The organism is Thiothrix sp. (assembly GCF_028714775.1).
Classification (GTDB): Bacteria; Pseudomonadota; Gammaproteobacteria; order Thiotrichales; family Thiotrichaceae; genus Thiothrix.
On sequence record NZ_JAQTLS010000007.1, the window covers coordinates 1 to 115,343 of the forward strand.

The following is a 115,343-nucleotide window of genomic DNA, read 5'->3' on the forward strand; positions in this document are numbered from 1 at the left end:
GCAAAAGTGGTCGGTTATCCACCACTGGAAGCCTGCTTTGCAGACCTTTTTACTCATGTTCGGCGAAGAGCGCGTCCCGCTCTCCGCCCTATGAAAATTTGTTACACAGTTTATTTGACAGACTCCCACCCTTACGGTGCATATAACCGTTGCGGTGCAGGATCAGTTTTGCCTCATCAACGTAGGCTTTTCTCACGCCTTCCCCGTGCTGTTCCTTCATCGCATCGTAGAACTTTCCGGTGGGGACTGGCGTCCCATAATTCTGCATCAGCAACACCAATACCTGTTTGTGCCCCTCTTTTAATTTAAAGCCATCCTCATCAGTGATCACATTAACATCAACCAATTTATCTAGGGTTGATAGCATCACTTTTTTGAAATCACCCATTTCAGTTGGCTTATGTTGGCCTGCTGGTGAGCCACCATCTGACCCAAAATCCCCGCTGGACAAAGCTGGACAAATTTGTCCAAGGTTTTGTCCAGCATCATCTGGATTTTGACCCGCGTTTGACCCACGTTTAACCCCCGGTTTCCCGGCGATTTTCCCGATTTTGCGCAAGGTGCGGACAAGAAATTTCAGCTTTGCCATTTTTCCGGGTGCTGCTGGCTGTGGTTGGTTTTGGCTTGCAGCGTGGGTTGCTAAGGTGATGACGATCAATAATTCAAACGCAACTGCCAGTATTGTCCCGAAAACTAATGAGATGGACTTCGGGTCACTGGTGACTTCTGCGCTTGCACCGAAGAAACCCAACAGCCCAGCGATCATGTCGTTGACCGGGAGCGTGGGTTTTACGTCTTTTAGCTGTTCACGGGCGGTTTGGAGTGCCTTGGACTGTTTGTCCAAGTTTTTGGACTGGACAGACAAACCGGAAACCAGTTTGTCCAAGTTTGTCTGGGTTTGGACAAGCTCCTCACAGCCATTATCTGGCACTTTGGTGTACCCGTTGGACGCCTTGCAGCCTTGGGTAGCCACCCAAACGGTGGATGGTGCGGTATTTTTTCCGTTTAAATAGATGCGTTTCCCGGATGCCGTGAGGGCTGTCCGGTTTTGGATAGCCCTGATCTTGGCACGTAACTGTTCCTGCAAGGCAAGGTTCTCGGCATCTGGGGCATTGCTTTGCACCCGTGCATCAGCGGCCTTGGTGCTGGCTTGGATTTGTTGTTGGGCGAGCTGGCTGTCCAAGGTGTTGTTGGCGTTTTGTTGGGCGAACAGGGAGCCAAGGCCAATGGTCGCGGCGATGCTCAGCACCCGCAAGGTTGTGACCCCGGTACGTTTCCCCCAACTCTGGGCATAGCCTGCCGTCCTTGGGACGATCACCTTTGCCAAGTCCGCACAAAAGAACAGGGCTGGCAGCACAGCGGCGGAAATGGCGTCTGTGCCCGCACCCAACAAGTACCAGAACAGCATGTTCATGATGGTGGACATCTGCCAGACCTGCACATGCGCAAAGAATATCCCTGCGTGGGCGGCATCCTTGTTGCTGCGGTAGTTCAGCCCTGCGGCGGCAACAGAAAGTGCGGTCAACAGCGCCACCACCAGCAACACCTGTGCTGGCGTGATGGCGGAGAGGAGGTTGTTGGTGTCAATGGCGTTCATGGCAGTGTCCCAATAGTCCCAGTGGTTTTGTTTTGCTCAGGTTGGCGGGGTAGGGCGCTTAGCCGCCCTGCCCTTTTAAACGTCCGGTTTTTGTGCGTTATTGTTGGTATCGGCATGAATGCCGATGGCTGCATCCTGTGCCGTCTCGTGGGCATCAAGGTAAGCCTTGGGCAAAGTGGCGACATCACCTTGCAAGCCCGCATAACCTTCTGCCAATAGCCGCAAGGCAACATCCCAGCCCCCGGCAAAAACCATCAGGCGTTCATCACGGCTGATGCGCCCTGCCCGCTTACCCTTATTGCCACCATTGGTGGGCAGGAATGCCAGTTCTTGGCCTTGCAGGTGCTGTTCCAGTGCTTGGCGGCTGGCTTCAAACATCGGGTGGCTGCGGTCTGGGGCTTGGATGCCATACACCCTGACCCGTACCTTGCGGCCTTTGTGCAGGAGGGTCAGCGTATCCGCTGCTTCCACCGAGGCAAGGCGGCAAGCCACCCTGCCCGCCTGCCCCAAGGTTGCCAGCAACACATAGGCCAGCAATGCCCCCGCCACCATCAGGCTGATGGCGTACTGCCCGTGCGGGTGTAACACCACCACCAGCAGCACCAACAGGAATGCGGTCAGCAGGTAGGCTTGCAGTGATGGGTTAATGTGGGTGTGCATGGTGTTGGCTCCCTTTCATTGGTCGTCGCCCTCTTCTGTTGTGCCTGCCGTTGAGGTGAGAGTCCCTTCACCATCGCTAAACCCACCCTTGAATGGGGTTTCATCCACATAGGCGTCTGTCACCTGATCCCACCAATCATCCCGGTCGGTGGTTTGGTTTGTCTGTGCCAGAGTCATGCATTGCCCTCCCCCGTCCCCCGGTATTCCCGGTTGTACTCAATGAAGGAAGATGTGACAAAACGGAAACCAACCATCCGCTCCCCATGCGTGCGCTTATGGGCAACTTGGCGGCGGGCTTCTGTTGCAGCATCCAGCCAATAATGGCTATGGCTGATCAGGCGGATACGCAACTCACGCGCTTCTGCGTCAGTGGTCAGGCCATCCTGCTCCAAAGATTGACGCCATGCCTGCCGTAACCCACGGGCGGCAGCAAGGTGTTGGCGGTGGATTTCTGCCAACGGTGCTTTGTGGTGGTTTACTTGGCTCATTCCCCAACCCCCTCGCCAATGGCGGTGCTGATTTCATCCAGCTTTGCCACCACCGCCATCGGGTGGTTCAATGCTGCGCAGTAACCTTCACGTTCTGGGTCGGTGTCACGTTCCCAGTGTGCTTCCCAGCCATCCTCACCCGCATCAAAGGTGTTGAACTGCCAACCATCGCCAATGGGTTGGTAAAAGTTGGCTGTTTCAAAGTCTGGCAGCTCATGTACCTCGTCTTCCCGGTATCCCTCGAATGCAGATTCTGCATACCGTGGCAGCAACTTGGTGCTACAGGTAAAACAGCCTGCCTGCCCCCACTGCCAAGCCATGCATTGGCTACCGCAGCAGTTCCCTTGGTGGGGCTGTTGGGTGAGGTGGCAGAGCTTTTGCCCTGCTTCCGCTTCGGTGAGTGTGGTGATCCTGATCATGACACTCTCCTGTTATTGGTGTTTTTGGAAATATGCCCGTGCCTCCGAGCTTTCCCACTCGCTGGGGAGTGGCTTACGGCTCCAGCCGCGCAGTTCTTCGTTGCCATCGCTGTACAGTGCATACAGGTCAACCTTCACACCTGCGGGTGCTGCGTCAGCTTCTGCTGTCCACTCGACCCCCGCTTGGGCAGCAGTGCCGGATGGTTTTTTGACTTCGACCCCATCCTTGCGGATGGAGAATCCTGTTATGGTGGGTGTCCCTGCCATGTCTGCTGCTCCTACTCAAAAGTGTGTTGTTGTGAGTAGTATGGGAACGACTTAACCAAAAGTAAATACTAAAAGGGAACAACTGGTAAAGTTATTTGATCCGGTCACCATCGGTCAGCGCCTGCGGGAAGCCTATGGATATTTTGCAGGGTATGGGCGAGGGTGCTATTCTTGTATGACGAACTACTTTTATGGGTATGACAGCATGAGTGGATTAAGGATCAATGCCCGGCTTGATGACGAAAGCACCGGGGACTTGCAGTTCCTGCGGAAAATCTTAGGTGATAAGTCAATCACTGAGGTGCTGAAATATTCATTGCAACAGGTCGCACAAGATTTTCGGGACAAAGCTAGAGCCAAACGCCAGAAACAACTCTGGATGGAGAGTGGGCTGATCGGCTGTATTCAGGATGCACCTGAAAATTTGTCAGTCAATTACAAAAAATATGTGGCTGGGTATCTGGATGGGAAATATCCCCAACATGTCAGCGAAAAATAGCATTATTGCCGATAGCGGTTTCTGGATTGCACTGTTTCACCAGAAAGACCAGTACCATCTTGACGCGGTGGCTGCGTTGGAGAAGTTTGCCGACCGTCTGCTGGTTGTCACTTGGCCTGTCATTGTGGAGACCAGCCATTTGCTTTTGCAACGTGCGGGTTTTCAACAACAACTGACATTCTTACAAACGATTCAACGGGGTGGAGCTGATATTTTTTCCTTGGACGATACATCGCACCTACCAAGAATGAGTACATTGATGCAGAGGTATCGTGACCTCCCGATGGACTTAACAGATGCTTCATTGGTTATTTTGGCAGAGGAGCTGGGGCACGGGCGCATCCTCTCCACCGACCAGCGGGATTTCAACTGTTACCGATGGAAGAACCACGAGCCATTTGAGAACTTACTTTTCTAAAAATGGGCGGATATGGAGAAGAGGAGATTAATATGTCACGTATCTTCTTCGACATCATCCTTTCTCCTTCCCAAGCTCAGCGAAGGCATTAGCGACAGTATGGATAACGTCTTTTAATTGCCCAGAACATCTGTAGCTTTCTAGCAAGTGACATTCCTCGCTAGATAGTTCTTCCAGTGATTTGCGTTGACCTGAAATTAGCCATGTAGGATCAACACCAAACAATTCTATTAACTTGAACATAAATTCCGCATCAGGAGTTCGCTTCCCCGCCTCATAATAGGATACGGTTTTGGGCGTTACTCCCAATTGTTCTGCGAACTCAGCTTGGGATAGTTTCCCCTCCCGCACCTCCCGCAAGCGCTGACCGATGGCGACCGGATCAAATAACTTTACCATTTGTTCCCTTTTAGTATTTACTTTTGGTTAAGTCGTTCCCATACTACTCACAACAACACACTTTTGAGTAGGAGAACCAACCACTATGGATACAGATACCCCCCGCCCAGCCTTGCGCACCCCAGAGGCGGTGCTCACTGATTTCCACTGGCGAGGCATCACCGTTACAGGCTGGTGTCGCGCAAACGGTTTTAGCCGCCATGTCGTCAACTCAGTGCTGCATCGGTACACCCCCGGCCTCCGTGGGGAGGCTCATAGGGCGGCTGTCGCGCTCGGCATCAAAGCCGCACCAGAACAAGCAGTGGCGGGCGGAACCAATGAATAATGCTACCACAAACGCGCTAAATCACCTGCCATTTTCAGCGTTAGCACGGGCAGTTGGCATTTCCGAGGCAGAACTGTTATCGGTACTGATGCGCTGTTTCCATTTCCTGCCATCCCGTTTCCGGCTGATGTTGGCAGGGGGCAAGCCATAAACAGCCATTATCTGGCACAACACCTGAGCTGACAGGGCATCCCACTAACTGACTGACTTTTCCAAGAACAAAGGCTGAAAAACAGCCTGACGGGCAAGTTTTGCCTGCGAGAAATGAAAACGGACAAACAACGGACATAACAACAGGCACAAGAACATGAAAACAACAGGGGACAGGATCGCGGACACACTGGCAGCAGCAACATTGGCGGTGTGCCTTTCGGCAATCGCCTGCGGTGCTGGTAGGGCGGAAGCCGCAGAAGCTAACACCGGCACGGTGAACTTGGCGGCAACGCTCAAGGATGCACCGGCTTTCCAGAAGGTCAGTTGGGCAGTGGTGAGGGACAGGGACACGGTGAAGACCAGCCATTCCCATAGCCTGAGCCTTGATTTGATGCCGGGAAATTACGAAGCACGGCTGGAATGCAACGGTAACAACCGCAGCCGCAGCTTTACCGTCAGCGTAGGCAGCAGCAACAGCTTTGTGCTGGCCTGCGATTAGCTAGGGGAATGGACATGGGAACGAAACTGGAACTGATTTTTACCTCCCTACTGCTGTTGGCAGGGGCTACCCAAGCAGGGGAGCAAGAACCACTGGCAACAGAAAGTACCCCGTGGGGTGCTTATGTGGAAACCGATAGCGGCAATGACGCCAACCCTTACCAACAAGCGGCGCTGGCGTGTGGGGATCAAGAACCCGTAGCACTGCAAGCCTGCATTACCCGTTACCTTGAAGGAGAGTAACCATGAATACCGCTGCAAACACTAAAACAAACGCACCAACTAATCCCCAACCGCGTGCCGCCACGGGTACAGGTGCTGCTGGGGCAAAACTGAAAACGTTCGGGACATTCGCCGCTGGTGGCTTGGCAAGTGCAGTCATCACCACGGCACTCCTGCACGGTTGGGGAGTATTGGGCAGCAATGGCCTGAACCCGTTTGGGGATGGCGGCAAGTCCGGTTACAAAGATACCGATGCCAAAACAGGCATTGCCCGCAAAGCGGGGCTTACTGTCAGGCCAGCACCTGCCATTGGGCAAGGGCAAGGCATGGATGGGCTGGCGTCAGCCCCCGTGGTGATGCTGGCAAGGATGCCCACCCCACCCGTGGCACAAGCAAGCACGGTTGGGGCGAATGTTGGCTTTGTGCCAGCCGTGCGCCAAACAGGGCAAACCACCCGGCAAATGCTTGCCAGCGGTGCGGCACTCCCACAAGCCCCTGCGGTTGCCACTGTTGCCACCACTAGACCAGCGGCACGCACGGACAGCAAACCCGTAGCGGCAAGTGCTGCCAGTGTTGCGGGCGGCGATACTGCTGCACATGGTGGCACGGCGGCAGGCGGCAACTGGGTCGCAGCACTGATGCCGGGTGATGCCAAGGCCGCACCTTCCCCCTATTACTACGCATACACCGCCCAAAAAGGCGGCAAGCCCCACGGGGTAACGCAACAGAAAACAACCTTGCCTGCGGCAAGCGGCAATAACTGGGTGGCATCACTGATGGGCAACCAACCCGTCAAACGGACAGCCGGACGGGCTTCCCCCTACCAGACGACCAGCACCGCACTCGGTTCCGCTGCTGGTGTGGGTGGCGACCGCCTGACAGGTGGTGGGGCGGATGCCGTGTGGGCGAAAGGGGATATTGAGGTCGGGGCAAAGAAAGACCCGCATAAAAGCAGGATCAGTGTCTGTACTGAGGAGCGGGGAATGGTTTCCGGTTGCGTTGTTGGTGAGGAGTTTTAACCGATGAAAAGCACGATAAACCAAACGGCAGTCAACCGGACGGTGTACTGGGTGGCTAAAGCCTTTGCAGTCATGATGTTGGCGGCTTACCTTGCGGCCTTGGGCATGGCGTTACATGCCTATGGGGCAGGTGATAAAAATGGGGCGCTGCTGTGGGCAGTGCTCATGCTGTTGCCCTTGGCGCTGTTGTGGCTGGCATCCGTGCTTGCCGCACCCTTCATCCGTGATATGGATCGGGGTATGGATGCCGCCAAAACCGCACCAACGGTGGGGGGCTGACCATGCAAAATGCGCTTTCTGGACTTTTCACCCCGTTCTTGGGCTTGGTGCGCCTCACTAACTTGCTGTTGGCCTTGGGGGTGGCAGGCATTGCCGCCAATACGCTGATGGGTGACAGGACGCTGCATTTCCGTGCCACCTTGAGCCATAACGACACATTCTACGGTTGGGCATTGGCATGGTTGGCAGTGTCGCTGTTGGTACAGGCGCTGGGCTGGTGCTGCACCAGCCGGCAAGGCAAACGGGGCTAGCGGCATGTGGCGCTTATTGACCATTGCGGTGTCGGGGTCGTTGCTGGCGGTGCAAAACGCCAGCCCGGATTTTGCCGCTGTGCTGGCACGGCATGTCCAGAACACCCAGACCGCCTTCGCACAGGATGATGCGCAGTACTTTTCCGACAAGGCTGATGTTGCGGCGGCTGTTACTACGGCTTTTGTGCTGTCCGCCGCTGATGCGGTGTCGTTTGCGGACTTTGCCCAAGAACTTGGGGACATCCGGGCTGACCAAGAAGCGGATGCCAGCACGGCAAGCCCGCAGGCAGCGCCCAAAATCACCCCGGTGATGATCCGTGACAACCTGCAAGGCAAGGGGCGGATCATTGCGGCGGCGGAATCGGCAGGGCGGCAAACCAATTTGCCACCCAGTTACATGGCAGCAATGGCGGTGATTGAGTCCAGCATCAACCCATCAGCACGCCGCTGCCAACGCAATGGGTGCGACGGGGCGGTGGGGCTGTACCAGTTTGTGGGTGATACCGGGCGCAGGTATGGCTTAGTGACGGGCGGCGCAGACCACCGTACCAATGCTGCCGCCTCCATCCGTGCTGCTGCCCTATTGGCACGCGACAACCGCGCCGCGCTAGTGCGGGCAGGCATCCCGATCACGGGTGCAAACCTTTACATGGCGCACCAGCAAGGCAGTGATGGTGCTATTGCCACGTACCGCCTTGCGCACGGCATGGGGCTACGGGCTGGACGGGGATTGATGCACAACATTGGCAACAACTTGCCGGGCAACATCCGCAGGCAATACTTCAATGGCCTGCCCAACGGCAAGCACAAGTTTTGGGTGCTGAAACCGGGTGTCAGTGCAACACAGGCCGCCACGGCGTTTTACCGCCATTGGGATGCCAACTATGCCCGCTTTGAGGCGGCAGTGAACCGGACGTTTGCCGGGCAATTACGCGAGGTGTGGGCATGAGCACCAACCAACAACAGATAACCGGAGGCCAACCATCATGAACATGGTTGCTGTTTTTGACGAAATCATCCGCCGCAAGCCCGCCGCATCTGAGTGGCTGGCATGGGCTTGCCTGATGCGCCAAACCTTATGCTTTGGCAAGGCAGAGGATGACCTTGCCGACTCACGCTTGGAAAAGCTGGCTGGCTTACGCCGTGACCATGCCCGTGCAGCCGTGCGCAAGGTCGTTGGCATGGGGCTGTTCGAGAATGCCGGGCAAGGCAAATACGGCACGGTATACCGTATCCCTGAACGCTTTTTGGATGGCAGCAGCTATATCGGTTTCAATGCCAACATGGGGGCAAGTGAAACCGATGCTTACGCTGAAATCACCGTAGACAAAACAGACGAAGCTGGAACAGTTGCACCAGAATACGGGGAGGCTTACCAGCACTTGCTGGAAACTAACCGGATGTTGGTTGAAGCTAACCAAGTTTTGGTAAACACCAACCAAAGCTTGGTGGAAACCAACCGTATCTTGGTCAATGCCTTACCAACCCTTGGTGGGCAACTTACCAAAACTGGGTCAAATGCTTACCAAGAGTTGGTAACAGACAGTAATAAACCTAAACATAACAAAACCACTACAACCCTACCCCCTGACAGTTGGGGAGAAGCCGAAGACGCGCAGGAGCGTTGGCCTGAACACTGGGGGCAGGCAGGGCAAGGGCTTGATGGTTTTCAGGCTTGGGGGGAATACGCAGCAATGGCAGCACCGCAACCGGCAGAGGGACAGCCAATACCTGCAAGCCAAACCAAAACCAGCGGGATCACCGCCGAGGCCCTGCAATACCCCGCAGGCTTGTCAGCGGCAGAACGGGCAAAAGCACCGGGAAAACTGGACGGGCTGCACCCCCAGATTGCGCAGGAGGTGCTGGACGCGCTGGCATGGAAGATGGCGGACGGAAGCGTAAAAACCCCTATAGGCTTGTTGGTGTACATGGCAAACAAGGCACGTGAGGGCACATTTGACCGCACCCCTGCACTGGAATGGCGCAAGGGGCAGCAGATGGCACAAGCCAAGCAGGAGGGCATTACGCTGGTAGAATTGAACAACTTGGCAATTGATATTAAGGAAACCCAACGGCTACACAGGGAAAGTGGGCATGAGGTATTTTTTAAGCAGGCTGAGACGATGAAAGCCACGTATTTCCAGAAGCTAGAAGTGTACAAGGTAGCACAAGCCACACTAGCGACGGCACATGGGCAAGCCCCATGACAGCTCACTTTGCCCTATTTCCCCTATGAGCACCCGCTATCGGTGGTTGCTTGTGCCCGAAATACATCAGGCCAGCAACCACCGGAATTTCAGGAAAACAATTAAGCGCAGCGCCGTTTTGCATGACAGTTTCTTACTCAACAGTGCCGTTGATACCCATTTACAAACCAAAGGTTTTGCCTTAAGGTATCCGCCTATCCTATTGATAGGGCTAATATCTTAAGGGGCACAATATGACAATTAACCCACCCTCCCGCGACCGCGTGGCAGAAGCTTTGGCACTGTTGCAGGACGCCCACCAACGCCTGCTGGACAGCAGTACTTATGGGGCTGACGTGCTGGTTTACCGTGCCATCCTGTGTTTGTCTGGGGCACTCGAACCCCTGCCCGCCTCACCAGCGTCCCACGTAAAGACACCCAGTGTCCCTGCCTTGGCCTGAAATGGAGGTACAAATGGAAAGTAAAGAACTGGCGCTGATGGCGGCGGAAATCGCCGCCCTGTTGCGTAAATATGTCCCCGGCGGGGAAACGGTAGCCTTACGTTCAGAAACCACCAATATGAGAAGCAAAACTTGTGCTCAGGTGTTTGCCTTTAGCCCAAAACAAGGTGGGGTTTTCTCCGTCAATGCTGAACTTCGACATCCCCCTCCGGGGCAAGGGAACTTGGACGCGAAGTGTATTCCCTAAAATAACCAGAGATGTCTGATTGGGTGCTTTTGCCCATTTGTCTCGCCAGTTATGGCAAGCGTCCCTGCGGTCTAGTCCCCATGCGGTGACGGTGCAGCGAAAACCGTCAACAACAGTTCCGCATCGTCGATCAGCCGGTAAACCGGGCGTTTGCCTGCCAACTGCTCACTTTCTGACAGGATAATGGGTACACCTTCGCCACGCTTGTCCATGATGAAATTGCGTTGCGAGCCAATGGCATCCACATTCATCGGGCATTTCGCCAGCAATGAACACAGCAGTTCATTCCGCGCTGATTGCCGTTCGGGCAGGCTGTCCACCGTCATGGTGTTGGGGATTGCTCCCGGCGAAAACAGTTCCAGACGGTCAGCGAACAGGTGTAGGCGGATTTTTGAGCCGTAGATGGAGTAATCCCGGTGTGCTACCGCATTCACCACGGCTTCAAAGACGGCGCTGAGGGAGAATTGTGGGGTTTCAATGCGGTTGGGGTTTTTCACCGCATACACCCGCATATTGCGCTCGACGAATTTGCAGGCATCGCGGATTTGTTCATCCAGCGGGCCGTGAATGTCCTTGGCATCCAGTTGGTAGGCGGCATTGCGTTCCGTGCCACGGTATACCACGGCTTGGATGTAGGCGTTGCTAATGAAGTCTGCCGGACGTTCCGTCGCCATCAGCACACCGCTGACCGTGGGATACCAGTTGCCGTCTTCGTCGCAGGTGATGAGCTTTAGCTTGGAGAGGAATTCACGGTCATCTTTGGGTGATAGCGGTGAGCGGAACCGCCGCCACAACGGTGCTTTCAGGTCATCCAGTGCAGCTTGCGGGACTGCCTGTTCATCGTAACGGATAATCCTTGCCTGACTGCGCTGTTGGAACAGTCGGGCAAGGGCATCCGGGGTCATTTGCCGTTTGGAACTGCCGATACGGTAGAGGTAGCCGCCGGGGCTTTGGTGCACAAACAGGCTGCGGGGGATGTCAATCCGCACTATCGCGGTTTCATCGCCATCCGGGGTTTGGGCGGGGAGTTTGCGTATCCGGCAAAGTAATGGTGGGGTAATCTGGTCATTGGCAATGTCCCGCAACCATGTTTCCACAGTGTCCACTTTGTCTAGTGGGATGCCAGTAACAGCCTTGGATTTGTCATCCACCCCCAGCACGATGACGCCCGTATTGCTGTTTGCCATCGCCGCCATTTCGTCCGCCATGCCATTGCGGTGGGGTGCGCTGACCTGTCCGCCTTTGAATTCAACCCGCTTCAATTCAAGCACGGAATCTTCGCCAAGGGCGATTTGCTTGAGCAGGTTGTTGGTTGAATCCGGCATGGTTGCATCCTTCAGGCTGGCTGGAACGTAAGGTACGAGGATAGCATACCCTTGTTTTCCCCGCCGCCCCAGCCAAACCACAAAGCCACGCTTTAACTGGGCGTGGGGGTACTGTCCAAATTGGCGGCCTTTTTCATCGCCATCACCGCTGTTTCCATCGCCTGCCGTACCGGGTCGCTGTCCAAACGGGCATACACTTGGGTACTTTGCGGGCTTTGGTGGTTCAGGGTTTTGCCGATGATGACAAGGCTTGCTCCCGTGCGGGCTTGCCAACTGCCGAGGCTGCGGCGTAGGTCGTGCATCCGCAAGTCTTCCAAGCCAACGGTTTTGCGCACTGTGTCCCAACTGCTTTTGGGTTCAACCAGATGCCCGGTTTTATTCAGGCTGGAGGGGAAAACCCAATCACTGGTGGTTGAGGATCGCCGTCCTTTCAGTACCGTTATTGCGGCATCTATGAGTGGGACTACCTGTGATGTGCCATTCTTGGTCATCGGGATACGCCATTCACTACGGTCAAAGTGGATGTCATCCCAACGCATGGATAGCACATTATTTTTACGTGCGCCCGTGTATAGGCATATCAGGAAAAAGTCCCGCGTAGCGGGTTCGGCTAACCCATCAAGCGCATCAAAGAATTTCTGCATTTCATCTGGTTGAAGGAACCTCTCCCGTGATGTCACCCGGAATTTTTTTACACCGACGCAAGGGTTAATACCTTCAAAAAAATCCCACTCTATGGCTTTATTGAAAAGAACCCTTAATACCGCCAATGCATGGTTAGCCGCATAAACACCCCGTTCTTTACCTGTTTTGGCGTGCCAAGTCAGGATGTCATTGCGGCGAATCTCGGAAAGCTGCCGACGCTTCCAGTGGGACAGGTGATATTGGAAGCGCTTTTCATCATCTGTCCAAGTGCGTTTGTGGACTTTGGCGTGGCGTTCAAGGTAAATGTCGAATAACTCACCCAATGTCAGCTCTGCCCTTTCTTCCTGCCGTATGGAAGTGGGGCTTAGCCCTTGGGCTACTTGCATGTTCACGCCCACCGCAAGTTCGCGGGCTTGTTGAACCGTGATTGTCCCAAATGCATCCAACCTCACCCGTTCAGGACGGCCGCGTATCCTCCGGTAGATATAAAAAACTTTCTTTCCGGTTGGGTACACGGTCAGGCATAACCCATTCATTTGGGTGTCATGGTAAGTTACCCGTTTACCATCGGTTGGGATTGGCAGTGCGGAGATGACCCGCTGCCCGAACAAGAGTCGCCGTTCTTCAGTCATATGAATTCCTTTTGGTGCTACGCTGGTGCTACGCGGAAACGTTATTTAACGGTATTCAATGACAACAAAAGGTACGGAAAGTTAACGAATGATACCTCACCAATTCCATGATTCTTAAGGGAAAAAACAAAATCTCAAGGAAAATCATAGCGATGGCAAAAAAATCACCTTAAATCTCATAATCCTTTGGTTCACAGTTCGAGTCTGTGTGGGCCCACCATTTATATCCAGAAAAAATAACGAGTTATCGAAATATCCATAACTCGTTTATTCCCCCTCATTCATCCCGTGCTACCCCTGTGCTACCGAAGAAGAAGTTTTCAACCCTCCGTATGTTGCAGGGACTGTAAGCCAGCCTGCCGATAAATACACCTATTAAACCCCGCCCCCTTCTGTGCTAGCCTTAACGTAAGTAACCAAGCGTTTCGAGCGCACTGGGACAGCATACAAGCAATGAGGGAGATGAACCGTGAATACCGTAAAAGCTTTGTTTTTGGTGGGGATCAGTACTGCGGTCTTGGCAGTTGCCGCCCAAGCCCACGCCGCCAGTTTTGATTGCCAGAAAGCCGTAACGCCGGTTGAACATGCCATTTGCGACAATCCCGAGCTTTCCGGTTTGGATGATGAAATGGCTGAAAACTACCAGCTGGCACTACGAAAAGGTAATGCCAGCACGGTCAAAGCTGGACAACGGGCATGGCTGAAAGAACGCAACGCCTGCGGGGATGACCGTTCTGGCATGGACGAGTGTATCAAAGACCAATACGGCTACCGTCTCAATGATTTGGGGCGGATGGTTTACCTGCCTCAAAAACTCAAAGCCTGCTCAAATTTGATGATTGAGGACAAAACGACCCGTCTGGGTGTTGCCCCCAGCGAAGCCGGTGGCGAGGTCGTTGTCAGCATGAGCCATCATCTCGGCTTTTATGTACAGTCGGTGGCTGGCTTGCCTGCCGATGAAGACGCAAACCAATACATGTATGACACCGACGATTTTGCCAAGGGCGATACCGTAACCGTGTGTCTGGTCAGGATACCTAAACACTGCCCGCCGGGTGATGACCGTGGTAAGGAGTACACCATCACCAACGGCAAAAACCGCAAGTCTTTCGCCGCAACACCAGATTGGCATTCCTGCGGCGGCGCGTAGCGGAACTCACCTTCCCGGAGGTACAAGCCATGATGAACAAACCCCTTATTTTCTTGCTGGCCTGCCTTGCAGGTACAGCTAATGCGGCTGGGCACAGCACGTATTGCAACCAGCGTTTCGGTTTCTGTGCTGACTACCCTGACACCCTGACGATGGCTCCACAGGAAGAGTCGGGGGAAGGCGGGCATGGGCGGAATTTTTCCGACAGCAACGGTTTTACGATGGTCTTGTACGGCTATAACAACGTGGATGAAAGTACGCTGGCAAGCACCAAAAAGGGCGATGAAGAACTCTTCGATACCATCACTTACCGCAAACAAGGCAGCAACTGGTATGCCCTGTCGGGCTATCAGGGCGACAATATCCTGTATGTGAAAAGCTGGGTTGGTATTGGGGCGATCAACCGCCTGTCATTGGACTACCCTACCCGCCTGAAAACCACTTACGACGGGGATGTGAACTACATCGTGCGGCATTTCAAGCCGGGGGATTTAGCGGAAATGCATTGATGCCCATTTTGTCTGCCCCCTCCAAAACAACCGGAACATTGATGACGCCAACATTAGCTTATTTTTAAGCAATGCTCGAAAAATAAGCTACACTGAAATTGCCCAGTTAGCCGATGCGTGCTGATGTTTGGGGCGAGGGATCGCATACTATTTCAACGTGGCAGCTCAACATGAAAAGATTATTGTTTTTAACCCTTCTTTTACCCGTCCTCTCCTTGGCGGATACACCACCTGCACCTCTGTTACCGCAACCAACCGATGCCTATGAACAAAATAATCTGGGCTGGATGTATGCACGCGGTCAGGGTGTTGAAAAAAACTTGTCGGAAGCGTTGCGCTTGTTCCAAGAATCCGCAGACCAAGGGAACCCCTATGGGCAAATGAACCTTGGCCTCATGTATGAAAATGGGACGGGCGTGAAGCAAGATAAGGCTGAGGCGATTAAGTGGTATCGCAAAGCCGCTGAGCAAGGAAACGAGCCAGCTATCATTGCACTTCAGCGGCTTTCTGCCACCTGATAGGGTACAGGGTAATGGGTGTAATGGTATTTGCAGCAACCGAGCCGTTTTCCGCGTGTGGCATGAAGTTAACCCCGATTGTTGATCGTGATCGTGGAACCCTGAAGCATTCCCACGGCGATACTACCGTTATCAGCTTTGATGTCGCCCTGCACTTGCACGGCAGTTGGCGGCTGTTCCGGCTTCGACGATGAACCTGCCGGGGCGTTTGGCTGTTTGGCCTTAATACCATCCAGCAACGGCGCGTAATCCTGCGCCCGCAGTTCAGCCAATGGCGTGGTCAGCCTGCCCGCCGCGAAGTTCATCAACTTGCTGGCATTCTGGCTGATGTCACGGATGACATTAGCCCTTTCATACTCATCGACATACAAAGCGGGATCACGGCCTTCCAACAACTTCCTGATCTTGGCGTGCTCGGCAACCCAGTAATCCACCACGCCAATCCGGTAAGCCATGTCCTGCAAATCACAGTCATCGGCGATGATGGGGTGGGTACGTTGCTGGAAATCGCCTTTCTGCCATGTGCGCAGCAACTCATACATGCACCACGGTGACTGGAAATACGGCTTGCTGAAAACGGTAATGACGTGTTCGCCACCCGTGAGTTTGTCCATGAACTGCTGGATCGGCTCACCGTGTTTGATTTCATTGTTGTCACGCAACAGGCGGATATTCCGGGATGGGCAGTGCTTTTCGAGTTCGGCAACAATGCCCGTCCCGTGCTCGATGCTCCATGAATAGGACACAAATACAGTTGTTTCGCTCATGTCAGAGTTTCATCGTCCAGAGGTTTCAGAGATCAGAGTAATGGGGACAACACAACAACGAAATCCCACGAAGTCGTCACGGAAGTCTTGCCCGCTGGGGCCGCGCACAGAAGAGCGGACGTACCCCTGATCGTTGTCGAACGCCCCGCCGCGCAACACGCAAACGGCCCGTTCGCCGTTTGCAAAAGAGCGTTTCTGCCACGCTTCCGTGCCAATGGCAGGGTACGGATATTCGCCGTATTCACTGCGCATCCACTCCCAGACATTGCCAGCCAAGTCTTCACAACCAGACGGGCTGACACCTTGCGGGTAGATGCCCGGTGTTGTCACTTGCCCGATAGCCATGTTGTAGTTGAGGTGTTCATCGCTGATCCCATTGCCCCACGGGTAAGGCCGTTGCGGTTCGGGGTTGTTTTCCAGACCACCGCGTGTTGCCTTTTCCCATTCAGCCTCATCCGGCAAGGTGATGCAAAAATCCCACCCTAACAGGTTTTTGTCATGCCGGTGTTGGGTCAACCATTGGCAAAACTGCATGGCCTCCTGTTGGGAGACATAAACAACAGGCGAATTGGCAGCTCCACGCAAAGCGTTTTCATTACCCAACTTGAATCCTGCCGCTTGCGTTTCAGGTGCGTCAACAAACTGCCGGAACTGCGCCACCGTGACCGGGTATTTCCCCATCCGGTAGCTGTAGCTTACGTTGTATTCACCAGCCGGGGTCTCTGGTCGCCACTCCCCACCTTCTTTATCGTATTGGCCTTTCCCCATCCAGAATTTACCTGCGGGAATTGGCACAAATTCCATGCCTTCAACCGTCATGATTTCAGTGCGTGGGTCGCCGATGAGGGCGAGATAGCGACCGATAGCGGCGCGTTCCACGGCTTTCAATAGCGGGGAAGGCAAAACTTCCGGCAAGGCATGACGGATACGCTGGAAAATGCGTTCCTGCCGCTTGCTCAGGTCGGTATGACGCACATTTTCCGCCATGATTTCCGCCGCCAGCCGCAATCCCCATCCCGATTGTTGCGGTGTATCGTCGTTATCGGCGGGATGCAGGCTATCCAGCAGGCTCCACACCTGCCCCGGCTCTTTTTGCGCCTTGATGCCACCCGCCAGCACCACTACCTCACGCCAACGGTCGGGGTCGGTTTTGCCCAAATGGGCGGCGACTTCGTGCCATTCCTCATAGTCATCATGGTGTTCAAATAGGGCAGGTTCCTCACGCCGCAGATAGGCTGCCGCCAGATATTCCTGAAAACTGCGGTGCGGAAAAGTGTAAACCGCATCCATTTCATTCGCGCCGCCACGCTGGTAGAGGATGCCTACCCGGTCACGCAGGTATTCGCACAGGCGTAACGGTTTGAGGTCAGTCTTACCTTCACGCAATAACTCTGTGACCAATTGCCCGGCGGCAATGTCGGCGGTTTCCTGTGCGCTGGCCTGATCCTGTTGGGCATGGGCAGCAAATGCCAGCCGTTCCAGCACCAGACGGATGCTGTCCTGCCCGGTTTGCAGGTATTCCGCCAGACTGTGCTGTTCACAGGCGATGGCTTTCCCGACATCATCCGCTTTGAAGCGGGCTTTTTCCCATTCATCGACCAACAGCTCCAGCAAACGCTCGTACAAGTCGGCACGGCGCTCTGGCAATTCGTGGCGGTTGGCATGGAGGTAGGCAATCAGGCTCAGTAGCAAAGGCCGCGCCGCCAGCTTTTTCAGGGAGGGGCGGGCCAATACTGCCGCTTGCAGCTTGCCCGCCCGCTGTTCCGCCACCTCACCCTGATAATCACGTGAACTGCCGTACCAGCGTTGGATAAAACGGATCATCTGCCCGTCAGTAAAGGCCGCCAGATGGGTTTCAGCGAACCGCGCCAGCTTCCATTCCGGCTTGTCATAGGCATAAGGGCGGCATGTCACCAAAAAGCGGGCGGAGGCAAAGGTTTTGACGAAGGCATCCAGACAGGCAATCAGGCGTTTGCGGCGTTCCCCGGCTTGCGGCACTTCGTCCAGCCCGTCAAACATGACCAGTGCTTCGCCTGTACGCAAGCGGGCATCCAGTACCGGGCGGTAGGCTTCCAAACAGTTGTCCTGCAAATATTGGTGCAGAAAATCCAACACACAACGGGCGTTGGCGTCGGCATCACTGGCGGGGAAATGGCGGGAGGCGGAAAAGTCCCGCAGGATCAGGCGCACCGGGATCAGGGCAGGATGTTCCCAGCGCTGGCGGAGTTCCTGCTTTTCTGGTTCATCCTTGCCCTCCACCTTGATTTCCTGCGTTTGCGGGTTGCCGTTTTCATCCGGCAATGGCGCAGTCAGGGTTATCAGGTTGGCACGTCCATCCTTCAGGTTTTCACCCGCCAGACACAAGGCAAGGTAGCTGACGAAGGCGCTTTTGCCACTGCCGGGGTCGCCAGTCAGTACCAGACGTTGCTCACGGTTCAACACTTCCAGTGCCGATAATGGCTTTTGCTGGCGTTCATCCGGCAGCCTGTCATGCTGGCCTTCCACCGTGGTAGTCAGCAACGCTGTATAGACCGAATCCAGCCCAACGGTTGGTGTTTTCTCATCCTGCTTGCGCACCAACCGTAGCCATTCCAGCCGCATGCAATCCTGCATCACGAAGCGCAGGTAATGCTGCTCGTGCTGGCGGATTTCATCTTCGCTGGTGACATGCCCCGTCTGGTTGATAATCTGGATGACGCTGTTGTAGGCAAGCCCGACCGCTGCCGAACCTTTGTCTGCGTGTGGCATACTACCCTCAGCCGTTGGACGTATTGGTGAGCGTGACAACCGCTGCCGCGACACGGCCTTGCACGGCGGTTTGCTGCTCGAATGCCGGATGCTTGAAAATATCAATCAGGTTAGACATGGGCATTTATCCTGTAGGGGTAATGCCGACATTATAGGCATAATTACCCAGACCGTGTTTGTGCCAATCGTCGGCAAAAGTTTATAAGCGCCGTGTATCGGGTAATGATAGCGTCATGAAACACGTATTCATTGCACTGTTGTGCCTTTTAGCTATCTGGAAAGGTTTTTTCAGCGGACACGGTAAGGTGACGCTGGAGCCGGGTGTTACCGTAACCGAAGCGCCTTATCAACACACATTGGATTCCCCACTGGAATTCCAACACGGTATTCATCATATCACTGCGCTAGCCGAATTCCGGCTGCACGCCAAAGTGCTGTCGCGTGAGGATTACAGCATGGATGAGGGAGCCGAACTGGTTCCAGTAGATTTGGCCTTGGGCTGGCAAAACATGTCGGATGAGCGTGTCCTTCAGGATATTGAAATCAGCCAAAGCGGGCGTTTTTACTGGTGGCGCACGCAAACCCTCCCCATCCCCCGCCACGAAATTGAAACCGAAAGCGCCAATATGCACCTGATCCCGGCAGATGAATCCGTGGAAAAAGCCATCAAGCGCGTCAAACAGGGAGCCATCATTGCGATAGAGGGCTATCTGGTGAATGCCGACCGGCCTGATGGCGGGCGTTGGGAAAGTTCACTGTCGCGTGAGGATAGTGGTCGTGGGGCTTGTGAACTGGTGTGGGTGAAGTCGTTTCAAGTCGTCAAAGGATCGTAGCCCGTTATTTTACATGAACCTAAAGTGCGTGATGTACGTCTTACCTTGAAAATGACGCACTGCAACAAAAATATCATATCAATGGTAAACTTCCTGTTGTAAAGTCATGACAAAGACGATGTTGCTTGGCTTTCTGTCAAAAATTCTCCGATGGACAGCCAAATAGCTCTATTTTTATTCAAGAGTACCTTTAGGTTATGAAAAACTATCTTGTGATGGGTGAAAAATGGGTTCGTGCCATTGTGTTCGCCGACGAACAGGGCGCAGACCGTTACGTCGAGAAAAACTGCGCAAACATTGAGTACAAACGCTATTCCGAAGCGGAATTCAACGAAGCGTATGCCCAAACTGAGCAACGTGTGATGGAATATGGCATTAACGATTACTGGGCCAAAGCCTTGATCATTATCTGCCGTGATGCGCAGGGGAATCGCTTATCGGATTGCTGAGGCTGCCGCTCAGATACACGGTTTCCCCTAAATAATGGACTAATCGTTTTGAACAATCAGAAACGAGAAAGCCCGCATTGCTGCGGGCTTTTCGTATGTCCTGTGATTTCACAGAACTGTAATTTGGTGCCGGGAAGAGGACTCGAACCTCCACGGGGTTGCCCCCACTAATACCTGAAACTAGCGCGTCTACCAATTCCGCCATCTCGGCAATTCACATCAGCATTGCTGCGTGAGAGGCGAAATATATAGACCTTGGCGCATCTTGTCAAACAGGAAAATGCGTTTTTGTTGCACTTTTTTGGTATGCTAGCACCCAATGAAAGCAAACACCGAATTTAGAAGGAACGCGAGTTGAAGTTTAAAGACCCCCATCACCAGCGCGAAGCTGAGAAGTATGAGAACCCCATCCCCAGCCGCGAAGTGATCCTGCAAGTACTGGGTGAAAATGGGCAACCGCTGGATTTCACCTCCCTCGCCGACGCCCTGCACCTCCACGAAGAAATAGACCTCGACGCACTCAAAAAACGCCTACGGGCCATGGAACGCGACGGGCAACTGTTGTTCAACCGCCGCCGCCAATACGTCCCGATTGCCCGCACTGACCTGATCGCTGGGCGCGTGATTGGTCATGCGGATGGCTTCGGCTTCCTCAAACCGGATGATGGCAGCCCGGACTTATTCCTGCACGCCAAACAGATGCGTACCCTCATGCACGGCGACCGTGCTTTGGTCAGCGTGCGCGGCTTAGACCCCAAAGGGCGGCGCGAAGGCGCATTGGTGGAAGTGTTGGAACGCGGCACAACCCAAGTGGTCGGGCGCTATTTCATGGAAGGCGGGATCGGTTTCGTCACTCCCGACAATTCTCGTATCAGCCAAGACATCCTGATCCCACCGGATGCCACCAATGGCGCAACCCACGGACAAATCGTGGTCGCCCAAATTGTTGAGCAGCCTTCCAAACGCGCCCAATCCACCGGCAAAATCATTGAAGTGCTGGGCGACCATATGGCTCCCGGCATGGAAATCAATGTTGCGATCCGCAGCCATGACCTGCCGTTTGAATGGCCTGAAGACGTGATTGAGGCCGCCGACCACTTCACTTTTGAAGTACCGGAAGCCGATAAGGAAGGCCGCATCGACCTGCGCAATGTCGCGCTCATGACCATCGACGGCGAAGACGCGAAAGACTTCGACGACGCCGTATACTGCGAACGCGAAGGCAAAAACTGGCGCTTGCTGGTAGCGATTGCCGACGTATCGCATTACGTGCGCCCCGGCTCGGCGATTGACAAGGAAGCTGTACAGCGCGGCACATCGGTCTATTTCCCCGGCAAAGTCATCCCGATGTTGCCGGAAATCCTCTCCAATGGCCTGTGCTCCATCAACCCGCACGTTGACCGTCTGTGCATGGTTTGCAGCATCCTCATCAACCCCAAGGGCAAGGTGCTGGAATACGAATTCATGGAAGGCATCATGCATTCCGCCGCTCGCCTGACCTACACCAAAGTCGCGAAAATGGTAGTGGATCGTGACATGGAAGCCCGCCGCGAATACCCCCGCGAACTGATGGAACATCTGGACGACCTGTACGAGTTGTACCATGTGCTGGCAGACGCACGCGACAAGCGCGGCGCTATCGACTTTGAAACGGCGGAAACCCGCATCATTTTCGACGCCGAACGCAAGATCGAAGCGATTGTCCCCACCGAACGCAATGATGCGCACAAACTGATCGAAGAGTGCATGATTCTGGCGAACGTCTGCGCGGCACGCTTCCTGTTTGAGAACAAGATTCCAGCCCTGCACCGCACCCACAATGGGCCGAAGGTTGAAAAGCTGGAAGAATTGCGCCAATTCCTCGCAGGCTTGGGGCTTTCCCTTGGCGGCGGTGATGAACCAGACCCGGCAGACTATGCGGAACTGATGGATCGCCTGCATGACCGCCCTGACCAGCACATGATCCAAACCGTGCTGCTGCGTTCCATGTCACAAGCAGTATATAGCCCGGAAGCGACTGGGCATTTCGGCTTGGCGCACCCGTATTACGCGCATTTCACCTCGCCGATCCGCCGTTACCCGGATTTGCTGGTACACCGCGCCATCCGCCACATTGTGCAAGGTGGAACAGCGGCTGACTTTACCTACAGCTTCAACGACATGCAGGCATTGGGGACACATTGTTCCATGACCGAACGCCGTGCCGACGATGCCACCCGTGATGTGACCGCATGGCTGAAGTGCGAATACATGCAAGAACACGTTGGGGAAAATTTCAGTGGCATTATTTCTGGCGTGACAGGCTTTGGGTTGTTCGTGGAATTGAGCGAAATTTACGTGGAAGGCTTGATCCACGTCACTGCCCTGACCGGGGACTACTACCACTTCGACCCGATGCGCCACCAGTTGAGCGGGGAAAATTCCGGGCGCAAATACCGCTTGGGCGACACCATCAATGTCACTGTCGCACGGGTTGACTTGGACGAGCGCAAGATCGACTTCGTACTGGCAAAAGACGAAGCCGATGATGAAGAATCCTCTCCTAAAGGCAGCAAGAAAAAACCTGCCAAGAAACCAGCCAAAAAGAAAGCGAAGTAACCATGTCAAAGTCCATCATTTGCGGCATCCATGCTGTTGAAAGCGCCCTGCGCAATGACGCGGAAAACCTTGGGCAAATCTGGCTAGACAAGCGTATCCGTAACGACCGTCTGAAAAAGCTGGAAAAAATGGCGGAAGAAAGCGGTTTACGCTTACTGGCGGCGGATTCCGATAAGCTCGACAAAATGGCAGGCAATAACCGCCACCAAGGGGTTATCGCGGAATATTACAAGCTCAAGGTGTGGACTGAAAACGACCTCTACGACATGTTGGACGGCTTGGAAGCCCCGCCCTTCCTGCTGGTGTTGGATGGTGTAACCGACCCGCACAACCTCGGCGCGTGTTTACGCACGGCGGAAGGTGCGGGTGTCCATGCCGTGATTGCGCCCAAGGATAATGCTGCCAGCATTACCCCAACGGTGCGCAAAGTAGCATCAGGCGCGGCAGAGATAGTGCCTTTCATACCTGTCACCAACCTTGCCCGCACCTTGGAAACGCTCAAAACACGCGGTATTTGGCTGACTGGCACAAGCGACAAAGCCAAGCAAACGCTGTACCAAGCAGATTTGAAAGGGCCGATGGCTTTGGTGATGGGCGCGGAAGGGGCAGGCATTCGCCGCCTCACCGAAGAGGCTTGCGACTACCTGATTTCCATCCCGATGGCGGGGCAAGTATCAAGCCTGAACGTCTCTGTGGCGACAGGCGTGTGTTTGTTTGAGGCGGTACGGCAACGCAAATAAGCGCCCTTATCGCGGTGCGGGTACGCTGCCATCCGGCTGGTGGTAGTAGTCGTATTTCGAGAGCATGTCATTGGTAAAACGCCATGCTTCGTTATACGACAAGCCACTGTTATCAGGAATGATGACTTTCACGTACAAATCCGTACCGTATTGCGCCTTCAAACCCGCCAATTCGCTTTCGAGCACATCACGCCCTACGCTGCGCTGACCAGCTTCGCCCGGTTTGCGGATGCCGTAACCCCCTTTTTGGTAAACGACTTCCACCACCTGTTTGCCCTTGCTGGAGCGGGCAGGTTTCAGCAGTTTCTGATATTTCTTATCCAACTCGGCGTAACTGCCATTCATGCTGAGCAATTTCTTTTCGCTTTCATCCACTTTGGTGTAAAGGCCAGAAATTTCGGCGTTTTTGCTGCTTAATTCGGTTTGCAAAGCATTCAAAGATTGTTCGCGCAAGCTCAATGAATCCGCCTGTTCACGCGCCAAGGCTTGCAAACGGGTCAACTCGGTTTCCTTATCGGTATTGAGGCTGCGGGCTTGTTCGGTTTCTGCGCGACTGCTCAATAACTCCATTTCCAGTGCGGTACTGCGCTGCTGCAAGTAGTCCAGTTGCTCTTCCAGTGTGGCATTTTCCTTGAGCTGGAATTCTGCCACCTGTGCGGCTTTCTGCGCATCTTGGGCTGACTTTTGCGCTTCCACCTGTGCGGCTTCTTTTGCCTTGACACTGTGTTTCAGGTCATCCAACAGGTTGCGGTTATTCAGCGCCATCATCACGATGACCAGCAAGAATATCTTCAGGATCACCATCATCACGTTACTGAAAGAAGACCAGAAGCCTTCTTCCATCTCTTCTTGCGCCCCCGTCAGGGAGGGAAAACCGCTACTCATGTTTATTTACCTTTGACATCCAAGCGGAAACCTTCACGTACTGACTCGCGGATAATGCGGATATTGTCGCCACTTTGCGCAACCACTGCCTGTAAATCATCCACCGCCAATTGCAGGCGTTCGCCAGCTTGCAGGAAACGGTCTTGCACGAGGGTGATGCTTTCTGCGGCTTTGCGCAGATCGGCTGCCAATACTGCGACATCGTGCAAGATATTATTTTCAGCGTGTTTGAAGCGCGGCAAGATGTACAGCGAGGTAACATCCTCAATATTCGCCAGCAATTGGGTGCGGGCGTCTTGCAAGCGCAAATAGAAGTAGGCAAAAAACACGTAGCAGACAATCGCTGTTACCGTGGTGCTGAGGGAGTTGGACATGCCGCCGATAATGTCCCACATGCTTTTCATGTTATCCGGCGAATTCATCAAGCCTGCCGCGCCCATCAAAGCCACTGCCAGCGACACCACCGTACCCAACACACCCGCCAAAATCAGGATGCTGTTAACAAAGCGTACCAAGGTAAACTGCGCCATTTGGTTAGCAACCAAGGTCGCCGCCAACGCCCCTTGGTTGACGGGTGCTTGCTGACGGACAATGGTTTGCACCGCAAGGTAACGGTTCACCACCAAGGCGGAATCTGACAGGTTGTAGGCCGGGTTTGCCGCATTTTCCTCAACCCGCTTGACGAACTGGTACAAAACATCCTGTTCGTAGCTGTAGTTCAGGAACATGAAAATCATGCGCACCAAACCAAACAGGAAAATCAACAGGATTATGCCATTCAGCACCAACCCCAGTTGCCCCGCCTGCGTGGAAGCAAAGAACGCCGTGACCTGTTCTTTATTGAACAATACAAATGCGCCCAGCAAAAACAGCAGGATCACCATCTGCAACAGGGTCAGGTAGTAGCGGGTCTTAGTCGGTTTCAACATCAGTTTCAAAATCCTTGGTATAAGGCGGACGTGGTATAACTTCGACTGGCACTGGTTCGGAAATGTTCCGCCCCGATGATACCCCTAACTCAGCAAGCCGCCGCACACCCGGTAACACACTGCGCTCCAGTGAACCGAGTGCTTTGTTGTAGGTATCCACACTGCTGCCGAGATTTCGTCCCATACGTTCCATGTGGTCAAGAAAAACCGCCAAGCGTTTGTGCAGCTCCTCGCCTAATTCACGTACTTTTCCGGCATTTTCTGCCAGTACGGTCTGCTTCCAGCCAAAGGCAACGGAACGCAACAAAGCCACCAGCGTAGTCGGGGAAGCCAATACTACCCGGTCATTCAGGGCATCATGCAACAAGGTTTTATCCTGTTCCAGTGCTGCCCCTAAAAATTGTTCGCCGGGAATGAACAACACCACAAAATCAGGCGAATGTTCAAATTGTTCCCAATAACGTTTGCCCGCCAAAGTACGCACATGCTCACGCACATGCCGCGCGTGGCGTTGCAAATGGTGCTTGCGGCTTGCTTCGCTATCGGCATTCACGGCATCAAGGTAAGCATCCATTGGGGCTTTCGCATCAACGATCATTTCGCGTTTGTCCGGCATACGGATCACCATATCCGGGCGGATCGTGCGGTCAGTGTTGCTGCGTTGCGCCTGCTCCACAAAATCACAATGTTCCACCATCCCGGACAATTCTGCAATGCGCCGCAAGCTAAGTTCACCCCATTGCCCGCGTATGCCGGGGACACGCAAGGCCGTAGCCAAACGTCCGGTTTCGTCGCGCAATGCCGACTGGTCGTGCATCATACCGCGAATCTGTTCACTGAGTGTGCCGAAAGTAGCCTGCCGTTCCTTTTCAATCTGACGGATTTGCGCCTCGGTTTTTGTCAGCGCTTCACGGATGGGTTCAACCAAATGCTGGATGGAATGCTGGCGTTGCTCAAGGTCAGCGCGGGATTCCACATGGAAACGCCCCATGGTTTCCTGCGCCAATTGCAGGAACTGGGTATTATTGTCCCGCAAGGCACGCTGCGATAGCGAAGCAAAGGTATTGTGCAAGCGGTCTTGCGCATCATCCAGCATCCGCAAGCGTTCTTCGTTGATTTGCTCTTCGGTCTGCAACTGCAATTGCAAGCGCTCCAGTTCGCGGCGAGCCTGACGCAAGGACGGACTGTAGATCAGATGGGCAGCCAGCAAGCCAAACGCAAACATCACCACGGCGGTGATGAACACGATATGCTGGTCGATAAATGCGCCCAATGGGAAAGGGGGATTGTTAACGCTCACGCTCCGGTAAAGCAATGTTCAATTCCAATACGTCGTAATCTGCGCCTTTTTCAAACTGCACATTGACCTGTTCATCCGTAATCGCCACGTATTTACGGATGACTTCCATGATGTCACGGCGTAATTGGGGCAAGTATTCCGGGCCATTACGGTCGAGGCGTTCATGCGCAATGACAATCTGCAAGCGTTCCTTCGCAACCTTGGCGCTATTGGGCTTGCTCTGCTTAAAGTAATCAAACCATCCCATAGCCATCACCCGAACAACCGTTTGAGGAAACCCTTTTTCTCCACTTCAAGGAAGCGATGAGGCACTGTTTCGCCCAAGAAACGGCGCACGAAATCGTCATACGCTTGCCCAGCATCACTGGTTTTATCCAAAATCACGGGCGTACCACTATTGGATGCCTGCAACACACTTTGCGATTCAGGGACAACACCAATCAGCGGAACGGCGAGGATTTCCAGAATATCTTCCATCCCCAGCATTTCACCGGAAGCCACCCGCGTTGGGGAATAGCGGGTAATCAGCAGGTGTTCGCGCACATTACCGCCCTGCTCGGCCTTTTGGGTCTTGCTTTGCAACAACCCCAAAATACGGTCAGAGTCACGTACCGAAGACACTTCCGGGTTAGTTACCACCACCGCATCGTCAGCAAAATACATTGCCATGTGCGCACCGCGCTCAATACCCGCTGGAGAATCGCACACGATAAAATCGAAACCATCATCGCGCAAACCATCCATGACACGACCGACACCTTCTTGCGTCAATGCGTCTTTATCACGGGTTTGGGATGCTGGTAAAACATGCAGGTTTTCGGTGTGCTTATCGCGGATCAACGCTTGTTTTAGGGAAGCTTCGCCATTGATGACATTTACGAAATCATAGACAACGCGCCGCTCACACCCCATGATCAGGTCAAGGTTACGCAAACCTACGTCAAAGTCGATCACTGCGGTTTTGTAGCCACGCATGGCAAGCCCCGTAGCAAATGCCGCACTGGTTGTCGTTTTGCCGACACCACCTTTGCCCGAAGTTACTACAACTATCCTGCTCAAAAGACGCTCCTTTTATATTATTCAGACTGGAGGGCTAATCCTGCCGTAGACCCATCCAGAATATTAGCAGACACCACCGTTTTTTAGCAAAAAATAGACACGGAATTCAGAACATCGGTGCAATTCTCAGCTTTTCCCCTTCCAACCAGACCATCGCAGGCTGTCCCTTTAGGTCAGTCTCGATTTCATCCAGTAAACGGTAGTTACCGGCAATCGCTACCAGCTCGGCTTCCAATTTCTGGCAAAATATCCGCGCACTGGTATCACCATGGATACCTGCCAATACCCGCCCCCGTAGCGAGCCATAAACATGCACCGAACCGCCCGCGAGAATTTCTGAACCCGCGCTGGTGTGCTGTAACACCACAATATCGCCATCCGGGAAATAGACTTGCTGGCCTGAACGCACCGGGCGCTCAATCACTTCGATGCTTTTACCTGCTGTGACAGGTTCTTGTACCGCAGGACGCCCAGTACGCGGGATTGCGCTCTGGCGGACAGGGCGTAGCATTGCCCACCCCGCCAGCACTGCCTGTTCCTGACAGGCATCGGGAATATTACGGATACCAACAGGTATAAACCCTAAGTCCACAATGGCTTCACGTAACGCTTGAAAATCCAGCCGCTGACAGGCATCGCCCAAGGAACTGCAATCCACCACCAAGGGACTGTTAACGAATAACTGGGGCACACTGTCCCGTTTCTGTTGTAAGCCCTGCCTGACTTTCGCCACATCCGGGGAAGCCAGTTGCAAGACACTCACCAAAGTCATCTCACCCTTGATTTCGACTACATCTGCGGACATTACGTCTACTCCTGTCAATCATGAACCCATCATCCTTCGATAACAAATCTGACGAATGGTACTGTATGTGACTATAAATTAGGCAAATCAATTTTATCTTTAGGCCATGTTAATTTATAATCAAGGCTACAGCGAACAAAAAAAATTCACTTTGCAAATTTTGTGTTGGGGCTTAACACTATGTATAGGGGCGTATGTTTGTCACTTAAATTCAGTGGCGTGGTAGTTGTCACCATGCTTTCCACCCTTCCGCTTAGTAGTCACGCCGATACCGCGAGCCTTCCTACGCCTGTCATCGCCAGCTATTCCGCGTCCGGCTCAGCACAAGAGCCATCATCTTCCCAGTTCTCCATTGCCAGCGCTTTGTTGGGGCATCCCGCCAATAATGACGACATAAAACGCGGCCTAGAACAGATGGAACAGTCAGCGGGACAAGGTTACGCGCCTGCACTGTTTGAGCTTGCCAATTTCTACGAAAATGGTGTGCATGTAAAGCAGGATGTCAGCAAAGCGGCTAATCTTTATGAACAAGCGGCAGTTCAAGGTTATGTTGACGCCCAATACAACCTCGCCCTGCTGCAACTTAAGCCACCCAAAGACATTACCAAAGCCCGTTACTGGTTCGAAAAAGCCGCCCAACAAAAAGATACCGAAGCCCAATACAACCTTGCCCTGCTGTTTGACACCCCGGAAAACGGGATCGCTGACCCGCTAGAAGCCACCCATTGGTTTACCCAAGCTGCCCAAAATGGGCACAAAGACGCCCAATTTGATCTGGGCGTGCGTTACCTGAAAGGCACAGCATTGCCCGTCAATCTCTCCCAAGCCGCGTACTGGTTCAGCCGTGCTGCTGAACAAAATGACCCTGCCGCCGCCTTTAATCTGGCACTGCTGTACGAAGACGGGCAAGGGATCGCCAAAAGCCTAGATAAAGCCATCTACTGGTATCGCAAGGCCGCGCAACTCGGCGAAGCGGGCGCACAATACAACCTTGGCATCAAATACCTGATGGGCGAAGGCGTGCAGCAAGACCACACCAAAGCCATTGAGTGGATACGCAAAGCAGCAGACGGCGGCAACCCGGCAGCGCAGTACACCGTGGGTTATATGTACGATCAGGGCATGGATTTCCCCAAAGACGACGAAATGGCTTTGTATTGGTATCGCCAGTCGGCGGAACAGAATTACCCCGATGCCCAATTCGCACTGGCACTGATGTTTTCCAAGGGGCAAGGCGTTGCCGCTGACAATGAGGAGGCCATCAAATGGTTCCGCAAAGCCGCTGACACTAATCACGCCGGGGCAGAATTTAACCTTGGCACGTACATGGCGCACGGCATCGGCACGGCAAAAGACCTGCCAACTGCCGCTTACTGGCTCTCGCTGGCGGCTAACCAAGGCTATGAACACGCTGCCGCCAACCGCGATTATGTCTTGCAACTGCTGACCCCAGAAGAGCACGACGAACTCACCCACCGTTTGGAAACCGCCGCCAAAACCGTACAGCATCAGGACAAGCAAGCCTCCATCCAGTAGAATGCAGGGCTTTAAGAAAATAAGCCCGCATCCATGTCTGCATTGCTCAAGCCCCAATATCCTGCCGCTCCCAATGGCATTATCCGCTGGGGACAACTGTACGGTTGTTCCCATGAATGGCTGATCGCCCAGTCCGCCCAAGGCTTTGACGGCTTGTTGCTGCTGGCAGTGCCGGATGTACATACTGCTTACCAGATGGAATCGGCGTTGCAATTTTTCGCACCGGAAATTCCGCGCCACATTTTCCCGGATTGGGAAACCCTGCCCTACGACGTATTTTCACCGCATGAAGACATCATTTCCGAACGCCTGAAAACGCTGGCGACGCTGCAAAACCTGAAGCGCGGCATCTTGATTGTGCCCGCCACCACGCTGTTACACCGCCTTGCACCGACCAGTTACGTGCACGGACATACCTTCGTGGTACGCAAAGGTTCGCCGCTCGACATCGACAAATTACGCAAACAACTGGAAGAAGCAGGCTACCGCAACGTCAGCCAAGTGATGGCACACGGCGAATACGCCACCCGTGGTTCGCTAGTGGACTTGTTCCCGATGGGCAGCACTACGCCCTACCGGATTGACCTGTTTGACGACGAAATTGATTCAATCCGCACCTTTTCGCCAGAAACGCAGCGCACCGATGCCGTGGTGGACAGTATCGAACTGCTGCCAGCGCGGGAATTTCCGCTGGATGAGTCAGGAATTCGCACTTTCCGCCAAAACTATCGGGCGCAAGTTGAAGGCGATTTGACCCGCAGCCGCATTTACGAAGGGGTGAGTCAGGGCAAGCCGCCAGCGGGGATTGAGTATTACTTGCCGCTGTTCTTTGAGCATACTGCGACGCTGTTTGATTACTTGCCGAAGAAAACACTACTGGTACTCGCTGAGGGTGTGGATGCGGCGGTTAAGCAGTTTTGGGAGACGGTGGAGTATCGGTATGAGCAGCGGCGGCATGATATTGAACGTCCATTGCTTGCGCCGGAGAAATTGTTTCTGACAGCGGCGATGCTGCAAAGCTGGGTGGGGGATTATCCAAGGGTTGAGGTTCAAAGATTTAAAGAAACCCCTCCCGGCCTCCCCTTATCAGGGGAGGAGAAAGAAGCTCCTCTCTCCAGTCCCTCCCCTGATAAGGGGAGGTTAGGAGGGGTTTCTTCAATCAACTACCCCATCGCCGCCCTCCCCTCGCTGCTCATCCACGCCCGCCAAGAGCAGCCGCTGTTCCTGCTGTTCAACTTCCTCAAAGACCTGAAAGGGCGCGTACTATTCACCGCCGAATCTGCCGGGCGGCGCGAAGCCTTCCTCACCCTGCTGAAAGACAACGGTATCGCGGTCAAAACGCTGGAAACCTGGCAGGATTTCCTCAACAGCAAAGCCGAAATGGCGGTTACAGTCGCGCCGCTGGAAAACGGTTTCTGGCTACCCGATGCGAAGATTGCGGTCATTCCCGAAAACCTGCTGCACGGGGTGCAAATCCAGCAGCAACGCCGTCGCCGCAAAGCTACCCGTGATGCCGATGCCATTATCCGCAACCTCACCGACCTCAACGAAGGCGCACCCGTGGTACACGAGGAACACGGGGTCGGGCGGTATCTGGGGCTGGAAACGGTCACGGCGGGCGGGGTGACGGCGGAATATTTGCTGATCGAATACGCCAACCACGACAAGCTGTACGTCCCCGTTGCCGCGCTACATCTGGTCAGCCGTTACACCGGGGCAGACCCGGAACACGCGCCCTTGCACCGCCTCGGCAATGAGCAGTGGGACAAGGCGCGGCAAAAAGCGGCGGAAAAAGCCCGCGATGTGGCGGCGGAATTGCTCGACATCCACGCCCGCCGTGCCGCGCAACAGGGGCATAGCTTCCCGTTTGACGACAACGATTACCGCCTGTTTGCGGGCGCGTTCCCGTTTGAGGAAACGCCGGATCAGGCACTGGCGATTGAAAACGTGATCAAGGACATGCGTTCCGCGCAGCCGATGGATCGGGTGGTGTGCGGCGACGTGGGTTTCGGCAAGACCGAAGTGGCAATGCGGGCGGCGTTCGTGGCGGCAAATGCGGGCAAGCAGGTGGCGATGATTGCGCCGACCACCTTGCTGGCTCAGCAGCATTTGAACAATTTCCGTGACCGTTTTGCCGACTGGCCGTTCAATATCGAATCGCTGTCACGCTTCAAGACTGGCAAAGAAACCAGCAAGGCATTGGAGGCACTCGCCTCCGGCAAGATCGACATCGTGATCGGTACGCACAAGCTGTTGCAGGACGATGTGCATTTCAAGCAACTGGGGCTGGTGATTATCGACGAGGAACACCGTTTCGGGGTGCGCGACAAAGAGCAGATGAAAAAGCTGCGTGCCAATGTCGATATGTTGACCATGACCGCCACGCCGATTCCGCGCACGCTGAATATGTCGCTGTCGGGCTTGCGTGATTTGTCGATCATTGCCACCCCGCCGACGCAACGCCACGCGATCAAAACTTTTGTGTGCGAGTGGAACAAGACCATCATTCAGGAAGCATGTGCGCGGGAATTGTCACGCGGCGGGCAAGTGTATGTGCTGCACAATGAGGTCAAAACCATCGACAAGGTGGAGCAGGAACTCAGCGCGATGTTGCCCGGTGTGACGGTGCGCCATGCCCACGGGCAGATGCGGGCGAATGAGCTGGAAAACATCATGAGCGATTTTTACCACCAGCGTTTCCAGATTCTGATTGCGACCACCATCATTGAAAGCGGCATCGACGTGCCGACCGCCAACACGATCCTGATCAACCGTGCCGACAAGCTGGGGCTGGCGCAATTGCACCAGTTGCGCGGGCGGGTCGGGCGTTCGCACCACCGCGCTTATGCCTATCTGATTGCGCCGCCGAAATCCGCGCTCACGCCGGATGCGGTCAAGCGGCTGGAAGCAATTGAATCGCTGGAAGAACTGGGGGTCGGTTTCACGCTGGCGACGCACGATCTGGAGATTCGCGGCGCAGGCGAATTGCTCGGCGAAGGGCAAAGCGGGCAGATTCAGGAAATCGGTTTCAACCTCTACAACGACCTGCTGGAACGCGCGGTGAAGGCGTTGAAATCGGGCAAAGTGCCGGAATTGAGCGCCACCAGCCGCCGTACCACGGTGGAATTGGGTGCGCCTGCGCTGATCCCGGACGATTATTTGCCGGATGTCCATGCGCGGCTGATCCTCTACAAACGCATTGCCAGCGCGGAATCGCAGGCGGCACTGGACGAATTGCGGGTGGAAATGATCGACCGCTTCGGGCTGCTGCCAGAGCCGACCAAAACGCTGTTCAGCGTCACGCGGGTCAAGCTGCTGGCGCAAGAACTGGGCATCCGCAAGCTGGATATGCACGTCAAGGGTGGGCGGATTATCTTTGACGACAAACCGAATATTGACCCGATGAAGGTGATTACCCTGATCCAGAAACGCCCGTGGGTGTTTAAGCTGGATGGGCAGGATAAGTTAAGGTTTGAAATCGAACTCCCGACCGTGGAGGAGCGGGAGGAGTGGGTGGTTAAGTTGATGGGGGAGATTGGAGCGTGAATTACTTCAGCCGGAACGTATTTATCACCAACGATAAACATACTCTCCATTATTGGTTATGAGATCAAGTTGTTCTTGAAATTGGGATTTCCACTTACTAGTTCTTTCATCATAGTAACCTACTTTTTCACGGTCACGCATCCACTCATGATCAGGCATATATGTATGGCAATCAGGGCATAAAAGTGAAAGATTTTCCACATGATGTGTTCCCAAATCACATCGGGGAATAATATGATGAATATGAGATTGGGACAGTGTTAGCTGTTTCCCACAACGTTGACAAAGGCTCTGCTCGCGCTCATGGACAATTCTTCGCCTAATCTTCCAGTCTGGGGGATCAAGCTCTGGGTATTCTTGATCTAACTCTGATAGGTAATCGTATTGATGCCAGAATTTCTTATCGCTAAGCCAACAAATACTTATATCTTTGTTTTTACGCAAGAAAGCGAATTTATATTGATTTAAAGCATGAAAGTGATAGAGTTTGTTAGTATCAATTGATGGATTATCCATTATGTAATCGTGAAGAATACGAGACAGTGTTTGCTCTTCAGGAAGGAAAGGTATGTACGGGTAAGTTTCAGCAAGCTCACGAAGTTCCATATTTCTCCATGCCGAACCAGCAGCCATCGTTGCCTCACGCTGTGCATATTGAGAACGAATAAGTGTTCTTGTCGCTTGATCATGCCTTTCTAATTCTTCTTGCAATTCAGTATAGTGAACCTGAATTTGCTTCAGCTTATTTGTGCTAAAAGAGAGTTCATCCGTGACCTTTTCAAGTTTTTTATTAGCCTGCTCACGGTCGTTACGCAGAGACAAGATATATATGACTGCGGCAATTATTACAAGAAATAAAGGGGCAACAATATCCTTCACTTGTTTAACCCATCATTTCTTGTCCATAGCGGAGCATGACAGATCAACTTTCATTCCGCAATGCTCGCACATTTTCCAACGACAATCCTGTTTTTTGTGCAATCGTTTCATCATCCAGCACATCCAACAAATTGCGGGCAATTTCCACTGTCTTTTTTTGCTCGCCTTCATCCCGCGCTGTATCCGTCACATTCTTCAAATCACGATAATATTTCAAGCTATCTTCGTAGGCTTGACGCTCGGCAGGATTAAAGCAGGCAATTTGCGCCGCCTCAAATAACTTGAGGAATATTGCTTCATGCAAAACAGGCGGGATTTCCTGCATTTCGTGCAAGTGCCTGAATATATACAGCCATTTGTCTTGAGTCGTATGCAGTTCATCCAGCGACTTATTAAAATGGGGAAGTGTCAGGTAAATAAATGTCAGCTTGTCGTAAAACACATGCCCATTCTGGTTCTTAAGCTGGATGGTGTGAATCACTTCCTTATCATGGGTTTCCCGATCTTCCTCAAACACAAAATCAAGGATACCAATGGTATAAACCGCCGCCAGCTTATAATCCCAATCACCGCGCTGTGCCTGCTCCTGAATCGGAAACGTGGCGTAATACAGGCTGCGATCCTTGAAAAAATTCTGCTTGGCTTTCTGCAACTCGACAATGAAACGTTCACCCGTCGGGCTGATGCAATTCAGGTCAAAAATAGCTTTGCGGTCAAGCGCGGTGTAGCCCTGATGTTCATTGCGGGTGTACTGCAAGTCCTGAATCCGGTGTTTTTCTGGCAGCAGCGTATTCAGGAAGCTGATCAGCAATTCCTTGTGCGGTTCTTCCCCAAACAACTTCTTGAAACCGAAGTCAGTGAAGGGGTTGATGTACTTGTCCTGCATAGTGCCGACCTACCGAAGTGATGACTGTAGGACTGTGATTTTAGCACAAACCCAACTGACAGCGATGCGACAAGTTGCAGGGCATGAGCACCATACATCCAGCCACAGGCCGCGTAAATCCTTTAGCTTTTGCAATTCGTACAAAGCCCCTTATACTAACTGTCAACACAGTTTTCGGGACGACGACACCATGCAAACCTTGGAGCAACAAATCGCCCAACAGACTCGCAGCTTGCCTGAAAGTGCCCAGCGCGAAGTATTGCACTACATCGAATTCATTCGCAGCCGCTACCCTGTCAAACCAGCCACCAAAACTGCTGGTAAACGCAAAACCAGTTGGAGCGATACGCCACTCTACGGCTTATGGCAAGACCGCGCAGAAATGGCAGACCCAGCCGCTTACGTCCGCCACCTGCGGAGATCACGCTTTTGATTTTGGTTGATACCGATGTACTGATTTGGGTAACACGCAAAAACCCGCAAGCGAGTACGTTTCTGGACAGCTTCGATGATCTCGCCATTTCTGACGTGACCTACATGGAACTGATTCAGGGTGCAAAAAACAAGCGTGAAGCCCAAGCCATCGACAAAACACTCAAAAACATGGCGGTATCACGCTTGCCAATCAATGACAGCATTTCAGAACGCGCCGTAGCATTGGTTCGCCGCTATTTCCATAGCCATTCCATGCAACTTGCTGACGCACTGATTGCAGCAACCGCGTTGGAATACGGGCTGGCGTTGGCGACGGGAAATGCCAAACACTTTGAAGTTGTTGATGGCTTACAACTACACAAATACACCCCACAGCCCACCGCGACGTAGTATGTCCACCTCAGCAGAGAATTCCAGCAGTTCCAAAAAGTACGTATTGACTGACCCAAAATACCAACTCAAAACATTCGTGGAGGTATGGCGTAATGAGCAGAAGCGATTAGCCTGCAAATTATGCCGCAGCCGCTGATATTTGCCTGTTTTGACAAGCACTTGAATGATGCTGCCAAAGCACTGGGGATGACAGTGCTGGCAGCAACTAACCCAACGTAGGGATAAGCGAAAGCAAATTACTGCCAGCCCTACTTCCGCATCTTGGCAAGCGCTGCTGCCAGTGCATCCCCCATCGCCGAATTGGTCGCCAGTGCCGGGTCTTTAGCAGGCTTTTTAGGGGCTTGCGGCTTGTGGGTTTGCGGTGCATCTTGCCTGCGGTCGCGCTGTTGGCGTGAGCGTTCCTGTGGGGTGGCTTGCGGTTTACGCACGTCGCTATTGGCAGCGGCTGCGGCGACGGGTTCGAGTTTCATGGTCAGGGAAATGCGCTTGCGTTGCACGTCGACTTCTTCCACGCGCACTTTGACCACATCGCCAGTACGCACAACTTCACGTGGGTCTTTGATGAATTTGTTGGTGAGCTGGGAAATGTGCACGAGGCCATCCTGATGCACGCCGATGTCGACGAATGCGCCAAAATTCGCCACGTTGGTGACAACACCTTCGAGGATCATGCCGGGTTGCAGGTCGGCGAGGGCATTCACGCCATCGCGGAAGGTAGCGGTGACGAATTCAGGGCGCGGGTCACGACCGGGTTTTTCGAGTTCCGCCAAAATGTCGCGGATGGTGGGCAAACCGAATTGCTCGGTGACGTAATCCGACGGTTTGAGCTGGCTGACGAATTCGCTGTTACCAACCAACTCGGCTAGCGGATGGCGGTTGACAGCAGCAATCTGCTCGACCAGCGTGTAGGCTTCCGGGTGGACAGCAGAGGCATCCAGCGGGTGTTCACCATCACGGATGCGCAAGAAGCCCGCAGCTTGTTCAAAGGTTTTTGCCCCCAAGCGCGATACTTTCTTCAACTGGTTGCGGTTGCGGAACGCGCCATTGTCATTGCGGAACGCCACGATATTCTCGGCAATGCCTTGGTTGAGGCCGGAAACCCGCGCCAACAGCGCCGCAGACGCCATATTCACATCCACACCGACCGCGTTTACGCAGTCTTCGACCACCGTGCCCAAACTGCGTGCCAGTTCTGGCTGGTTTACGTCGTGTTGGTATTGGCCTACGCCGATGGATTTCGGGTCGATTTTCACCAGTTCAGCGAGCGGGTCTTGCAAGCGGCGGGCAATGGATACTGCACCACGGATCGACACGTCCAGCAGCGGGAATTCTTTCGCCGCCAGTTCCGATGCGGAATACACCGAAGCGCCCGCTTCCGACACCATGACTTTGGAGAGTTTCAGTTCTGGGTGGCGCTTGATCAAATCAGCCGCCAACTGGTCGGTTTCGCGGGAAGCCGTGCCATTACCAATGCTGACCAAATCAACATTGTATTTGCCGCACAATTCGGCAAGCACCGCGATGGATTGATCCCACTGCTTTTTCGGCACGTGCGGGTAAATGGTGGCGAAATCCAGCAGCTTGCCGGTCGCATCCACCACTGCCACTTTCACCCCAGTACGCAAGCCGGGGTCAAGCCCCATCGTGGCACGCGCCCCCGCTGGAGCCGCCAGCAACAAATCTTTGAGGTTGGTGGCAAACACACGGATGGCTTCGGCTTCAGCCTGTTCGCGCAAACGCAGGTTCAGGTCGGTGCTTAGACGGCTGTGCAATTTCACTTTCCATGTCCAACGCACTGTGTCGAGCAACCAACGGTCTGCCGCCCTGCCCTGATCACGGATATTGAAAGCGCGGGCAATCTGGTCTTCACACGGATGGCTCAAACCTTCGGCAACCGGCACATCCAGCTTAAGGTCAAGGATGCCTTCATTGCGCCCCCGGAACAGCGCCAAAGCGCGATGGGAAGGGATTTTGTGCAAGGCTTCGCCATACGCAAAGTAATCGGCAAATTTCTGCCCTTCCTGTTCCTTGCCCTCAATCACGCTGGCTTCAAAACTACCCTGCTCCCACAAGTATTCGCGCAAGTTGCCACTCAGTTCAGCATTTTCAGCAAAGGTTTCCATCAGGATTTGACGTGCACCATCCAGCACCGCTTTGGTGTCGGCGAATTCCATCTCAGGGTTGAGGTACTTTACCGCTTCGGTTTCCGGGTCAAGCTGCGGGTTTTCCAGCAAAGCATCTGCCAACGGCTGGATACCGGCCTCCCGCGCAATCATCGCCTTGGTACGGCGCTTAGGCTTGTACGGCAGGTAAATGTCTTCGAGTTCGGTACGGGTTTGCGCTTGCAATACCTGCGCCTCCAGTTCCGGCGACAACTTGCCCTGTTCGCGGATGGAATGCAGCACGGTTTCACGGCGCTTTTCCAACTCACGCAGGCTACCTAAGCGGGTTTCGAGGTAACGCAGTTGCGTGTCATCCAAACCGCCAGTCTTTTCTTTGCGGTAGCGGGCAATAAACGGAACAGTAGAACCTTCATCCAGCAACTCGACAGCGGCGGTCACTTGTTTCTCGTTGACTGCCAATTCGGTGGCGATGCGGGCAAGGATAGTTTGCATACAAAACTCATAGTCGTGATCAATCGTGCGCATGATAAGCAAAAGCGGCTGACTCCGAAACCGTTATGGCATAAATGGAGCCAATAAATAGGCATCATCGGTTAACCGGGTAAAAAATTAACCTCTTACCAACTGCCTTAATGCGCGATAAGGTAACAACCGAAGCCAACGTAAACCCCATTCATGGCTTCGTCATTTATCATAATTTTTTTTAATCTAACATAAGGAAAGTGTCATGCTGAATAAATTCAAAATGCTGTTCATCGGCTGTTTGCTCATTGGTGGCGGTTTGTCTGCCCAAGCAGTTTCCGCTAATGGTGGTGGTTGCAATACAGGTTGCGCCCATCCGGTGGTCTCTGTCCGCCCGGTAATTCACCCACCTGTGGTACACCACTTCGTGCGCCCCGCGCCGCGTCCGGTTGTGCATCACCACGTTGTGATCCACCGCCCGGTTGTGCATCACCCACACCGTCCAGTTGTGCGTCACCTGCCAGCCCCGCGTCCAGCTTGTAACCGTGGTTGCCACTAAGCACTAAAAAACGAAAGCCTCCGGTTCGCTTAGGCCGATACCAGAGGCTTCGTCAGATTGAACACAGTTAGAAACAGCAAAGCGTCAGGCCGCTCTGCTGGTAATCATTGTCAGACGGTTACGTGCATACATATAGTACATCAACGGGATCAGTACCAGTGTCAGCACTGTGGAAACCAATATCCCAAAAATCAGCGACACTGCCAACCCACCAAAGATCGGGTCATCAATGATGAAGAATGCCCCCACCATTGCAGCCAACGCGGTCAGTGCAATCGGCTTGGCACGCACGGCACTGGAATTGATCACCGCATCTTTCAGCGCCATACCACCGCGAACCTGCTCATTGATGAAATCTACCAGCAGGATCGAGTTACGCACAATAATCCCCGCCAAGGCAATCATGCCAATCATGGAAGTCGCGGTAAATTGCGCCCCCAGCAAGGCATGACCCGGCATAACGCCGATGATGGTCAGCGGAATTGGCGACATTATCACCAGCGGAACCATATACGACCTGAATTGTGCCACGATCAGCAGGAAAATGAGGATCATCCCTACCCCGTAGGCAATGCCCATGTCGCGGAAGGTTTCGTAGGTCACTTGCCATTCTCCGTCCCACTTCATGCCGTACAAATACGGGTCATCCGGCTGCGCGACGAAATATTGTTTGATTTCGTTGCCATACACCGACAAATCCTTGATGCTGGAAAAGATGTTGAACATGCCGTACAAAGGGCTATCCGTGCTTCCTGCCATATCGCCCGTGACGTACACCACTGGCAGCAAATCCTTATGGTAGATGGAATGCTCGCGGGTGGTTTCCTGCACGCTGACCAATTCCGACATGGGGACAAGTTCGCCCGACTGGCTGCGCACCCGCAAGGCTAATACCGAATCCATTTTATCCTTGAGCGCGACCGGGAATTCCACACGGATTGGCACAGCGTATTTGATGCCTTTGCCATGCAAGAACACCACATCTTCACCATGCAAGGCCGTATTCACCGCTGAAGCAATGGTATCCTGCGACACACCCAGCACGGCGGCCTTACTACGGTCAACTTGCACCACGAGCCGTTTCTGCGGCGCTTCCACGCTGTCATCAATATCCACGATGTCAGGGGTTTTCTCAAATTCACCCCGGATTTGCTTGGCAACTTTGATCTGTCCCGGATAATCCAGCCCGTACACTTCCGCCACAATCGGCGACATCACAGGCGGCCCCGGCGGAACTTCAACCACTTTCACATTGGCATTGTATTTCTTGGCAATTTCCTGCAAAGGCGGACGCACTGCCAAGGAAATTTCATGGCTCTGGCGGGTACGCCCGTGCGCATCCGTCAGGTTGACCTGAATATCACCAACGTTGGAACCTTCGCGCAAATAATACTGGCGCACCAGCCCGTTGAAGTTGATTGGCGCGGCTGTCCCAGCGTAAATCTGGTAGTCAGTGACTTCATCCACCTTACCCAAATAATCTGCCATCTCATTGAGCACGCGGGAGGTTTGTTCCAGCGATGTCCCTTCCGGCATATCCAGCACCACTTGGAACTCGGACTTATTATCAAATGGCAGCATTTTCAGTACCACCAACTTGAACACCGCCAAAGACGCAGACAGGAAAATCAGCAAGGTGATGACGGCGAACAGCTTGTTACGGCGCTTACCACCTTCTTTGTCATCCAGAAACGGCAACATGATGCGGCTAAAGAAACCGTGCAGTTTGCTGTTGTCATCGTGGTGATGGTCGAAATCCACATTACCCAGCATTTTGGCAGTCATCCACGGCGTCACCACGTAAGCCACCGCCAGCGAAATCAGCATCCCCATACTGGCATTGATCGGGATCGGCGACATATACGGCCCCATCAGCCCCGAAACAAACGCCATCGGCAACAATGCGGCGATAACGGTGAAGGTCGCCAAAATGGTCGGGCCACCCACCTCATCCACCGCAACGGGGATCACCTCCAGCAGTTTCTTGCCACCTTTTTGCATGTGCCGGTGAATATTTTCCACCACCACAATCGCATCATCGACCAGAATCCCGATGGAGAAAATCAGCGCAAACAACGACACCCGGTTAAGGGTAAAACCATACGCCCATGAAGCAAACAGCGTCACCGCCAGCGTAATCACCACCGCTGCACCGACGATCAGTGCTTCCCGCCAGCCCAGTGCCAGCCAGATCAGGAGCGCCACCGCAATGGTTTCAATGATCAGTTTATGGATCAGCTTTTCGGACTTGGCCTGCGCGGTTTCGCCGTAATTGCGGGTCACGGTGACATTCACGCCTTCCGGCACGAAGGTTCCGCGCAATTTCTCGAAACGCTCAATCACATTATTGGCAATATCGACCGCATTCGTACCCGGCTGTTTGGCAACCGCAATCGTCACCGCCGGGGTATGGATGCCCGTTTGCAAACCTTTGTGTACCGCCGCCGCGCCTGTGCCGAAGCTGACATAAGCTTCCGGCGAATCGGAAGTGCGTTTCACCTCCGCCACATCGCTGAGGAACACCGGCTTGCCGTCGAATACACCCACCATCAGGTTGCCCACTTCGTCAGCATCCATCAGGAACGTTCCGGCCTGTACTTGGATTTCCTCATTATTATTAACGAGGGAAACCGCGTCACGCGCCGAATTGCTGGCTTGCAACGCCATGCGCAGGTCAGCAATGGAAATGCCGTGTCCGGCGAGCTTTTGCGCATCCAGCAGCACATGCACGACCTGTTGCGGCCCACCGATGGTGTAAATATCCCGCGAACCGGGCACACGCTTGAGTTCGGATTCAATCGCGTGCGCCACTTGGTTCAATTCGTAAGCACCGCGTTTGTCGTCTTCCGTCCACAAGGTCAGCGCCACAATCGGCACATCGTCGATACCTTTGGGCTTAATCAGCGGCGTACCGACACCGAGATTCTGCGGCAACCAGTCCTGATTCGAGGCGACCTTGTTGTACAGGCGTACCAGCGCGGCAGTACGGTCTTCCCCAACCTTGTACTGCACCGTCAGCACTGCCATCCCCGGCATCGCGGTGGAATAGATGTGTTCCAGCCCTTCGATTTCCGACAACACCTGTTCGGCGGGGGTACTGACGAGGCTTTCCACCTGTTCCGCACTCGCACCGGGGAACGGCACGAATACGTTGGCAAAAGTCACATTGATCTGCGGGTCTTCTTCACGCGGCGTCACCATTACCGCGAACATGCCCAGCAGCAAACCCACCATCGCCAGCAACGGGGTAATTTCGGTAGTGAGGAATTTCTTTGCAATCGCGCCGGAAATGCCCAGCTTGGATTCACTCATGCTTCACCTCGGGCGCTTGCTGTTTCAGCGAAATCGCCGCCTGCACCGGGTCAAGCGCAATGGTTTCACCCGCATCCAGCCCTGCCAGCACACTGATATTATTATCGTCCAGCTTTTTGCCCAAACGGATTTGGCGTAACGCAGGCTTGCCATCCTTGTTGATGACATACACGCCGATGACTTCGCTACGCACCACCACGGCACTTTCCGGCACGCTGACTGCATTCTGCGCCCCCATCACGAACGCCACTTTGACGAACATGCCGGGGAACAGGTCTTGCGTGCCTTCCGCCAACTCAATACGCACCTTGAATGCATTCGTTTTCGGATCGGCATAGGGGAAAAACGTCAGTGACTTGACCGGCAACGACTTGTTGGAACCGTCTTGGAACACGAAGGCTTTCTTTTCCTTACGCACTTGAGCAATCAGGCGTTGCGGCACTTCCACCACCACCCGCATCTGGTCGAGCGAAATGCCGGTCATGATCGGCGTGCCGGGGTTAACCGCTTCCCCCAATTCCACATGGCGCTTGGTGACAATTCCGCTGAAAGGGGCAACCAAGCTAGTGTAACCGAGTTGTTCACCCGCCTGTGTGACTTGAGCCTTGGCGGCTGCGAGGCGTGCCTCGGCAGCTTTCAACCCCGCATTGGCGGCATCGTAATCTGCCTTAGGGATCAAGCGTTTGGCGTAAATATCGCTAATGCGCTTGAAGTCCGCTTGGGCTTCCGCATAACGTGCTTGCGCTTCATCTGATGCCGCTTGTGCTTGTTGCACCCCGGCTTGCTGGTTCTTGGATTTGATCCGGGCAATTTCCTTGCCCTGTTCCACGTAGTCATCGACATCGTAGGACAGTTTTTCAATGACCCCACTGGTCTGGGCGGAAAGGGTACTTTGGTTGACCGCTTCCACATGACCATCCAGATAATGCAGCTCCGGCGCACCCACCGCGCTAGCCTGCACGGTCTGTAAACCGGGCTTGGTTTCCCCAGCCGCTGGTTGCGTCTGCTCCGCATCCTGACAGGCAGCTAGCAACGACAATCCGACGACCAGTACCCATTGTTGTAATACTTTCATGGCATACTTACCTAAAACAAAGTGAGAAGTTGGCGCATTCTAATATGAGAAAATTAGAAAACTCTAATATACCCAATAAAGATAGCAAAACAAGGTGACGACCCGATGAAAAAAGCAACTTATATGCCAATCCTGTTGGTTGGCGCATTATCCTTAATCAATTTTGCCCACGCCGAGATGTATAAATGGACGGATAAAAGCGGCGAAACCCATTACACCGAAACCCCTCCTCCAGCCGACGCCAAGGGCAAAGACATTGAAGCCGACATAAAGCTTTCCACAGGCACACCCAGCAGCGCAGGTTCGACTGCAAAAACCGAAGAAAAAGAATCAGATAAGAAAGCCGAGCCAGCCGAACCCAGCGAAGCAGCCAAGAAAAGTGAAGAAGAACACCGCCAATTCTGCACCCACCAACAAGATGCCCTGAAGCTTCTGAGCGAAAACTCATTGGTCAACTGGAAGGATGAAAAAGGCACTCACGTCCTTACAGCAGCGGAAAAAGCCATCAAAACTCAAGAAATCAACAAGAATCTCGCAACCCTGTGCACCCCAGAAATGTTCAGTTCCCAGAATGCGACTACCCAGCCCCCAGCGGATGCGAAAACCACCACCGACAGCAAAGATCAGGCAGCAGACAAAACCGCAACAGACAACGCGGCTAAAACAACAGAAACCAGTGGGCAAGCACATTAAAGACGCCCCAGACACGCAAAAGCCCTTGCAGATTGCGGCCTACAAGGGCTTTTGGAACGGATTGAAACACCGTGAAACATCGAATTGGTCGGGACGATAGGATTTGAACCTACGACCCCCACACCCCCAGTGTGGTGCGCTACCAGGCTGCGCTACGCCCCGACCGAAGGGGGAGGAGATTACCGTAACTGGACGTTAAACTCAAGCCAAAATCAGTGTTTCAGGATGAACAGGATACGTTCAAGTTCCACCACCATCGGCGCAACATCGTGGCCGTTAACCACAATCGGCTCCAATGGTAACTCTGCTACGGGTGGTAGGTGTGCGTCATCCATCAGCTTTTGCCGCGCACCACTGATCGTATAGCCATTTTCATACAATAATCCACGAATCTGGCGGATCAGCAACACATCTTCGCGCTGGTAATAGCGCCGATTACCGCGCCGTTTCATGGGTTTCAGGGAAGGAAATTCCTGTTCCCAATAGCGCAGTACATGGGTTTTCACCCCGCACAAGTCGCTCACTTCACCGATGGTAAAGTAGCGCTTGCCCGGAATGGGCGGCAGTTGGCTGTTAGGCGTTACCGCTTCCTGCATATTCCTCTACCCGTTGTTTGAGCTTCTGCCCCGGACGGAAAGTCACCACGCGCCGCGCCGTGACCGGAATTTCTTCCCCTGTTTTTGGGTTACGCCCCGGACGTTGGGTCTTATCCCGCAACATGAAATTGCCAAAACCCGACAACTTCACATTTTTGCCTGTTTCCAGCGCGTCACGTACTTCCTCAAAAAACATTTCAACCAAATCTTTGGCTTCACGTTTGTTCAGACCCAACTCTTCAAATAAATACTCGACCATATCCGCTTTGGTCAATGTTATTGACATCTGCACATTCTCCCTGTTTTAACGTAAGACCGCCCCGACTTCATCCCGAAGTGAAGCGACGACAGCATCCACCATCCGGTTAATTTCCGCATCTTCGAGAGTGCGTGAAAAATCCTGAAAAATCAAGCTCAAGGCAACACTCTTTTGACCTTCCGGTATACCTTTACCCGCATACACATCGAATAAATAATAGGACAGCAATTGTGGTTCAGCCGCTTTTTTCACAGCATTTTCTAAAGCGACCGCCAACACATCCTTGTCGACCAGCAATGCCAAATCGCGGCGGATTACCGGAAACTTAGAAACCGCCTGATATTTCGGCAATGCACGTTGCATTAACAAACCCATATCCAATTCAAACAGGTATACGGGCTGCTCAATCCCCAATTTTTCTTCAATTCTGGGGTGCAACATCCCCATCCAACCGACCACGGCCCCCATTGTCATAATCTCGGCGGACTGACCGGGGTGCAAAGCCGCATGAGCCACGGGTGCGAAATAGAATTGCGTGCCCGTTACCCGCTCCAAGAGCGCTTCCACATCCCCTTTCAGGTCGTAGAAATCAACCGGGCGGTTCACCTGCCCCCACTGTTCAGGGTAAAGGTTGCCGGTAATAGCACCAGAAAGCATTGTCCGCTGTTGCGGCTTACCCGCCTCATCCTGATAGAACGCAGGCCCAATCTCGAACAAGCGCACACGCCCCTGCTGACGGTTTAGATTATAGGACACGGAACGCAGCAAGCCCGACCAAAGTGTGCTGCGCATCACCCCCAAATCCGCCGAAATCGGGTTTGCCAAAGCAATCGCATTGACCGCCGGGGCAAGGGTTTCTTCCATCTTGGGGTCAACGAAACTGAACGTAACCGCTTCCTGATAACCCCGCGCGACCAACAGGTTACGCAGGCTATCACGCCCTACCGCTGTTTCACTGGGCTGGGTAATGCACGGCGCACGCGGGCGCAGTTCCGCAGGAATCTCGTCATAGCCACGTACCCGCGCCAGTTCTTCGATCAAATCTTCTTCAATACCAAGGTCGAAACGTGCCAGCGGCGCTTGTACCTGCCAGCCTACCTCGCCCTTGCTGAATTCGCAGTGCAAACGGGACAGCACACCTTCGACTGTTGCATCATCCATCGTCACACCCAACACACGGCGAATGCGCTCTGGACGCAGCAAAATAGTCTTGCGTTGTAATACGCTGCTATCCGCGCAAGTATCCACCAACGTACCCACTTCACCTCCGCAAATGTCCACGATCAATTGGGTAGCACGTTCCATCGCCTGTACCGGCATATCCGGGTCTACCCCACGCTCAAAACGGGCGGAAGAGTCCGTTTGCAAGCCATAGCTACGCGCCTTGCCCATGATTTTTGCCGGGCGGAAATGCGCACTTTCGAGGAACAGGTTGCGGGTAGTATCGGTGACGGACGTTGGTTCGCCACCCATGATGCCAGCCATTGCCACTGGCACGCTTGCATCAGCAATCACCAAGGTATCGCCACGCAAAGTAGCCGTTTGCCCGTCAAGCATTTTCAGGGTTTCACCGTCACACGCATAACGTACCACGATGCTGCCTTGCAACTTGTCGAGGTCGAAAGCGTGCATCGGCTGACCGAGTTCCAGCAATACGTAGTTAGTCACGTCCACCAACGCGGAAATGCTGCGGATACCAGCGCGGCGCAGTTTTTCCTGCATCCATACCGGGGTTGCCGCTTGCGGGTTGACGTTGCGGATGATGCGGCCCGCATAGCGCGGGCAAGCATCAGACGCTTGGATGTCCACCGGGAAAGTGTCGTTGTGCTGTACGCTCGTAGGCACGATGGCGGGCGGGGTCAACGGCACATCCATCAACAGGGACGTTTCACGCGCCACCCCGATCATGCTCATGCAGTCGCCACGGTTGGCAGTAATCGCCAGTTCGATGACTTCATCATCCAGCTTCAGGTATTCACGGATGTCCATGCCCACAGGCGCATCGCTAGGCAGTTCCAGCAAGCCATCAGACTTGTCGGACATGCCCAATTCGGTCGAGGAACACAACATGCCGAAGGATTCCACCCCACGCAGTTTGCCCTTCTTGATTTTTAAATCTTTGCCATCAGGCAGTGGCAACACCGCACCGACCAGCGCCAACGGCACTTTCAGCCCAGCCCGCACATTGCTTGCGCCGCAAACGATTTGCAGGATTTCGCCCTGCCCATTATCAACTTTGCACACGCTCAGCTTATCGGCGTCGGGGTGTTTTTCACGTTCCAACACATGCCCGATTACAATGCCGGTGAAAGCAGTTGCCACGGATTCGCGGGCTTCCACTTCGCAGCCGGACATGGTGAGCTTGTCGGCAATTGCATCCAGCGCCAGCGGGGTATTAATCCACTCACGCAGCCATTTTTCACTGACTTTCATAAGGTTACTCCGCTTAGCTGAACTGCTTTAAGACACGCACGTCATTATCAAACATCACGCGCAAGTCATTGATCTGGTAGCGCAACATCGCCAAACGCTCGACCCCGAAACCAAACGCGAAGCCGGTGTATTTTTCGCTGTCGATGCCAACGTTTTTCAGCACATTCGGATGCACCATGCCGCAGCCCATAACTTCCAACCAGCCAGTACCTTTGCACACGCGGCAACCATCACCACCGCAATGCACGCAACGGATGTCGGTTTCCGCTGACGGTTCCGTAAACGGGAAGAAAGTGGCGCGGAAACGGGTCGGCAGTTCATCCACCTCAAAGAAGGCTTTAAAGAAGGCTTCGAGGATGCCTTTCAGGTCAGCGAAGGTCACATCTTCGTCCACCATCAACCCTTCCACTTGGTGGAACATGGGGCTGTGGGTCATGTCGGAATCGCAACGGTACACCCGACCCGGCGCAATAATACGCAGCGGTGGCGGATTGTGTTCCATGTGGCGAATCTGTACGGATGAGGTATGCGTGCGCAACAGCAAACCACTATCCATGTAAAACGTGTCGTGCATGGCACGCGCCGGATGGGATTCCGGGATATTTAACGCCGTAAAGTTATGGAAATCGTCCTCAATCTCCGGGCCTTCTGCCATGCTGAAACCCAGTTGCGCGAAGATTTCGCCAATGCGTTGGATAGTCAAGGTGACAGGATGCAGGCTCCCCGTATCCATGCGCCGTCCGGGCAGGGTTACATCGACCTTTTCGGCTTGCAGACGGGCATTCAATGCTTCAACTTGCAGGCTTTGCTTGCGGTCATCCAGCGCCAAGGTCAGGGCTTGCTTGGCATTGTTGATTTCCGCCCCGGCAGCTTTACGCTCTTCGTGCGGCAGCTTGCCCAACGCTTTGAGTTGCTCGGTCAGCAGGCCACTTTTGCCCAGATAATGCACACGCACTTGATCCAGCGCGGTGAGGCTGACGGCTTGCGAAATCTGCTCGTGGGCGTGGCCCATCAGTTCCAGCAAACTTTGCACGGCGATTTCCTTTTGAATGGGGTTATGAATAAAAAGCAAAAGGCGGGGAGAGGTAAACCTTCCCCGCCTTGCTTACCCAGTTACGGGTAGTTTTCAGCGCACGTTGATGCGGCTTAAGCAGCCAGGGCAGTTTTAGCCTTTTCTGCAACCGCACCAAATGCCGCGATGTCATGCACAGCCAGATCAGCCAATACTTTGCGGTCAAGCGCAATACCAGCTTTTTTCAGGCCATTCATCATGCGGCTGTAGGACAGACCGAACATACGCGCACCAGCGTTAATACGCACGATCCACAAAGCGCGGAACTGGCGTTTTTTCTGGCGGCGGTCACGGAATGCATACTGACCTGCCTTAATGACAGATTGATGTGCAACCCGATAGACCCGGCTCCGGGCACCGTAGTGACCTTTTGCCAGTTTCAGGACTTTTTTGTGACGGGCGCGTGCCGTTACACCACGTTTAACTCTTGCCATGTTTTAGTCCTCCAGTTATGCGTAAGGCAGCAGTTTTTGAATGCTGGCGTGATCCGCAGCAACAACATAGTTGTCGCCTGAGCGCAGATGACGTTTACGCTTAGTGGACTTCTTGGTCAGAATATGACGCAGGTGCGACTGTTTGCGCTTAAAAAGGCCGCTTCCGGTCTTTTTAAAGCGTTTAGCCGCTGCACGATTAGTCTTCATCTTAGGCATCTTGGTCTCCTTTTCGTAAGGTAGAATAAAACATCCTGCAAGAGTGCCTTGCCTTAACAGGATGGTGTTTAGAAGTGGTTGCCCACCCCTATTTTTTCTTCGGCCCCATCATCATGACCATTTGACGGCCTTCCAGACGTGGGAACTGTTCAACAACAGCTTCTTCTGCCAAATCTTTTTCGACACGCTTGAGGACATCCATCCCCAGTTCCTTGTGCGCCATTTCACGGCCTTTAAAGCGCAACGTGACTTTAACCTTGTCGCCATCTTCCAGAAAATCGCGTAGCTTACGTAGCTTAATCTGGTAATCACCCTCATCCGTCGCCGGACGCATCTTGATTTCCTTGACCTGAACCTGTTTTTGGTTCTTACGGGCCAAAGCAGCTTTTTTGCTTTCGTCAAAGCGGAATTTGCCATAATCCATGATGCGGCAAACAGGCGGCTTCGCAGTTGGTACGATTTCCACCAAATCCAATTCGGCGTCGTAAGCCATTTCGAGGGCTTCACGCAGGGATACAACACCCCGGTTCTCCCCTTCCATATCAATCAGACGAATTTTCGGGACGTTAATATCATCGTTGATACGGTGTTCTTTTTCGAGAGCGATAGGTCTATTCCTCCAGAAGCGATAAGCCGCGAGCCGCAATTTCACCGCTGAGACGTTGCTGGACTTCCGCCAGTGGGAATGTCCCTAAGTCTTTACCGGAGCGCGTGCGCACGGACACAGATTGCGTTTCCACTTCGCGGTCGCCTACCACCAATAGGTAAGGGACACGCTGCATAGTGTGTTCGCGGATTTTAAAGCCAATTTTTTCATTTCTCAAGTCCGCTACAGCACGGATACCTGATTGAAGCAACTGCTGGGTGGCAGTTTGCACGAAATCAGCCTGCTTGTCAGTGATATTCATCACCACGGCTTGAGTTGGTGCTAGCCACAACGGGAATTTGCCTTCGTAATGTTCAATCAGGATGCCGGTAAAGCGCTCCAATGAACCAAACAAAGCACGGTGCAACATGACCGGACGCTTACGGGTATTGTCTTCCGACACGTAAGTGAGGTCGAAACGTTCTGGCAGGCTCATGTCAACCTGCAAAGTGCCGCACTGCCAATCACGCCCGATGGCATCGCGCAACACGAATTCCAGTTTCGGGCCGTAAAACGCGCCCTCCCCCGGAAACAGCGTATACGGTAGCGCCATGCTATCCAAGGCATCGCCCAGCGCATGTTCGAGCACATCCCAACTTTCGTCGGAGCCGATACGGTTTTCAGGGCGTGTCGATAATTTGATGTGGATGTTATCGAAGCCAAACTCTTTATAAATATCGAGTACCAAGGCCGTAACGTCCTTGCACTCTTGCGCCATCTGCTCTTCAGTACAGAAGATATGCGCATCGTCCTGCGTGAAATGGCGTACCCGCATCAAGCCGTGCAACGCACCGGATGGTTCGTAGCGGTGTACCTTGCCAAACTCTGCCATGCGCAACGGTAAATCACGGTAGCTTTTCAAGCCCTGTGAAAACATCAACATGCCGCCGGGGCAGTTCATCGGTTTCAAGGCAAACACACGTTCATCTTCAGTCGTTGTGGTGAACATGTTTTCGCGGTAGTTGAACCAGTGACCGGATGTTTCCCACAAGCTGCGATCCATCACGTCGGGCGTGTTGACTTCAACATACCCAGCACGTTGTTGGCGCTGACGCATGTAGCCAATCAGCTCTTGGAAGACTGTCCAACCTTTGGGATGCCAAAAGACTGAGCCAGGTGCTTGTTCTTCAAAATGGAACAGATCAAGCTGACGACCGAGTTTGCGGTGGTCGCGCTTTTCAGCCTCTTCCAACAAAGTCAGGTAGGCTTGCAGGTCTTTCTTATTCGCCCAAGCCGTGCCGTAAATGCGTTGCAGCATTTCGTTTTTGGCATTGCCACGCCAATAAGCACCCGCCACTTTCATCACTTTGACGGATGGAATCTTGCCAGTGCTTGGTACGTGTGGGCCACGGCACAAGTCGATGAAATCGCCTTGGCGGTAGAGGGACAGCGTTTGGTCGGCAGGAATACTTTCAATGATTTCAGCCTTGTACTTCTCACCCATCGCAAAGAAGAAGCTGATGGCCTCATCGCGGGACAGCGTGCTGCGCTCGACCGGGATGTCCTGCTTGATCAAATCTTGCATCCGCACATCAATCGCCTGCAAATCTTCAGGCGTGAATGGGCGCGGGGAAGCAAAATCGTAGTAGAAACCGTTTTCGACCGTAGGGCCGATGGTGACTTGCACATCCGGGAACAACTGTTTCACGGCTTGTGCCAGCAAATGCGCGGAAGAATGGCGAATAATATCCAGCCCTTCGGCATCTTTGGCGGTGATAATGCTTAAATCTGCGTCTTGTGCGATGACGTAACTGGCATCGACCAAGTTACCATCAACTTTGCCTGCGAGCGTAGCTTTGGCTAAGCCTGCGCCAATGTCGGCAGCAACAGCAAGAACAGATAAGGGGGCTTCGTAAGCACGCTGGCTTCCGTCGGGGAGTGTAATGACTGGCATCTTATGCTCCAGTGGTGGCCTATACGAGGGGTCACATGGTTATATATTAAACTAAAATGGTAGGCGTAATTGGACTCGAACCAACGACCCCCACCATGTCAAGGTGGTGCTCTAACCAACTGAGCTATACGCCTGTCGTTGAAGGAGGCAGATTATAGCGGGATTGTGGCGGATGGCAAGCGTTTTGCGTCGGCTTGCGTGATAATTTTCAATACTGGCATTTTACCGAAATTCATCTATCATTCAGTTACATCGTTATATGAGATACAAACATTAACGAATTCTGAATTATTTGTTGGACTGTAAACCCCAGTTTACACTTTTGTTGGTAGGCTCAAGCCGCTTCACATAAATCTGCCTATTGGCCTTCACGGGATGCTGGTTACACAGTAGGGCGGTAGCGTGCCTGAAGCGCGGCATGGCATTACGCCTAACACATCAACAAGCTTACGCAGATACATCACAATGCTAGCACTTTCCCTTCTATTAGCGTTTATCAGCACCTTATTTGGCATATACCTGATGCGCCCACTGGCTGTGCGCTGGGGGTTGGTAGATGTGCCTGACCACCGCAAGCACCACCAAGGCGATGTGCCATTGATTGGGGGAGTTGCTATGTTCGGCGGGGTCGCTCTGGCAAGTTTACTGCTGGTAACGCCTTCAGATTCCCACTGGTTGTGGTTGTTATCTGCTTTGGTGATTGTTGTGCTGGGGGTTTTGGATGATGCCAAGGGGTTGAGTGCGCATCTGCGCTTGGTAGCACAGGCATTGATGACGCTCATCCTCGCGATTGGTAGTGACCTGTTTTTGGAGAACTTCGGCAATCTGCTCAGTTTTGGGGCAATCCATTTGGGTGGTTTAGGCTACGTTGTGACTATGCTGGCAGTTATCGGGGCTATCAATGCTTTTAACATGATGGATGGCATTGACGGGTTGGCAGGTAGCATGGCGTTGGTTTCATTCAGCAACTTAGCGGTGTTGTTTGCCATGAGTGGTGACAACTATGGCTTACAGGTGGCATTGATCTTCTTGGGGGTATTGCTGCCCTACTTGGCAAATAACCTGTTACTGCCACCCTTTAAGCATAAGATTTTCATGGGGGATGCTGGCTCTATGTTAATTGGCTTGAGTGTTGTGTGGCTGCTGATCCATGGGACACAAAACGCAATGCCCAGCTTCCGTCCGGTTACTGCTCTGTGGTTGGTTGCTGTCCCATTGATGGATATGGCAGCGATCATGCTTAGGCGCATCCGTAAAGGACAGTCACCCTTTATGGCTGACCGGGATCATTTGCACCATATTTTTATGCGTGCTGGCTTCTCGCCTCGTCAAGCCTTGTTTGTCATTACCCTAACCACAGTTCTATTGGCTGGCTGCGGGATTGCAGGGGAATGGCTGCAAATACCGGATGTTATCATGTTTACTGTATTTCTGCTGCTGTTTAGCATATACACCTATGCATTACAACACAGTTGGAAGCTCCTGAAATCAATCCATTCATTAGAAAGCTTATAGGACTTACGCATTGACGAATGATGTAAAATCATAGCAAGCATCTTGAATCCAGCCCGATGCGGCCATAATGATAGGACTTACGCATTGACGGTGGCCTGAAACTGTGGATTGAGATATTCCTTCCCGACCATGAAGCCCTTGACGAATGAAGCTACCACATCCTTGTATAGCTCGCGCTGCCACTGATAGGCATTGCTGATGATGTTGCCAAACCGCATCTGTTGCAGGTGGATATAGCTGCACAACGCGGCAAAGAGGTGGTTGAGTATGGGCACTTTGCCCCGCACTTGGAATTTCTCAATGTTGCAGACCTGTTTTAGGACTTACGCATTGACAGCCGCTGCAATTTTGTGAAAGAAGAAGTTTTAACCACTATCTGGCGAGATGATCAGAAGACCCAGCCGACCACCGACAGCCCGTTGTACCTTGCCAATATATATGGGGTTTCTGATGAGCGGACCTAAATCCACTACATGCACGCGCCTGTCTGAAGTGATGGGTGTATCCCATGACAGCGTGAACCGCTTTCTGCTGCGTGAAGCCTACGAACCCAAAGACCTGTTTGCTGAAGCACGCAAGTTGTTGAATTTGATGGGCGGAACACTGAATGTGGATGACAGTACACTGGACAAGCCCTACAGCAAACACATGGATTTGGTTACGCACTTCTGGTCAGGCAAACATCACCGGGTGGCTAAGGGACTGAACTTGGTCACGCTGTACTACACTGACCCGTAAGGCCGTAGCCTGCCTGTCAATTACAGGGTGTACGACAAGGCAGAAGGCAAAACCAAAAACACTTACTTTCTGGAGATGCTGGTGTAATAGTCAAGTAAATTAGGACGATGCTTTAAGCCTGTTTCAAAAAACGTTGTTCATATTGGTTAGGAGCCATTGCGCCATTACGTGGTGTTCCTGCCCAATGCTGATGCCTATGCTGCCTTCCAACAAACTGATTTCCAGAAGCTGCATGACCAGCACTGGCAGATTGAACAATATCACCGCATGATCAAACAGGTCTGCAACATTGAGAAATTCCAAGTGCGGGGCAAAGTGCCCATACTCAACCACCTCTTTGCCGCGTTGTGCTGCTATATCCACCTGCAACAGATGCGGTTTGGCGACATCAAGCAATGCCTATCAGTGGCAGCGCGAGCTATACAAGGATGTGGTAGCTTCATTCGTCAAGGGCTTCATGGTCGGGAAGGAATATCTCAACCCACCATTTCAGGCCACCGTCAATGCGTAAGTCCTAAATGATAAGAATAACCAGCCGTCCGCCCACCGCCCGTTGCAACTTACCCATATACATGAGATTTCTGATGAATGAGCTGAAATCTGCGACTGATTTTTAATTCCAATGCACACTGATCAACTAACCAGAAGTATCTACGCAACCGATGCGAGTATGTATCAAATACTCCCATTGGGGATTGTTACCCCGCACACGCGTGCTGAGGTACTACAGGTCATACGGGAGACGGCGTCAAAGAATCAGGTCATCTTGGCACGAGGGGCAGGTACCAGCCTGACCGGGCAGTCGGTCAACGAAGCGGTGGTGCTGGATTTTTCCAAGCACTTCAATCAAGTCCTCGAACTCAACGAGGCCGCAGCTTGGGTGCGGGTTGAACCCGGCATTGTTTGTGCCGAATTGAACGCGTATTTGAAACCCCATGGCCTGTGCTTCGCCCCCGATCCAGCCACCGAGAATCGTGCAACCATCGGCGGCATGATCGCCAGCAACTCGGCGGGTATGCGTTCTGCAGTATACGGCATGACCATCGATCATGTCTTAGCGCTTGAGCTGGTTCTCGCCGATGGCGAAGTCATCACTTTCGAATCATTGGATGCGCCCGATTTTGCCGCAAAGTCCGCACAAAGCACGCGTGAAGGCGTCATCCATCGTGGTGTACGAGAACTGATTGAAAAACACCGTGAAGAAATACGTCAGCGTTATCCGAAAGTGATCCGCCGTTCTAGCGGTTATGCACTGGACGCATTGATTGATGGCAACAATTGGAACTTGGCAAAACTTATTTGTGGCAGTGAAGGCACCCTCGGCGTTATCTTGGAAGCCAAGCTCAAGCTGACGCCCTTACCCGAGCACAGTGCATTGTGCCTAGCGCATTTCACAACACTTGATGCCAGTCTACGAGCTGCTGTGCCCATCGTTCAAGCCGGGGCAAGCGCAGCTGAATTGATCGATGGCATCATCATCAAGCAGGCTCGGGTTCATCCATTGACGCGGGATATTTGCAAGCAAATTGAAGGTGACCCTGCGTCGATCCTTATTATTGAGCTACAAGGTAATGATGCCGCAGAAGTGCAACAACAAGCCGAACGCATGGCCCAAGCTCTCGCCAGACTGGCCTACGCGGTTCCCGTAATAAATGCTCCCAGCCAGATTCATGAGGTCTGGCAGATGAGATCCAGCGCACTCGGCTTGATGACCACCCTGCACGGATCCAAAAAGCCAACCCCTTATATCGAAGATGCCGCTGTACCCCCCGGAGCCTTGGCAGACTACGTCGCAGAAGTACTGGCTATTTGCAAGAAACACGATCAACCGGTTTCACTCTTTGGTCATGCCAGCGTTGGGCTGGTACATATACGCCCATTGCACGATCTGCACGTGAAGTCGGATATCGCGCAGATGAAACAGATTCAGACCGAAGTATTTCCACTCGTGAAAAAGTACGGTGGCTCATGGAGTGGTGAACACGGTGATGGCATCGTGCGCGGAGCCTATAACCGCGAATTCTTTGGCGAAGCACTCTACCAAGCATTCGGTCAAATTAAGGCTCTGTTCGATCCTGATGGGCGCATGAACCCCGGCAAAATCATTGCACCGCCGCCCATGGATAGCCACTTACGTTTTGGCGCGGGCTACCAGCCACTGTCAGTGAAAACACGCTTTCATTATCGGGATCATGGCAATATACTCGCCGCCGTTGAACAATGCAGCGGCGTGGGTGCCTGCAGGAAAACCCTTTCTGGGGTCATGTGCCCAAGCTACATGGCAACACGCGACGAACTGCACAGCACACGCGGTCGCGCTAACGCCTTGCGCCTCACCATGACTGGTCAATTGGGTTCTCAAGGTTTAGCCAGCCCAGAACTTGCAGCGGTCATGAAACTCTGCCTAGCCTGCACTGGCTGCAAGGGCGAGTGTCCCAATGGCGTGGATATGGCGCGTCTCAAGGCCGAAGTACTACAAGCGCAACAAGAAAAAAATGGCATAAACCTGCGAACTCGCCTGTTTGCCAACTTGCCAACGATGGGACGCTTTGCAGCTGGCTCACAAGCAAAATTCATCAACCCGCTACTGAATAACCGATTCACACGTTTAATCCTTGAGTATCTGATCGGTATCCATCCGCAGCACCAGTTACCCACTTTCGCCAAGCAGCGGTTGAGCCAGTGGTTTGCCACCAGAGACAAGCCCACAACGGCTATTCGCAAAGTGGTGCTATTCAATGACACCTACACCGAGTATTTTCTTCCCGAAGTGGGGCGTGCTGCTATCGAGTGTCTGGAGGCGGGTGGCTACCAAGTGATATTGGCAACACTAGGTGACAGCCAGCGCACGGCTATCTCGCTAGGATTGCTCGACAAGGCAAAGCAAAAGGGGTTACTGCTTTTCAAAGAACTCGCCACACTGCTGGATACCGATACTCCCATTCTGGTTTGTGAACCCAGTTGTGCCTCTGCCCTGATACACGACCTACCTGATTTGCTTGACGATGAAGCACTTGCCGCGATGATATCAATGCGAGTGACCATGATTGATACCTTCATTGAGCAGGAGTTGGCTGCGGACAGTATCGAATTTAATTGGAAAAAAATAGGAGCTAACGAAGACCAAAGGCACTTTCTCATCCACAGTCATTGCCACCAGAAAACGCTAGACGGAGGCCGCTGGACGCACAAGCTGTTGCAGCGAATTCCTAGTGCTGTGGTGATCGACACCAATGCTGGCTGCTGCGGTATGGCCGGGTCTTTCGGTTACGAAAAGGAACATACCCACCTTTCACTAAGTATCGCAAAACAGCGGCTATTACCCGCAATCAAGAAAGCACCGCCGGAGGCTATTGTTGTCAGCAACGGTTTCTCTTGCCGCCACCAAATTAACAACCTCAGCCACCGGGTATCTAGGCACGTCATTGAGGTTTTACGTGCATTCATCCTCTAAGAAAAAAGGAAACTGATATGAGCATTCTCGACACGGGCGTAAGAAACGTCCGCAATGTACTGCGATATACCGTAGGCGAAGGGGCTCTATCGGAGCTTCCCAAGTTGTTGGCAGCACGCAGATCAGAAGGTACATATTCTATTGTCTTTTTCATTGACGCGTTCTTCAAAAGCCAGCCGGACATCATCGCGAGATTGGGTATCACGTCGGACGATAAAACTGTCTTTGTCGCGACAGAAGAGGAGCCGAGTACCGATGCCATAGATCAGATTACGATCCAACTACGCGACATTGGGTTTGCACAACCCTGCGCGATCGTCGGCATGGGTGGGGGGATCACCATGGATGTGGCAAAAGCCGTGTCCAATCTCCTGACTAACGGTGGCAAAGCGGAAGACTATCAAGGGTGGGATCTAATCAAGACACCCGGTATCTATAAAGTGGCTATCCCTACCCTATCTGGTACGGGTGCGGAAGCAACCCGGACTTGCGTTATGACCAACAAGCGAACCAGCCTGAAGTTGGGTATGAACAGTGACTTTACCGTTTATGACCAAATCGTCATGGATCCGATGCTGACCGCTACCGTCCCACGAAGCCAGTATTTCTACACTGGCATGGACGCCTACATTCACTGTGTTGAAGCACTGGCAGGTAACTACCGAAACGCCATTGGCGATGCTTACTCGCGCGAAACCATCAATCTTTGCCGTCAAGTCTTCTTGGAAGGCGACATGATGAGTCCGCTAAATCGGGAACGTCTCATGGTTGCCTCGTATTTGGGCGGATGTGCCATTGCCACAAGCTATGTTGGCTTGGTTCACCCATTCTCTGCGGGCTTGAGCGTAGTACTTGGCTTGCACCACTGTGTGGCGAATTGCATCGTTATGCGTGCCATGCAACCGTATTATCCAAAGGAATTCGATGAATTCTGGAAGATGGTTGAGAAGCAGGAAGTGGATATTCCTGAAGGAATCGCACGTAATTTAAGTGACTATCAATATGAACAGCTCTATGCATCGACTATAATACATCAAAAACCGTTAACCAATGCGCTTGGTGAAGAATATCGTAACACCTTAACCAAAGAGAAAGTGACCAAAATATTTAAACAGATGTAACTGATCTACCCTACGAATAGTGGACAGTACTAAAAGCGAGTATTCTCCCCCTACGAGAGATACTTAAATGACCACGAAACCACCCGGCAAGAAAGCCACGTACACCCGGCATAGCACCGAGTACAAACAGGAAGCCCTGAAACTGGCAACCCAACTTGGGATAGCCAAAGCCGCCAACCAATTGGGTTTACACGAATCGCAACTGTACAACTGGCGTAAAGACAGTGAACACGCCCACAGCGTCAGCAAACGTGAATCCAGCTTGGCAGCCGAGAACGTCCGCCTGAAACGCCAACTCGCCCAGCAGGCGGAGGAGTTGTCGATCCTAAAAAATGCGGCGACGTACTTCGCTCAACAGCTCAAGCGAGGTACGAATACATGAAAAAACATCGGGTTGACTATTCCATTGACGAGATCTGTGCGTGTTTTGGTGTATCCCGTAGTGGTTATTATGCATGGCTGCACCGTAAACCCAGCCAACGGCATCAAAACCGCCAGCACCTGGACAATCGGGTTCGGTTACATTCTGCCAACGGCTACCGGAGTCCGGTAAACTTCGAGGCAGATTTCAAACAAAGCCTCGCTTTTTAGACTATCCATTTTTGATGGGGTAGATCAGATTCTGGGTGGGTGGCGTGAATTGCTGATATGAAAACCGAAAACTCATTTGCGATGGGCATGTATATGAAAAAAATTTTCTCGAAACTATTTAACTATCTCTTCACGGAGATAGCCCCATACCTTATTATAATCAGGCATCCTTTACATCTTTTTCTTTTGAAGTTAAATTCAAAAAACGTTGGAAAGAACTTTAACTTTCACTACGGCGTCTTGTTTCTTGGCACAAAACAAACCACATTTGGTGATAATATTGATATTGGCAGACACTCATTCTTGAGCATGGGAGGAACCCAAAGCTCTATAGGCAATAATGTCATGTTTGGGGCGGGAGTAAGTCTCATCACGATCATGCACCAATACACTGATTTGACAATCCCGATGAAATACCAGCCATCTATCTATTCCCCAATAATTATCGAAGATGATGTCTGGTTAGGCGATGGGGTAAAAGTTATTTCTGGGAGCAAACCAATTATTATTCGAAAAGGCATAATTATTGGTGCCGGTTCGGTAGTGACAAATAACCTCGACACGGAGTATGGCATATATGCCGGTAGTCCTGCGCGATTCATAAAGATGCGCTTGTAATCGCCCATTATAATTAAGTGCGCAATTCTCTGCATCCAAGCCAAGGCGCAAACTGTTCAATCCAACTTTTAGCATATCCCATGCTTTTACTCTCATCTTTCCATGAATTGGAAATGACACCTTTGAGATAATCGCTCGAACTAATGAAGCTCTCTGAAACCCGGCGCTTGATGGTTTTCCAAATAAATTCAATGGGGTTCAGGTCGGGTGAGTAAGCAGGAAGGAAGACAAGTTCCACATTGGCGCGATCCGCACCTCCTTTGTGTTTCAAGGCAACATGGCTGGAAAAGTTATCCATTAGCACGATGGTCGCCTTGTAGGAGGCATTGGCTTCACCCACTTGCGCCAAGAAAGCGGCAATGGAGACTTGTGTGGAATCGGGCAAAAAGCTTTGGACACTTTCACCTTGGATGGCGTAGAAACCGATGCTGTTGGCTTTGCGCCGGGTTGTGTCTTTGGTGATGTCCAAATGGTTGCCAAAGTGCCAAAAGCGCACCGTATTGGCGGTGGTTTGTGGGCTGGCCTCATCCAAAAAACCGATGGCGATGTCCTGTTTGGAGAAACCCTTCGCCTCCAGCTTCTGGTGGGCTACGTCCAGCGAGGCTTGCAACAAGGCTTCAGCATCAGCAGGGCGTCGGTAGTCATGCGGGTAAGGTTTTGACAGGTGCATCTTGAACTTGCCCTTCAGAATGCGGCTAATTTGCCAACGGGACAAGTCAACATCCCATAATTTCACTATCAAATCATGGATTTCGCGGGTCAGCCACCTGTCCTTTGCCAACAGGATGAGTTTCAGCTCCCCCAACTCCTCCGCTGTCAATTTGGATGGATGCCCAGTTGGACGGTCTGAGTAGTGAAGTGTGTGGATTAAGCCATCACGGCCTTGTTCATTCCACTGTCTGATCCACACGTAAGCCGTGGGGATAGCAATACGAAAAATTTGGCACGCTTTATCCAAATCATACCCCACCAAGTTGACGGAGTTCAGGAAGGCCAACCGATATTTCACCATGCTGTCCTCTTCTTTATCCAAACAAACCGGAAGAAGATGCACGTTGTTGATAAGCGAGCTACTGCACTTTTTCATGGATGAACCTCAGCACAAAGCCCCTTCCCCTTGAGAATAGTTCCTTACTTAACTATAGTGATAATTGTGAGAGTACCAGATGACCGAATACCACAAATATGTCTTCGATAGCAGCAATCGACGTTTCGTTGGTAAATTCGAGGAGATGTATCAACAGGAAAAAATTGTCAACTTTGACAGTTGGCATCAAGATGATTCTAGGCAATTGAATCGAAAAATTGCACTTGAAATTTTAAGTGGTTATAATTTCGGAAAGATAATTGATATTGGTACTGGCAAGGGTACTCTTACCCATCAATTAAAAAAATTTAACAATCATGTTCTTGGTCTTGATATCTCGCCTACCGCCATCGAAGTGGCTCGCGCACGCTTTCCTGATATTGAATTCGATGTCGCTGATGTCAATGATCTGCCTTGGTTAACGCTTTACTTGGATAACAAATATGGTGGCAACGCGCAGGCTAGGGGGGCAGATCTGGTTTTCACAGCCGAATGCTTATCCTACATAGAGCATTGGAAGGAGTTGATTTGTGAGCTGGCGAATCGTACGCGCTATCTTATGATCAATCTTTTTATTCCCCCAAACCCGATCGGATTTGTAAAAAGCATAGAAGAACTGGAAGCAGAGGTCAGCCTTCATTTCGAAATATTGGAGCTGGTTGTTATCAAGAGATCACGTTTTGTGGTTCTGTTTGCACAGAGTCGATAATTTAATAAGAGATTGAGTCATGCCCGGATACGAAGTCATTGGAAATGAAGAGTTGGCCGAAGTACAGGATGTCTTTAGTCATGGTGGAATTCTGTTCCGTCACGGCTTCGATGGATTACGCAACAACTGCTACAAGGTTAAAGAGTTTGAGCAGATCTTTGCACAATTCATGGGTGTTAATCACGCCCTAGCTGTCAGCTCAGGAACGGCAGCTCTTCGTGTGGCACTGGCTGCATTGGGCATTGGCCTAGGTGACGAAGTCATTACGCAAAGCTTTACATTTGTCGCCACGGTTGAAGCAATTATTGAAGCACGCGCAGTACCAGTATGCGCCGATATCGATACAACATTGAATATGGATCCGGCTGACCTTGAGCGTCGGATCACCCCACGCACAAAGGCAGTTATCGTAGTGCATATGTTGGGCATCCCGGCAAGACTTCCGGAGATAACTGAAATCTGCCGACGTCACAACTTACTGCTAATCGAAGATACCGCTTGGGGGTGTGGGGGGACTTTGCAAAATAAACCCTTGGGAAGTTGGGGAGATATCGGTACCTTCAGTTTTGATTTTGCGAAGACCATGACCACGGGAGAAGGTGGCATGCTCGTTTTTCGGGATGAGGTCGTCTATCAGCGTGCGGCTGCTTGGCATGATCATGGCCATGAAAACAACCCTGCTGTGCCGAGGTGGGAAGATACTCGTGCGTCCAGTGGCTTCAACTACCGCATGATGGAATTACAAGGCGCTATAGGCTTAGCGCAGCTCAAAAAACTACCGGCTGTCATTGCTTCCCAGCGCGAAAACAAGGCCGCACTTTGGCAAGCAATCGCTGATTTGCAAGGCATCGAAGCACGTGAGATGCCAGAGGGGTCTCTCGAAACCGCCGATGCCTTGGTTTTCCTAGTGCGAGATAGTACAACTGCACGTCGATGTCGGGATGAACTACTCAAGGTAGGCTTAGCCACAAAAATTCTCCCCGAAGCGTATAGCTGGCACTTTGCCGGCACGTGGAATCATATGCCTGAGCTGGTTAATGCCCATGGCGGCGATCTGGCAACGGCATTTTCAACATCTCATGAAATTCTTTCGCGAGCTGTTTCGTTACCGGTTGGGGTGAAATTAGCAGAAAACGCTCCAGAAAAAGCTCGAACCGCCTTGAACAAGGTACTCGCGGGCTGAAAAACATGAAGCAAAACCCGACAAAACAGCCAAAAGTTTCGGTCATTGTAGCAGTCTACAATCAAGAGCGATTCATTGGTCGCTGCCTACGTTCTCTGCTACACCAGACAATCCCACATACTGATTATGAGGTTATTGTAGTTGACGATGGCAGCACTGACCGGACAGCCTATGCTTTAAGTCTTTTTACAGATCGATTTGATGCGCCAATCAAAATCATAACAAACGAAAGCAACAAGGGCTTACCTGCATCGCTCAATCGAGGTATTCAGGCAGCGCAAGCTAAGTATGTCGTACGAGTCGATTCTGATGATTTTGTAAATGCGAATTTTATAAACTTTCTGCAGTTTTTTCTCAAGACCAATCAATATGTGGATGCGATTGCATGTGATTATTATTTAGTCGACGATGCCGAAAATATTCTGGAGCGAGCTAACTGCATAGAAAAACCTATTGCCTGTGGAATCATGTTTCGGAAAGAGCAGCTTTTTGAAGTGGGTCTATATGATGAAGCATTTCGCTGCCACGAAGAGCGCGAACTACGTATCCGTTTTGAGAAAAAATATCAAATTCATCGCCTTGAACTGCCTCTGTACCGCTACCGCCGCCATAATAACAATATCACCAACAACACAGCCCAGATGAATCAGCATTTAGAAAAGCTGGTTCGTAAACACATGATTGAAAGTAAGTAAACTTAAGGGAATGACCATGACTATTTCGATCCAGCTAGGCGCACGTGAAATTAGCCCCCGCAGCACCCCATATGTAATTGCTGAAATTGGTGTCAATCACGAGGGATCAATGGATCAAGCGAAACACCTAATAGAACTTGCGAAGGAGGGAGGTGCAGATGCGGCCAAATTCCAAAGTTACAAAGCGGGGACCCTGGCATCCAAGCACTCCCCTTCATACTGGGATACTAGTAAAGAGGCAACCCGAAGTCAGTATGAGTTATTCAAGAAGTACGACGTCTTTGACCCTGACGAATACATCAAACTGGCCGAACATTGCCAGCAAGTCGGTATCGATTTCCTATCTACACCATTTGACGATACGGCCATCGATTTTTTAGACCCGCTTATGCCATTTTTCAAAATCGCCTCAGCCGATTTGACCAATACCCCATTTCTGCGCAAGGTAGCAAAAAAAGGCAAGCCAATACTGCTATCCACAGGCGCATCTACGCTAGGTGAAATCGATATTGCAGTAGCAACATTAACTGAAGCAGGCTGTAACGATTTGGCATTGCTGCATTGCATCCTGAACTACCCCACTGATAACGCTAATGCCCATTTAGGGATGATAAAAGGGTTGGCAAGAGCTTACCCAAACCACATCATCGGTTATTCTGATCATACCTTGCCTGACGAGGCGATGACCCCCTTAATCACAGCACACCTACTGGGTGCGGTAATTCTGGAAAAGCACTTCACCCACGACAAGAAATTGCCAGGCAACGATCATTACCACGCAATGGATATGTCGGATCTCGCACGATTTGTTCAAATGTCGAAACGGGTTCATGAATTACTGGGCGATGACGATCATAAGAAGCCAATTGTGACTGAAGCCATTTCCAGAAAAAATGCCCGTCGCAGTATCGTCATCGTCAAAGATATTCCTGCCGGATATGCGCTCACGGAAAACGATATTACCTATAAGCGGCCGGGTAGTGGCGTTAGCCCCCTTTACTGGGACGAGGTGATAGGTCGGGAAACCACCGAAGCTTTGGAGGCTGATCATGTACTGCAGTGGCACAATCTTGCAAGTCAGCCCCTATGATGCGAGTCATTGCGCTGGTGCAAGCTCGTATGGGTTCAACCCGATTTCCGGGCAAGATGCTCGCGAATTTGGGGGGGCATCCCATTCTAGAGTGGGTACTACGTAGAACAAATCAAGCCTGCTTAATTGATCAAGTCGTCTTGGCTACAACCGATCTCAACCATGATGATCCATTGGTTGTATTAGCCCATAAACTTGGATTTGAAATTTTCCGGGGAAGCGAGTCTGATGTTCTTGATCGATTCGCAACGGCGGCGTCTATGTACAAGGCTGATGCAGTAGTACGAATCTGTGCAGATAATCCGTTTATCGATGCAGATGAAATTGATCGGCTCGTAAGCCATTTCAAAAATAATCCTTGTGACTATGCTTGTAATCATCAGGATCGCCTTGGAAGTCGCTATGCGGATGGTTTTGGCGCAGAAATCTTTTCAAATTCACTATTGCAGCAGATTGCACAAGTTGCCGTTGAGCTTAAGCATCGAGAACACGCAACGCTTTATCTTTGGGATCACGCAAGTGAATTCTGCATTACTGCCATCCCCTCCCCTCCAGAGCTGGCATATCCTGAACTTCGCTTTGACATTGATCTTACTCAAGATCTAAGCAATCTCGAAGAGTTGGTAAGGCTTGGAGTGCACATAGACTCAACGGCATTCGAAATTGTCCCGTTAGCTCTGAACCGTAGTCATGCCACGCTAGTCACCACTGATGTCACGTACGCCCCTCCTAATAAAGGTGACACCTATTTCCTTGGATCTTGGTGTTTTTCGTCTCGAAAAGATGAGCGATCGGCAAAAGCTGCCGGACGAATTATTCCTTATCACTGGGATGATCGCGAAAAGTTAAAAAGTGATTTCGAGCTGCTTCAAGGAGTTAACGATGAACTCCTCAAGGAGTTGATTATGGTTCTTAATCAACTCCATCTCATAAATCAAGACGAAAGATTTTGGCGTCTCCTATTAGGTTATTGGCTAAATATTTACACAACCGTAGTATTCGATCGTTGGGCATCGCTTAAGCAAGCAATAAAACAAAGAAAAAAATGGAAAACAGATGTTTTTCTTGTTGAAGAAAATAAGCTCGCCACTAACGATACTGAGGAATTTATTAAAAAAGCAACTGAGTCATCAAGTTGGAATCACTCATTGTTTTCCTTGATACTTAGGTATATGCCAGAGATACGAATAGATCAAATAGAAGCAAACGCAAATGAGGCTGCAATCGCAGTTAACAATCCCAAGAAATATGCAACCAAACAGTTGCTAAAGAAAATCGTTAGAAATGGAGGTGGTAGAACAAAGCTTAGAGACCGATTTTTTCTTATAACCACATATCTTCCAATCAAATCGATGATCAGTTTGGAGTTAGCACTGAGTCAATTTCCCCTCCCAAACTTTCAATTTGAAGACAAGATTGAGTCAGAATTTGATGCAAAGATACGCCAATGGTCGCTTCCACCCGGTGCGGCTAAAGATGAGTTTAATCATATTGTTCGCGCGTTATTGCCCAAATTCATTCCAAAGATATTCATTGAGGGATTCCATGATTTAATGATGGTTGCGAATAAACTTCCATGGGCAGAATCACCCAAAGTTATATTTACTAGCAACCGCCACTTCACTGATGACGTATTTAAAGCATGGTCAGCGATAAAAATATCTCGCGGCGCACGTATGTTGATTGGGGAACATGGTGGGCTCGGGGTTGGATTATTCAATGGTGCGCATGCGTATGAGGTATCAGTTGCAGATACATATCTGAGTGCAGGATGGTCTAACACTCGAAATGAAAAAATTCTACCTATTGGAAACCTTAGGATGGCTGGACGTACCATAAGGCCAAAACCAACAGGCAAAGCATTAATGGTTTGCGTAAATATGCCACGTTTTGCATTTGATATTCGCTCAATGACCCTATCAAGCCAGATACTTGATTATTTTGAAGATCAATATGTTTTTATTGAATCATTACCGGCTAATTTACGAGATCAAATTTTGATTCGCCTATACCCATCTGACTACGGATGGGAACAAAAAGAAAGATGGTTAGATCGGCATCCAGAGATAACTTTCGAAGAGAGTAAATTGCCGTTACTTAGAATCGAAGCAGAGTCCAGATTATTCATCGCGACTTATGCCGCAACAACATATATTGATACTCTAGCTGTGAACTTTCCTACAGTAATATTCTGGAATCCTAAACTTTGGGAAATTAAGAATGAAGCACAGCCTATATTTGTCTTGCTGAAAGAGGCTGGCATATTTCATGAGACACCACAAAGTGCAGCTAACCATATTTCAAGGATTTGGAACAACATACCGGAATGGTGGGAAAGTGATGTTGTACAAAATGCCCGTCGATCGTTCTGTAATGAATATTCATCTATGCCTATCGATTTGATTGGTACTGTTAAGAAGGTACTGCTCGATGAGGCAGCTCGATCTGCCATCGGCGAATCACGGTAGGGCAACTTGTCTGTCCGCGCCCGCTTCGGCTTCAGCCTCTTTGCCAATCTATTCAAGGCTGTCATCACTTTCGGCACTGGTATGTTGGTCGCCCGCAGCCTAGGACCGGAGCAATATGGCAAGATGATGTTTTTACTCGGCACTTTCACGGCAGTGCGTCAGTTATTCGATGTGGGTAGTTCAACAGCGTTCTTCACGTTTCTATCGCAACGCCAGCGCAGTCGCCGCTTTGTGGGCTGGTATTTCTCTTGGCTCGGGTTGCAGTTTTTGCTAACACTAACTGCGGTCAGTCTGTTGTTTCCCGCTTCTTGGATTCAACTGATCTGGAAAGGCGAGCAACGTAACTTAGTGATTCTCGCATTCTTTGCCGCCTATATGCAGTCGGTGCTGTGGTCGGTCATACTACAAATGGGGGAATCGCAGCGACTAACAGGCTGGACTCAGGGGGTCGCGGTTACTGTTGCTCTGATGCATTTCCTGCTGATAGCTATTGCTTGGTGGGGTGGTTGGCTGGTCATCTGTACCGTTTTTGGGCTGATGATCATCGAATGGAGCATCGCAGTAGCTGTGATCGTGAAACAGTTGCACTTTCCGGTAATGCCAGAAGAACCCGACACACCCAAATCGGTTTTTACGGAGTTCTGGCGTTACTGCCAGCCCTTGGTTCTTTACTCTTGGCTAGGTTTTGCATATGAATTTGCCGATCGCTGGCTCTTGCAAACCTACGCCGGCAGTGAACAACAAGCTTATTATTCGGTGGCCTATCAGTTCGGTGCCATTGGCGCGATTGCCACCTCCTCGATTCTCAACATTTTCTGGAAAGAAATTGCCGAAGCACACCACCAAAACAACCATGAACGTGTCACCATGCTCTATCTACGGGTGTCACGAGGCTTGTTTTTCGTCGCAGCAGTCGGTGCGGGCTTTCTTGCGCCATGGGTCGAGGATATCATGCGCATCATTCTCGGAGCGACCTACGTAGACGGTGCAAGCACGTTGATGATCATGTTTTTCTATCCCCTGCACCAGTCGATGGGACAGATTGGCGGAACCATGGCTTATGCCACCGGAGCTGTGGCTACTTATGTCAAAATTACCATGATGGTTATGGTATTGAGTACAGTGTTGACGTATTTCGTTTTGGCTGATGCCGCCGCCTCCTTGCCCGGCTTGGGACTAGGCTCTCTGGGACTTGCCAGTAAGATGGTGGTGATGCAAGCTTTCTCGGTGAATGCACTAGCTTTTTACCTGTCCCGTAGCTTGGATATAAAGTTCGATTGGCTGTTTCAACCCGTAGCGACGTTGGCGTGCGTGGCAGCCGGGCTACTTGCTTACACCGTTTCGCAAATCTTGATTGATGTCAGTAGCCAGATTTGGCTTGCCCTGATGGTAGCAGGATTACTCTACGCTATATTGATGCTAGTCTTGATTGGGTTATCTCCCAGTCTAGTCGGCTTGCATCGAGCCGATTTGGCTGCTGTTATTGCCATGGGTCTTCGATTTGTGCATAAATGATTAAACTCACATGTATTTCAGCGTCTTCATCCCCAACAGTAGTAAAAGTAAAGAATGCAGTACTGCTTTACCACGTTTTCCAGTGTTGTATCAATAGTCAAAGAACGCGAGGTAACACGGCAGCTTTTTTGTGAGATGCCGCGATGCGCTGCGTAGCCAACAAGCATAATAGTAATCAGAAATATCATTCAAATTTAACTCTGAAGTATGGAAATATAAATGAGTAAATCACGCATCTGGGCTGTTGTTGCTGCCCGATCTGGATCCAAAGGTTTCCCAGGAAAAAATATCCGTTTATTGGCAGGCAAGCCTCTTATTGCACATGCGATAAATTTTTCCAATGAATCTGGTATTTTTGAAAAGGTATTACTTTCAACCGACTCTGAAGAATATGCAGATATTGGGAAAAGGTATGGTGCTTGGATTCCGTTTCTACGTGGAGCCAATGCTGCACAAGATAGCAGCATGGAAGAACATATCCTAGAAGATATTGATATGAAGCTTAGACTTAATAACACTACCCCACCTGATATAATTGTTTGGTTAAGACCTACCTTCCCCTTCCGATCAATCGAGGACTTGAAATTGGGCTTGTCTAAATTGGAAGACTCTATTGACTCTGTTCGTCTTGTTACCGAAGGTGAGCCGCGTCTTTATGAAATTCGAAACGATTACCTTGTTCCACGATTTGACGATCGTGGATGCTCAATGATCCGCCGTCAAGAGTTTCCAGCAACATACAAAGTATTTCATACCGACATATTCTGGTATCGCAATGTTGCAAAAGGTAAAAAGTTTCTTGGTGACAGAGTGCGTGCAGTGCCAATCCATAAGATTTGTGCTATGGACGTTGATGGCATCGAGGATTTCCAAATGATCGAGGCGTTAATGGCTTCAAACTATCCACTAATTCGCAAATATTCGCACTAAATTTCGCCATCCTAACTTGTAAAAACATACAATTAACGTTCTGATTGTTAAACACACAATACTTACAACTATTTTAATCTCCTTCATATGACATGGTCTTTAAATATGCAGACACTTGATTTATATAATCAAATTTCATCTTCGCTTCCCAGCATTTTAAATACTCGAAATCGTTTTCGAATGAAGGAGGATAATAGCTATGTCAGCGAAGGTGATCTATTGATACAGTCTATTGTTGAATCATGGGTCAAAAAAAAATTCCCAAATCATCTATTAATTTCTGAAGAGATGGAACCTTTTGACGATGTTTGGGATTCTTTGGGCAGCTATGTGGTACTTGATCCTATTGATGGTACGGAAAACTTTGTTTCTGGACTCAAAGAGTGGGGTGTTGGTTTATCAATTTATACAAATGGTAGGCACGAAGAATCATGTATTTTTTTACCAGAATTAGATGAATATCAAACAACAGGCATGCCCATAAAACGGTATCGATCGAGAATCGTGGGGCTGTCGTCATCGTTAACTGCAGAAGATGTTGCCAATCTGAAATGGCAGCAAGGCGTTGAGTTCAGAATTATCGGTTGCGCCATGTACAACCTACTGATGGCAGCACGGGGGGCGTTTAAACTTTTTGAGAACATTAAAGGTGTGAACTGTTGGGACATTCTTCCTGGGCTCAATCTTGCAAAAGAGGCAGGTTGTCGAACATGGGTCGATAACGAACCCTACTGCGGGCAGATACTTTTCCCAACGAAGAAGTATCGCGTTCGCATTGAGCAAGGGAGTTTTGAAAATGAAGATTCATGATATGTTGCGAGCGGCTACGCAAGGCAAGGAAGCCGCCGATATCGTGATTATCGGCAAAGGAGCGAGTCTCGATGCAGTCCGCACCAACGCGCTCCGTGACAAGATCATCATCAACGTCAACGATTCAGAGTCGATTGTCCAAGGGGACATCGGTGTCTTTCACCACGGCTGGGTATTGGATCGTTTTGACCATATCCCGCCCAGTTGTCGCTTGTATGTTACCGATCGTACTTTATCAGGTAGAGTTGAGGTTTTTCCAGCACGGTACGCCCGTTATGATGAGGAAAGTGAACTTTTCATTGAACGCTTCTTCGATGAAGAAACACTCTGGTTGGAGCACACCGCAATAATCAGTTGCCTACGTGTGGCTAACGAAACAGCTAAGGCACTCGATTCAAGAAAACGGGTTTTTTTGCTCGGTTTCGATTTCTCACTGGAAAATGGTTTTTCAACACGCATCGAAAATGGCTTACATGGTATGGACGATGCGCATGTGGATCATTTAGTCCGCTTGCAAGAATCCTACCTTGAAAAACTCCTGAATGAACGCGTGCGACTGAACATCGATATTGTTCACATCGGCACACGGCCTTATTCTCTGTTCACAGTGGAGGCATTCAACGCGTTACTTGAGACAGCACCCGCTAAAGTAAATTCTCTGGTCGTGGTATCACCACCTGCAAAAAAGGAACAGGACGTCCTAGTGGTGGCGGAAATCACGACGAACCACTTTGGAGACAGGGAAAGGCTTAAAGCAATGATCCGACTGACGAAAGAGGCTGGTGCAGACTACATTAAGCTCCAGAAGCGCAATGTAGAAAGTTTTTACAAAGCGGAGACGCTGTCAAAACCTTTTAAAAGTCCCTTCGGCACTACTTTCCGTGAATATCGGCACGGTCTTGAACTGACGAAGGAAGACTTCGAATGGGTAGACTCATTTTGCAAGAAAATTGGGATCGGTTGGTTCGCATCTATTCTTGACGAACCGTCATTTGAGTTTATAAAGCAGTTCAACCCTGCTTTGATCAAGCTCCCATCTACAATTTCAGAAAAGAAGATGTACTCGCAAAAGGTTGGCGCAGAATGGACTAATGGCTTGGTTATTTCTACGGGAATGACTGGACTTGAATATGAAGACTTCATTGCAGACTCCTTCAAGAAAGCAAAGGAAATTTATTTACTTCAATGCACCTCAGCTTATCCCACACCGGAAAACGATGTAGGAATTGGTGTTGTCCGTCATTACCGTGATTTGTCAGCCAAGGATTCGCGGATCATTCCAGGCTTTTCAAGTCACGACATTGGATCTCTGTGTTCGCAGATGGCTGTCGCTGCTGGTGCAAAGATGATCGAAAAGCATGTAAAGCTGGGAGGTGTGCAGTGGGCTCATTTTGACGAAGTTGCACTGGATTTGTCTATGAATCAGTTTGCAACATTTGTGGCCGATGTGCGGCGTGCGCAGCGAATTGTGGGTTCGGAGATAAAGAAGATTTTTGATTCTGAGCATCATAAGTATTAACTTACCTCTAGCAGCCATCTCCAAAATTGAGAAAGCGGATAATTGATAATCTAAGTGTTAATCTTTAACTCGACGGTGAAATCCGTGATTTTATGGGTGCTTTAAACAATAACAGCATGAATAACCTTCTTATCTGGGACGCAGAAAGCACGCCCCCTGTCGATGACTGCACAACATTCCTTTGGCGTGGCTTTTCGACGAACGCATCGAGCAATGTCATATCGATTCCTCAGTTGATTGAGAACAACGATGATGCGCTCAGATCGCGTTATCTTGCTTGGGTCTATGAACTCGGAGAATTACGACTGCATGGCGATTGCCTAGTCGATCATTTGCAATTGCGTCCAAGCCTCAGCTATTGGTGGATGACGTTGCTGGTAGAGAAATGCAACTTCAGCAAATCGCCGCAGATCGACGACGCAATTCGTTTGCTGGCATTTACCGATTGGACTACCGGACGTTCGCTTGAGCGTATCACGCTGGTCAGTGCCAATCAGCCCTTAGCAGAGTGCCTGCGCGGGTGGTGCGAGAAAAGGGGGGTGACCTTTGAATGGCAGTGCTTGCCCAAGCCATCGGTGACGATGTCCTGTATCCGCCGAGCTTACACCACCTTGCCTGCTGTCATGCAGGCATGGGCTTGGTTGCTTAAATATCTGCTTGATCGATGGTCATTGCGTGGTGTGGGTTTAAATGAGTGGCGACTATCATCGGGGCGAGTCACTTTTTTCAGTTACTCTGACAATTGTGTTCCTGAAGCCGTTCAAGAGGGGTACTATGCGAATCGTTATTGGACTCACTTGCCTGATGTACTTAAACGCGAATCGTGCCAAACCAATTGGTTACATCTTTATGTGAAAGACGGGCTTCTACCAACTGCAAGAGATGCCGCGACTGCACTGCGTGCTTTCAACAAGACAGCGCAGGGGCAGCAATGCCACGTGACTTTAGATACATTTATTAGCTGGTCTGTCATTATTAAGGCACTGAAAGACTGGTTTAGGTTAATTAAGCTAGGTGCTAGTTTGAGTGTTGAGCTTAATCAATCACATGGAGATTCTCTCAATCTTTGGCCACTTTTTCGAGAAGAGTGGCATACATCTATCTCCGGCATGAATGCCATAAGCAACCTGCTATTCTTTTGCCTGTTTGAGTCGGCTCTGAAAAATCTACCTAAGCAATCTCAAGGTGTATTCTTACAAGAAAACCAAGGATGGGAGTTTGGTCTCGTATATGCTTGGAAAACCTCTGGACATGGTCAATTGATAGGAATGCCCCATACTACTGTTCGATATTGGGATTTACGGTATTTCTTTGATAAAAGGACTTACTCATGCGGAGGAAAAAATACTCTACCCCTGCCAGATATTATAGCCTGTAACGGTCCCGTAACAAAAAAAAGTTACTTGCACGGCGGCTATCCGGTCAAAAACTTGGTTGATGTTGAAGCACTTCGCTATCTTCACTTGGGAGAATCTGAATTGAAAAGTAGTTCAGTGCCGATCAAGATAAATGAACCGCCGCGCCTGTTGGTATTAGGTGACTACCTGCCAAATAACACCTCTTTACAGATGAAGCTGTTAGAGCAAGCTGTACCTTTAATAACACGACAGTTGGAAATTGTAGTCAAGCCACATCCGAATTGTCCAATTGAACCGACCAACTACCCTAGTCTTACTATACAGGTTACAATGGAGCCAGTTTCAAAATTGTTAAAAAATTGTGACGTTGCTTACACAAGTTCAGCTACTACATCGGCGGTTGACGCATTCTGTGCAGGTGTGCCAACTATTTCCGTATTGGATCCAAATACGCTCAATCTCAGTCCACTCCGAGGATGTTCTGGTGCTTTATTCGCAAGCACTCCTAAAGAATTGGCAACGGCTTTGAATGCGGCTACGGCTACGGCGAGCAGCATTCGGCAAAGTGAAAATAAACCTGCGTATTTCACGATCAACGCTAAGTTACCAAATTGGCGGAAATTGTTACTGAAATCATGAATTCAATTACTAATCTGATCCGCGAAGTGGTTAGCCGCGCCCGACAAGCTACCCAATCTCTGTATTTTGGTTTTTTTCAGGGACATACGTATCTGACACCCAACGAACTGCATCAGCTCAGTCAGCTTGTTGGCATTACGGACGATACAGTCGTTGCTGATTTTGAACGACAATTTGCACAATTAATCGGCACAGGTGAAGCTATCGCTTACGCCGCTGCCCGCATGGGCTTCTACGAAATCATGCGTTTGCAAGGGATCACAAAAGAGGACGAAGTTATTCTCCTAGGGGCAACTTGTGCCGTGATGGTCAATGCCGTAATGCGTACAGGGGCAACGCCAATCTATGCAGATATTGATCCGGATACATTCGGTTCCTCAAGTCAAGCTATAGCTGCTTGCATTACGCCAAGAACCCGAATAATTGTTGCGCAGCATTCTTTTGGTATCCCTTGTGACATTGAACCGATTGTTAGTCTGGCAAAAGAAAAAGAAATTTTCTTGATTGAAGATTGCGCATTAACGCTGGGTTCAAAAGCTAACGGTATCGCAGTTGGAAACTTCGGGGATGCGGCATTGTTCTCAACCGATCACAGCAAGCCGTTAAGTACCTTGACTGGTGGTTTAATATACACAAAAAATACCGAGTTGGCAAATCGGCTGCGCTCAGCACAAGTCAACTGCCCACATCTTTCTATTAAACGTCAAAATAAATTATGGCAGCGTTTATTACTCGAAGCGCGTTATTGTGTACCTGCACGCCTTGGTCGCCTAGGCTTGATTGATCTTTTTTTCTCAATCACTAAAAAGATAACTCACGCTGAGGGGGATTTTCTTGCCGATGATTTTGGTACTACAATTCAATCGACTTACCCTTACCCAGCTAAGCTTCCAGCTTTTTTGGCGGCAATCGGTCTCATTGAAGTAAAGCGCTGGACAAAAACATCATTGGAGCGAGCAAACACCCTCAAACGGCTTATTGAAATAATAAATCAAAGTTCATCTAGATGTTATTTGCCAGCGGCGTACAAGAATAAAAAACTGGAAATTATACCATTACGTTTCGCTTGGTCAGAACCCAAAGGTGCCGAAATTCGTCTAAGAATAAAAAGTTTTATTCATGTGTCTTGGACTTTGTTTATGACACCCATCATCGCAACAAAATCGCCACTTCAAAATCTTGGCTATGAAAAAGGAAGCTGTCCAATTTCCGAAAGTATTGGACCAAGAATGGTCAATATTCCTTGTATTTTTAATACGAGAGACTCTGACATACTTATCTCGAAATTAATACTATCAATTATCTAAATTATTATGAAATTATCTTCTTTTAGCGGCACTCGCATATTGCTAACTGGTCATACCGGTTTTAAGGGGGCGTGGTTGACCCTATGGTTGACCCAGCTTGGTGCACAAGTTCACGGGGTTTCTCTTGGTGTACCATCAGAACCCTCACATTTTGCAGCGGCGAATCTGGCATCCCGGATAAAAGATCATCGTTTGGATATATGCAATGGTACGGCATTAAAAGTGCTGGTCGAGGAAATAAAACCGGACTTTGTTTTCCATTTGGCAGCACAGGCATTGGTGCGACGTTCATACACTGATCCCGTAGATACGTGGCAGACAAATGCACTGGGGACGATCAATGTGCTAGAGGCTTTACGAACTCTCAAGCAACCATGTATTGCAGTGTTAATCACCAGCGACAAGTGTTATGACAATGTGGAGTGGGTATGGGGCTACCGCGAAACCGATGCCTTGGGCGGACCAGATCCCTATAGTGCATCAAAAGGAGCCGCAGAGTTGGCGATTCGCTCGTATGTGAGATCGTTCTTCCCATCTGATGGCGCGGTGCGGATTGGAGTTGGTCGTGCCGGTAATGTGATTGGCGGTGGCGACTGGGCAGAGGATCGTATTGTGCCGGACTGTATGCGGGCTTGGTCGCAGAGAGAGACTGTCCCTTTGCGTAATCCGCTGGCTACCCGCCCATGGCAGCACGTTCTGGAACCGTTGAGCGGCTATTTGACCTTGGCGATGGCGTTGAAAACTAGTACCAATTTACATGGCGAACCTTTCAACTTCGGTCCGGCGGCGCAACAGAATCATTCCGTTGGCGAGCTGGTGTCAGCCATGACCGAACATTGGGATCGGGTGCGTTGGGAGGATGTCTCCGCTCAATATGGAGGACCTTATGAGTCCGGCCTTTTGAAGCTCAACTGCGATAAGGCTCTACACCACCTCGGTTGGCGAGCCATTTGGGATTTCAAGGCAACCGTGCGCGAAACAGCGCTTTGGTATCGTCAGTATTACGAACAACCTAGAAAATCCATCACTGATTTTTCACTTGCACAAATCGCGGCCTATGTCCAAGCAGCAAAAACGCGGGGGGTTACATGGGCACAGTAAGTGTGGCTCAAATCAAAGTGACGCCATTAAAGCGCATTTCGCTCGCCGGAGGGGATGTATTACACGGGATGAAACGCGACGAACCTGGCTTTGTTGATTTTGGTGAAGCCTATTTCTCCATGATCGAAGTGGATGCCATCAAAGCATGGAAGAGGCATTTGCGGATGACGCTCAACTTTGTCGTTCCTATTGGAATGGTAAGGTTTGTTTTCATGGACGATCAGGGTGGGCTGCGCGAAGAAGTGACAGGAATGGATCGGTATGTTCGACTGACAGTGCCGCCAGGTATCTGGTTTGGTTTTAAGGGCTTGACTGCGCCCTACAGTATGTTGATGAATATTGCGGATATTCCCCACGATCCGGTCGAGATTGAGCGTAAAAGTCTGGACGAAATCCACTTCAATTGGGAGCACATGAAATGAAAGTTGTTTTGTTGGCAGGGGGCTTTGGCACGCGGCTCTCTGAATACACCGAGACCATCCCCAAACCCATGGTCACAGTGGGCGGACGCCCGATTCTGTGGCACATCATGCGGATCTACGCCCATTTTGGTCATAAGAATTTTTATCTGGCTCTAGGCTACAAGGCCGAGTTGATCAAGGAGTATTTCCTCCATTACCATTCGCTCAACGCCGACTTTACGGTGGATCTGGCCACTGGTGCTGTTTCACCTCAACAAACCGATGGTGCAGATTGGCGGGTAACACTGGTGCATACTGGTTTGGAATCGATGACGGGCGGACGAGTTAAGCGTCTGCAATCCTTCATCGGTAATGAACCTTTCATGCTCACCTATGGCGATGGTCTTGCCGATATAGATCTGGATGCATTGCTCGCATTTCACCATAGTCACGGAAAGATGGTGACGGTAACCGCCGTCCGCCCGAGTGCTCGATTTGGCGAGTTGATGATTGAATCTGATCAAGTGAGAAGCTTTCGGGAAAAGCCACAGATGGGTCAAGGCTGGATCAACGGTGGCTATTTCGTCATCCAGCCCAAATTCTTCGATCTGATTGCCGGAGATAGCACTATTTTGGAACGTGAACCGCTGGAGCAGGTGGCACGAATGGGTGAGTTGATGGCATATCGCCATAAGGGTTTCTGGCAGTGCATGGATACCAAGCGGGATCGCGATTCACTGGAAGAACTCTGGCAAAGCGGGGAAGCAGCGTGGAAAGTATGAACCCCGAAAAAATGATTCGCTTATCCAAATCATGTATTGGCGAAGCCGAGAAGCGTGCTGTAATGGGGGTGCTGGATCGAGAATATCTGGGAATGGGTGTCGAGGTTAAGCAGTTTGAGGAGGATCTGACTACATTTTTTGGGCGTCCGGCCGTGTGCGTTGTAAATGGGACAGCCGCGTTGCATCTGGCACTGTATGCCTGCGGAATCGGGCAAGGGGATGAGGTATTGGTTCAATCCCTAACTTATGTCGCCAGTTTTCAGGCGATATCGGCGACCGGAGCAACCCCTGTTGCCTGCGATATTGATCCATCGACTCTTACACTTGACTGGCGCGATGCTGAAAAGCGCCTGACGTCTAGGACAAAAGCTGTAATGCCCGTGCATTACAGCGGTGGTGTAGGGGCATTGGACGAAATTTATGCCTTTGCTCGCCAACATGGATTGCGCGTCATCGAAGACGCCGCACACGCTTTTGGAACTACCTATCAAGGTAAGCGTGTCGGCGGATTTGGTGATGTTGCCTGTTTCAGCTTCGATGGCATCAAGAACATCACCAGTGGCGAAGGTGGCTGTATTGTCACCGATGACCCTGACGTGCTACGGCGAGTTCAAGATGCACGCTTACTCGGTGTCGAAAAAGACACAGAAAAACGCTACGCAGACCAGCGGAGTTGGGAATTTGATGTGACTGCGCAAGGTTGGCGTTACCACATGAGTAACATAATGGCAGCGATTGGAATTGAACAATTGAAGCACTTTACCGAACTGGCAGCCAAGAGGAAACAACTGGCATGGCGTTACGATAATTTATTAAGCAGCAATCCCAAATTGAAATTACTGCAAAATGATTATCAGCAGGTCGTGCCACATATCTATGTGACTCAAATTCAGGGGGCTAATGACCGTGAATCCATTCGGACTCAACTAGCATCAAAGGGGATCCATACAGGTATTCACTATCAGCCCAACCATGTTCTGAATATGTATCGTCATGCGGCGCATAATACGTCGTTGATTCAAACGGAAATGGTGTTCCCACATCTACTGTCCTTGCCGCTGCATCCCGATCTAACTGACCAAATGGTGGAGTTTATATGCACAGAATTAAAGGCTTTGCTTCGTGATTAAATCAAACTCATCAGATAGCGGGGAAATCTCTCAGCCACTGATCAGCGTTATCATGAATTGCTATAACAGTGAGAAATATCTCCAGGAAGCGATTGATAGCGTATTGGCTCAAACTTACCAGAATTTGGAGATAATTTTTTGGGATAACCAATCATCCGATAAAAGTCAAGAAATAGTGAAGTCAATCAAAGATGATAGAATTAAATACTTTCTTTCTCAGAGTCATACAACTTTGGGAGAGGCAAGGAATTTGGCCATGGAAAAAGCTAATGGCGAATACATCTCATTCCTAGACTGTGACGACGTTATCGCAAGCAGAAAAATCGAATTACAGGTCATAGAATTCCAGAAAGATAAAAGCCTGGGTTTGGTTTATTGCAATGGTGCCAGAATCGATCATAATGGATGCGTCAAAACTTCTTTTTATAAAAAAAGAAAACCAAGTGGAAACATATTCAGAAAAACCTTAAGCTCTTATGATTTATATATACCAGCAGTAATGTTTAGAAAAGATTGCATTATTAAAAAAGGCATAAAGTTTAATGAGCGTTTTCGATTTATCGAGGAGTACGATTTCTTTTTAAGAATTCTAAAAAGCTTTACAGCAAAATATATAGATAGAAAATTAGCCTTCTGGCGAGTGCATGATAAAAGCAACACATGGAAACATTACAATGAATTCATTAATGAAAGAAATATTTTTCTGCAAATTTTTTTTTCGAGCGATGAAAAAATTAAATTTCAAAAAGAAATTAATTCAATTAAAGATTTAAATACATTTCAATATTCCCTGGTTTCTTGGAAAGAAGGAGACAATCTAACATCTAGAAATGCAATAAAAAAAATCAAGACTCGAAAATTGAAGTATTTTATAACTTATTTGGCAATGTTTTTTGATTTCAAAGTACTATATCCGCTTTTATGCCGAATAAAGTACATAAAATAAATGAAGCAAATGAAAAAGACAATATTACTAGGAAATAACATTTTCCCCTTTACTCTGCTATTCAGTATTCCTTTGATGAATGCTATTTCAAATAGATTGCACATCATAGTAAATTTCTTGATTATTGTTTTGTTTTTTTCACTAATCCTAATATTTAACAAAAGATATGCCTCGAATTCAAATAAGGCAAATGCATGGGTTTTAGTCATACCTATATTGACCTCATTACTAATGTCTTTATACTATAAATCTTTAATGTATGGCAACGTTGATTACTCACATGCAATAGCATTTGCATTCGGCTACCTGCTATTTCTCTTTTCTTATTTGTTGATAACAAACTATGAGTCATTTTTAATAAACTATTTTCCGAGCTTTATTAACTATATAATCTGGATTTCTTTTTTATCAATATCTTGGGGTCATGTTGTTTTATATACAGACATTCCAGATAATTGGCAGTTAATATATAGAAATGAACTTGGGCATGACTACTCAAACAGACCATCTGGGCTCTTCGGTCAACCAAGCATTAATATTGCGATCTTGTTATATTGTTACGCACTTAGGCTTTATTTGATAGACATAAATAAAATAAGATCAAATATACGTAGCAGCTTGCTTTATTTATCATTGATTGTTTTATCTGTTTACTTTCAGAAAACGGGTACCGGTTATCTCGGCCTGATTTTATTTCCTTTGCTTCTAGTGGCGGGAAATATAATCATTGCGACAATGGCATCCATTGTTTTTTTTATAGCACTTTATATTTTTTATTCGACTTATTCTGATTTATTTGGTACATTCAGCAACAAGTTGAGTTATGAGTATTTTGCATCATCATTTGACTACTTCTTTCATTCAATTCTCGGAACATATATTGATAATTTGACATTTTTCGACTTCATTTTCGGAATTGATGACCAAAGAAACATTGAAATCGATTTTGGACTCATTTACATTCTTGGTCACTTTGGGATTTTTTTTCTGATACTGCTTTTACTAATGATATCCTACATTAATAAAACAGCAGCAAACAAATATGTAACATTCTCTTTCTTCTTGCTTTTAATATTATCTATGCACTATCCAACAATAATCTATCCCACATCCACCATTATCTTTCTAATGCTGATGGTTTACATTAAACGATTGAAGGTATGAAGCATGAATTTATTTGTTATCGGAGCTAGGTCATTTCCTGGAGTGCAGGGTGGAATTGAAAAACATTGTGAGGAGGTTTATCCATTACTCGCCAACAATATAAATATTACCGTTTTGACAAGTAGACAACCAAAGTATAAAAAATGGAACAACATCAGATTCATTAAAATGCCCGCACTTAAAGGCATTAAATTTGAAAAAATAACCTATGCTATTTCCTCCTTAATTTATATATTTTTTTCGAGACCTGATGCAGTGCATATTCAAGGACTAAATTCAGCATTGATTATTCCACTAATAAGAATTTCTTCCATAAAAGTTATTTATACGCAGCACTCCATGGATTACCTTTATCCGAAATGGGGGCGAATAGCCAAAGCAGTTTTGCTCCTATCTGAATATTGTGGTTCAAAAGCCAATTTAATAACGGTTGTCTCACCATTGATTCAGAAAAGAATATTGATTAAATATAACAAAAATTCAATTATTTCATACAATGGCGTGAGCATGGCAGGCAATAAACGCGCTATAGCGAAAGAAAATCTATTTGATCATTTTCTCAAAAAGAAATTCTTACTCTTTGTTGGCAGGATAACTCCTGAAAAAGACCTATTAACACTAATAGATGCCTTCAAACATGTCAGTGCTATTGATGAGGATTTGCATCTAGTAATTGTTGGCAATATTAATGATGATAATGGGCCATATATTGAATTAATAAAAGTCTCCATCAAGAATTTACATGGAAAGGTTATCTTAAGTGGCGAAATTGACAATAGCTATTTACCTATCATTTACAGCAGCTCTAGACTTTTTATACTTCCGTCAAAATTTGAGGCTTTCGGCGTTGTTGTTCTCGAGGCAATTTATAATCAATGTCAAGTTTTGTTGAGCGATATCGATGCTTTACGGCAGTTTGATTTCTTACCCGATAAATGTTTCTTCAAGACGGGGACGGTTGACGATCTGGCTGAAAAAATTCTAAATTTAGTTAATCAGCCTTTATCAAGCGATAAATTGATTAATTTTAAACAAATTATAGAGAGTCGATATTCATGGAGTCAAACGGCATCTATCTATGATGGGATATATAAGGGTGATCTACCTGTCAAGCCCCGATAGATCGCATACTTTCTTTTTAAACAAATCTGGTTTTTTTCCATGCCATTCCCCCCTATGTCAGGGTAGATGGCAAGGCACACCATGCGGCTGGCACGGTCGATGGCGACATACAAATACTGGTGTTCCTTTTCGTCGGGCATCTTTGGCAGGTATTTGATGCGGTGTTTTTCAAGGTAGTTGTCGCAAAAATCATGCTGCGTCCCTCAAGTTTTTCCGGTCTGGTTTGTCGGGGTTGAGGGTGACGGCCCCCTATGTCAGGCTAGTTGTCGCCTTTTTTGATTTTGACAATTGGGGACGGAATGGACAAAAACATGCCGCGTTATGCTGCTGAACGCAAAGCCACTGTGCTGAACAAGCTATTGCCCCCGCACAACCGCCCAATACCAGAAATTGCCCAAGCCGAAGGCATCAGCGAAGCCACGTTGTACAATTGGCTGAAACAAGCCAGAGAGGAAGGACACGCCGTGCCGGGAAGTGGAAAAGCCAGCCCTGAAAGCTGGAGTGGTGAAGCCAAGTTTGCCGTCGTGCTGGAAACCGCCGGAATGAACGCCAGTGAAGTGGGCGAATATTGCCGCAGCAAGGGTTTATACCCTGAACAGGTAGCCCGCTGGAAACAAGCCTGTATTGCTGGTGCGGGTACTGGCGAGCAGACTGGAAGTGACTCCCTGAAGCACGCCCGCAAGCAAATCCGCCAACTGGAGAAAGACCTGCGGCGCAAGGAAAAAGCCTTGGCAGAAAGTGCTGCCTTGTTGATATTGCAAAAAAAGTTCAATGCGCTGTGGGAGGACGCGGAATGATGACCACACCCCAACAGCGCGAAACCGTGGTCAATCTGGTGGATGAGGCCGTAGCTACTGGAGCAAGGCGCAGCCCCGCCTGCCAAGTGGTTGGGATCAATGTGCGCACCCTGCAACGTTGGCGTCCCCAAGGTGAAAATCAGGTGCGGGTTGACCAACGCCCACTTGCCAAACGTCCTGCCCCTCCCAACAAACTCAGTGAAACAGAACGTCAGGAACTGCTGGAGGTCTGCAACCAACCCGAATATGCTAGCCTGCCACCATCCCAAATCGTGCCGAAACTGGCGGATGAAGGCCGCTATATTGCCAGCGAATCCACCTTCTACCGCACCTTGAAAGCCCACAGCCAACTGCACCACCGGGGTCATGCCAAAGCCCCGCAAGCCAAGCGTCAACCCGTCACCCACACCGCCACCGCCCCGAACCAAGTCTGGACATGGGATGTGACGTGGTTACCCAGCACCATCACCAGGCGTTTCTTTTACCTGTATCTGGTCGAAGACCTCTACAGCCGTTATGGCATCGTCTGGGAAGTCCACGAGCGCGAATCTGGCGAACTCGCCGCCGAACTGCTGGAACTGGCGAACTCGCCGCCGAACTGCTGGAAAAGGCAGTATGGCGTGAAAAGCTGCATGGCAAAGCCAAACCCGTCCTGCACAACGACAATGGCAGCATCATGAAAGCCCAGACTTTCCGCGCCAAGCTCGACGAATTGGGTTTGAACCAATCCTTCAGCCGCCCGCGCGTCAGTGACGACAACGCCTATGTAGAATCCTTCTTCCGCACCCTCAAATACGCACCCGCTTGGCCTGCCAAGGGCTTCGCCACACTCGAAGAAGCCCGCGACTGGGTACAACAGTTCATGCAGTGGTACAACCACGGACACCAGCACAGCAAAATCCGCTTTGTCACCCCAGCACAACGCCACCACGGGGAGGACAAGGCCATCCTTGCCAAGCGGGTGGAAGTCTATGCCGCTGCCAAAGCCAAACATCCTGAACGCTGGTCGGGCGATACCCGGAACTGGACCCCCATTGCTGCCGTCACCCTCAACCCCGACAAACCAGACCGGAAAAACTTGAGGGACGCAGCATGATTTTTGCGACAACTACCTTGAAAAACACCGCAGGCGAAACCTCGGTGAAGCGCTGGAAAGAGCAATATCTGGCTGAAAAGGCAGGTACTGCACGCCCTGACAAACCGGCACTGACCGAGGAACATCGGGAAATTCAACAGTTAAAACAACGGATTAAACAATTGGAGACGGAGCGGGAAATCTTAAAAAAAGCCAGTGCCTTCTTTGCCAAGGAAATGTCATGAGCTACGGACTCATTGACACGCTAAAGAAGGCATACCCGGTTACTCAACTGTGCGACGTATTGGACGTGCATAAAAGCGGTTACTACTACTGGCAAGCTCACCGTGAACCGACGGCGGCGCGTATTCACCTGCAAGTACAGATCAAAGCCATCCATGCCGAGGTTGAGCAAACTTACGGTAGCCGCCGGATGTCGGATGCGCTGAAGGAAAAAGGGTTAGCCGTAGGACGTTATCAAGCCCAGCGTCTGATGCAAGAAGCCGGTGTGGTGGCGATCTACCCCAAGAAACGCCATCGCTACCCGGCAGGCGAGGTATCCCGTGTGGCAGACAACCACCTCAACCGTGAATTTGAAGCCAGCGCACCCAACCAAAAGTGGGTGGGTGACATCACGTATTTGTGGACGGCGACCGGCTGGATGTATCTGGCAGTGGTGTTGGATTTATTCTCACGCAAAGTCGTGGGCTGGCATCTGTCTGGGTCACCCGACACCGCGTTGATACTCGCTGCACTGGATCAAGCGGTGATATTACGCCGGGTGGATGCCTCCACTGAGGTGCTATTCCATTCCGATCAAGGTTGCCAGTATACCAGCCATGCTTACCAAGACCGGCTTACCGAACTTGGTATCAAAGCCAGCATGAGCCGACGCGGCAACTGCTGGGATAATGCCGTGATGGAACGGTTTTTCAGAAGCTTGAAAGTCGAAGCGATCAGCCGTGACCGTTATCAAACAGCGGACGAACTCACATGGGCGGTGAAAAAGTATATCCACTTTTACAACACTAAACGTATCCATTCCGCTGTCGGCGCAATGGCTCCTAACCAATATGAACAACGTTTTTTGAAACAGGCTTAAAGCATCGTCCTAATTTACTTGACCATTACATGCTGATAATGCTGGTGTGTAAGGCATCCTGTTGGTGGGCTGTTGTCTTCGTCATGTGTGTTTTTCCTCTGTGTTGCGGATGACGGTTTCTCTTCAAGGACAAGCATTGAACAGACCAAACTGCATTCGTATATCCGGCTTCTTTACGCGGGGCGCATTGCCCCTGAGCCATCATGAAAACCGCGTAGCAAGTGCCTATCGCTCGATCGGGCTTGGTTTGCGCCACTCTCGTTACCGGCTTTTCCTGCTACTGGTTTAACCTGTCAAATCATGAACGTACTATCGTCAACGCAAGGTCAGGGAGAGGAAAACGGGGTATCAGGCTGGGCAGTACCCCGCTTGGTAAGGTTTGCCGCTTTTCCAGCACGCCCACACGATCCGCGCCAGTTTGTTGGCCAGCGCGACAGCGGTTTTGTTATGCCCGCTGCGCTGTTCCAGTTTCACTGCCCATTCCTGCAAGCGGGCAAGGGGTTTGCCGGATTTCGCCTGCCGTTTGGCAGCCACCAAAGCCGACCGCGCCCCGTGGATCAGCAAGGTGCGCAAGTAGGTGCTGCCTTGTTTGGTGATGCTACCGAGGAAACGGCGGTTGCCACTGCTGCTTTCGCGTGGGGTGATCCCCAGCCATGAGGCAAATTGCCGGGCGGACTGGAACTGTTCGGCTTTGCCGACCGCAGCGACCAGGGCAGTGCTGGTCAGCAACCCAATGCCGGGGATGGTTTGCAGGTTGGCAACCGTTTCATTCTGGCGGGTGGCGTGGATGATCTGCTGTTCCAGTTCTGCCATATGGGTTTCCAGCGTTTCCAGTTCCTGCATTAACGGACGCAGCATGTACAGCGAGAGCAAGGATAACTGTTCCACATGAAGGTTGGCTTCCCGCAAGGCTTCGCGGTCACTGGCAGGCAAAGGGATGCCCTGTTCGCGGAACACGCCGCGCAGGAAATTCATCCGTGCCACTTTGGTGCGTTTCCATTGTTCACGCAAACGGTGCATCTGTTGCAGTTCCTGCTGCTCCACGCTTTTGACCGCCACCGGCTTGATGCCTTCGCAACGGTATGCTTCCAGCAGGGCTTCGCAATCGGTACGGTCGGTCTTGTTGCGGCGGCGGTAGGGGCGGACATATTGTGCGGGTAGCAACAGGACTTCATGTCCCCATTCACGGAATAACCTGCCCCAATGGTGGGCACTGCCGCAAGCTTCCATCACCAGCAGCGCGGGGGCTTGTTCATGGATAAACTGACGGAAGGTGTCGCGGTCAAGCCGCCGCCGCTGGGTAATGCGGTATTGTGGGGTAGCAATCGCCAACTCGAAAACAGAAGTGGCAAGGTCGATGGTGATAATGGTATTTTTCATGCTTGGTCTCCATGGTTTTCAGCCGTTCAACACTGGCACCATGATGCCGCGCTGGGGCTGTGGAGACCATTCCATCACTGGTGGAGGCAGAACGGGAAGCTGACGGACGCGAAAAAAACGACGCTGCTGATTGTGGATGCGCAAAGCGTGAAAAATACCGATACGGCAGGAGGGCACGTTGGGCAGACGATTTCTTGGTAGCATGTCATCGGGCGATTATACGGTAGTTTTCAGGTCTGACCCACTACCCGTTTTTTAACAAAATACCGGTCAGCCAATGCGCACTGCTGCGATACGTCGATTTTTTAAAGGTTTCCTCAACACATGATAGATATCCACACCCACATCCTCCCCGCCCTTTGCGATGGCTCCCAAGACTTAGGAACCTCGCTAGAAATGGCGCGTATCGCCGTTGCCGATGGCACAACCCATCTCGCTTGTACCCCGCACATCTACCCCCCACTCTACCAAAACCACAAAGCCGGGATTACTGCTACACGGGATGCCCTACAAACCGAACTGGATAAGCAAAACATCCCCCTGCACCTGATCATCGGTGCGGACGTGCACATGATGCCCGAAGTCATGCAAGGACTAAAACGGGGTACGATCCCTACGCTCAACGGTTCACGCTATTTCCTGCTAGAGCCGTCCCACCACGTGCCCGTGCTCGACTTCCTAGGTCAGATCGAGAACTTCCTGAATGCTGGGTATGTGCCTGTTATCACCCACCCTGAACGCTTACATTGGTTTGGTGACAAATACGCAGAATTTATCGAAGCTGCCCGTATGGGCGCATGGCTGCAAATCACTGCCGGAGCAATCACCGGAGTTTTTGGGCAGGTCGCCAAACAACATGCTGAACGTCTGTTACGCGAAGGTTATGTGCATATCATCGCCTCCGATGCGCACGGCATCCAACAACGCCCACCAATACTATCAGCAGGCGTACAAGCGGCGGCAACCCTTTTAGGTGATAGCGAGGAAGCGATGCGCATGGTGACAGAGCGACCCCAAGCCATCCTCGATAATCTACCACCCGATAGTATCACGCCACCTGCGGCTTTACGGCAGATGGCTAATAACAACTTATCAGCAGAAGCTTTAACCCACATCAACAAACAGGGGAAAAAAAGCTGGCTGGGTCGCCTTTTTGGGTAATCATCTCTCCCCGAGTATGCTACCCTCCCCTGCAAGAGCAACCTCAATGGTCACAAACCCGATGAACACCAATAGCCTATGCCTATTCGCCTTGTTATTTGCCCTATTCGCCAGTAGTGGGTGCAGCAATACCATAAGCACTAGTGATGGAAAAACAGTTGTTGGCCTACAGGGCTTAAATGCCACCAGTGGGGCGGAAGATTACCGTATCGGTGCATCTGATTTGATCGATATTAAAGTTTTTCAGGCTGACGAATTGTCGCGAGAAGTCCGCGTGGATGCACACGGCAACATTACCTTGCCGCTATTAGGTACAATTCCTGTTGCTGGATTAACCCAAAGCGGGGCAGAGCAAAAACTCGCGTCCATCATGCAACAGAACCTGCTGCAAAATCCGCAAGTCACCATCTTTATTAAGGAATACACCGCACAGCGCGTGACCGTAGAAGGTGAGGCAAAAAAACCTGGTGTCTATCCCATTGCCGGACAAATGACCGTTTTGCAAGCCATTGCGATGGCAGAAGGCCCCAGTGATTTAGCAGCCACTGATCAAGTTGCCCTGTTCCGCCGCCAAGGCCAACAAAGCAAAGTATACATGATTGATTTGGATGCCATCCGCAAAGGGCAGGCTCAAGACCCTTACGTGCGCAATGACGACCGGATTGTCATGCACCGTTCCGGTAGCCGTTTCTGGTTACGTGAAGCCGGAGCTTTATTGAGTCCTATGGCCTCAATGAAAACCCTTACGAACTAAATATATTTTCTGAACGGAACCAATATTCGCATGACTAATCCGCTCGACAACCGGAATATGGATAATATCCGCGACCCCATGCTGCATAGCAACGTAGTCCCATTGACGGGTGTGCAGCAGCCTCAGTCAGATGAACAAGACAATGACGAAATTGACCTGCGCGAGCTATGGGCGGTATTAAAGCGCCGCCAAGGTACAATTGCGCTGATTGCCGCAGTTATTTTCATCGGCACATTAATTGCCACACTAATGATGACCCCGATCTATCGGGCGAATGTTACCCTGCAAATTAATACCGAAGAGCAAAAAGTGCTGAATTTCGGTGTAGAAGCAGGGAATACCCGCCCTGTCGATGCCAAAGATTTTTACCAGACCCAATATGAGCTACTGAAAAGCCGTACCTTGGCACGCATGACCATTGACGATTTGTCGCTAGAATCTTCATTGAAAGGTGAGAAACTGGCAAAACCCTTTTTTAGTGAGGCACTGGATGGCATCAAAAAAAGCATCTATGGCGAAGAAAACAAGGACGAAAATATCGCCGAACCCGGCAAGCTAGGCGAATATCCGGTAGAAGACAAGTTTCTGGGAAACCTAACTGTTGCTCCTGTCAAAAACTCCCAAATTGTCATGGTTAGCTATGACCATGAAGACCCTCAGATGGCTACGACCATTACTAATTCCCTAGCCGAGAACTTCATCAAAATGAACCTTGGCAGGCGTAAAGATGCAGCGTCTTACGCGGAAAATTTCTTGAAAAACGAATTGGCAGATGCCAAGAGCAAGCTGGAAGAATCCGAAGCCAAACTGGTCAAATTTGCCAAAAAAGAAACCATTATCCGTATGGATGATGAGAAACAAGGTAGCCTCACCTCCCAAAAAATGGGTGATTTGAACACCGCCCTCACTGAAGCAGAAAAAGAGCGTATCACCGCAGAAAGCAAGTTCAAACAAGCCCAAACAGCCGGTGCATCCAAAACCTTGGACAACCCCACCATTCAGGAGTTAAAGAAAAATCTAGCTAAATTACAAGGCGACTACCAAGAAAAACTCCAGATATACAAGCCCGGCTACCCCATCATGGCGCAAATGCAAAACCAAATCACTGAATTGCAGGCGCAGATTGACCAAGAAATAGGTAGGATTAACAGCACGATAACAGGCTCCCTACAAGGCGACTATCTAGCAGCCAAACAAAAAGAAGACGAGCTACGTGCTAAACTCGACAAACAACAAAACGAGTTGCTCACCCTACGCGACAAAAGTATCGGTTATAACACCTTGCAACGCGAAGTTGAAACCAACCGCAACATGTACGAAGGCTTGTTACAACGGATCAAAGAAATCGGTGTCGCAGGCGGTATCGGCACTAACAATATCTCAGTGGTCGACCCTGCCCTTGTCCCTTACAAAAAGCACAAACCCAATACCAAACTGAATCTAGCCTTAGGCTTGGTACTGGGCTTGTTCCTCGGCACTGTCGTTGCTTTCCTGATTGAATTTATTGATGACCGCGTGAAAAGCAGTAGCGACCTTGAGCGTTTATTAGGGTTACCCTTGTTGGGCGTAACTCCAGCCCTGAAAGACAAGAACACCCATGTCATTGATTACTCAATGGCTTCGTTTAAGCAGCCTACGTCAGCCATTGCAGAATCCTTCCGCTCGTTACGCACGAACCTGTTGTTTGCCACGCGGGATGGGTTGCCCCGCTCCTTGAACATTACCAGCTCCCTGCCTTCGGAGGCGAAATCCTCCACTTGCATCAATCTCGCGACGGTATTGGCACAGTCTGGCAAACGGGTATTGCTGGTGGATGCTGACTTACGTAAACCAACCGCACACCAACGTTTCAAATTGGACAACTCGGTTGGCCTTAGTAGCTACCTGACCCATCAGGCGGATGCAGCAGAAGTCATACAACCAACCCCTATTGGGGGCGTTAGCGTCATTACCGCTGGCCCATTGTCACCCAACCCGGTGGAGTTGTTATCCAGTGAACGTTTGCGGGAACTGTTCGCCTTAGTTCCTGAACAGTTTGATATAGTCATTTTGGATTCGCCCCCAACCATCGGCTTGTCGGACGCGCTGCTGATCTCCAACCGGGTCAGTGCCACTATCTTGGTTGCCGCCTTTGCCCAATCCAAAAAGCGGGCATTGCTGGATTCCATCAAGCGTTTGCGTCACGCCCAAGCCAATGTCATTGGCATGATCTTCACCAAGGTCAAAGGCAGTGATGGTAGTGGCTACGGTTATGACTACAATTATTACTACTCTTACGGTGCACACCGCTCACCCGATGGCTCACACGATAAGTCTGGAAAACATGCAAAAAAGCCTTCTGTTAAAGCGTAGTTTGTTGATATGCCTGCTGTTCTTAGCGAGCTGGCAGGTATATAGCCATGGACAAGGCGGTATGCTGGGTGAACAGCTAAAGCAGCAGGAACCCTTGCCCTATGCCCCTGTTAGCGGCGTTTATCATCTGACTGCGGATGCCTTGACCAGCTTGGCGGAAAAAGCCAATGAAGCTGCTAAGTTTGAGGCGTCAGAACAGCTTGCCTTGCGGGCATTGGCGAATAACCCTACCAGCGGCAGACCCGCATCCCACCTGTTAAGCCTGTATGCCTCACAAAAACGCTCCAAGCAAGCCGCAGAAGCCGCTGACATTGCTGGTAAATTATGGCCTGCCCATACCTATACCCATAGCCGCCTCGCAGACTATTGGGCACATCAGCAGCGCATGGATAAATTGATCCCTGAATGGAATATCCTGCTAACCCGCAACTCAGTGTTACGCGCCCAACTCTTCCCTACGCTGCTCCAACTGGCTAAACAAACCGACTATGCCCCCCTAATAAAACCGTACATTGAGCACCCCCCCCTTTGGTGGCAAGAATTCTTTAACTACCTGTGTCAAAATGCCGAGCCTGAACTGTTACAACAAATATACCAGCAACGGCTCAACTCCAAGGTTGCCATCGAAAAAACTGAACGCACTGCTTACGTCAACCGCTTGTTAAGTGACAAACAATGGCGCAATGCCTATGCAATATGGCGCACGGGAGTTATATCTAAGCTTAAACAAACCACTGGATTGGTTTTCGATGGCGGCTTTGAAGGCACAACGGCAAACACCGGGTTTGACTGGCAAATGGATCAATCTCGCGAAGTTAGTATTGCGCCTGATAGGACATACGGGATGCAAGGCCAGCAAGCTTTACATATCCGCTTGAAAAGGGATAACCCCGTCCAATTCCAACACCTTTCCCAACGCTTGCTGCTGCCAGCCGGGGAATATCAGCTATCCATGCGCTACCGTCTGGACTCCCTCAAAAATAGTAAAGGGTTACGCTGGCGTATCCGCTGCCTTGATGCCCCTGATACCATTTTGGCTGAAAGCCATCTCCTTAATGGGCAAAAATCTTGGGATACGTTAACCGTAACATTCACCACACCACCCACAGCTTGCGAAGCCCAGTTATTGCGGCTGGAAGCAGACGGCCCCTACCTCCACGACCATACATTTGCAGGCAATATCTGGTTTGACAATGTATCCATCGAAGCAGCCAGCACAGGAGAAAGCCATGCGGAATCTCCCTGAAACACTCATCCTCATACTCAGTAGCATCCTGTTAATAGCCGCCCCCTTGCTTTACAGTGGTAAAACATCCTTGGCACTGATGTCGCTGGAGTTTTTGGGGATAGCTTTGCTTGCTTGTACCGTTTGGTTTATCCCGTTACGCCAACACTTCTATCGTCCGGTTCTACTATTTGTTGCGGTGGGGCTGGGTTTAACTGCCTTATACCTGCTACCCATACCACAGGCACAATGGGAAATGCTCCCCGGAAGGGCTTTCTACCTTGACGTTGCCCACTGGCTACAGCAGCAACACATAGAACCCAACTTCAGCTTGTCCCTTATTCCTGACGAAAGCCTGGTCGCGTTCCTTTCACTTATCCCGCCATTAGCCCTATCCTTAGCCGTGGGTAGCCTTTCTGCCGAACGTACCAAACAGTTGGTGATAGTATTCCTTGGCATTGCAGCATTGGAGGCAACAATCGGTCTGATCCAATACACCAGCAACAACCCTGCCTTTTTCTTTGGCATCCCCCCTAATGGGCAAAGCGCCCAAGGAACTTACCTTAACCGCGATCACTTTGCTGCTTTAATGGAAATGGCGCTACCGATTTCCATCGGCCTGACGCTCTACACACTGGGCAACCATCAGCGCCACCGTGATGAAACCGGGGCTTCGTGGCTTACCTTACATCAAACCCTAATCTACGGTAGCCTGATGTTGTTGATCTTGTTAGGCGGCATATTTTCCCGTTCACGGGCAGGGGTTTTCCTGAGCATTGTTGCCGTATTGTTATCGAGCCTGACATTCGCCCGCCATATCGGGGGGAAACAATCTGCGGGCATTACGGCGGTATTCGGCACAATTGCAGGCGGCATTGCTGTCAGTATTGGCCTAATCCCCATCCTTAACCGTTTCGTTGCCCAAGACCCACTGGAAGATGGGCGCTGGGAAATATTCAAACATACTGTGGAAGGCATCAAAACCTTTTTCCCGCTAGGCAGTGGCCCTGGAACTTTCCCCGATGTCTACCGGGGATTTCAACCCATTGAACAAATGAGTTTTATTAATAATGCCCATAATGACTATCTGGAAGTGTTATTTGAAATGGGGGCTGCTGGAGCATTTATTATTTTCGCGTTTGTTTTACTTTATCTATACGGCTGGGTGAAGTTATGGGGAAAGCAATGGACTCAACTGCACTTTACCCAGAATGCCGCAGGCATTGGCATATTCATTGTCCTACTGCATTCATTTACTGATTTCAATCTGCATACACCCGCCAATATGGTCGCTTTCGCGTTTTTATGTGGCTTATTCTTCCGCAGGCCTGAACCTAATGGCAAAGGCTGAAATCAATACTGCACACTGAAATCACCCCACCGTCAAACTCACCTAAATACGACTTAGCAAGCTGCCTGACTTTCTGTAATACCTCGGCAGCATTGTAATTTTTCTGTTTATCAAATGCATCAAAAGCCGCCTTACGAAATTGCTCAATAGGCGGTTGCAACCCTACATCCCCAACACCCCAAGCAAGCACATTACCTAACTTTTGATCGGGCGTAAAACGTTGGTATAGTTCAGCTTTTACAGCACGATCCACCTTTAACTCCGTCAATGTGTAATTTTCACTGATTGTCCCTGCCCAGCGTTCCTGTTTAACTAGCTGATAAACAGGAAGTATCTGACGATCCTTAACTTTTAGCCAATCAAGCACCACACGCATTGATGTGTTAGGTTTAACGGGAACAGTGGCGTAAGGTATTTTACCGCCAGCCTCAAATGCAGCAGCCACAAACTCTGAACAATACAAACGCGAACGGTCAGTATAATTAAAATAGGCGTCAAATGGCGTTTTGCTCGCTGTGTGCTGCTTTGCATAAGCCAAAACTTTTACTAAATCAACCCCGGTTGGGGATTCATAGACACTTGCTGTCCCTCCCATCTCGTGCAGAAAATCACCCAATGGCGTTCTGCGGACATAACCAGAAACGTTATCCGTTGGTGGAGCGGCTCCGGCGCTTAACTTATAAGTACCACCAGCCTCATAAACGTAGGCATCCCCATGATCAACTTCAACAATACCCACATGCACAAATGGGGAAAATTCGGGATATAACAGCAAGTACATCACATTAATTGGAACTGCCGACTCTGTAGCAACAATTTGCCCAGTTTTCAGCGGCACACCCCAAGCACTTGCCCCGTCAATAATCACCCCCTGAACTGCCGCCAGATTAGCGCGTGCCAGTAAAGAAGGGGAGCAAAGCACCGCAGCACTTACTAAACCCCAGCAAGCAATATCGACTAACTTCATCGGGGTTCACCAGCAGACTGATAGTGGTAGTGGTTTACTGTTGCATCTTTGTCAGGTGTCATCTCATGCGCTACATTCGCAGGCAACGCCCCACACCCGCTAAACAGGAGTATAAATGCCAAGCACAAAGGGCGAAGAAAATTTCTTCGCCCCAGACCTAGACTATAACAATCAAGGACTTGCTGGTTTATTATCATCGTTTGCTGCACTTACAGCGGCACCAACAATAACAACAGCGCCAATCACGCCCGCGATACCAAGCCCACCGAATGCGGCAAGGAATGCAGGGCCACCAGTACCGAATTCAGAGCCTTGTGCACAAGGTGCATTCACGCTCACATCCAGCATGGTGTTTTGCTTATGGCTGATTTTGCAATCGGCATAGGCCAATTCTACAGAGCTTTTGTCCAGAACGGCAACTTTGTCACCTTCGAGCAAAGCCATGCCTTGTTTCAAAGGTATACTAGCGTCACCACGTGCAACCACAGCGGAACCTTGAAGGCCAGTAACTGATGCTACCGGATCAATGTTCGCTGCCATTACCGCGTTCGACAGCAGCAAAGCTGATGCCAACGTAAATAATGCTTTTTTCATAAAATATCTCCAATTTGCTTAAGCTGTACAGCGCCTAGCTTTCCGAGCTAGGCAGATTGATTATAGCCCACACATGACTGAGACGCCAAAAACTATTTGACCACCGGGTTTTCAATCCAAGTCAAGTACTCAGGAATGATCCCATTAGTCTTACCTAGAAACCGAAAGGGTTTGGAGACAAAGACTTGCAATAAAAACCCTTGCCGATGCAAAACTGCAAAATGCAAATGTGCCCCTGTGCTATTGCCAGTGTTACCGACACGGGCAAAACAATCACCCTGCTTAATCGCTTGACCAACCTTCACAGTAATACTCGATTTTTGTAAATGTTCATAATCACTTAGCGTTTGATCTTCATGTTCAATATGCACGAAATGTGAAATGGATTCATCGTCACCATCATACAAATCACTAATCACACCTGAACGGGCTGCACAAACAGGCTCTCCTTCTGGGATAGCAAGATCAACGGCATAGCGCGATAAAGGGGTAGTATGGGAGCGTTCCCCGTCAAACCCTTGCACAACCAAAAACCGCTGACCGACCTGAAAAGGCGGAGCATATAAATACTCCCCATCAGGCTCATTTGCCCACACAGCACAAGACGCCATGATTAACATTGCAACGGCAAGCAAACACCGTCCCAATAGCCTCATAAATATTCCGCCCCCCCCATATACCCCCGCAACACCTCCGGCACGCGAATCCTTCCTCCCACCTCCTGATAATTCTCCAACACCGCCACCAACGTCCTTCCAACTGCCAGCCCTGACCCATTCAGCGTGTGCAGCAATTCCGGCTTGCCCGTTTCAGGATTGCGGTAACGCGCCATCATGCGCCGTGCCTGAAAATCTTGGAAATTGGAACACGATGAAATTTCACGGTATTTTTGCTGCCCCGGCAACCAGACTTCAATATCGTAAGTTTTCGCCGCAGAAAACCCGGTATCACCTGCGCATAAGACAATCACGCGATACGGCAAACCCAGCTTTTGCAAAATCGTTTCGGCATTCCCCGTAAGGCTTTCCAGTGCTGCCCATGAGTCTTCTGGGCGCACCAATTGCACCATTTCGACTTTTTCAAACTGATGCTGGCGAATTAAACCGCGTGTATCTTTGCCATAAGAACCGGCTTCGGAACGGAAGCATGGCGTATGGCAGGCGTATTTTACCGGCAATTCTGCTGCGTCAATGATCGTATCCCGCGCCAAGTTTGTCACTGGCACTTCCGCAGTCGGGATCAGGTAATAGCCTTGTTCGTTGTTGAGTTTAAACAGGTCTGCCTCAAACTTCGGTAATTGCCCCGTGCCGCGTAAGCTGTCAGCATTCACCATGTACGGCGTGTACACTTCGTTGTAGCCGTGTTCGCTGGTGTGCGTATCCAACATGAATTGGATCAGCGCCCGGTGCATCCGCGCCATTGCCCCGCGCAATACAACGAAGCGCGAACCTGTCAGTTTTGCCCCCGCATCAAAATCCATCCAGCCATTCGGCAAGCCAAGGTCAACGTGATCTTTCGGCTCGAAATCAAATTCCGTCGGCGTGCCCCAGCGGCGCACTTCCACATTGCTGTTTTCGTCTTTGCCATCCGGCACGGAAGCGTCCAGCAGGTTAGGAATACTCATTGCTACCGCATCCAATTCCGCTTGCAGGCTGGCAAGTTCCTGTTCCCCTGCCTTCAGGCGGTCGCCCATATCCGCCACTTCCGCCAACAAGGGTTGAATATCTTCACCCCGCGCTTTAGCTTGACCGATAGATTTGGAGCGGGAATTGCGCTCGCTTTGCAGGGACTGGGTTTCCACTTGCAAAATTTTACGGCGCTCTTCTAGTGCACTGATTTTCGCCGTATCCAAGGTAAAACCACGGCGTGCCAGTTGGGCTGCAATTTCTTCCAGTTCTGTTCTCAGACGTTTCGGGTCTAACATATTTTTATTCCATGCCGACAATCATAAAGGCGCTAATATTAACGTTATTTGCGAAAATCGGATACACTAACCCACCCCTACAGCACATCGAAGGACGCCGATGGAATTTGACCCTGACCTAAAAGCCAAGTTGCTGTTCCAATTGAACGAGATTTTACCACAAAGCGCCATTCTGACGGCGGAAGAAGACTTGCGTCCCTACGAGTGTGACGCGCTCACCGCTTACCGGCGTTTACCGCTTGCGGTGGTATTACCCACTACCATTGAGCAAGTGCAAGCCATTACCCGCACCTGCGCCCGCATGAACATCCCTGTGGTTGCACGCGGCGCAGGCACTGGCCTTTCCGGTGGCGCATTGCCCGACGAAAATGGCATCGTGCTGGGCTTGTCGCGCTTCAACCAGATTTTGGGGATCGACGCTGAAAACCTCACCGCGCGGGTGCAACCCGGTGTACGCAACCTCGCGATCAGCCAAGCTGTCGAACCCTATGGGCTGTTCTACGCCCCTGACCCTTCGTCCCAAATTGCCTGTTCCATCGGCGGTAATGTGGCGGAAAATTCCGGCGGCGTGCATTGCCTGAAATACGGCCTGACCATCCATAACATCCAGCAAATCAAAGTTGTCACCATTGATGGCGACCTGTTGACTATCGGTTCGGAAACGCTGGAAACCTCCGGTTATGACCTGTTGGCGCTGATGACCGGCTCCGAAGGCATGTTGGGCATTGTCGTCGAGGTCATGGTGAAACTCACGGTCAAGCCCCAAACCGTGCAAGTGCTGATGGCCTCATTCCCGCAAGTCACGCTGGCTGGCGATGCAGTCGCCGCCATTATCAGCGCTGGGATTGTCCCCGCTGGGCTGGAAATGATGGATAACCTTGCCATCCGTGCCGCTGAAGCCTTCGCCAAAGCAGGCTACCCAACTGAGGCGGCGGCGATTTTACTGTGTGAATTGGACGGCCTAGAAGCAGAAGTGGAAGAACAATCCACCCGCGTCAAAGCCATCCTGCAACAACACGGCGCTGGCAGCATCCACCTTGCCAAAACCAGCAGCGAACGCGCACGCTTATGGGCAGGGCGCAAATCTGCCTTCCCCGCCGTGGGGCGCATGTCCCCCGATTACTACTGCATGGATGGAACGATCCCACGCAAGCACCTCGCGCAAGTGCTGCAAGCCATTACCGACTTATCCGAGCACTACGACTTACGGGTCGCCAATGTCTTCCACGCGGGTGATGGCAACTTGCACCCATTGATCCTATACGATGCCAACCGTCTTGGTGAGTTGGAAAAAGCCGAACGCTTTGGTGCGGACATCCTCGCGCTGTGTGTTAAAGTAGGCGGCTCCATTACCGGCGAACACGGCGTCGGGCATGAGAAACTGGATTCCATGTGTGTGCAATTCGGGGAAGCTGCACTGGAAACTTTCCATGCGGTCAAACAGGCATTTGACCCGCATGAATTGTTGAATCCGGGGAAAGCGATCCCGACCCTGCACCGCTGTGCGGAACTGGGCGCGATGCACGTACATCACGGGCAACTTTCCCATCCCGAATTGCCACGATTTTAAGCATTTACAACTGACTCCTGAAGATGATCGCCAATAACGACATAACCCAAGACTTACATGAGCAGGTTCTCATCGCGCTAGACCGCCAGCAGCCCCTGACCTTGGTCGGCGGCAATAGCAAAGCTTTCTACGGCAATGAAACCAAAGCCGCAGCGCTGCACACCGCACAACATAGCGGCATCGTCGCCTATGAACCTTCCGAACTGGCAGTCACCGTCCGTGCCGGAACCCGTGTGCAAGCACTGGAGGCGCTGTTGGCAGCCAATGGGCAAATGCTGGCGTTTGAACCGCCCTGCCTGTCTGACGCATCCACCATCGGCGGTGCAGTGGCAGCGGGGCTATCCGGCCCGGCACGTCCGTGGTTGGGCGCAGTACGTGACCATGTGCTAGGTGCGCGGGTAGTGACAGGCCACGGCAAGATTGCCAGTTTCGGCGGGCAAGTGATGAAAAACGTTGCTGGATACGATGTTTCGCGCCTCATGGCAGGCTCGCTGGGCACACTGGCGCTGATCCTTGACGTTTCCCTGAAAACCGTCCCCAAACTGGCAGCCGAAATCACTTTGGCGTTGGAAATGCCAGAAGCCGATGCGCTGGAGCTGGGTGTGCGCTTACGCCAAGATGCCATGCCGTTGACAGCCAGTTGCTATTTCGAGGAATGCCTGTACTTGCGGCTCAGTGGTGCGTCTTCCACCGTGCGGTCTGCGACCCGCACCATCGGCGGGGAAATACTGCCTAACCCGGAACAATTCTGGCGGGCATTACGCAACCAAACCCACGAATTTTTCCAACAGTTTGACCGCCCGCTGTGGCGATTGTCGTTCCCACCGGCAACCCAACAAATCAGCCGTTTGGAAGGCAATTCCCTGATTGAGTGGTCGGGCGCACAACGTTGGATTTACAGCAATATTCCGGTTAACCTGATCCGCAGCATTGCGGAAAAGCACAAGGGGCACGCCACCTTGTACCGGGGACGCTTGCCCGGTGTCAGCACCTTCCATCCGCAGCCGCACCCTTTGCTCAATATGCAGAAACGCTTGAAACAAGCACTTGACCCGCAAGGCATTTTCAACCCCGGCAGACTCAACAAGGACTGGTAACATGCAAACCCGGTTACTCGATTCCGTGCGCCAAACGTCGGCGGGCAAAATAGCGGAAAGCATCCTGCGCAAGTGCGTCCATTGTGGTTTTTGCAATGCGACCTGCCCTACCTACCAGCTTTCGGGTGATGAAAACGAAGGCCCACGCGGGCGCATTTACCTCATCAAGCAATTGCTGGAAGGCCAAAGTGCGGGCAAAAACACCCTGCAACACCTTGACCGCTGCCTGCTGTGCCGCAATTGCGAAACTACCTGCCCATCCGGGGTGGAATACGGCAAATTACTCGACATCGGTCGCCACATAGCAGAGCAGCAAATCGGGCGCGACAGCAAGGACAAAAGCCTACGGAAACGCTTGCGCAAATACCTACCAAAGCCCGGCCTGTTTGGTTTTGGCCTGAGCGTGGGGCGCACCCTCAAACCGCTGTTACCCGACCGTATTGCAGGCAAGGTCACGGAACAGCGCCCCGCAGGTAACTGGCCTGCCCCGCGCCACGACCGCAAAATGCTGGTGCTGGATGGTTGCGTACAACCCAGCTTGTCGCCTGACATCAATGCCGCCACCGCACGGGTACTCGACAAACTGGGGATCAGCCTGATCAAAGCACAAGGTGCGGGCTGCTGCGGCGCAGTCAGCCAACATTTGGGCGCACCCGACGAAGCCATTACCTTCATCAAACGCAATATTGATGCGTGGTGGCCTTACCTGACCACCTCCGGGGCGGAAGCGATCATCACCACCGCCAGCGGTTGCGGCGCGATGATTAAGGATTACAAACATTACCTGCGCGATGACCCGGAATATTTCATCAAAGCCGAACGCATTTCCCACCTGAACCGTGATATTGCCGAAATCATCAGCAAGGAAAAGTACCAGCAACTCGCCCCCGCCAAAGGTGCGCGAGTTGCGTGGCATCCGCCTTGTTCCCTGCAACACGGGCTAAAGCTCGGCGGCGTGGTGGAAAACATCTTGCTGGACTGCGGCTTTGTGCTGGTTCCGGTGGAAGAGGAACATACCTGCTGTGGCTCGGCGGGCACTTACTCGATTTTACAACCGGATATTGCCCAGCAATTGCGCACCAACAAACTGGCGAACCTAACGCGCCACGCACCGGAATGCATCGTGACTGCAAACATCGGTTGCCAGACGCATTTGCAGGAAAATAGCCCCATTCCGGTCAAACACTGGATTCATTTGTTGGATCAAGCGTAACTATTCATGTCGAGGATACCCCATGTCGCACATGCAGTTTGAACTGCTTACTACGGATAATAACGCCCGGCGCGGACGCTTAACCTTCCCGCGTGGCACGGTGGAAACCCCTGCCTTCATGCCCGTCGGCACTTACGGCACAGTCAAGGCCATGACCCCGGAAGAGTTGAAAGGCATCGGCGCGGAAATCATCCTCGGCAACACTTTCCACCTGATGCTGCGCCCCGGTACAGAAATCGTGCGCCTGCACGGTGACTTGCACGATTTCATGCATTGGGACAAACCGATCCTCACCGATTCCGGCGGTTTCCAAGTGTTTTCATTGGCGGAAATGCGCAAGATTTCGGAAGAAGGCGTGCGTTTCCAATCCCCCGTCAACGGCAATAAAGTGCTGATGACGCCGGAATCCTCTATGCAGGTTCAGCGCGAACTTGGTTCCGACATCGTAATGATTTTCGACGAATGTACGCCCTACCCCGCCACCCACACCCAAGCCCGCGAGTCGATGGAGCTTTCCTTGCGCTGGGCGAAACGCAGTAAGGATGCGCACGCTGACAACCCGTCCGCGCTGTTTGGGATTGTGCAAGGCGGGATGTACGAGGAACTGCGTAAGGTTTCCGCCCACGGCTTGCTCGACATCGGCTTCGACGGCTACGCCATTGGTGGCTTGTCGGTCGGTGAACCCAAAGACGAGCGCGACAAAGTGCTGGAAAGCACCTTGCCGGAATTGCCCAGCGACCGCCCGCGTTACCTGATGGGTGTCGGCAAACCGGAAGACATCGTGGAAGCGGTGAAGCGCGGCGTGGATATGTTCGATTGCGTGATCCCGACCCGCAATGCACGTAACGGTTTCCTGTTCACCCGCTACGGCACGCTGAAAATCCGCAATAGCCAGTACCAGCATGACACCCGCCCGATTGACGAAGAATGCGGCTGTTACACTTGCCAACATTATTCGCGTGCTTATTTGCGGCATTTGGACAAGTGTGGGGAAATCCTCGGGGCGCGGCTCAACACCATCCACAACCTGTATTACTATCAGGAATTGATGCGCGACATCCGTGCAGCCATCGCTGAAGGGCGTTTTGAAACGTTCGTCAGTCAATTTTATGCACTGCGGCAAAAGGATTAACCGCCTGACAGCTTGTAATCATTTTTTCATATTCGATATGCTACCATCCGCCAACCCAAACTACCCGGCTGAGTAATGAAGAAACAGATTCTGTGTGTTGAAGACGAAGCGGGTATCCGCAACATGATCCGTTTTTCCCTAGAGCGTGAAGGTTACTCAGTCATGGAAGCCGCTGATGCCAGCCATGCACGCGCCCAAGTTGCCGAATCGCTGCCCGACCTGATGCTGATTGACTGGATGTTGCCAGACCTTTCTGGCCCGGAACTGGTCAAACGTTTCCGCCGCGATGAATTGACCCGCGACATCCCCATCATCATGCTCACCGCCAAAGCCGAAGAAGAAGACATGATCTACGGGCTGGATGCTGGGGCCGACGATTACCTCGCCAAGCCCGTTTCGCTGAAAAACCTCAATGCCCGCATCAAAGCCTTGCTGCGCCGTACCGAAGGCTTCGACGAACAGCATTCTATCAGTGCCGGACGCCTACACCTGAACCAAGATGCACACCAATTACGCATCGGCAATGAACCCGTACACCTCGGCACAACCGAATACCGCCTGCTGGAATTTTTCATGCAACATCCGGGCAAGGTGTATTCCCGCGCCCAACTGCTGGATTTTGTCTGGGGGCAAACCACCTATATTGAGGAACGCACCGTGGATGTACACGTGCTGCGCTTACGCAAAACCCTCAAGCAATACGACGCGGAACAAGCTATCCAAACAGTGCGTGGGGCTGGCTACCTGTTCAGCACGGAGAATGCCGCATGACCGATTACTGGAATCTTGAAATCCGCCGCGTCGTTTGGGTCATCGGTTCCGGCATTGTGCTGGGGCTGCTCAGTGGTCACTGGGCACTGGCATTGCTGGCGGTTTCCTTCGGCTATATCGGCTGGACGCTATTCAAGCTGCGCCAGTTACAACGCTGGCTGATCAATGGGCAAAACCCCGACGACATGCCCGACAGCGATGGCGCGTGGGAACAGATTGCCTACCTCATCCACAAAGCCCAGCAAAAAAGCGCCAACCGCAAGCAAAAGCAACAGGAATTGCTGATGCGTTTCAACAACATCCTCTCGGTGTTGCCGGACGCTGCGATCTTGTTGGACGGGGACAACCACATCCAGTGGGCGAACAAATCCGCCGCCGCGCTGTTGGCAATCAATGAAAAAACCGACATCGGGCAACGCATCGACAATCTGGTGCGCAACCCGTGCCTGCACAATGCCTTGGTGGAAAACAGCGATAAGGAAATCCGCTTCACTGCCCCGCGTAACGACAACCTTACCCTGCAAGCACGTCTCCTGCCGGTACAAGGTGGCTTACGCTTGCTGAATGTGCGCGACATCAGCCAACGCATCCAATTACAGAAAACCCGTAAAGCCTTTATTGCCAACGCCTCGCACGAGCTGCGCACCCCGCTGACCGTGCTGATGGGCTATATGGAATTGTTTGAAAGCGACCCCGAATTGCCCATGCATTTGATCCCACCGCTCCAGCAATCGCGTGAGCAAGCGGAACGGATGCAGCAAATCATCAACGATATGTTGGCGCTCTCGCGACTGGAAAACCAAGAAATGGCACCGCTATCAGGCAAAAAAGTGGTGATGGACGAATTGCTGGAAAGTGCTGCCATGGCCATCCGCGATACGTTCGCCAGCGATACCCACACGCTCGAAACGCAGATTGAGCCGGGTATTAATATCAATGGCATAGAAAAAGACATCGCCAGCGTCGTCACCAACTTACTGGCAAACGCCGTCAGGCACACCCCGCCGGGTACGCATATCCGGCTAGTGTGGAAACGCAAAAAATCCGGTCACGCCTGCCTTTACATCGAAGACGACGGCCCCGGCATCCCCAAAGCGCATATCCCGCACCTGACCGAACGTTTTTACCGCGTCGATAACGGGCGTGCGCGTGAAAGTGGCGGCACAGGGCTAGGGCTTGCCATCGTCAAACACGTCATGCAACACCATAACGGCTACCTGACCATCAAGAGCAAACCGGGGTTCACGTACTTCCAGGCTTGTTTCCCGCCGTTTCGGGTGTTGTAAATCCCCAAAGCCCTTATAGGCCACAATCTGTAAGGGCTTCCCAATACATTGTGATAAAATCGGGCATCTACAGAATCTTGGAATTTGCTGATGCTATCTGCCCTCTTGCAGCGTGATCCCTTTCCTTGGCAACAACGCCTGTTTGAACAATTTATTACAGGCAAAATCCCTTCAGCTTTGGACTTGCCGACGGGAACAGGCAAAACCTCCGTGATCACCATTTGGCTTGCGGCATTAGCAACACAAGCATTGCACGGCAAACCAACCCTGCCCCGCCGTCTGGTTTACATCGTTAACCGCCGCACCATCGTTGACCAAGCCACCCGCGAAACCGAACGCCTGTTAGCACGTTTGCAAGCCCCCGAACTGGCACAAGCACGGACTGCATTGCAAACACTTGCCGCCATTCCCGCCACTGACCCGGTTGCTGCCAGCACCTTGCGCGGTGAATTGGCGGATAACGGTGAATGGAAAACTGACCCAGCCCGCCCTGCCATTGTGTTAGGCACGGTAGACATGGTGTTGAGCAAACTGCTTTTCCGGGGTTATGGCGATGGCAAACGCAAACGGGTTATCCATGCGGGCTTGCTGGGGCATGACACCTTGCTGGTACACGATGAATCGCACCTTGTTCCCGCTGCCTGTAACACCTTGCGGCATTTGGTTGGCCTAAACCGCAGCCTGCACCTGATCAACCTTTCCGCTACCCAACGGGGCGAATCCAGCGCACCGTTCCAACTGGATTTGGCAGATTTAGCCCACCCAGTCCTGATGCAACGCACCCAAGCGCATAAACGACTGAACGTATTACCACCTGCAAAAGACGAAAAATCACGCTTACAAACTGTCGTTGATTGCGCATTACAGCACCGCGATAAGGCTACAACGGTCGTGGTGTTCCTGTACGACATCCGCAGCGTCCAGCAAGTCTATGTGCAATTGGAAAAGCAGGTCGGCAAAGACAATATCCTGATTTTGGCAGGCAGGTTGCGCGGCTATGAGCGTGACCAATTGGTGAAAACGCCACTGTGGCAACGTTTCTCGCCAGAAAGCCAACCTACCGAAACACCCGCACACACGGCTTACCTGATCACCACCTCTGCCGGGGAAGTCGGGGTTGATTTGGATGCGGAACATGCCGTGGCGGACTTGGCGACATTGGATTCCATGATCCAGCGTTTCGGGCGGGTGAATCGGCGCGGCGAATCGAAAACCAGCCAAATTGATGTGGTTTACAGCGAAAAACAGTTCGGCGACAAATACCGGGGAACGCAATTACAGGCAACCTTGGGCTATTTGAATGCGCTCAATCACGACGCTTCACCTGCACAACTGGCGCGTTTTGCCAAACCTGCCGAAGCTTTTCCGGCTGAACCTGCCAGCCCTGAACTGGATGCGTGGATAGTGGATGAACTCAGTGCCACATCCTTGCCTTGCCGTTACCCTGTGCGGGATTTCATCCACGGGTTGGGAGCCGAACAATCCACGATCAACTTGCTGTGGCGCAAAGACCTTGACCGGATGCAAAGCTGGCAAACGGGTGATTGGTTGGAAGATTACCTTGATCTGTTGCCCATCCATACAGCGGAACAAGTGCATTTGCCCTTGAGTGCTGCCAAAACATTGCTGGCTGGACTCTTGGAAAAATCCGACAAGCACACGTTGAACCTGTTGGCATTAGCTGATGAAACTCCTGATTGGCTACCCGTACAAGAAGTAACTGCGGCGCTGGAACATTACCACACCTTAATCTTGCCGTGCGTATTGGGTGGTTTGAACGTCAAAGGGATGCCAGATGAAACCCATAGCGCACCTGTCAGCGATGTGTTGGAGCAAGCTACCAACCTACGCCGCTACTGGTCAGATGCCAAACCGCCAACGGATGCCGATAATTTTCCACGCCGAGGCCGTATCACTCCGCCATTGGATGAAAACAGCGAGACGGAACGGCCTTCGTTGATCATATTGAGCCGGGTTGATTTGAAACAAGATAACGACTTGAGCTACCTGTCGGTCACAATGGGCTTACAGGAACATCTCAATCAGGCAGAAAACTTTGCTCGCCGGATTGTGCAGGCATTAGCGTTACCCGATGCGTTGGCAGAAGCCGTGATATTGGCGGCACGCTGGCATGACAAGGGCAAAGACCGGACTTGCTGGCAACAAGCCATCGGAAATAAAGACCTGCAAACACCATTGGCAAAAACCGGACATGGACGTTATGACCATACCCGCGCCCAAGGCTATCGGCATGAATTCAGTTCGCTGCTGGATGCACTGGGCGATGAAACCATCCAACAACACCCTTTGCGTGAACTGATCCTGCATTTGATCGTGTCGCATCACGGCTGGGGAAGGCCGCACGTCCCGGAACGCGGTTGGGACAGACCCAAAGGCTACCGCACCAACCAGCAAGCCGCGCTGGACGTGATGAACCGCTTTGACCGCTGCCAACAAGATTACGGCTGGTGGCAACTGGCATGGCTGGAAGCTTTGCTGGGTGCTGCGGATGTATTGGCCTCCATTGGGGAGAAAAAGCCATGATTACACTGGAAAACCTAACCCTGAGTAATCCCGGTGAAGTACTGGCAGTCTGCGGCCTATTCGTGCTGGCAACCCGCCAAGACCGCGAGGCAACGCTGGCATGGACAGACAACGGCGCAGTGATCGCAACCGCCCAAACGTTGGAAACGCTATTGCAAACCGTTGTGGATGCCAGCCTCAAATTTAACGACAACGGCGTGGGGCAAGAGCCAACCCACATCTCGCTCGGCACTTTCACCCTCGACTGGTGGACAAGCAAAGCGCCGCGCAGCAAGTTTTGGGCGGGGCGAGTTACCGCTGCAACCTTGATTCCCAAGCTGCATAAAGCCTGTCAGGAATTGGGCATCATCGACTGGCGGGCGTCAGTCGCTTGCGACCAAACCTACGGCATTGACCCATATGCAGTTTGGACTGCCATTGACCTTGGCTGGTCGCCCAATAACCAAGATGCCAATATTTCTGCACGCCCTTGGATAGAGTTGCTTGCCATCATCGGCGTGCAAGGTTTTTCCCCCATCATTGCCTCGCGCCAATTGCATTATCACCTGTGGCAAACCCCGCTCACGTTACTGCCCGCCCGTTTGGTTTTTCGCGGCGCAAGCAAACAGGGTGTGCCAATAGACAATCAGCACTGGCAAGCTACCGTCCTGAAAAAGGGCAAATTCAGTGTTACCCAATTCGCTAACAAGGAGTAATCCCGCATGTCTTCATACGCTTCCAACCTTTCCCTGCTGCTTGATGGTTCTGTCGCTGCTTTGGTCGTGCAGGAAGGCTTGCGCCCAATCAATGGCAATGTGATTTTTCCGCCGACGTATGCGGGTGAGAAATCCGGCGATAAGTCCCGTTACAATTTGAACCCAACCCGCAATGGCACGTTGACCACGGTAGACAGCATCCCATCGCAGGCGAACCGGATTGAGCCGCTCTTCATGCAAGCGCCCTACGCCGCGCTCGTTCCGCAAGTCACGGTCAAAGCGGGTACGCATACCGCCAACTTGTTGGAAATGGGGCATCGCTTGGCAGATGCCGCCATCCGTTTCACCGCGCTTGGTGAAACCATCAACGGGGCGTTTGAACAATATCGCCTGCACGGCAATGCAATCCCACTGGCGAAACTGGGGCCGACTTCGCTGATTTTTGGTGTTTGGGATTCGCGCAATACCCACACCAAAGTGCCGCGCCTGTTGAACGCTGAAATCACCGCTACCGATGTTGAGCCGCTGCAAAAACTCAGTCAGTTCACCCCCACGTTTGAATACACCGACATTGGTATCGACGAAAAAGAGCAAAAGAAAGCCGCCGAAGTCGGGCTGGCGCATGTACCAAATGCCGGATTGGGTGGCGTGGTCGTGCATGGTGCTATCCAACGCACGGTTACGTTGAATCTGGCGGGTTTGCGGGCATTCCGGGGTGAAACGGATGAGCAAACCCCAGCCCTGCAAAACTACCTGCTGGGCTTGGCATTGCTGGCAACTTACGCCCCCGTTGATTACAACCTGCGCCAAGGCTGCCATCTGGTACGCAATCCAGAACAAGCTTGCAACACCCGCCTGATCCGCCAAGACGGCACGGAAGAAACGCTGGCATTGAGCCTCGACAGTATTTTGGCGTTTGCCAGTCAAGCCGCCGCTGCCTTTGGTGTGGGTGAAAACCGCGAACTGGCATTTGATACCAAACAGGTTAAGGACGCGATCAAAAAGGCCAGCGGCAAAGGTAATGAGTGATGGCATGGCTTAACCTGTATGTCCGTTACCCCGGCATGAGCTATCACGGGGCGGAATGGCCTCCGTCACCGTTCAAGCTGATGCAAGCATTGATTGCCGGGTTCAATCAGGGGCGCAACCGTTCACAACCCGCAGCGGATTTTGAATCCGCCGTCCGTTGGCTGGAACAACAAAATCCGCCGTGGATTGATGCGCCCGACAGTGAACAGGGTACAACGCTGACCGTTGCCGTTCCCAATAACGAAGACAATCTGACAATGGCAGCATGGGCGGGTGGAAAGCCGGAATCCGCCAACACCAGAGCCAAACGCAATGCGCTGAAAGATGTGCCGCAACGGTTTTTGCAGACCGACAAGCCACTCGCTTACCACTGGCAAATTGCCCCAGAAGATGAGGCCATCGCGCAACAAATAGCCACTTACGCCCAACGCATCACCAGTTTGGGGCGCGGCATTGATATGGTGGTTGCGTGGGGTAATGTCAGCGCGGAAGACCCGGCGGTTTCCAGCCAGTGCTACTTGCCGCAACACGCGGGTGTCGCTTTGCGCGTCCCTGTTCCGGGTAGCTTTGACGCTTTGGAAGCGCGGTATCAGGCACAATTCAAGCCGCGTTCTGGCAATGTTTGGGTGGTTGGATTACCGCCGCTGTATTACGGCACTGCCCGCTACCAACGCGCTGACCAACCCACGGGCAAACCTTACATCGCGTTCCAGTTGCTTGAATTGCACGGCAAAGGTTTCTGGGTACGGGATGCCCGCCAAGCGGATGAAGTCACGGCGATGATGCGCCATTCACTCAACAAGGCGTTAGAGGGTGAGTTGCAAGACCCGGCAGCGGTCACGCAATGGATGGGGCATGGTGAAAAAGATGAGCGGCGTTTGCAGGTTTTGCCCTTACCGAGCATTGGGCATGAGCATGTGGATGGCTTGATCCGGCGCGTGATGGTGACAGGTTCGGATGCGGGATTGCTGGAACGTTTGGCGTGGATGCTGGAAGGTAGCGAACTGCTCAAAGATGGTAAACCGATGGCGCGGCTGGTGCGGGTATTTGGCGATGATACGGTGGTCGGGCTATACACGGGTGAATTTCATGCCCAGCGCAAACTGCCAACTTGCGAATGGGTCAGCGTTACCCCCGTTGTCATGCCGGGTTTTGACCATCACGGCAAACGTACCGCCAAACTGATGCGCGAAGCCTTAAAGCAGGCGGGTTTGCCTGAACCGCTGGAAATGGAGGTATCCGCCGCACCTTATCAGCGCCACGGGTATCGGGCGGGCAGCTATGCAACACCGGATTACTTGCGGCAATATCCGCAGTACCATGTACGCATCCGTTGGGCAGAGCCGCAAAAAGGCGCATTGGCAATCGGCGCGGGGCGCTTCCGAGGCATGGGGTTATTGTATCCGCCCATCATGGCGCGAACGTCAAGCGATAGGCACAATGAGGCAGGGTTCGCACCAAACAATAACCCATTGGTTAATTATGACTTTTAAGCAATCCGCAGATACACAGAAAACGATCAGGCAAATAATCGTTGCTGCAACAAAGTGGGTTCGCGCAAAATCAAGCTGTTCTTCTTTAAAAATAGAGTGCTGGAAAGTAGCTGTAATCCCGGAGCGTTGAGTTCCGGTTCTGTTGAAGTCTGCCAAGGTGACGTTTATCCGTGAGGTAGTTGCAGTAATCCCGGAGCGTTGAGTTCCGGTTCTGTTGAAGTCCGACGGTCAAGCACTGTCAGGTATTTAATCCCCGTAATCCCGGAGCGTTGAGTTCCGGTTCTGTTGAAGTAAGCCCATGGGGACAATCATGGATATTTGTTTTGGTAATCCCGGAGCGTTGAGTTCCGGTTCTGTTGAAGTAGTATCCATTCCTGATTCCGGTCGATACCAGCGCAGTAATCCCGGAGCGTTGAGTTCCGGTTCTGTTGAAGTTATGACGAATGGGTGTGGGAGCAGCACGTCCATCGGTAATCCCGGAGCGTTGAGTTCCGGTTCTGTTGAAGTATCATTTGCTTTTGTGAGCAGGGGGTTTTTCCGGGTAATCCCGGAGCGTTGAGTTCCGGTTCTGTTGAAGTACCACGCAAGCGGCTGGCGAAATCATCAGCGGTGGTAATCCCGGAGCGTTGAGTTCCGGTTCTGTTGAAGTACCGGCATCGCGGTAGGGCTATGGCTATCAGCGCAAGTAATCCCGGAGCGTTGAGTTCCGGTTCTGTTGAAGTTTGAGCGCCTACATCGACGTGCGCCAAGGTCGTCGTAATCCCGGAGCGTTGAGTTCCGGTTCTGTTGAAGTAGGAGAATCATAATGTTACATCTAAACAAAGAAATGTAATCCCGGAGCGTTGAGTTCCGGTTCTGTTGAAGTAGCGAAGTAGCAGCCAACCCAGTAGGCCATGCTGGTAATCCCGGAGCGTTGAGTTCCGGTTCTGTTGAAGTTACCAAAAGGACATCTATCATGACTTACCAAGAAAGTAATCCCGGAGCGTTGAGTTCCGGTTCTGTTGAAGTCACACCGCCTCCCGCACCTCATCAAGCGTGGAAAGTAATCCCGGAGCGTTGAGTTCCGGTTCTGTTGAAGTCGCACCGAAACCACCCGCGCCCACGCCATCGCCTAGTAATCCCGGAGCGTTGAGTTCCGGTTCTGTTGAAGTCGCGCCCTTTGTCGATATTCCACGGCAAATAACTTGTAATCCCGGAGCGTTGAGTTCCGGTTCTGTTGAAGTAAACCGCAAACGCGGGACGAAAGCCGACATCGCCGGGTAATCCCGGAGCGTTGAGTTCCGGTTCTGTTGAAGTAAACGCTGCGTTTCTATTGTATGCCGGTCGTTTGAGTAATCCCGGAGCGTTGAGTTCCGGTTCTGTTGAAGTAGGAACAATCTCCTTATCATCATCCACCGCAAACGGTAATCCCGGAGCGTTGAGTTCCGGTTCTGTTGAAGTAGCCTGCCAATGTCAATTCACCCGGGCGTGATTTGTAATCCCGGAGCGTTGAGTTCCGGTTCTGTTGAAGTCGCCGTTTAGTGTAAACGTCGGTGTTCCGCCATCGTAATCCCGGAGCGTTGAGTTCCGGTTCTGTTGAAGTATCTCCTGCGTGTGTAAAAACTCTTTGAAGGCGGGTAATCCCGGAGCGTTGAGTTCCGGTTCTGTTGAAGTTTGTCCAACCACGGCTTCCAGTACCCAATAACCCGTAATCCCGGAGCGTTGAGTTCCGGTTCTGTTGAAGTGCCCGTTGCGCCATCGACCGCACCCGCCCACGAGCGTAATCCCGGAGCGTTGAGTTCCGGTTCTGTTGAAGTTGTCGGGGGTGTGTAATGGCTGAACCAGTAAAGGGTAATCCCGGAGCGTTGAGTTCCGGTTCTGTTGAAGTGCCCGTTGCGCCATCGACCGCACCCGCCCACGAGCGTAATCCCGGAGCGTTGAGTTCCGGTTCTGTTGAAGTTAACATCTCTATACCTCTGGGATTACATCCCCTAAGTAATCCCGGAGCGTTGAGTTCCGGTTCTGTTGAAGTACCACGCAAGCGGCTGGCGAAATCATCAGCGGTGGTAATCCCGGAGCGTTGAGTTCCGGTTCTGTTGAAGTACCGGCATCGCGGTAGGGCTATGGCTATCAGCGCAAGTAATCCCGGAGCGTTGAGTTCCGGTTCTGTTGAAGTTTGAGCGCCTACATCGACGTGCGCCAAGGTCGTCGTAATCCCGGAGCGTTGAGTTCCGGTTCTGTTGAAGTAGGAGAATCATAATGTTACATCTAAACAAAGAAATGTAATCCCGGAGCGTTGAGTTCCGGTTCTGTTGAAGTAGCGAAGTAGCAGCCAACCCAGTAGGCCATGCTGGTAATCCCGGAGCGTTGAGTTCCGGTTCTGTTGAAGTTACCAAAAGGACATCTATCATGACTTACCAAGAAAGTAATCCCGGAGCGTTGAGTTCCGGTTCTGTTGAAGTCACACCGCCTCCCGCACCTCATCAAGCGTGGAAAGTAATCCCGGAGCGTTGAGTTCCGGTTCTGTTGAAGTCGCACCGAAACCACCCGCGCCCACGCCATCGCCTAGTAATCCCGGAGCGTTGAGTTCCGGTTCTGTTGAAGTCGCGCCCTTTGTCGATATTCCACGGCAAATAACTTGTAATCCCGGAGCGTTGAGTTCCGGTTCTGTTGAAGTAAACCGCAAACGCGGGACGAAAGCCGACATCGCCGGGTAATCCCGGAGCGTTGAGTTCCGGTTCTGTTGAAGTAAACGCTGCGTTTCTATTGTATGCCGGTCGTTTGAGTAATCCCGGAGCGTTGAGTTCCGGTTCTGTTGAAGTAGGAACAATCTCCTTATCATCATCCACCGCAAACGGTAATCCCGGAGCGTTGAGTTCCGGTTCTGTTGAAGTAGCCTGCCAATGTCAATTCACCCGGGCGTGATTTGTAATCCCGGAGCGTTGAGTTCCGGTTCTGTTGAAGTCGCCGTTTAGTGTAAACGTCGGTGTTCCGCCATCGTAATCCCGGAGCGTTGAGTTCCGGTTCTGTTGAAGTATCTCCTGCGTGTGTAAAAACTCTTTGAAGGCGGGTAATCCCGGAGCGTTGAGTTCCGGTTCTGTTGAAGTTTGTCCAACCACGGCTTCCAGTACCCAATAACCCGTAATCCCGGAGCGTTGAGTTCCGGTTCTGTTGAAGTGCCCGTTGCGCCATCGACCGCACCCGCCCACGAGCGTAATCCCGGAGCGTTGAGTTCCGGTTCTGTTGAAGTTGTCGGGGGTGTGTAATGGCTGAACCAGTAAAGGGTAATCCCGGAGCGTTGAGTTCCGGTTCTGTTGAAGTGCCCGTTGCGCCATCGACCGCACCCGCCCACGAGCGTAATCCCGGAGCGTTGAGTTCCGGTTCTGTTGAAGTTAACATCTCTATACCTCTGGGATTACATCCCCTAAGTAATCCCGGAGCGTTGAGTTCCGGTTCTGTTGAAGTACTTTCTTGGAATCCAGCGTGGATGTTGATGACCACGTAATCCCGGAGCGTTGAGTTCCGGTTCTGTTGAAGTTGCCAATCTGCACGGGTAACTGTTTAAAATGTATCGTAATCCCGGAGCGTTGAGTTCCGGTTCTGTTGAAGTAGTCGCTCTCGTTGACGAGATTGCTGAGCGCGTCATGGTAATCCCGGAGCGTTGAGTTCCGGTTCTGTTGAAGTGCCAGTCTGATGCGCGTTTCGTGCATCCAGCATTGTAATCCCGGAGCGTTGAGTTCCGGTTCTGTTGAAGTCGCACCCATAACCCTTACTTACCCCAATAGTAACCGTAATCCCGGAGCGTTGAGTTCCGGTTCTGTTGAAGTAGTGCAACCGCCGCCCGCTGTGCATCGCTCAAATGTAATCCCGGAGCGTTGAGTTCCGGTTCTGTTGAAGTCGGTTGGGACGGTGATCCAGTCGGCGGCGATTGCGTAATCCCGGAGCGTTGAGTTCCGGTTCTGTTGAAGTCGCAACGTCACCAAATACGCCCGCGTCTCACTCGGTAATCCCGGAGCGTTGAGTTCCGGTTCTGTTGAAGTAGCGCATCCCAATCCTGCTTGCACGCTGCCTGCCAAGTAATCCCGGAGCGTTGAGTTCCGGTTCTGTTGAAGTGGCATAGCCGCCCACGCAGTCGCCACCGATCTAAGTAATCCCGGAGCGTTGAGTTCCGGTTCTGTTGAAGCACGCGGATCGCGTCGAAAACGGATGCAGATTGCAGTAATCCCGGAGCGTTGAGTTCCGGTTCTGTTGAAGCCAAGATGCAGACGTTGCCATTCGCCGCACCCAGTGTAATCCCGGAGCGGTGAGTTCCGGTTCTGTTGTTATGGCATGACCCTTTCGTTGGTGATTTCGGTTACAAAGTCACGCCATAGTTGTTCTGGATGCCTTCTTTCTTGGATTGTTTGCCCGTGGTGCTTTCTGGTATTGCCACACATCCAGCAGGAACATGGGGTTGGCGTATCAATGACTTTTCCGCTGCTGCGCTGTGATATTGACGCACCACCACGCCAGTAGCCGGATCGGTTCCGTTTCAGCCGGGATGCGTGATGCCTACGGATAGCGCGGTTCTCAGTGAGCATTCTTTTCATGGTAACGGTATCCCGCAAGATGGTCTGTATACATAACGCCAAAAATACCGTTTTTGGTGTCGGCTGTCACCGTTTTACCGTCCGTTGTGAGTAGCCCAAACGCGAAAAAGCCCTTACAGATTGCGGCCTGTAAGGGCTTCTCGGTGTTTCACGGAATGCCATGAAACAGAATAATGGCGGAGAGCTAGGGATTCGAACCCCAGGAGGTTTAACCCTCAACGGTTTTCAAGACCGCCGCTTTCGACCACTCAGCCAGCTCTCCGAAGGAGACGCATATTACTCAAAGTGCCGGGATATTTCCAGTACTTTTTCAAGCTACAGACGCCTATCTTGTCTGTCAGCCGATCAGTGGCTATGGTAGAATCGCCGCTTTGCTGCCCCGGAAGAGACAGGCCGTAATGGATTCAAATAAACCTTCACTGACTTATCGTGATGCTGGCGTAGACATTGACGCTGGTAACAATTTGGTTGAACGCATCAAACCTATCGCGCAACGCACCAAACGCCCTGAGATGCTGGGTGGTATTGGTGGTTTTGGCGCTCTTATGTCGATCCCCTCGCACTACAAACAGCCAGTACTGGTTTCCGGTACGGATGGCGTCGGCACTAAGCTGAAACTCGCTATCGACACTGGCATTTTCGACACCATCGGGATTGACCTCGTAGCCATGTGCGTCAATGACATCGTGGTAAGCGGTGCTGAGCCACTGTTCTTCCTCGACTATTACGCGACTGGCAAGCTGGATGTGGATGCCGCCGAACAAGTGGTCAGCGGGATCGCCGAAGGCTGTATCCAAGCAGGTGCGGCACTAGCAGGCGGTGAAACGGCTGAAATGCCCGGCATGTACAATCCGGGTGATTTCGATCTGGCAGGCTTCTGCGTCGGCGTGGTGGAACGCGACAAGATTCTGGATCACTCCCGTGTACACCGTAACGATGTGCTGATCGGCTTGGGTTCAACTGGTCCGCATTCCAACGGCTATTCCCTCGTGCGCAAGATTCTGGAAGTCAGCGGCGCATCACTGGACGAGCCTTTCGGTGACACCACCTTGGGACGCGCCCTGCTGGAGCCAACCCGCATTTACGTCAAACTGCTGTTAATGCTGCTCAGGCAGTATGACCTGCACGCCATTGCCCACATCACGGGCGGCGGATTGACTGAAAACCTCCCGCGTGTGTTGCCTGCCCGCAGTGTTGCCAAAATCAGCCTGAGCAGTTGGAAACGCCCTGACATTTTCAACTGGTTGCAGCAAAAAGGCGGCGTATCCGACGAGGAAATGCTCCGTACCTTCAACTGCGGTATCGGCATGGTATTGACGGTTCCAGCGGAACAAGCGGAAAACATCATCAACGCCTGCCTATTGGAAAATGTCCCCGCATGGCAAATCGGCCACATGGCTGCCTCCGACGCTGAAACGCCGTTTGTCCAGTATGTCGATTGATGAAAGTACAGCACTGCCGCGTTTGGTGGTGCTGATTTCTGGCAGTGGCAGCAATTTGCAGTCAATCATTGATGCCATCCGTGCCCAGCGGCTACAAGC

At 51.3% G+C, this 115,343-nt stretch carries 104 protein-coding genes, 4 tRNA genes, 3 pseudogenes and 1 CRISPR repeat array (1 of these 112 running past the window's edge); of the genes and pseudogenes, 69 read left to right on the top strand and 42 right to left on the bottom strand.

Features of this window, described 5'->3' with window-relative positions:
* Positions 1–88: 88 nt before the first annotated feature.
* From PHE17_RS07515 to PHE17_RS07540, 6 genes are all read right to left on the bottom strand, one after another.
* On the bottom strand, positions 89–1,597 hold the full coding sequence (locus tag PHE17_RS07515) for a hypothetical protein (protein WP_301015213.1): 1,509 nt from the start codon (positions 1,595–1,597) through the stop codon (positions 89–91).
* Between the two features lie 75 nt (positions 1,598–1,672).
* Positions 1,673–2,257, bottom strand: coding sequence for a thermonuclease family protein (locus PHE17_RS07520; protein WP_301015214.1), 585 nt, complete (start codon positions 2,255–2,257; stop codon positions 1,673–1,675).
* 15 nt (positions 2,258–2,272) lie between these two features.
* On the bottom strand, positions 2,273–2,434 hold the full coding sequence (locus PHE17_RS07525; protein WP_301015215.1) for a hypothetical protein: 162 nt from the start codon (positions 2,432–2,434) through the stop codon (positions 2,273–2,275).
* Positions 2,431–2,745 (bottom strand): hypothetical protein, encoded by a 315-nt coding sequence (locus tag PHE17_RS07530; protein ID WP_301015216.1) that lies wholly within the window; start codon positions 2,743–2,745, stop codon positions 2,431–2,433. The genes PHE17_RS07525 and PHE17_RS07530 overlap by 4 nt, the downstream gene beginning before the upstream one ends.
* Positions 2,742–3,164, bottom strand: coding sequence for a hypothetical protein (locus PHE17_RS07535; RefSeq protein ID WP_301015217.1), 423 nt, complete (start codon positions 3,162–3,164; stop codon positions 2,742–2,744). The genes PHE17_RS07530 and PHE17_RS07535 overlap by 4 nt, the downstream gene beginning before the upstream one ends.
* A gap of 12 nt (positions 3,165–3,176) precedes the next feature.
* Positions 3,177–3,431, bottom strand: coding sequence for a hypothetical protein (locus PHE17_RS07540; RefSeq protein WP_301015218.1), 255 nt, complete (start codon positions 3,429–3,431; stop codon positions 3,177–3,179).
* A 205-nt stretch (positions 3,432–3,636) separates the two neighbouring features.
* Between PHE17_RS07540 and PHE17_RS07545 the strand changes: the two genes are divergently transcribed.
* Both PHE17_RS07545 and PHE17_RS07550 read left to right on the top strand, forming a co-directional pair.
* Complete coding sequence (locus PHE17_RS07545) at positions 3,637–3,930, top strand: hypothetical protein (protein ID WP_301015219.1); 294 nt, start codon at positions 3,637–3,639, stop codon at positions 3,928–3,930.
* Positions 3,914–4,348 (top strand): hypothetical protein, encoded by a 435-nt coding sequence (locus tag PHE17_RS07550; RefSeq protein ID WP_301015220.1) that lies wholly within the window; start codon positions 3,914–3,916, stop codon positions 4,346–4,348. Before PHE17_RS07545 ends, PHE17_RS07550 begins: the two co-directional genes overlap by 17 nt.
* A 54-nt stretch (positions 4,349–4,402) precedes the next feature.
* On the opposite strand, the gene PHE17_RS07555 is transcribed toward PHE17_RS07550, so the two are convergent.
* Entirely contained in the window at positions 4,403–4,747 is a 345-nt protein-coding gene (locus PHE17_RS07555) for a helix-turn-helix transcriptional regulator (RefSeq protein ID WP_301015221.1), read from the bottom strand.
* A gap of 85 nt (positions 4,748–4,832) precedes the next feature.
* Between PHE17_RS07555 and PHE17_RS07560 the strand changes: the two genes are divergently transcribed.
* From PHE17_RS07560 to PHE17_RS07610, 11 genes are all read left to right on the top strand, one after another.
* Complete coding sequence (locus PHE17_RS07560; RefSeq protein WP_301015222.1) at positions 4,833–5,072, top strand: hypothetical protein; 240 nt, start codon at positions 4,833–4,835, stop codon at positions 5,070–5,072.
* A complete protein-coding gene (locus PHE17_RS07565) occupies positions 5,065–5,223 on the top strand; it encodes a hypothetical protein (protein WP_301015223.1) in 159 nt (52 codons plus the stop codon). Before PHE17_RS07560 ends, PHE17_RS07565 begins: the two co-directional genes overlap by 8 nt.
* 156 nt (positions 5,224–5,379) lie before the next feature.
* Positions 5,380–5,724 carry a hypothetical protein gene (locus PHE17_RS07570; RefSeq protein WP_301015224.1) on the top strand — a complete coding sequence of 115 codons (345 nt, stop codon included), beginning with the start codon at positions 5,380–5,382 and terminating at the stop codon, positions 5,722–5,724.
* Positions 5,725–5,738: 14 nt separating this feature from the next.
* Complete coding sequence (locus PHE17_RS07575) at positions 5,739–5,966, top strand: hypothetical protein (RefSeq protein WP_301015225.1); 228 nt, start codon at positions 5,739–5,741, stop codon at positions 5,964–5,966.
* Positions 5,967–5,968: 2 nt separating this feature from the next.
* The gene (locus tag PHE17_RS07580; RefSeq protein ID WP_301015226.1) at positions 5,969–6,964 is read left to right on the top strand and encodes a hypothetical protein; all 996 of its coding nucleotides are present in this window, start codon (positions 5,969–5,971) and stop codon (positions 6,962–6,964) included.
* A gap of 3 nt (positions 6,965–6,967) precedes the next feature.
* On the top strand, positions 6,968–7,243 hold the full coding sequence (locus PHE17_RS07585) for a hypothetical protein (protein WP_301015227.1): 276 nt from the start codon (positions 6,968–6,970) through the stop codon (positions 7,241–7,243).
* Between the two features lie 2 nt (positions 7,244–7,245).
* Positions 7,246–7,494, top strand: a complete 249-nt coding sequence (locus PHE17_RS07590; RefSeq protein WP_301015228.1) for a hypothetical protein — start codon at positions 7,246–7,248, stop codon at positions 7,492–7,494.
* Positions 7,495–7,498: 4 nt separating this feature from the next.
* On the top strand, positions 7,499–8,443 hold the full coding sequence (locus tag PHE17_RS07595; RefSeq protein WP_301015229.1) for a transglycosylase SLT domain-containing protein: 945 nt from the start codon (positions 7,499–7,501) through the stop codon (positions 8,441–8,443).
* Positions 8,444–8,480: 37 nt separating this feature from the next.
* Positions 8,481–9,701, top strand: a complete 1,221-nt coding sequence (locus PHE17_RS07600; RefSeq protein ID WP_301015230.1) for a hypothetical protein — start codon at positions 8,481–8,483, stop codon at positions 9,699–9,701.
* A gap of 233 nt (positions 9,702–9,934) precedes the next feature.
* Entirely contained in the window at positions 9,935–10,141 is a 207-nt protein-coding gene (locus tag PHE17_RS07605; protein ID WP_301015231.1) for a hypothetical protein, read from the top strand.
* A gap of 13 nt (positions 10,142–10,154) precedes the next feature.
* Complete coding sequence (locus tag PHE17_RS07610) at positions 10,155–10,388, top strand: hypothetical protein (protein WP_301015232.1); 234 nt, start codon at positions 10,155–10,157, stop codon at positions 10,386–10,388.
* A 71-nt stretch (positions 10,389–10,459) separates the two neighbouring features.
* Here PHE17_RS07610 and PHE17_RS07615 read toward each other — a convergent pair whose 3' ends face one another.
* Complete coding sequence (locus PHE17_RS07615) at positions 10,460–11,713, bottom strand: ATP-binding protein (protein ID WP_301015233.1); 1,254 nt, start codon at positions 11,711–11,713, stop codon at positions 10,460–10,462.
* 92 nt (positions 11,714–11,805) lie between these two features.
* Positions 11,806–12,990, bottom strand: a complete 1,185-nt coding sequence (locus PHE17_RS07620; protein ID WP_301015234.1) for a site-specific integrase — start codon at positions 12,988–12,990, stop codon at positions 11,806–11,808.
* Positions 12,991–13,459: 469 nt separating this feature from the next.
* On the opposite strand from PHE17_RS07620, the gene PHE17_RS07625 reads away from it, so the two are divergent.
* The 3 genes from PHE17_RS07625 to PHE17_RS07635 all read left to right on the top strand — a co-directional run bounded on the left by PHE17_RS07625 (position 13,460) and on the right by PHE17_RS07635 (position 15,167).
* A complete protein-coding gene (locus PHE17_RS07625; RefSeq protein ID WP_301015235.1) occupies positions 13,460–14,140 on the top strand; it encodes a lysozyme inhibitor LprI family protein in 681 nt (226 codons plus the stop codon).
* A 29-nt stretch (positions 14,141–14,169) separates the two neighbouring features.
* Entirely contained in the window at positions 14,170–14,649 is a 480-nt protein-coding gene (locus PHE17_RS07630) for a hypothetical protein (RefSeq protein ID WP_301015236.1), read from the top strand.
* A gap of 170 nt (positions 14,650–14,819) precedes the next feature.
* Positions 14,820–15,167, top strand: coding sequence for a tetratricopeptide repeat protein (locus PHE17_RS07635; RefSeq protein WP_301015237.1), 348 nt, complete (start codon positions 14,820–14,822; stop codon positions 15,165–15,167).
* Between the two features lie 68 nt (positions 15,168–15,235).
* On the opposite strand, the gene PHE17_RS07640 is transcribed toward PHE17_RS07635, so the two are convergent.
* Both PHE17_RS07640 and PHE17_RS07645 read right to left on the bottom strand, forming a co-directional pair.
* Positions 15,236–15,934 (bottom strand): toll/interleukin-1 receptor domain-containing protein, encoded by a 699-nt coding sequence (locus PHE17_RS07640; RefSeq protein WP_301015238.1) that lies wholly within the window; start codon positions 15,932–15,934, stop codon positions 15,236–15,238.
* A 9-nt stretch (positions 15,935–15,943) separates the two neighbouring features.
* A complete protein-coding gene (locus PHE17_RS07645) occupies positions 15,944–18,682 on the bottom strand; it encodes an SUMF1/EgtB/PvdO family nonheme iron enzyme (protein WP_301015239.1) in 2,739 nt (912 codons plus the stop codon).
* A 233-nt stretch (positions 18,683–18,915) separates the two neighbouring features.
* Here PHE17_RS07645 and PHE17_RS07650 point away from each other — a divergent pair, with 233 nt between their 5' ends.
* Both PHE17_RS07650 and PHE17_RS07655 read left to right on the top strand, forming a co-directional pair.
* The gene (locus tag PHE17_RS07650; RefSeq protein WP_301015240.1) at positions 18,916–19,515 is read left to right on the top strand and encodes a hypothetical protein; all 600 of its coding nucleotides are present in this window, start codon (positions 18,916–18,918) and stop codon (positions 19,513–19,515) included.
* Between the two features lie 197 nt (positions 19,516–19,712).
* Positions 19,713–19,964 (top strand): hypothetical protein, encoded by a 252-nt coding sequence (locus PHE17_RS07655; RefSeq protein ID WP_301015241.1) that lies wholly within the window; start codon positions 19,713–19,715, stop codon positions 19,962–19,964.
* A 124-nt stretch (positions 19,965–20,088) separates the two neighbouring features.
* Here the strand turns inward: PHE17_RS07655 and PHE17_RS07660 are convergent.
* Positions 20,089–20,175, bottom strand: a tRNA-Leu gene (locus tag PHE17_RS07660).
* 143 nt (positions 20,176–20,318) lie between these two features.
* Between PHE17_RS07660 and rnr the strand changes: the two genes are divergently transcribed.
* On the top strand, positions 20,319–22,562 hold the full coding sequence (gene rnr / locus PHE17_RS07665; RefSeq protein WP_301015242.1) for a ribonuclease R: 2,244 nt from the start codon (positions 20,319–20,321) through the stop codon (positions 22,560–22,562).
* Between the two features lie 2 nt (positions 22,563–22,564).
* Positions 22,565–23,302, top strand: coding sequence for a 23S rRNA (guanosine(2251)-2'-O)-methyltransferase RlmB (gene rlmB / locus PHE17_RS07670; RefSeq protein ID WP_301015243.1), 738 nt, complete (start codon positions 22,565–22,567; stop codon positions 23,300–23,302).
* A gap of 6 nt (positions 23,303–23,308) precedes the next feature.
* Here the strand turns inward: rlmB and PHE17_RS07675 are convergent, their stop codons facing one another.
* The 6 genes from PHE17_RS07675 to minC form a co-directional block, all read right to left on the bottom strand.
* Positions 23,309–24,187, bottom strand: coding sequence for a hypothetical protein (locus PHE17_RS07675; RefSeq protein WP_301015244.1), 879 nt, complete (start codon positions 24,185–24,187; stop codon positions 23,309–23,311).
* Positions 24,188–24,189: 2 nt separating this feature from the next.
* A complete protein-coding gene (locus PHE17_RS07680; RefSeq protein ID WP_301015245.1) occupies positions 24,190–25,116 on the bottom strand; it encodes a hypothetical protein in 927 nt (308 codons plus the stop codon).
* Entirely contained in the window at positions 25,100–26,416 is a 1,317-nt protein-coding gene (rmuC, locus tag PHE17_RS07685; RefSeq protein ID WP_301015246.1) for a DNA recombination protein RmuC, read from the bottom strand. The genes PHE17_RS07680 and rmuC overlap by 17 nt, the downstream gene beginning before the upstream one ends.
* Positions 26,406–26,663: a cell division topological specificity factor MinE gene (gene minE / locus PHE17_RS07690; RefSeq protein WP_301015247.1), complete on the bottom strand. Its 258-nt coding sequence runs from the start codon at positions 26,661–26,663 to the stop codon at positions 26,406–26,408. Before minE ends, rmuC begins: the two co-directional genes overlap by 11 nt.
* A gap of 5 nt (positions 26,664–26,668) precedes the next feature.
* On the bottom strand, positions 26,669–27,475 hold the full coding sequence (gene minD / locus PHE17_RS07695) for a septum site-determining protein MinD (protein ID WP_301015248.1): 807 nt from the start codon (positions 27,473–27,475) through the stop codon (positions 26,669–26,671).
* Between the two features lie 106 nt (positions 27,476–27,581).
* Positions 27,582–28,280 (bottom strand): septum site-determining protein MinC, encoded by a 699-nt coding sequence (minC, locus tag PHE17_RS07700; RefSeq protein ID WP_301015249.1) that lies wholly within the window; start codon positions 28,278–28,280, stop codon positions 27,582–27,584.
* Between the two features lie 198 nt (positions 28,281–28,478).
* On the opposite strand from minC, the gene PHE17_RS07705 reads away from it, so the two are divergent.
* On the top strand, positions 28,479–29,816 hold the full coding sequence (locus tag PHE17_RS07705) for a tetratricopeptide repeat protein (protein WP_301015250.1): 1,338 nt from the start codon (positions 28,479–28,481) through the stop codon (positions 29,814–29,816).
* A 33-nt stretch (positions 29,817–29,849) separates the two neighbouring features.
* Positions 29,850–33,362 (top strand): transcription-repair coupling factor, encoded by a 3,513-nt coding sequence (mfd, locus tag PHE17_RS07710; RefSeq protein WP_301015251.1) that lies wholly within the window; start codon positions 29,850–29,852, stop codon positions 33,360–33,362.
* Positions 33,363–33,386: 24 nt separating this feature from the next.
* On the opposite strand, the gene PHE17_RS07715 is transcribed toward mfd, so the two are convergent.
* Positions 33,387–34,241 carry an HNH endonuclease signature motif containing protein gene (locus PHE17_RS07715; RefSeq protein WP_301015252.1) on the bottom strand — a complete coding sequence of 285 codons (855 nt, stop codon included), beginning with the start codon at positions 34,239–34,241 and terminating at the stop codon, positions 33,387–33,389.
* A 43-nt stretch (positions 34,242–34,284) separates the two neighbouring features.
* On the bottom strand, positions 34,285–35,127 hold the full coding sequence (locus tag PHE17_RS07720) for an Rpn family recombination-promoting nuclease/putative transposase (RefSeq protein WP_301015253.1): 843 nt from the start codon (positions 35,125–35,127) through the stop codon (positions 34,285–34,287).
* Positions 35,128–35,317: 190 nt separating this feature from the next.
* On the opposite strand from PHE17_RS07720, the gene PHE17_RS07725 reads away from it, so the two are divergent.
* Positions 35,318–35,560 (top strand): DUF2281 domain-containing protein, encoded by a 243-nt coding sequence (locus tag PHE17_RS07725; protein WP_301015254.1) that lies wholly within the window; start codon positions 35,318–35,320, stop codon positions 35,558–35,560.
* Entirely contained in the window at positions 35,557–35,952 is a 396-nt protein-coding gene (locus PHE17_RS07730; RefSeq protein ID WP_301015255.1) for a type II toxin-antitoxin system VapC family toxin, read from the top strand. Before PHE17_RS07725 ends, PHE17_RS07730 begins: the two co-directional genes overlap by 4 nt.
* A gap of 251 nt (positions 35,953–36,203) precedes the next feature.
* Here PHE17_RS07730 and PHE17_RS07735 read toward each other — a convergent pair whose 3' ends face one another.
* Positions 36,204–38,570 (bottom strand): Tex family protein, encoded by a 2,367-nt coding sequence (locus PHE17_RS07735; RefSeq protein ID WP_301015256.1) that lies wholly within the window; start codon positions 38,568–38,570, stop codon positions 36,204–36,206.
* A gap of 235 nt (positions 38,571–38,805) precedes the next feature.
* Here PHE17_RS07735 and PHE17_RS07740 point away from each other — a divergent pair, with 235 nt between their 5' ends.
* The gene (locus tag PHE17_RS07740) at positions 38,806–39,099 is read left to right on the top strand and encodes a hypothetical protein (RefSeq protein ID WP_301015257.1); all 294 of its coding nucleotides are present in this window, start codon (positions 38,806–38,808) and stop codon (positions 39,097–39,099) included.
* An 84-nt stretch (positions 39,100–39,183) separates the two neighbouring features.
* Here PHE17_RS07740 and PHE17_RS07745 read toward each other — a convergent pair whose 3' ends face one another.
* Positions 39,184–42,411 carry an efflux RND transporter permease subunit gene (locus tag PHE17_RS07745; RefSeq protein WP_301015258.1) on the bottom strand — a complete coding sequence of 1,076 codons (3,228 nt, stop codon included), beginning with the start codon at positions 42,409–42,411 and terminating at the stop codon, positions 39,184–39,186.
* Positions 42,404–43,486 carry an efflux RND transporter periplasmic adaptor subunit gene (locus PHE17_RS07750; protein WP_301015259.1) on the bottom strand — a complete coding sequence of 361 codons (1,083 nt, stop codon included), beginning with the start codon at positions 43,484–43,486 and terminating at the stop codon, positions 42,404–42,406. The genes PHE17_RS07745 and PHE17_RS07750 overlap by 8 nt, the downstream gene beginning before the upstream one ends.
* A 105-nt stretch (positions 43,487–43,591) precedes the next feature.
* Between PHE17_RS07750 and PHE17_RS07755 the strand changes: the two genes are divergently transcribed.
* Positions 43,592–44,179 carry a DUF4124 domain-containing protein gene (locus PHE17_RS07755; RefSeq protein WP_301015260.1) on the top strand — a complete coding sequence of 196 codons (588 nt, stop codon included), beginning with the start codon at positions 43,592–43,594 and terminating at the stop codon, positions 44,177–44,179.
* Between the two features lie 85 nt (positions 44,180–44,264).
* Here PHE17_RS07755 and PHE17_RS07760 read toward each other — a convergent pair.
* The 10 genes from PHE17_RS07760 to PHE17_RS07805 all read right to left on the bottom strand — a co-directional run bounded on the left by PHE17_RS07760 (position 44,265) and on the right by PHE17_RS07805 (position 51,863).
* Positions 44,265–44,341, bottom strand: a tRNA-Pro gene (locus tag PHE17_RS07760).
* Positions 44,342–44,391: 50 nt separating this feature from the next.
* The gene (locus tag PHE17_RS07765) at positions 44,392–44,775 is read right to left on the bottom strand and encodes a MerR family transcriptional regulator (RefSeq protein ID WP_363320090.1); all 384 of its coding nucleotides are present in this window, start codon (positions 44,773–44,775) and stop codon (positions 44,392–44,394) included.
* Positions 44,753–45,061 carry an integration host factor subunit alpha gene (gene ihfA / locus PHE17_RS07770; RefSeq protein WP_301015261.1) on the bottom strand — a complete coding sequence of 103 codons (309 nt, stop codon included), beginning with the start codon at positions 45,059–45,061 and terminating at the stop codon, positions 44,753–44,755. Before ihfA ends, PHE17_RS07765 begins: the two co-directional genes overlap by 23 nt.
* Before the next feature lie 18 nt (positions 45,062–45,079).
* Positions 45,080–47,467, bottom strand: a complete 2,388-nt coding sequence (pheT, locus tag PHE17_RS07775) for a phenylalanine--tRNA ligase subunit beta (RefSeq protein WP_301015262.1) — start codon at positions 47,465–47,467, stop codon at positions 45,080–45,082.
* Between the two features lie 13 nt (positions 47,468–47,480).
* Positions 47,481–48,500 carry a phenylalanine--tRNA ligase subunit alpha gene (pheS, locus tag PHE17_RS07780; RefSeq protein WP_301015263.1) on the bottom strand — a complete coding sequence of 340 codons (1,020 nt, stop codon included), beginning with the start codon at positions 48,498–48,500 and terminating at the stop codon, positions 47,481–47,483.
* A 113-nt stretch (positions 48,501–48,613) separates the two neighbouring features.
* Positions 48,614–48,973: a 50S ribosomal protein L20 gene (gene rplT / locus PHE17_RS07785; RefSeq protein ID WP_301015264.1), complete on the bottom strand. Its 360-nt coding sequence runs from the start codon at positions 48,971–48,973 to the stop codon at positions 48,614–48,616.
* Between the two features lie 15 nt (positions 48,974–48,988).
* Positions 48,989–49,189: a 50S ribosomal protein L35 gene (gene rpmI, locus PHE17_RS07790; protein ID WP_301015265.1), complete on the bottom strand. Its 201-nt coding sequence runs from the start codon at positions 49,187–49,189 to the stop codon at positions 48,989–48,991.
* Positions 49,190–49,277: 88 nt separating this feature from the next.
* Positions 49,278–49,796, bottom strand: coding sequence for a translation initiation factor IF-3 (infC, locus tag PHE17_RS07795; RefSeq protein WP_301015418.1), 519 nt, complete (start codon positions 49,794–49,796; stop codon positions 49,278–49,280).
* Between the two features lie 4 nt (positions 49,797–49,800).
* Positions 49,801–51,729, bottom strand: a complete 1,929-nt coding sequence (gene thrS / locus PHE17_RS07800; protein WP_301015266.1) for a threonine--tRNA ligase — start codon at positions 51,727–51,729, stop codon at positions 49,801–49,803.
* Between the two features lie 57 nt (positions 51,730–51,786).
* Positions 51,787–51,863 (bottom strand) — tRNA-Val (locus tag PHE17_RS07805).
* 331 nt (positions 51,864–52,194) lie between these two features.
* Here PHE17_RS07805 and wecA point away from each other — a divergent pair.
* A complete protein-coding gene (wecA, locus tag PHE17_RS07810) occupies positions 52,195–53,244 on the top strand; it encodes a UDP-N-acetylglucosamine--undecaprenyl-phosphate N-acetylglucosaminephosphotransferase (protein WP_301015267.1) in 1,050 nt (349 codons plus the stop codon).
* A gap of 77 nt (positions 53,245–53,321) precedes the next feature.
* Here the strand turns inward: wecA and PHE17_RS07815 are convergent.
* Positions 53,322–53,564: pseudogene (locus PHE17_RS07815) on the bottom strand (IS701 family transposase); the annotation flags it as partial.
* Between the two features lie 67 nt (positions 53,565–53,631).
* On the opposite strand from PHE17_RS07815, the pseudogene PHE17_RS07820 reads away from it, so the two are divergent.
* The 5 genes and pseudogenes from PHE17_RS07820 to PHE17_RS07840 all read left to right on the top strand — a co-directional run bounded on the left by PHE17_RS07820 (position 53,632) and on the right by PHE17_RS07840 (position 59,766).
* Positions 53,632–54,493: pseudogene (locus tag PHE17_RS07820) on the top strand (transposase).
* A 159-nt stretch (positions 54,494–54,652) separates the two neighbouring features.
* A complete protein-coding gene (locus PHE17_RS07825; protein ID WP_301015268.1) occupies positions 54,653–57,436 on the top strand; it encodes an FAD-binding and (Fe-S)-binding domain-containing protein in 2,784 nt (927 codons plus the stop codon).
* 17 nt (positions 57,437–57,453) lie between these two features.
* The gene (locus PHE17_RS07830; protein WP_301015269.1) at positions 57,454–58,557 is read left to right on the top strand and encodes an iron-containing alcohol dehydrogenase family protein; all 1,104 of its coding nucleotides are present in this window, start codon (positions 57,454–57,456) and stop codon (positions 58,555–58,557) included.
* A 67-nt stretch (positions 58,558–58,624) separates the two neighbouring features.
* Positions 58,625–58,939, top strand: a complete 315-nt coding sequence (locus tag PHE17_RS07835; protein WP_301015270.1) for a transposase — start codon at positions 58,625–58,627, stop codon at positions 58,937–58,939.
* A gap of 266 nt (positions 58,940–59,205) precedes the next feature.
* A complete protein-coding gene (locus PHE17_RS07840) occupies positions 59,206–59,766 on the top strand; it encodes a hypothetical protein (RefSeq protein WP_301015271.1) in 561 nt (186 codons plus the stop codon).
* Positions 59,767–59,779: 13 nt separating this feature from the next.
* Here PHE17_RS07840 and PHE17_RS07845 read toward each other — a convergent pair whose 3' ends face one another.
* Complete coding sequence (locus tag PHE17_RS07845; RefSeq protein ID WP_301015272.1) at positions 59,780–60,778, bottom strand: IS630 family transposase; 999 nt, start codon at positions 60,776–60,778, stop codon at positions 59,780–59,782.
* Between the two features lie 154 nt (positions 60,779–60,932).
* On the opposite strand from PHE17_RS07845, the gene PHE17_RS07850 reads away from it, so the two are divergent.
* From PHE17_RS07850 to PHE17_RS07950, 20 genes and pseudogenes are all read left to right on the top strand, one after another.
* Entirely contained in the window at positions 60,933–61,562 is a 630-nt protein-coding gene (locus PHE17_RS07850) for a class I SAM-dependent methyltransferase (protein ID WP_301015273.1), read from the top strand.
* 19 nt (positions 61,563–61,581) lie between these two features.
* Positions 61,582–62,745, top strand: a complete 1,164-nt coding sequence (locus PHE17_RS07855) for a DegT/DnrJ/EryC1/StrS family aminotransferase (RefSeq protein WP_301015274.1) — start codon at positions 61,582–61,584, stop codon at positions 62,743–62,745.
* A gap of 5 nt (positions 62,746–62,750) precedes the next feature.
* Positions 62,751–63,440, top strand: coding sequence for a glycosyltransferase family A protein (locus PHE17_RS07860; RefSeq protein ID WP_301015275.1), 690 nt, complete (start codon positions 62,751–62,753; stop codon positions 63,438–63,440).
* Between the two features lie 16 nt (positions 63,441–63,456).
* Positions 63,457–64,530 carry an N-acetylneuraminate synthase family protein gene (locus tag PHE17_RS07865; protein WP_301015276.1) on the top strand — a complete coding sequence of 358 codons (1,074 nt, stop codon included), beginning with the start codon at positions 63,457–63,459 and terminating at the stop codon, positions 64,528–64,530.
* Entirely contained in the window at positions 64,527–66,998 is a 2,472-nt protein-coding gene (locus PHE17_RS07870; protein WP_301015277.1) for an LIC12162 family protein, read from the top strand. Before PHE17_RS07865 ends, PHE17_RS07870 begins: the two co-directional genes overlap by 4 nt.
* Positions 66,999–67,004: 6 nt before the next feature.
* On the top strand, positions 67,005–68,513 hold the full coding sequence (locus PHE17_RS07875) for a lipopolysaccharide biosynthesis protein (protein ID WP_301015278.1): 1,509 nt from the start codon (positions 67,005–67,007) through the stop codon (positions 68,511–68,513).
* A gap of 219 nt (positions 68,514–68,732) precedes the next feature.
* Positions 68,733–69,443, top strand: a complete 711-nt coding sequence (locus PHE17_RS07880; RefSeq protein ID WP_301015279.1) for an acylneuraminate cytidylyltransferase family protein — start codon at positions 68,733–68,735, stop codon at positions 69,441–69,443.
* Between the two features lie 105 nt (positions 69,444–69,548).
* Positions 69,549–70,253 carry an inositol monophosphatase family protein gene (locus tag PHE17_RS07885; protein ID WP_301015280.1) on the top strand — a complete coding sequence of 235 codons (705 nt, stop codon included), beginning with the start codon at positions 69,549–69,551 and terminating at the stop codon, positions 70,251–70,253.
* Positions 70,240–71,772, top strand: a complete 1,533-nt coding sequence (locus PHE17_RS07890; protein ID WP_301015281.1) for an N-acetylneuraminate synthase family protein — start codon at positions 70,240–70,242, stop codon at positions 71,770–71,772. The genes PHE17_RS07885 and PHE17_RS07890 overlap by 14 nt, the downstream gene beginning before the upstream one ends.
* 116 nt (positions 71,773–71,888) lie before the next feature.
* Positions 71,889–73,769: a TIGR04326 family surface carbohydrate biosynthesis protein gene (locus PHE17_RS07895; RefSeq protein WP_301015282.1), complete on the top strand. Its 1,881-nt coding sequence runs from the start codon at positions 71,889–71,891 to the stop codon at positions 73,767–73,769.
* A complete protein-coding gene (locus PHE17_RS07900) occupies positions 73,742–75,076 on the top strand; it encodes a DegT/DnrJ/EryC1/StrS family aminotransferase (protein WP_301015283.1) in 1,335 nt (444 codons plus the stop codon). The genes PHE17_RS07895 and PHE17_RS07900 overlap by 28 nt, the downstream gene beginning before the upstream one ends.
* Positions 75,077–75,082: 6 nt before the next feature.
* The gene (rfbG, locus tag PHE17_RS07905; protein ID WP_301015285.1) at positions 75,083–76,177 is read left to right on the top strand and encodes a CDP-glucose 4,6-dehydratase; all 1,095 of its coding nucleotides are present in this window, start codon (positions 75,083–75,085) and stop codon (positions 76,175–76,177) included.
* Positions 76,165–76,599, top strand: a complete 435-nt coding sequence (locus PHE17_RS07910; protein WP_301015286.1) for a dTDP-4-dehydrorhamnose 3,5-epimerase — start codon at positions 76,165–76,167, stop codon at positions 76,597–76,599. The genes rfbG and PHE17_RS07910 overlap by 13 nt, the downstream gene beginning before the upstream one ends.
* Positions 76,596–77,360, top strand: coding sequence for a glucose-1-phosphate cytidylyltransferase (rfbF, locus tag PHE17_RS07915; RefSeq protein WP_301015287.1), 765 nt, complete (start codon positions 76,596–76,598; stop codon positions 77,358–77,360). Before PHE17_RS07910 ends, rfbF begins: the two co-directional genes overlap by 4 nt.
* A complete protein-coding gene (locus tag PHE17_RS07920) occupies positions 77,357–78,490 on the top strand; it encodes a DegT/DnrJ/EryC1/StrS family aminotransferase (protein ID WP_301015419.1) in 1,134 nt (377 codons plus the stop codon). Before rfbF ends, PHE17_RS07920 begins: the two co-directional genes overlap by 4 nt.
* Complete coding sequence (locus PHE17_RS07925) at positions 78,483–79,436, top strand: glycosyltransferase (RefSeq protein ID WP_301015288.1); 954 nt, start codon at positions 78,483–78,485, stop codon at positions 79,434–79,436. Before PHE17_RS07920 ends, PHE17_RS07925 begins: the two co-directional genes overlap by 8 nt.
* 1,167 nt (positions 79,437–80,603) lie before the next feature.
* Positions 80,604–81,722, top strand: a complete 1,119-nt coding sequence (locus tag PHE17_RS07930) for a glycosyltransferase family 4 protein (RefSeq protein WP_301015289.1) — start codon at positions 80,604–80,606, stop codon at positions 81,720–81,722.
* Positions 81,723–82,033: 311 nt separating this feature from the next.
* Positions 82,034–83,615: pseudogene (locus PHE17_RS07940) on the top strand (IS3 family transposase).
* Positions 83,612–83,839: a hypothetical protein gene (locus PHE17_RS07945; protein WP_301015290.1), complete on the top strand. Its 228-nt coding sequence runs from the start codon at positions 83,612–83,614 to the stop codon at positions 83,837–83,839. The pseudogene PHE17_RS07940 and the gene PHE17_RS07945 overlap by 4 nt, the downstream one beginning before the upstream one ends.
* Positions 83,836–84,696 (top strand): IS3 family transposase, encoded by an 861-nt coding sequence (locus PHE17_RS07950; RefSeq protein WP_301015291.1) that lies wholly within the window; start codon positions 83,836–83,838, stop codon positions 84,694–84,696. Before PHE17_RS07945 ends, PHE17_RS07950 begins: the two co-directional genes overlap by 4 nt.
* A 348-nt stretch (positions 84,697–85,044) precedes the next feature.
* On the opposite strand, the gene PHE17_RS07955 is transcribed toward PHE17_RS07950, so the two are convergent.
* Positions 85,045–86,076: an IS110 family transposase gene (locus PHE17_RS07955; protein ID WP_301015292.1), complete on the bottom strand. Its 1,032-nt coding sequence runs from the start codon at positions 86,074–86,076 to the stop codon at positions 85,045–85,047.
* A 324-nt stretch (positions 86,077–86,400) separates the two neighbouring features.
* Here PHE17_RS07955 and PHE17_RS07960 point away from each other — a divergent pair, with 324 nt between their 5' ends.
* The 5 genes from PHE17_RS07960 to PHE17_RS07980 all read left to right on the top strand — a co-directional run bounded on the left by PHE17_RS07960 (position 86,401) and on the right by PHE17_RS07980 (position 92,919).
* A complete protein-coding gene (locus PHE17_RS07960; RefSeq protein WP_301015293.1) occupies positions 86,401–87,237 on the top strand; it encodes a CpsB/CapC family capsule biosynthesis tyrosine phosphatase in 837 nt (278 codons plus the stop codon).
* A 46-nt stretch (positions 87,238–87,283) separates the two neighbouring features.
* Positions 87,284–87,991: a polysaccharide biosynthesis/export family protein gene (locus tag PHE17_RS07965; RefSeq protein WP_301015294.1), complete on the top strand. Its 708-nt coding sequence runs from the start codon at positions 87,284–87,286 to the stop codon at positions 87,989–87,991.
* A gap of 30 nt (positions 87,992–88,021) precedes the next feature.
* Positions 88,022–90,343, top strand: coding sequence for a polysaccharide biosynthesis tyrosine autokinase (locus PHE17_RS07970; RefSeq protein ID WP_301015295.1), 2,322 nt, complete (start codon positions 88,022–88,024; stop codon positions 90,341–90,343).
* 61 nt (positions 90,344–90,404) lie between these two features.
* Positions 90,405–91,589: a hypothetical protein gene (locus tag PHE17_RS07975; RefSeq protein ID WP_301015296.1), complete on the top strand. Its 1,185-nt coding sequence runs from the start codon at positions 90,405–90,407 to the stop codon at positions 91,587–91,589.
* On the top strand, positions 91,573–92,919 hold the full coding sequence (locus PHE17_RS07980; RefSeq protein WP_301015297.1) for an O-antigen ligase family protein: 1,347 nt from the start codon (positions 91,573–91,575) through the stop codon (positions 92,917–92,919). Before PHE17_RS07975 ends, PHE17_RS07980 begins: the two co-directional genes overlap by 17 nt.
* Here the strand turns inward: PHE17_RS07980 and PHE17_RS07985 are convergent.
* From PHE17_RS07985 to serS, 4 genes are all read right to left on the bottom strand, one after another.
* A complete protein-coding gene (locus PHE17_RS07985) occupies positions 92,903–93,886 on the bottom strand; it encodes a YiiX/YebB-like N1pC/P60 family cysteine hydrolase (RefSeq protein WP_301015298.1) in 984 nt (327 codons plus the stop codon). The genes PHE17_RS07980 and PHE17_RS07985 overlap by 17 nt on opposite strands.
* A gap of 171 nt (positions 93,887–94,057) precedes the next feature.
* Entirely contained in the window at positions 94,058–94,480 is a 423-nt protein-coding gene (locus tag PHE17_RS07990) for a hypothetical protein (RefSeq protein ID WP_301015299.1), read from the bottom strand.
* 92 nt (positions 94,481–94,572) lie between these two features.
* Positions 94,573–95,136, bottom strand: coding sequence for a M23 family metallopeptidase (locus PHE17_RS07995; protein ID WP_301015300.1), 564 nt, complete (start codon positions 95,134–95,136; stop codon positions 94,573–94,575).
* Positions 95,133–96,404, bottom strand: coding sequence for a serine--tRNA ligase (gene serS, locus PHE17_RS08000; RefSeq protein WP_301015301.1), 1,272 nt, complete (start codon positions 96,402–96,404; stop codon positions 95,133–95,135). Before serS ends, PHE17_RS07995 begins: the two co-directional genes overlap by 4 nt.
* 100 nt (positions 96,405–96,504) lie before the next feature.
* Between serS and PHE17_RS08005 the strand changes: the two genes are divergently transcribed.
* The 10 genes from PHE17_RS08005 (at position 96,505) to csb2 (ending at position 109,234) form a co-directional block, all read left to right on the top strand.
* Positions 96,505–97,974, top strand: a complete 1,470-nt coding sequence (locus PHE17_RS08005; protein WP_301015302.1) for an FAD-linked oxidase C-terminal domain-containing protein — start codon at positions 96,505–96,507, stop codon at positions 97,972–97,974.
* A 23-nt stretch (positions 97,975–97,997) separates the two neighbouring features.
* Entirely contained in the window at positions 97,998–99,071 is a 1,074-nt protein-coding gene (gene glcE, locus PHE17_RS08010; protein WP_301015303.1) for a glycolate oxidase subunit GlcE, read from the top strand.
* A 1-nt stretch (position 99,072) separates the two neighbouring features.
* Positions 99,073–100,284, top strand: coding sequence for a glycolate oxidase subunit GlcF (glcF, locus tag PHE17_RS08015; RefSeq protein ID WP_301015304.1), 1,212 nt, complete (start codon positions 99,073–99,075; stop codon positions 100,282–100,284).
* 31 nt (positions 100,285–100,315) lie between these two features.
* The gene (tgt, locus tag PHE17_RS08020) at positions 100,316–101,416 is read left to right on the top strand and encodes a tRNA guanosine(34) transglycosylase Tgt (protein ID WP_301015420.1); all 1,101 of its coding nucleotides are present in this window, start codon (positions 100,316–100,318) and stop codon (positions 101,414–101,416) included.
* A 75-nt stretch (positions 101,417–101,491) separates the two neighbouring features.
* Positions 101,492–102,187: a phosphate regulon transcriptional regulator PhoB gene (gene phoB, locus PHE17_RS08025; RefSeq protein ID WP_301015305.1), complete on the top strand. Its 696-nt coding sequence runs from the start codon at positions 101,492–101,494 to the stop codon at positions 102,185–102,187.
* Positions 102,184–103,473: a phosphate regulon sensor histidine kinase PhoR gene (phoR, locus tag PHE17_RS08030; protein ID WP_301015306.1), complete on the top strand. Its 1,290-nt coding sequence runs from the start codon at positions 102,184–102,186 to the stop codon at positions 103,471–103,473. The genes phoB and phoR overlap by 4 nt, the downstream gene beginning before the upstream one ends.
* Positions 103,474–103,563: 90 nt before the next feature.
* A complete protein-coding gene (cas3u, locus tag PHE17_RS08035) occupies positions 103,564–106,017 on the top strand; it encodes a type I-U CRISPR-associated helicase/endonuclease Cas3 (RefSeq protein WP_301015307.1) in 2,454 nt (817 codons plus the stop codon).
* Positions 106,014–106,712, top strand: coding sequence for a hypothetical protein (locus PHE17_RS08040; protein ID WP_301015308.1), 699 nt, complete (start codon positions 106,014–106,016; stop codon positions 106,710–106,712). Before cas3u ends, PHE17_RS08040 begins: the two co-directional genes overlap by 4 nt.
* Positions 106,713–106,718: 6 nt before the next feature.
* Positions 106,719–107,741, top strand: coding sequence for a type I-U CRISPR-associated RAMP protein Csb1/Cas7u (gene cas7u, locus PHE17_RS08045; RefSeq protein WP_301015309.1), 1,023 nt, complete (start codon positions 106,719–106,721; stop codon positions 107,739–107,741).
* On the top strand, positions 107,741–109,234 hold the full coding sequence (csb2, locus tag PHE17_RS08050) for a type I-U CRISPR-associated protein Csb2 (protein WP_301015310.1): 1,494 nt from the start codon (positions 107,741–107,743) through the stop codon (positions 109,232–109,234). Before cas7u ends, csb2 begins: the two co-directional genes overlap by 1 nt.
* 112 nt (positions 109,235–109,346) lie before the next feature.
* Positions 109,347–113,539: a CRISPR direct-repeat array (repeat unit 37 nt; unit sequence GTAATCCCGGAGCGTTGAGTTCCGGTTCTGTTGAAGT).
* A 28-nt stretch (positions 113,540–113,567) separates the two neighbouring features.
* On the opposite strand, the gene PHE17_RS08055 is transcribed toward csb2, so the two are convergent.
* On the bottom strand, positions 113,568–113,714 hold the full coding sequence (locus PHE17_RS08055; protein ID WP_301015311.1) for a hypothetical protein: 147 nt from the start codon (positions 113,712–113,714) through the stop codon (positions 113,568–113,570).
* Between the two features lie 262 nt (positions 113,715–113,976).
* Positions 113,977–114,064: transfer RNA gene (locus tag PHE17_RS08060), tRNA-Ser, on the bottom strand.
* 136 nt (positions 114,065–114,200) lie between these two features.
* On the opposite strand from PHE17_RS08060, the gene purM reads away from it, so the two are divergent.
* Together purM and purN are read left to right on the top strand one after the other, a co-directional pair.
* Positions 114,201–115,244 carry a phosphoribosylformylglycinamidine cyclo-ligase gene (purM, locus tag PHE17_RS08065; protein WP_301015312.1) on the top strand — a complete coding sequence of 348 codons (1,044 nt, stop codon included), beginning with the start codon at positions 114,201–114,203 and terminating at the stop codon, positions 115,242–115,244.
* A protein-coding gene (gene purN, locus PHE17_RS08070; protein ID WP_301015313.1) for a phosphoribosylglycinamide formyltransferase crosses the window boundary here: on the top strand, positions 115,234–115,343 show its start. Its footprint extends 550 nt past the window's final position; only the first 110 of its 660 coding nucleotides appear in the window; its start codon is at positions 115,234–115,236; its stop codon lies off the right edge, out of view. The genes purM and purN overlap by 11 nt, the downstream gene beginning before the upstream one ends.

Coding starts and splice junctions, on each gene's coding strand:
- PHE17_RS07515 (WP_301015213.1), bottom strand. CDS start 1,597: ATGAACGCCATTGACACCAACAACCTCCTCTCCGCCATCACGCCAGCA.
- PHE17_RS07520 (WP_301015214.1), bottom strand. CDS start 2,257: ATGCACACCCACATTAACCCATCACTGCAAGCCTACCTGCTGACCGCA.
- PHE17_RS07525 (WP_301015215.1), bottom strand. CDS start 2,434: ATGACTCTGGCACAGACAAACCAAACCACCGACCGGGATGATTGGTGG.
- PHE17_RS07530 (WP_301015216.1), bottom strand. CDS start 2,745: ATGAGCCAAGTAAACCACCACAAAGCACCGTTGGCAGAAATCCACCGC.
- PHE17_RS07535 (WP_301015217.1), bottom strand. CDS start 3,164: ATGATCAGGATCACCACACTCACCGAAGCGGAAGCAGGGCAAAAGCTC.
- PHE17_RS07540 (WP_301015218.1), bottom strand. CDS start 3,431: ATGGCAGGGACACCCACCATAACAGGATTCTCCATCCGCAAGGATGGG.
- PHE17_RS07545 (WP_301015219.1), top strand. CDS start 3,637: ATGAGTGGATTAAGGATCAATGCCCGGCTTGATGACGAAAGCACCGGG.
- PHE17_RS07550 (WP_301015220.1), top strand. CDS start 3,914: ATGTCAGCGAAAAATAGCATTATTGCCGATAGCGGTTTCTGGATTGCA.
- PHE17_RS07555 (WP_301015221.1), bottom strand. CDS start 4,747: ATGGTAAAGTTATTTGATCCGGTCGCCATCGGTCAGCGCTTGCGGGAG.
- PHE17_RS07560 (WP_301015222.1), top strand. CDS start 4,833: ATGGATACAGATACCCCCCGCCCAGCCTTGCGCACCCCAGAGGCGGTG.
- PHE17_RS07565 (WP_301015223.1), top strand. CDS start 5,065: ATGAATAATGCTACCACAAACGCGCTAAATCACCTGCCATTTTCAGCG.
- PHE17_RS07570 (WP_301015224.1), top strand. CDS start 5,380: ATGAAAACAACAGGGGACAGGATCGCGGACACACTGGCAGCAGCAACA.
- PHE17_RS07575 (WP_301015225.1), top strand. CDS start 5,739: ATGGGAACGAAACTGGAACTGATTTTTACCTCCCTACTGCTGTTGGCA.
- PHE17_RS07580 (WP_301015226.1), top strand. CDS start 5,969: ATGAATACCGCTGCAAACACTAAAACAAACGCACCAACTAATCCCCAA.
- PHE17_RS07585 (WP_301015227.1), top strand. CDS start 6,968: ATGAAAAGCACGATAAACCAAACGGCAGTCAACCGGACGGTGTACTGG.
- PHE17_RS07590 (WP_301015228.1), top strand. CDS start 7,246: ATGCAAAATGCGCTTTCTGGACTTTTCACCCCGTTCTTGGGCTTGGTG.
- PHE17_RS07595 (WP_301015229.1), top strand. CDS start 7,499: ATGTGGCGCTTATTGACCATTGCGGTGTCGGGGTCGTTGCTGGCGGTG.
- PHE17_RS07600 (WP_301015230.1), top strand. CDS start 8,481: ATGAACATGGTTGCTGTTTTTGACGAAATCATCCGCCGCAAGCCCGCC.
- PHE17_RS07605 (WP_301015231.1), top strand. CDS start 9,935: ATGACAATTAACCCACCCTCCCGCGACCGCGTGGCAGAAGCTTTGGCA.
- PHE17_RS07610 (WP_301015232.1), top strand. CDS start 10,155: ATGGAAAGTAAAGAACTGGCGCTGATGGCGGCGGAAATCGCCGCCCTG.
- PHE17_RS07615 (WP_301015233.1), bottom strand. CDS start 11,713: ATGCCGGATTCAACCAACAACCTGCTCAAGCAAATCGCCCTTGGCGAA.
- PHE17_RS07620 (WP_301015234.1), bottom strand. CDS start 12,990: ATGACTGAAGAACGGCGACTCTTGTTCGGGCAGCGGGTCATCTCCGCA.
- PHE17_RS07630 (WP_301015236.1), top strand. CDS start 14,170: ATGATGAACAAACCCCTTATTTTCTTGCTGGCCTGCCTTGCAGGTACA.
- PHE17_RS07635 (WP_301015237.1), top strand. CDS start 14,820: ATGAAAAGATTATTGTTTTTAACCCTTCTTTTACCCGTCCTCTCCTTG.
- PHE17_RS07640 (WP_301015238.1), bottom strand. CDS start 15,934: ATGAGCGAAACAACTGTATTTGTGTCCTATTCATGGAGCATCGAGCAC.
- PHE17_RS07645 (WP_301015239.1), bottom strand. CDS start 18,682: ATGCCACACGCAGACAAAGGTTCGGCAGCGGTCGGGCTTGCCTACAAC.
- PHE17_RS07650 (WP_301015240.1), top strand. CDS start 18,916: ATGAAACACGTATTCATTGCACTGTTGTGCCTTTTAGCTATCTGGAAA.
- PHE17_RS07655 (WP_301015241.1), top strand. CDS start 19,713: ATGAAAAACTATCTTGTGATGGGTGAAAAATGGGTTCGTGCCATTGTG.
- rlmB (WP_301015243.1), top strand. CDS start 22,565: ATGTCAAAGTCCATCATTTGCGGCATCCATGCTGTTGAAAGCGCCCTG.
- PHE17_RS07675 (WP_301015244.1), bottom strand. CDS start 24,187: ATGAGTAGCGGTTTTCCCTCCCTGACGGGGGCGCAAGAAGAGATGGAA.
- PHE17_RS07680 (WP_301015245.1), bottom strand. CDS start 25,116: ATGTTGAAACCGACTAAGACCCGCTACTACCTGACCCTGTTGCAGATG.
- minE (WP_301015247.1), bottom strand. CDS start 26,663: ATGGGATGGTTTGATTACTTTAAGCAGAGCAAGCCCAATAGCGCCAAG.
- minC (WP_301015249.1), bottom strand. CDS start 28,280: ATGTCCGCAGATGTAGTCGAAATCAAGGGTGAGATGACTTTGGTGAGT.
- mfd (WP_301015251.1), top strand. CDS start 29,850: ATGTCTGCATTGCTCAAGCCCCAATATCCTGCCGCTCCCAATGGCATT.
- PHE17_RS07720 (WP_301015253.1), bottom strand. CDS start 35,127: ATGCAGGACAAGTACATCAACCCCTTCACTGACTTCGGTTTCAAGAAG.
- PHE17_RS07725 (WP_301015254.1), top strand. CDS start 35,318: ATGCAAACCTTGGAGCAACAAATCGCCCAACAGACTCGCAGCTTGCCT.
- PHE17_RS07735 (WP_301015256.1), bottom strand. CDS start 38,570: ATGCAAACTATCCTTGCCCGCATCGCCACCGAATTGGCAGTCAACGAG.
- PHE17_RS07740 (WP_301015257.1), top strand. CDS start 38,806: ATGCTGAATAAATTCAAAATGCTGTTCATCGGCTGTTTGCTCATTGGT.
- PHE17_RS07745 (WP_301015258.1), bottom strand. CDS start 42,411: ATGAGTGAATCCAAGCTGGGCATTTCCGGCGCGATTGCAAAGAAATTC.
- PHE17_RS07750 (WP_301015259.1), bottom strand. CDS start 43,486: ATGAAAGTATTACAACAATGGGTACTGGTCGTCGGATTGTCGTTGCTA.
- PHE17_RS07755 (WP_301015260.1), top strand. CDS start 43,592: ATGAAAAAAGCAACTTATATGCCAATCCTGTTGGTTGGCGCATTATCC.
- PHE17_RS07765 (WP_363320090.1), bottom strand. CDS start 44,775: ATGCAGGAAGCGGTAACGCCTAACAGCCAACTGCCGCCCATTCCGGGC.
- ihfA (WP_301015261.1), bottom strand. CDS start 45,061: ATGTCAATAACATTGACCAAAGCGGATATGGTCGAGTATTTATTTGAA.
- pheT (WP_301015262.1), bottom strand. CDS start 47,467: ATGAAAGTCAGTGAAAAATGGCTGCGTGAGTGGATTAATACCCCGCTG.
- rplT (WP_301015264.1), bottom strand. CDS start 48,973: ATGGCAAGAGTTAAACGTGGTGTAACGGCACGCGCCCGTCACAAAAAA.
- rpmI (WP_301015265.1), bottom strand. CDS start 49,189: ATGCCTAAGATGAAGACTAATCGTGCAGCGGCTAAACGCTTTAAAAAG.
- thrS (WP_301015266.1), bottom strand. CDS start 51,729: ATGCCAGTCATTACACTCCCCGACGGAAGCCAGCGTGCTTACGAAGCC.
- wecA (WP_301015267.1), top strand. CDS start 52,195: ATGCTAGCACTTTCCCTTCTATTAGCGTTTATCAGCACCTTATTTGGC.
- PHE17_RS07825 (WP_301015268.1), top strand. CDS start 54,653: ATGTATCAAATACTCCCATTGGGGATTGTTACCCCGCACACGCGTGCT.
- PHE17_RS07830 (WP_301015269.1), top strand. CDS start 57,454: ATGAGCATTCTCGACACGGGCGTAAGAAACGTCCGCAATGTACTGCGA.
- PHE17_RS07835 (WP_301015270.1), top strand. CDS start 58,625: ATGACCACGAAACCACCCGGCAAGAAAGCCACGTACACCCGGCATAGC.
- PHE17_RS07840 (WP_301015271.1), top strand. CDS start 59,206: ATGAAAACCGAAAACTCATTTGCGATGGGCATGTATATGAAAAAAATT.
- PHE17_RS07845 (WP_301015272.1), bottom strand. CDS start 60,778: ATGGTGAAATATCGGTTGGCCTTCCTGAACTCCGTCAACTTGGTGGGG.
- PHE17_RS07850 (WP_301015273.1), top strand. CDS start 60,933: ATGACCGAATACCACAAATATGTCTTCGATAGCAGCAATCGACGTTTC.
- PHE17_RS07855 (WP_301015274.1), top strand. CDS start 61,582: ATGCCCGGATACGAAGTCATTGGAAATGAAGAGTTGGCCGAAGTACAG.
- PHE17_RS07860 (WP_301015275.1), top strand. CDS start 62,751: ATGAAGCAAAACCCGACAAAACAGCCAAAAGTTTCGGTCATTGTAGCA.
- PHE17_RS07865 (WP_301015276.1), top strand. CDS start 63,457: ATGACTATTTCGATCCAGCTAGGCGCACGTGAAATTAGCCCCCGCAGC.
- PHE17_RS07870 (WP_301015277.1), top strand. CDS start 64,527: ATGATGCGAGTCATTGCGCTGGTGCAAGCTCGTATGGGTTCAACCCGA.
- PHE17_RS07880 (WP_301015279.1), top strand. CDS start 68,733: ATGAGTAAATCACGCATCTGGGCTGTTGTTGCTGCCCGATCTGGATCC.
- PHE17_RS07885 (WP_301015280.1), top strand. CDS start 69,549: ATGCAGACACTTGATTTATATAATCAAATTTCATCTTCGCTTCCCAGC.
- PHE17_RS07890 (WP_301015281.1), top strand. CDS start 70,240: ATGAAGATTCATGATATGTTGCGAGCGGCTACGCAAGGCAAGGAAGCC.
- PHE17_RS07895 (WP_301015282.1), top strand. CDS start 71,889: ATGAATAACCTTCTTATCTGGGACGCAGAAAGCACGCCCCCTGTCGAT.
- rfbG (WP_301015285.1), top strand. CDS start 75,083: ATGAAATTATCTTCTTTTAGCGGCACTCGCATATTGCTAACTGGTCAT.
- PHE17_RS07910 (WP_301015286.1), top strand. CDS start 76,165: ATGGGCACAGTAAGTGTGGCTCAAATCAAAGTGACGCCATTAAAGCGC.
- rfbF (WP_301015287.1), top strand. CDS start 76,596: ATGAAAGTTGTTTTGTTGGCAGGGGGCTTTGGCACGCGGCTCTCTGAA.
- PHE17_RS07920 (WP_301015419.1), top strand. CDS start 77,357: ATGAACCCCGAAAAAATGATTCGCTTATCCAAATCATGTATTGGCGAA.
- PHE17_RS07930 (WP_301015289.1), top strand. CDS start 80,604: ATGAATTTATTTGTTATCGGAGCTAGGTCATTTCCTGGAGTGCAGGGT.
- PHE17_RS07945 (WP_301015290.1), top strand. CDS start 83,612: ATGATTTTTGCGACAACTACCTTGAAAAACACCGCAGGCGAAACCTCG.
- PHE17_RS07950 (WP_301015291.1), top strand. CDS start 83,836: ATGAGCTACGGACTCATTGACACGCTAAAGAAGGCATACCCGGTTACT.
- PHE17_RS07955 (WP_301015292.1), bottom strand. CDS start 86,076: ATGAAAAATACCATTATCACCATCGACCTTGCCACTTCTGTTTTCGAG.
- PHE17_RS07960 (WP_301015293.1), top strand. CDS start 86,401: ATGATAGATATCCACACCCACATCCTCCCCGCCCTTTGCGATGGCTCC.
- PHE17_RS07965 (WP_301015294.1), top strand. CDS start 87,284: ATGGTCACAAACCCGATGAACACCAATAGCCTATGCCTATTCGCCTTG.
- PHE17_RS07970 (WP_301015295.1), top strand. CDS start 88,022: ATGACTAATCCGCTCGACAACCGGAATATGGATAATATCCGCGACCCC.
- PHE17_RS07975 (WP_301015296.1), top strand. CDS start 90,405: ATGCTGGGTGAACAGCTAAAGCAGCAGGAACCCTTGCCCTATGCCCCT.
- PHE17_RS07980 (WP_301015297.1), top strand. CDS start 91,573: ATGCGGAATCTCCCTGAAACACTCATCCTCATACTCAGTAGCATCCTG.
- PHE17_RS07985 (WP_301015298.1), bottom strand. CDS start 93,886: ATGAAGTTAGTCGATATTGCTTGCTGGGGTTTAGTAAGTGCTGCGGTG.
- PHE17_RS07990 (WP_301015299.1), bottom strand. CDS start 94,480: ATGAAAAAAGCATTATTTACGTTGGCATCAGCTTTGCTGCTGTCGAAC.
- PHE17_RS07995 (WP_301015300.1), bottom strand. CDS start 95,136: ATGAGGCTATTGGGACGGTGTTTGCTTGCCGTTGCAATGTTAATCATG.
- serS (WP_301015301.1), bottom strand. CDS start 96,404: ATGTTAGACCCGAAACGTCTGAGAACAGAACTGGAAGAAATTGCAGCC.
- PHE17_RS08005 (WP_301015302.1), top strand. CDS start 96,505: ATGGAATTTGACCCTGACCTAAAAGCCAAGTTGCTGTTCCAATTGAAC.
- glcE (WP_301015303.1), top strand. CDS start 97,998: ATGATCGCCAATAACGACATAACCCAAGACTTACATGAGCAGGTTCTC.
- glcF (WP_301015304.1), top strand. CDS start 99,073: ATGCAAACCCGGTTACTCGATTCCGTGCGCCAAACGTCGGCGGGCAAA.
- tgt (WP_301015420.1), top strand. CDS start 100,316: ATGCAGTTTGAACTGCTTACTACGGATAATAACGCCCGGCGCGGACGC.
- phoB (WP_301015305.1), top strand. CDS start 101,492: ATGAAGAAACAGATTCTGTGTGTTGAAGACGAAGCGGGTATCCGCAAC.
- phoR (WP_301015306.1), top strand. CDS start 102,184: ATGACCGATTACTGGAATCTTGAAATCCGCCGCGTCGTTTGGGTCATC.
- cas3u (WP_301015307.1), top strand. CDS start 103,564: ATGCTATCTGCCCTCTTGCAGCGTGATCCCTTTCCTTGGCAACAACGC.
- PHE17_RS08040 (WP_301015308.1), top strand. CDS start 106,014: ATGATTACACTGGAAAACCTAACCCTGAGTAATCCCGGTGAAGTACTG.
- cas7u (WP_301015309.1), top strand. CDS start 106,719: ATGTCTTCATACGCTTCCAACCTTTCCCTGCTGCTTGATGGTTCTGTC.
- csb2 (WP_301015310.1), top strand. CDS start 107,741: ATGGCATGGCTTAACCTGTATGTCCGTTACCCCGGCATGAGCTATCAC.
- purM (WP_301015312.1), top strand. CDS start 114,201: ATGGATTCAAATAAACCTTCACTGACTTATCGTGATGCTGGCGTAGAC.